Genomic DNA, 115343 nt, shown 5'->3' on the forward strand with positions numbered 1-115343 from the left:
AACAGGGCCAGGAGGACGGTGAGATGTCGTTTCACATCGGATCCTTCGTAGTCCGATCAGGCGTGCCGAACCGTCCCGGTCGTATGTCTGAGATGCCGCTGCGTGAGAGGAGGCGCATCGGTCTACCAGGGACCAGGTCAATACCTGCTCGCCTGCGGGTGGTTGCGCAGATCTTGCAGCCGTCACAGAACCCCGTCAAGAATAATTACTAAATTAATCTCGGACGGTCGGCCCGAGGGGCTCCTGGTCGGACCGGGCTCCTGGTCGGACCGGCCCCCCGGCCGGTGCGGATGGTGTTCATCTGGGCCGCGAGCAGGTGCACCCAGCAGCTCAACTCGTTAATTGGGCATTAATGTTGACACGGTTCCGGTCGGCTGCCACAGTCGTCGCCGTGCCGCCGGGGCGCTCGCTCCGGCACAGTCCGCGCCCCGCACCCAGATCGCCAAATCCTGAACCGCGGCGTGGGACATGAGCGCGCGAACGAAGGCCCGGGCCGGACGCGAAGTGCCGGTGCGCGGCGTGCTGCCGAGGTGCGCCATGACTCACCTCGGTGAAAATAAATTAGTAATTATCTTGACGTGGCTGCATTGCCACGCGAATCTTGATTCGCCGCGACGGGCCCGCCCAGGCCCCGGCCACACGGCCCCCTCGCGTGAATCCCCCAGGGAGAGCCATCCATGTCGAACCCGCACACCAGCCGCAGACGCTTCCTTGCCGGACTCGGCGCCACCGGCACGGCCGCGCTGCTCAGCGGCTGCGTCACCTCGACGTCGTCCGGGAAGTCCTCCTCCTCGGGCGCGGTCAGTCTGCAGTCGAACCTGTCCGCGCCGCAGGCCAAGGCGGCGATGGAGAAAGTGGTCGCCGCCTACGGAAAGAAGGACGCCGGTGGTGTCACCCTCAACACGGTCGCCGCGGAGACCTTCCGCACCCAGCTGCCGACGTACCTGACCTCCGCCAACCCGCCGGACGTCTACACCTGGTACCCCGGATCCGTGGCGGACGCCTACGCCGAGAAGGACCTCCTGCTCGGCCTCGACGACCTGTGGGCCTCCTCGCCCGATCTCAAGCGCTACACCAAGGCACTGCAGTCACTGTGCACCTCCGGCACCGGCCAGAAGGTGTTCGTGCCGTCCACCTACTACTGGTGGGGCATGTTCTACCGCAAGTCGAACTTCGCCAAGTGGGGCGTGAGCGAGCCCAAGACCTGGGACGACTTCCTCGACCTGTGCGACAAGCTCAAGTCCAAGGGCGTGGCGCCGATCGGCCTCGGAGCCGGCGGCAACACCCCCTGGGTGGCTTCCGCCTGGTTCGACTACCTCAACATCCGCATCAACGGCGCCGCATACCACCGTGAACTTCTCGCCGGCAAGCACCGGTTCGACGACCCCGAGGTGCGCAAGGTCTTCGACCGCTGGCAGGAACTGCTGCCGTACTTCGACCCCAACGGCACCGCCATCCCCTTCCAGGACGCCACCACCGCGCTGCTGAACGGCCGTACCGGCATGATGCTGATCGGCACATTCTTCGCCGACGCTGCCCCCAAGGACGCGCTCGACGACATCGACTTCTTCCGCTTCCCGGTCATCGACCCCAAGGTGCCGCTCGCAGAAGAAGCCCCCGTGGACGGCTACTTCGCCAGCGCACGGACCGGTCGCGCCGAGCGGGTCACCGACCTGATGGGCTACCTCGCCACAGCCGAGGCCCAGGAAATCTACATCAAGGGCTCCTCGGGCACCGTCCTGCCCTGCAACCCCGATGCCAAGGACGCCGGCACCGCCCTGGTGGCCAAGGGCCGCAAGCACGTCGAGGAGGCGACCGACATCACCCAGTTCTTCAACCGGGACTCCAGCGACGCCCTGCAACCCACCGCCGATACCGCGCTGACCAAGTTCATCGCCAAGCCCAAGTCCATCGGCTCCATCCTCACCGACTGGCAGCGCGACGCCCAGAAGATCTGGAGTGCCTGAGGTGGCCGTGCTCAGCCCCGCACCCCCGGCCCCGCCCGTCACGTCCGGCGGCCGGCGAGGCCAGGGGCCCGCCCGCCGCGTCCCACCGCTCGTCCTCGCGTTCGTCCTGGTGCCGCTGCTCGCCGAGGCAGTCTGGGTGTTCTGGCCCGCGCTGCAGGGCTTCTACCTGGCCCTGACCTCTTGGGACGGCGTGTCCCCGCCCCGATTCATCGGCCTCGGCAACTTCCGCGAGATGGCGACGGACGAGATCTTCCGGACCGCCGCGATCGACACCGTCCTGTGGCTGCTGCTGTTCGGCGGCCTGTCCGCACTGCTGGGTCTCGCCGCGGCCCTGCTGCTCCAACAGGAACGCCGCGGAGTCGGCTTCTACCGGGCCGCCCTCTTCCTGCCCGTCGTGTTCTCCCTGGTCGCCACAGCCCTGGTGTGGCAGGCCATCTACCAGCCGGACGGCGTCCTCAACCAACTCTTGGACTCCGTCGGCCTGGGCAGCCTGCGCCACGCCTGGCTCGCCGACCAGGACACCGCCCTGTACGCCGTGATCGTGCCGGCCCTGTGGCGGCAGATCGGCTACGTCATGGTCCTGTACCTGGCCGGACTCAAAGGCATCGACCCCGCCCTCTACGAGGCAGCCAAGGTCGACGGCACGAACGCCTGGCAGCGCTTCCGCCACGTCACGCTGCCCCAACTGCGGAGCGTCAACGCGGTCGTCCTGTCCGTCATCATCATCGACTCGCTACGTTCTTTCGACGTCGTATGGTCCCTGACCCGGGGCGGCCCCTACCACTCGTCCGAGCTGCTGAGCACCTACATGTACTCCACCGCCTTCCAGTCCCTGCGCCTGGGCTACGGCTCCGCACTGGCCGTCGTCATCTTCGTGCTGGCCTTCGGCGTCATCTGCTCCTACCTCGTGCGCGCCTTCCGGGAGGCCGACTGATGTCCGCCAACTCGACCGCACTCAAGCGCAAGCGTGCCGCAACCGCCGGGTTCCACCTCGGCGCGGCAACGCTGTCCGCTCTGTGGCTGCTGCCCATCGCCCTGGTCGTACTCACCAGCTTGCGCTCCTTCGACGACATCGCCGCCCACGGCCTCGGCAGCCTCCCGCACTCCTTCACCCTCGACAACTTCCGCCTGGCCTGGGTCGACGGCGGCCAGCAGCGCGCCCTGATCAACAGCATGCTGGTCACCGTCCCCTGCGTGCTGATCACCCTGGCGCTCGCCGCGATGGCCGCGTTCGCCCTCAGCCGCTACGAGTTGCCTCTGCGCCGCACCCTGCTTCTCCTCATGCTCGGAGGGAACCTGCTGCCCCCGCAGATCCTGCTCATCCCCGTCTCCAAGCTCAGCGAGATGATGGGCGTCTACGACACACTGCCCGCCCTGATCGGTGTGCAGATCGGTTTCGGCGTCGGCTTCTACGTGTTCGTCCTGCACGGCTTCATGCGCGCCATCCCCAACGAGATCCAGCAGGCCGCCGTCGTCGACGGCGCCGGCCCCTGGCAGATCTTCTGGCGGATCATCCTTCCGCTGGCCCGGCCCGCGCTCGCCGCGCTCAGCGCCCTGTCATTCACCTGGATCTTCAACGACCTGCTGTGGGCGATCACCGTACTGCGCAGCGAGACCAACATGCCGATCACAGCAGCCCTCATCGGACTGCAAGGTCAGTATGTGTCGATGTGGAACGTGATCGCCGCCGGCTCCATTATTGCCGCCGCCCCCACCGTGGCCGTCTTCCTCCGCTTCCAGCGCCACTTCGTCGCCGGACTCAACCTGGGAGCAGTGAAATGACCTCCCACGACCGCTGGACCCTGCGCACGGAACACACCAGCTACACGGTCCGGCTCTCCCCGGACGGGCCCTGGGCCGAACTCGCGGCATGGGGACCCCACGGCGCCGAGGCGGGACCCTCCCCGCTCGACTGGTCCCACCGCACCCACTTCATCACACCCGCAGACGTCGCCCCTGCCGAGTACCTGCCGCAAGGCCTGCGCGCGTTCACCGGCGCAGACCTGGTCGTCACGCACTCCGGGCACCAGCGCGGGCTGTGGTGGGAGTTCGCCGGCGCCACCCAGGACGCGCATCAGCTCCGGCTGACATTCACCGACGACGTCGCCGGCCTGAGCGTCACCCTGTGCTATGCCACCGTGCCCGGCACCGACGTCATTCTGCGCTGGACCGAGCTGACCTGCACCGACGAATGTGAACTGCGCCTCGAACAGCTCGACTCCGGCGCCGTGAACGTGCCCACCGCCTCCGGAGCCCGTCTCACCTACCTGACCGGACAGTGGTCACAGGAATTCACCACCACACAACTCCACCTGACACGCGGCACGTTCGCGATGGCCAGCAACCAAGGGGTGCCCGGCCACGCCTACGCCCCCTGGATCGCCGTCCAGGACGCGGCCGTGCCCGACGACGGCACGGCACCCACCTACGGCATCGCCCTTGAGTGGTCGGGCAACTGGCACATCACCGCCGAGGCCGAGCCCGGCGGCACCGTCCGCGTCCGCGCCGGCCGGGTCCCGCACGAGGGCGCAGTCGTCCTGCGGCCCGGAGCCACCCTGACCACACCCCGCCTGGCCTGCGCCTTCAGCGCGGAAGGACTCGACGGACTGTCCCGCGCCTGGCACCGCTACGAGCGGCACTTGAGCGGCGAACGGTTCCAGCGCACGCGCAAGGTCCTCTACAACTCATGGGAGGCCACGGGCTTCGACGTCGACGCCACCGGCCAGCTCGAACTCGCCCGGCTCGCCGCCGGAATCGGAACCGAACTGTTCGTCGTGGACGACGGCTGGTTCACGGGGCGCACCGACGACACCGGCGGCCTCGGCGACTGGCACCCCGACCCCGCGAAGTTCCCGCAGGGCTTCGGCCGCTTCGTCGACGAGGTGCGCGCACTCGGACTCGACTTCGGCCTGTGGGTCGAACCCGAGGCCATCAGCCCGGCCAGCCGCCTGTACGCCGAGCACCCCGAGTGGGTCTACCGCGTCGAGGGGCGCCCCGGTCGCCTCGTCCGCAACCAACTCCTGCTCGACCTCGGACGCAGCGACGTACAGGACTTCGTGATCGGCACCTTCGACCGGCTCCTGGACGAGTACCCGATCGACTACCTCAAGTGGGACATGAACCGGCCGCCCACCGAGCGCGGCAGGCCCGGCGCCGGGCCCGCCGACCGGCTCGACCTGGACGCCGGACACGTCACCGGGTACCTCCGCGTCCTGGACCACCTGCGCGCCGCCCACCCGAACGTCACCGTCGAAGGCTGCGCCGGCGGCGGCGGACGCATCGAACACGCCACCCTCGCCCGCACCGACGTGGTGTGGCCCAGCGACAACACCGCCCCGCTGGACCGCCTCTCCATCCAGTACGGCTTCCTGCACGCCCACGCCCCGCACGTGATGAGCTCCTGGGTCACCGACGCACCTGGCATCTTCGACCCGAGACCCCGCTCCCTCGCCTTCCGCTTCGTGATGGCGATGTGCGGCGTGCTCGGCATCGGAGCCGATCTGCGTTCCTGGAACACACAGCAGCGCGCCGAGGCCGCCCACTGGATCGTCCGCTACAAGCAGATCCGGGACGTCGTCCACCGAGGCGAGGCCCGCCTGCTGCGCACCCCACAGGATGCGACCTGCGGCGTCCAGTACACCGAGACAGGCGGCCCGCGCGTCATCGTCGCCGCCTTCAGCACCGGCCGCCTGGACGGGGCCCCGCTGCTGCCCGGCCGCCCGGACCGGCTTCCGCTGCGCGCCCTGGACCCCGCCGCCGTCTACGCCGACGAGGAGACCGGCACCGAGTACAGCGGCGCCCACCTGCTGCACTACGGTCTGCCATTCAGCTGGAGTACCGGCCACGACGCCCAGCTCGTCGTCCTGAACCGCCGATAGCCGGCCCCCTGACCTCCCCGCCACCATGAAGGAGCCGAACCCCACGATGCACCACCCCGCACGACGGCACGGCGTCCGCTTCACCGGCCGCACGGCCGTGGTCACCGGAGCGGCCTCCGGCATCGGAGCCGCCACCGCCAGCCGCCTCGCCGAAGAGGGAGCCGCCGTCGTGCTCGCCGACGTGGCCGAGGAGCGCGGCAGGAAGACGGCCGAACAGATCACCCAGAATGGCGGGCGGGCCCGTTTCGTCGCCGCCGACGTCGCGGCCGAAGCGGACTGGGACCGGATCGCCGCAGCAGCCCGCACCTTCGGACCCGTGGACGTCCTGGTCAGCAACGCACACACGGTCGACGTCACGCCCGCCCACGAAATGACCCTGCCGTCGTGGCAGCGGCAACTCAACGTCAACCTCACCGGCAGCTTCCTCGGGCTGCGCGCCGTGCTGCCCGATCTGCGGGCCAGGGGCGGCGCGGTCGTGCTGACCTCATCCGTCCATGCCCACCGCGGCATCCCCGGCCACCCCGCCTACGCCGCCACCAAGGGCGCACTCCTGTCCCTGTGCGGGCAGCTCGCCGTCGAGTACGGACCCCAGGTGCGCGTCAACGCCGTCGTCCCCGGACCGATCCTCACCGCGGCCTGGGACCGGGTGCCCGAACAAGAGCGCGAGCGCAGCGTCGCCGAGACCGCCGCACGCAGGTTCGGAACCCCAGAGGAAGTGGCCGCGGCCATCACCTTCCTCGCCGCCGACGAAGCCTCCTACATCACCGGCACGAGTCTCGTCGTGGACGGCGGCTGGAGCGTCATGAAGGCCTCCGCATGAGCACGCGCTGCCGGCTGCGGACGAAGCCCTCCCGGATCCTTGCGCACCCCGGACACCCGACGAAGCAGAAAGGCCCCACGACATGACGCCCTACGCCCGCCGCGGCGTGCACGGCCAGACAGTCGAAGCTCTCGCCCGCCGCATCCTGGGCGGCGAGATCCCCGAGGGCGCCACGCTCGACCTGGTCTCACTGCAGAGCGAGCTCGATGTGAGCCTCACCGCTCTGCGCGAGTCCCTCAAGGTGCTCGCCGCCAAGGGCATGGTCGACGCCCGCCAAAAGCGCGGCACCTTCGTACGGGCCCGAGCCGACTGGAACCTCCTGGACGCCGACGTCCTGCGCTGGCAGTTCGAGGGCGGCCGCACCGGCGAAGCCGACCGTGCCCTGCTGCACAACCTGGCCGAGGTACGCGCCATCATCGAACCCGCCGCCGTACGCCTGGCCGCCGAGCGCCGCACCGACGCCGATCTGGCCGCACTCCAGGACGCGCTCGCCGCCATGGGCGACACGGACTCCGGTCCGGCGCACGCCATCGACGCCGACCTCGCCTTCCACCGCGCGCTGCTCACCGCCACCCACAACGAACTCCTCGAACGCATGGAGATGGTGATCGAATCCGGTCTCGCTCACCGCGATCGCATCGTGCACTCCTCTCCGCACAGTGAGGACCCCCTCCCGGCTCACCAAGCGGTCCTGGACGCCGTGCGCGAGCAGGATCCGCAGGCCGCCGAGGCCGCCATGCGGGCACTGCTGGAGCAGGCCGGCCGCGACCTGGACCGCATCGGCACGGCCGACGAGACGGAAGGCACCACCCGGCAGTGAAGATCACCCGTATTGACACCTTCCTCGTCCCTCCGCGCTGGCTGTTCTGCCGGGTGGAGACCGACGACGGCCTGGTCGGCTGGGGCGAACCCGTCGTGGAGGGTAGGGCCGAGGTCGTCCGGACCGCCGTGGAGGTACTGGCCGAATACCTCGTCGGAAAGGATCCGCTGCGCATCGAAGACCACTGGCAGGTGCTCACCAAGGGTGGCTTCTACCGCGGCGGACCGATCCTGTCGAGCGCGGTGGCGGGCCTCGACCAGGCCCTGTGGGACATCGCCGGCAAGTCCTACGACGCCCCCGTGCACGCCCTGCTGGGCGGCCCCGTCCGCGACAGCGTGCGCGTCTACGCCTGGGTGGGCGGGGACGAGCCCGCCGCGCTCACCGAGCAGATCACCGAACAGGTCGAAGCAGGCTTCACCGCCGTCAAGATGAACGCGGCGGGCCGGACCTCACCGATCGCCTCCGCCGCCGAGACGGCAGCCGTCGTCGAACGAGTGGCCGCAGCTCGCCAGGCCCTGGGCCCGGAACGCGACGTCGCCGTCGACTTCCACGGCCGCTTCACCGCCGCCAGTGCCCGCCGCACGCTGCTCGAACTCGCCCCACTGCACCCGTTGTTCGTCGAGGAACCGGTCGTCCCCGAGCACGGACACCTCCTGCCCGGTCTGGTGTCCGCCAGCTCCATCCCGCTCGCCACCGGCGAACGCCTCTTCTCCCGCACCGAGTTCCTCCCCGCGCTCGCCGCGGGCATCGCCGTGGCACAGCCTGACCTGTCCCACGCCGGCGGCATCTCCGAGGTCCACCGCATCGCCTCCCTGGCCGACACCTACGGTGCCCAGCTCGCCCCGCACTGCCCTCTCGGCCCGATCGCCCTGGCCGCCAGCCTCCAGGTCGCCTTCGCCACACCAAACTTCCTGATACAGGAGCAGAGCCGGGGCATCCACTACAACAAGGACGCCGACCTGCTCTCCTACGTCGTCGACACCGAGCCGTTCCAGTTCATCGCCGGGCAGGCCCGCCGCAGTGACGTGCCCGGCCTCGGCATCACCGTCGACGAAGAGGCGGTCCGGGCCGCCGACCGCAGCGGGCACACCTGGAGAAACCCCCTGTGGCGGCACTCCGACGGTTCATTCGCGGAGTGGTGACCATGCCCTTGACGTTCGCGACCGACCCTGCGCACGGCGGCCGCTGGACCTCGCTGCGCGACGGCGACCGTGAATGGCTCTGGCACCGCCCGGATCCCGCACGAGACGACGTCGCCCCCAGCGACGCCTTCGTGGACGCAGGCGGGATGGAGGAGTGCGTGCCCACCGTGCGAGGCACCCCCGATCATGGCGACGCCTGGTCCAGGCCGTGGACGCGAAGCGGCGACACCGATCGCGTCGACTGCGACACGTTCACCCTCACCCGTACCGTCCGGACCACCCCGGACGGCGTCGAGGCCGACTACACGCTGCTGGCCGAGGCCGGCTACCACTTCATCTGGGCCGCCCACGCCCTGCTCGACCTTTCCGACAGAGCCGAACTCAAGGCGCGCGTCGGCACCCCCACCCGGGTCTTCCCGGAAGCCTCCCGCCTGCTCGACGGCCCCTGGCCGGATGGCGCCCCATGGGTGCAGAGCGCTTGGCCCACCCCGTGCGGCCTGCGCCTGGACCGGTTCGGACCGCAGGACGGCACCGCCGTCGGCGCAGTCCTCGCCAACGGCCGTGCCTGCGTCCACGACGGAGTCAACCGGCTGTCCCTCGCCGTCGAAGCCGAGGGACAGCCCGTGTCGGTCGGTCTGTGGCGCAACCTCGGTGGCTTCCCGCAGAAATCCCCCTACCGCAGCATCGGCGTCGAACCCATGCTCGGCCGCACCTTCGACCTGGCAGCAGCCGACCCCGGGGACGCGGCATGCGTCCCCGCCTCCGGCGCAGTCCACTGGCGACTCACCCTGACGACCGACTGCCACTGCATCTGACCCCCCTGCATCTGCCCCCTGCATCTGACCCCCGCCCTTCTGTCCAGCGGCAGGGAGCACCCCGCCCGCGCACGCCATCGAAGCGAACCGACACCCAAGGAGTCCGTACCCGTGGACCTGCGAGCCGCCCTGGCCGACCGCCGTCTCCTCGCCATCGTGCGCGGCAAAGACCCGGACGCCGCGCTGCGCACCGTACTCGCCCTGGTCGAGGAAGGCATCGACCTGATCGAGGTCTCCCTCAGCAGCGCCGACGCGCTGGGCGTCCTCGCACGCAGCGCCGCAGAACTCGGGCCGGACCGGCCGATCGGCGCAGGTACCGTCCTGACCGCCGACGACGCCCACGCGGCACGGGACGCCGGAGCCGCCTTCGCCGTCACCCCCGGTCTCGGCGCGGGCGCCGACACCGCGCGACACCTTGGCCTGCCCGTCCTCGCAGGCGTCATGACCCCGACCGACATCATCACCGCTCAGACCCACGGTGCCGATGCGCTGAAACTGTTCCCCGCCGCTCAGGCAGGGGGACCGGCCTATCTCAAAGCGCTGCGCGCACCCTTCCCGGAAGCCCTCTTCGTGCCCGTGGGCGGAGTGGACCTCGAAGCCGCTCGTGCCTACCTGGCAGCCGGCGCGACCGCCATCGGCGTCGGCTCCCCACTCATCGCCGACGCCGCTGACGGCGGCAGCCTGAACACCCTGAGGAAGCGCGCACGCGCCTTTCGCTCCACAGTCGAGGAGACGACCGCATGACCGGGCAACACGCCACGGCGGCAGGACCCGACCGACTGGAACTCGGTGAAGGCATCCGCTGGACGGACGACGGCATCATCCTGGTGGACATTCTCCAAGGACGCCTGCTCACCACGGCCACAGCCCTCCACCACCCGCTGCGCGAACTACTGTCCCTCCCCGTCCCGCTGGGCGCCGTGGCACCCGTCGCCGGACGCCCCGGCACCTGGATCGCGGCCGCCGGCACGGGCGTCTGCCTCCTCAACGCCAACGGCATCACCCGATGGCTCGCCACACCCGAGGACCACGGCGGACGGAGCATGCGCATGAACGACGGGGTCGCCGACCCCTCGGGCCGCTTCTGGGCGGGCAGCATGGCCTACGACAACACACCGAACGCCGGCACCCTCTACCGCGTCGACCACGACGGCACCGTCACCCCCGCCATCGAAGGGATCACCGTCCCCAACGGCCCCGCATTCACCGCAGACGGCCGCACCATGTACCTGGCCGACAGCGCCCGCGGAACGGTCCTCCGCTACACGGTCGACCCCGACACCGGCGGCATCGGCGCCCCCGAAACCTTCCTCACCGTGGACGTGGGCAGCCCGGACGGCATGACGGTCGATGCCGAGGGGGCCCTGTGGTGCGCCGTCTGGGGCACGGGCACGGTCCGCCGCTACCTGCCGGACGGCAGCCTCGACCAGAGCGTCCACCTCCCCGCCGCCCAACCCGCCGGCGTCTGCCTCGAAGACGGACTGCTGCACGTCACCACCGCCAGGGTGGGCCTCGACACGCCCGGCCCCTACGACGGTGCCCTCTTCACCCTCCCCGTCGACGTGCCCGGCATACCCACGCCCGCCTACCAGCACGCCCCCTCGGACACGATCACGGGAGACCTCGCGTGACAGACACCTGGCGCCCGCCCCCGGGACCCGTGGTCTGCGTGGGCGAGACGATGGCCGCTCTGGCCCCTGACCCGGCCCTGCGGCTGGCTGACACCGACCACCTCCGGCTGTCGGTCGCGGGAGCCGAATCCAACGTAGCGATGTACCTCGCTGACTTCGGCGTTCCGGCGACCTGGCTGTCCGCACTGGGCGACGACCCATTGGGAGAGCGGGTACGCGCTGCCGTGGCCGCCGCCGGGGTCGATGTCACCCATGTGCGTGTCGACCCGTACCGGCCGACGGGCCTCCTGCTGAAGAGCCCCACGTCCACGGGCACCCACGTCCACTACTACCGCAAAGGCTCCGCCGCGTCCGCTCTCGGCCCCGACCTGCTCGACCATGAACCGGTGAGGACGGCCACGCTCGTGCACTTCACCGGCATCACGCCGGCCCTGTCCGCGTCTTGTCGCGATCTGGTCACCCGCGCTCTCGCGGTCCCTCGTGTCGAGCGCCCCTACGCGATCAGCTTCGACGTCAACCACCGTGCCCAGCTCTGGCCCCAGGACACCGCGCCAAACGTGCTTAGGTCCCTCGCAGCGCGTGCCGACATCGTCTTCGTCGGCCTGGACGAAGCCCAGACTCTCTGGGGCGGACACCTGACTGCGGCCGCCGTACGCGAACTACTGCCTGACCCGCGGATCGTCGTTGTCAAGGACGGTTCACGCACCGCCACGGCATTCACCGCTGCAGACACCGTGACGGTCCGCGCCCAACGGACGACCGTTGTCGAGCCCGTCGGCGCGGGCGACGCCTTCGCGGCCGGCTTCCTCGCCGGTCTCCTACGTGGCGAACCCGTCAAAGGCTCCCTACGCCTCGGCCACATCACAGCGGTCTCCGCACTGAAGGTCGTCGAAGACCACGGCCCACTCCCACCCTCCTGTTCCATCGACAACCTCCTCGCCTCGACGGACAGGGAATGGGAGGCGCAAGGAGACATCGCGCAGTACGACACCTCACCTGCCTCCACATCGATGCCGTAGTCGGCGGCCACACCCGCCGGCCCGCGGCGCAGCCCTGCCCTACATCCACGTCAAGGACTGTCCCGCAACGGCTCGGGAACTCGTGGCCCTGTCATCCTGCAGGTTGGCAGCGAGGTCGTGGGAACAGTTGAATGCCCTCGTGACGGACTGGACGCAGATGGTCGATGCTCACGGGGTGGTTGGGCGAGTGCCACTGCTCCTGGATCAGGTGGAGCGGGAGGAAGTTCCGGAGGCGTGGGACGAGCTGTGGGACCGTCTCTGTTCTCATGGTGAGACGGTCTCCGCGGCGAGCTTCGCAGCTCTCCCGCGCCTGACAGCTCTAGCCCCCGCGTATGCCCAGGCACTCGAACTGGCCAGTGCCATCGTGCGTGGCACATTGCGGCACCCCGACGGTGAAGCTCTGCTCGCGAGCTGTCCGAACGAGGTCGACCGGTTGCGGGAACTCGTGGACCAGAGGCTTCGGACGCGTCCGGCCGACTACCACCGGCTCTTCGGTGACCTGCTCGCCCTTGCAGGGCAGTACCACTGGAGCGCCTCCATGGGGGACTTCGCAGACGACTTCTACACCGTGTCCTGCCCCGGCTGCGAAGCGGAGGTGACCATCGCCGTCGGCGACCACGGCTGCTACGCGGCCATTCGAGACTGGGATCAGGGCGACATCGAGCGGCGGTCGCTGCGGCCCGCCCCGGCCGAGGAGCTTCGCGACCCGGGCCGATGGATGCACGCCACAGCCGTCCGGGACGGGCAGCAGCGGCTCGCCGAAGGGATCAGATACGTCTTTGGCCGGGCGGAGTGCCCGGCCTGCGCCAGTGTGTTCGACATTGCGGAAACGCACACGAACGCGAATCTTCCTCCAGCTCTTGAAACGAGCCCAAGGCAATTCGGCAAGCTGATCACCGCGCTCCGGCGCGAGGGCGCCGACCCGGTCCGCAGAGGCGGCCGTGGGGCCTGTTGCTAGAGGACCGGGTGCTGCTCGGTCCTGGGCGGCAGCGGTCGTGCTCGTCGGCATGAGGGCCGGCGACTGCTCGATGACCAGGTAGGCCGGCCCGAGCCGCCAGCTGAGACCGAGGTGCGGCTCTGTGGGCGGCGGTCAAGTGTGATGACGCCGGTGAGCAACTTCGAGACGATCGGCGTCACGTCGTCCCGCACGGCCTGCAGCCCGCGGTACCGCAGGCGCGCCGTAGTGGTCCGGCGCACGGCCCCGGCCCGGCAGGCATCCTCACGGCGAGGTGTTGGCGGGCCTCAACCGGCGACGTGGTCGGTCAGCCAGCCGAGCAGTGGTCTGAGTTCTTCGTGCGTGGCCAGCACACGCTCGACGGCTTCCGGCGTCTGCAGCCACGCGTCACAGCCAAGGTACTGCACGGCGAGCAGCGACCGGTGGCGCAACAACGCTGCTCGGGGATGGTCGGTGGGGTAGCCCCGGGGCGCGCGTTTGAGGAGGTCCCCGGAGATCTCATATCCCCGGCGGAGCAGATCCGCCACCACATCGGCCAATACGGCGCCGCTCGTCTCAGCGGCGACCGCCGCCCTGAACCTGCTGATCTGATCGGAGTCGCCGTACCACCACGCCCCCTGCACTTGCAGGCCGTCCAGATTGAAACGCAGTCCGATCTCAACGTTCCGGGCGATACGTACGACAGCGGACTGGTTCTGCCACCACCATGGTGTCTTCCCGTACCGCCACACAGAGTGGTCCTCGAACGCGGGATCCGCCCACGCAAGGTCATGGAGCAGTGAGATCATCGGTTGCCGCACGAGACGTTCGCGATCCCGGCGGATCTCGTGCATCAGCCCCTGAGCCGGCTCACCTTGAAGACGCAACAACACGTCGAAAGCCGACTCGTCCCAACCGGCGAACTGCCTCGGCGCATCTGTCAACTCTGGGCCTCTGATCGTCGCATTCCGTCAGGCTCTGTGAGACGGCCACCAGGGTTCGCGGGGCACGCGGGACCGATGCTACGGCAACGCGGTTACCCGGAACCGTATGTGCCGGGGTGTCTGGGTGCCGCGGCCGTGATGTGGCTGAACAGCGCTGCTCCTTGGTCCAGGGGGAAGAAGTGGCCGCCTTCCAGGGCGTGCATTTCGAATGGGCCCGACGTCCATGCGGACCAGGCCGCGCAGTCCTCGTAGGAGACGGAGGAGTCGCGAGTACCGAGGAAGGAGATGATGGGCGCGTCAAGGCGTTCCACGTCCGGAGTGTGGCACGACTCCACGAGCGACAGGTCTGCGCGGAGGGTGGGGAGGATGAGTGACCGGGCGTCGGGATCCTCCAAAAGCTCCCGAGGGGTGTGGCCCCACTCGACGAGGGCAGCGACGAGCTCGTCGTCGGTGGCGGACATGTCGGCGTCGATCAGATCCGGCGGCACAGCGGCGGCGACGGCGAGGAGGCGCGGGGTGGTGCGCTTGGCCACCTCGCGGCCGATGAGGGCGCCGGCGCTGTGGCCGAAGATGATGAACGGCCGGTCGGCGTGGTCGCGGATCGCCTCGGCGATGCGGTCCGCCAGCGGAGTGACGTCGGTGTACCGGTCTTCGTCCAGCCGGTCCTCACGTCCGGGTATGTGCACCACGACTACATCGAGGCCCGGGGGCACCTCGTCGCGCCAGTGGCGGAACGCGCTGGGACCCACTCCGGCGGCGGGAATGACATAAAGGAGCAGGTCTGCGTTGTTGGACGTGAGCTCCTTGAGCCAAGGGCCCTCCGTCTCCCGCCCGTTGTGTTCCAGGTGCTGAAGGATGTCGTCGCGGTGACGGCGCAGGAGGTTCGTGAAGCGTTCGTCCAGCACGTCCTTCGGCGCGTCGTAGTGGACCTGGCCGTTCTCGGCCCAGATCCGTACTCGCCTGCGGTTCAGCTCGTGCAGCAGGTGGTGGGTGATCGAGTGGTTCACAGCGGTCTCCTCAGAGGACGCCGGCGGCGCGTTCTTCCGTCTCCCAGGAGATACCGGCGATGGTGGGGTTGGCGAAGAACCGATGGAGCGCGATGTCCCGGCCGAGGTGCCGCCGCATCCGGGCGACGACTTGAGTGGCCAGAAGGGAGTGGCCGCCGAGGGCGAAGAAGTTGTCGTGGATTCCGACGCGCTCGGTCCTGAGGGCATCGCACCAGATCGCCGCCAGCTCCTTCTCGACGGGAGTACGGGGGGCTACGAAGGCGGTCCTGGTCCCGGTCGCCAGGTCCTTGGTGCCCGGTGCGGGCAGCGCGCTCCTGTCGACCTTGCCGTTGGAGGTCATGGGGAGTCGGGGCAGCCGGATGTAGGCGGACGGGAGCATGTAGCCGGGCAGGACTTCCCGGAGGCGTTCGCGGGGGTGGCCCACCGGCTCTCCGGTCAGGTATGCGACCAGACGCCGGTCGTCTGGCACGTATTCGCGTGCGACGACGACGGCGTCGTCGACTCCCTCGCACTGGCGGAGGACGGACTCGATCTCGCCCAGCTCGATCCGGTGGCCGCGGATCTTCACCTGGTGGTCGACCCGGCCGAGGAATTCGATCGCGCCGTCCGGGCGGAGACGAGCCAGGTCGCCACTGCGGTACAGCCGGGAACCGGGGGGGCCGTACGGGTCGGGTACGAAACGTTCGGCCGTCAGGTCGGGGCGGCCCAGGTAACCGCGGGCGACACCCGGTCCGCCGACGTAGAGTTCGCCGGCGACACGGGGCGGGACCGGACGCATGCCCTCGTCCAGAACGTGGACGCGCAGGTCCGGTATGCCGGTACCGATCACGCTGCCCCTGAACGTCGCCGCCGACGAACGGTCCAGGGGCAGATGGGAGACGTGCACGGTCGTTTCGGTGATGCCGTACATGTTGACGAGCCGCGGGGCGTCGTCCGGATGCCGGGTGTACCAGTCGGTGAGGCGGCCGAGATCGAGTGCCTCGCCGCCGAAGATCACACAGCGAAGGGCCAGATCACGGGCGGGTGCCCCGCTGCCGAGCTCGCCCCGGTCGGCCGCCATGAGCTGGTAGAACGCCGATGGGGTCTGATTCAGGACCGTGACGCCCTCGGCGTGCAGAAGCTCCAGGAACGCCTCTGGCGAGCGGGTCACCGCGTGCGGCACCAGGACCAGCCTGCCGCCGCACAGCAGCGCGCCCCACAACTCCCAGACGGAAAAGTCGAAGGCGTAGGAATGGAAGAGGGTCCACACATCGCTCGCGTCGAAACGGAACAGGTCGCGGGTGGACTCGAGGAGCCGGACGACATTCCGGTGTGGCACGACGACGCCCTTGGGCCGTCCCGTGGTGCCGGATGTGTAGATCACGTATGCGGCGTTGTCGGGCGCCGGTGCGGGCTCGGGGTCGTCGTCGCCGTAGCCGGAGAGATCGACTTCGTCGACGACGGTGGTGGCGAAACCCGGTGGAGCGGCGCCGGAGATCGCGACGACGTGGACGGGGCGAGCGTCCTGGAGGATACGGGCAATTCGGTCGCTCGGATGGTCGGGTTCGACAGGGACGTAGGCGGCACCGGTCTTCAGCACGGCCAGGACGGCCACCACGAGATCGGTGGTGCGCGGAAGGAGAAGCGCGACGTGCTGTTCCGGGCCCGCACCTTGGGCCATCAGGTGGTGCGCCAGCCGATTGGCCCGAGCGTTCAGCTCCTGGTACGTCAGGTGGGTCAGCGGGCCTGCGCCCGGAGTCGGCGCGCCTGCCGGACCGGTGACTGCCATGGCGTCCGGAGTGCGGGCCACCTGCTCGGCGAACAGGGCCGGGATGGTCGTAGGGCGGTGTTCGACGAGGACGTCCACGGGGCGGGCCGGGGCGGTGCGATCGCTCTCCGGCAGCAACGGCAGGTCCGCGATGCGTGCACCGGGGGCGGCGACCACCTCATCGAGGAGCACGCGGAAGCAGCGTGCGAACGCCTCCACCGTCTCTCGCTCGAACAGGTCCGTCGCGTATTCGAACCGGCACTCCAGTGCGTGTCCCGGGTTGCTGTCGGAAACGAACAGCGTGAGGTCGAACTTGGACGTCTGTCCTCCCGACTCCGCCGGTTCCATCTCCACACCGGGCAGCGTCGCCTCCTGCCGGTCCGACGTGCTCGCGGCAAGATGGCTGAAGGCGACCTGGAAGACCGGGTGATGGGACAGGTCGCGTTCGGGCCGCAGCTCGTCGACGAGGCGCTCGAACGGCAGGTCGCGATGCCGGTCGCCGACGAGGACGGTCTCGCGGACCCGCCGCAGCACGTCCTCGAACGAGTCGCCGTCGGAGCAGCGTGAGCGCAACACCAGCGTGTTGACGAAGAGGCCGATCAGGCCCTCCGTCTCCAGCCGGTCACGGTTGCCGACGAAGTAGCCGAGACAGACGTCGTCCTGGCCACTGAGCCGGTGCAGCAGCACACCGAAGACCGATACAAGGGACATGAACGAGGTGGCGTGGAACCGGCCGCCGAGCGCGCGCAGCCGGTCGGCGGTTTCGGCGTCGACCGTGAAGTCGACATGATCGCCATCATGGCTGGGCATGGCGGGGCGGCGACGATCGGTGGGCATGTCGATCGCGCTGGGTGCGCCCTCCAGGTGGTTCCGCCAGTAGTCCAGGTGCTCGGCGAGGGCATCCTCGTCGAGGATCTCGTGCTGCCACACCGCGTAGTCGGAGTACTGCACGGGCAGGTCGGGAAGCGGGGAAACGCCCCCGGAGGCGTACGCCGGGTACAGGGCACCGAGTTCGCTCGTCATCACGTCCAGCGACCAGCCGTCGGCCGCGATGTGGTGGATGGCGGCCGCCAGCATGTGTTCGTCCGCGGCGAGGCGGATCAGCGCGGCTCGGATCAGTGGTCCCCGTTCGAGATCGAAGCCGGTCTCGGCAAACCGCTCGATCAGTTTCCGGGCCTGGTCGACAGTGCCGGAGGCGCCCGCCAGGTCGGTGACGGCGAACGGGCAGAACGCGTGCTGCTCGACCGTCAGGAACGGAACGCCGTCACGGGGTGTGAACCGGGTGCGCAGCGCCTCGTGCCTGCGGACGATCTCGTCCAGCGCCCTGCCGAGCGCGGACACGTCGAGCGGTCCGCGTAGCCGCCAGACGATCGGTATCGTGTACTGCCTGCTCTCGGGGTTGAGCTGGTCGAGGAACCACATGCGCTGCTGTGCGTACGTGGCGGGGACCGGTCCCGTGTGCGGGCGGCGGCGGATCGGCTCCTCGTTGACCGCGCGCGCCGCTGCGGTGACGTGAGCCAGACCGGCGACGGTGGGCTCGGCGAAGAACTCGCGCAGCGGAACATCGACGCCGCACCGTTGCCTGATCCGCGAGACCACCCGGGTGGCCAGCAGCGAGTGGCCGCCCAGGTCGAAGAAGTTGTCGCGCACGCCGACCCGGGGTACACCGAGGACACCGGACCAGATGCCCGCGACCTGGGCCTCCAGATCGTTGCGCGGGGCGACGTACACGGCGCCGGTCGCCCAGTCGGCCTCGCTCGGCGCGGGCAGCGAACGCCGGCTCAGTTTGCCGCTGGGCGTGCGGGGCAGCTCCTCCAACGTGACGAAGACGGCAGGCACCATGAAGTCCGGGAGGCGTGCGGCGAGGAATGCTCGCAGTTCGGCGGGGGACGGAGCTTCGTCGTCCAGTGCCGGGAGAGCATAGGCGACCAGACGTTTCTGGCCAGGGCTGTACTCGTGGGCGACCACGGCGCAGTCACGGACCGTCGGGTGGGTGGCCAACTCGGATTCCACTTCGCCGACTTCCACGCGGAAGCCCCGGATCTTGACCTGGTCGTCGCGTCGTCCCAGGAACTCGATGAGACCGTCGGAACGGTGCCGTGCGCGGTCGCCGGTGCGGTACATCCGTGCGCCGGAGCGGAACGGGTCCGGAAGGAAGCGCTCCGCGGTCATCGCCGGGTGGCTGAGATACCCACGGGCCAGTCCGACACCACCGATGAACAGTTCCCCGGCGGTGCCGGGGAGCACCGGCCGGAGGCCGTCGTCGAGGACGTAGACGGACATGTTGCCCATCGGCCGGCCGATCGGTGGCAGCGCCGGCCACTCGGCAGGAGGGTCGGTCAGTTCGTGGACGGTCGCCACGTGGGCTTCGATGGGTCCGTACTCGTTGTAGAGCGTGCACTTGGGCAGCGCCCCGAAGAAGGCGCGCACCGCCGGAGTGGCCTGCAATTGCTCCCCCGCCGTCAGCACGGCGCGCAGCGAGGCCGGTACACGATCGAGGCGCACCGCGAGTTCCGCGAACGCCTGCAGCGCGACGAACGGCATGAACAGCCGCTCAATGCGCTCGGCCTCGATGACGTCCAGCAGTCGTTCGAGGTCGTGCCGCACCTCTTCGGTGACGAGGACGAGGGTGTCGCCGGCGGCCAACGTCGTGAACATCTCCTGGAAGAACACGTCGAAGCTCAGGGCCGCCCACTGCAGGGTGCGGCCACGACCGCCGACCTCCAGGGCCAGGTGCCACTGCACGTTGGAGACCAGGGGGCGGTGCGGCATGGCGACGCCCTTGGGACGTCCGGTGGACCCCGAGGTGTAGAGGACCCAAGCGAGGTTCTGGGGGTCGGCGACGGGCGGAGGACCACCCTCCGTCATGGGTGTGCCGAACGCGTCGAGGCCGAGCACGGGGAGGCCGGAGCACTCGATGTCGATCGACTCCTGCGACCGGGCTATCAGCAGCCGCAGGCCGGCGTCTTCGACGAGCATCTGGCGCCGCGCGATCGGATAGGTCAGGTCGATCGGGACGCAGCCGCCTCCGGCCTTCATCACGGCCAGGATCGCGATCGCCACTTCGGGCGAACGGGGAAGGCAGATGCCGACCGTCGCGTCCGGCCCCACACCGAGGTCCCGGATCCGCTGGGCCAGCGCGTTTGCCCGGCTGTTGAGGTCACGGTAGGTGAGCTGCTGACCCTCGAAGACGAGAGCCGTCGCGTCGGGCGTGCGGGCCACCTGGGCCTCGACGAGTTCATGGAGGCAGAGGTCGGGGTCGAAGGGGAATGCGGTGTCGTTCCACGTCGTCAGCAGTTCGCGCTGTTGGGTCTCGGACTGGATGGGCAGGTCGTCGAGGCACGTGTCCGGCGAGGCGACCACGCCGGACAGCAGGGTCACGAAGTATTCGGCCAGCCGCTGGATCGTGGCGCGGTCGAACAGGCTCGTCGCGTACTGGAATCCGACGTCGAGGCGATCGTCGACCTCCGATGCGAAGAACATGAGGTCGAACATCGCGGTCGTCCGGTCCGGCTCAACCGGCGTCACATCGAGGCCGTCGAGATCGAGGGAATCGGCCACCAGGTACGTGAACAGCACTTGGAAGAGCGGCTGCATCGACAGGGCGCGCTGCGGGCGCAACTCGGCCACCAGGCGGTCGAGGGGGACGTGCCGGTGGTCGGAGGCCTCGATGAGGCGCTCGCGGACCTGGTGGAGCAGCTCGTCGAACGTCGGCCCGCCCGAGAGGTCGGCACGCAGCACCACGGTGTTGATGAAGTGACCGATGCCGGATTCGACGTCGGGGTGGCTCCGGCCGTCCATGGCAAGGCCCACGCTGATGTCTCTCTGACCGCTCCACCGGGCCAGGAGGGCGTGGAGGGCGGCGAGCATCACCATGAACGGTGTCGCCCCGTCGCGGCGCGCCAGGTCCCGCAGTCCGGCGGCGAGTTCGGCGGAGATCGGCACCTCGACGATGTCTCCGGCGCGGTCCAAGACCGTGGAACGGGGCCGGTCGATCGGTAGATCGAGGCTGCCCGGCGCATCACCGAGGCGACGTCGCCAGTAGTCGAGCTGGCGCTCCAGACGGTCGCCGCGGAGCCAGTCGTGCTGCCAGACCGAGTAGTCGGCGTACTGGAGGGGCAGGTCGGGCAGCGGTGAGGACCGGCCGGCGCGGAAGGCCGCGTAAAGGGCACGCAGTTCCCGGAACAGATTCGTCTGCGAGGGGCCGTCGATGACCAGGTGGTGGGAACGGAAGACCAGGAGGTGCTCGGCCGGGGTCAGGCGGACCACTTCGACCAGGAAGGAACGCGCGTCGGAGAGGTCGAAGCGGTGTTCGGCGTAGGCATGGCGCATCGCGGCCACGCGGTCCGCCCGGGTCGTTGGGTCGAGACCGCTCAGATCGATGAGTTCCAAGGGCGGGGCGTCGCTCGCGGGCTCGACGATCTGTACCCCCGCACCGTCGACCGCCGGGAAGCGGGTGCGCAGGATCTCGTGGCGGCGCACGATCTCCGCGACGGCTTCACTCAACGCCCGGACGTCAAGGTCTCCGACGATCCGGTAGGTCTCGGTCTGGTTGTAGGCGCTACCGAGCGGATCAAGCTGCTCCAGAAACCAGATGCCCTGCTGGTGGTGGGAGACGGGCACGGTGTCGGGGCGGGCCGTGCGCACCGGCGTACGCCCCTGAAGCACGGCGACGACCTCGTCGCGACGCTCTCGCAGAACGGCCAGCCGGACGGCGTCGAGGGACCCTGCCGGGCTGTAGCGCACTTTCCCGTCCTGCAGCCACAGCCGTACGCCTTCGAGGCGTAGTTGCTCGAGAAAGTCCTGCATGGCCAGCATTGCCGGTCCTTTCACGGAAGGGCGGGTCGGGCATCCGCCGGCCGGTCGCCGAGGAGGCCGCTACTGATGTAGGCGGCGCCGATGTCGCCGAAGGAGACGACCTCGACTTCGATCCCCTTGTCGGCGAATTGGGCGATCAGATAGCCGGGCTCGTAGGCGACTGTGTCCAGGCCGTCGGTGGCGGTGAACCGTACACCGAGCGCGTCGCGGTGCATCCGGACATCGCCGTAACCGCAGGCCGAGTAGTACTCTTCCCGGCATCGCGTGGAGAGCGGATCGGTGTGATAGGAACTCAGAAGAAAGGGAAATCCGCCCGCCGCCAGACCGTTCAGAGCGCCCGGCAGATCAGTGATGTTGCCCAGGCAATTGAACGGGGCAAACACCAGGGGCCGTCTCCCCGGAGCGGAGATCTCACCGAGTTCTTCGACGCCGCGTGCGAGGAAGCGGTAATCCTTGGCCGGCAGGCCGAGGTCGGCAACCCGTTCGTTTCCCTCGGCGACGTAGCGTTCGACGATGTCGAGCCCGAGGTACGGCTTCGCGCTGGCGGCCGCGAAATTCAGGTGCAGGCCGTGCATGCTGCCGACTTCGACCAGCGAGTCGAACGAGTGGAAGACCTCTTGGAGAAGCCGTTCCTCCTGGCGCAGGAAGAGTCGGATCCTCTCCGGGAGCAACGCGTCGTCGACGAGGCGGTCGCCGAGGCTGCTGACGTAGAACTGGTGACTCATCGTGCCCTCACGCGTCGACGAACAGTTCCTGAAAAGCCGCGCATACTTCACGAACCTCGGACACGACCGGCGGGCCCACGCCTGTGACCGGATAGCTGACTGATGCTTCGCCGAAATCGGCAAATACGTCGGTCCATTCACCCGGCGGGATCGACCACTCGGCGTAGCGATATCCGACATCACTGTTCCGCAGCGGATGCTGCGTCGCCCAGTTGAGGCTGATCGGTGCCGGAGAACCATAGCGATCTCGCTGTTTCGCCAGCTCCTCCAAAAGCGCCAGACGATGCCCTTGGCCTTCACCGAGCCCGAACAGAACGGCTGTTCCGGTGCGCACGCCCACATCGGCGAGCGCCGCTATGGCGCGTTCCGTGCGGCTCATCCACCTCCCCGCCTCGACACGCAGGTCCTTGCTCATCCCTCCGACGACGTCAGGGTCGAGGGTTTCGACTCCGATGAAGGCGTAGTCGAAACCCACCTCGGCCAGCTTCTTGATGTCGCTCGTGCGGCGCAGGATCTGGTCGACGGTGAACTGGCCGCCGAACCGGATGTCCAGATTCTTCTCGGCAAGGAGTCCCGCCAGCCGGCCGATCTGCCGAGGAGAACCGCCCAGCAGGGTGGAGTCCTCAACGAACGCGCTGGCCCCCAGGGTGGGGAAGTCGTCCTCGACGACGTCGACGACGGCCTGCAACTGGTGCGTCAGCCGCTCGGCCGCGCCGCCGAATTGCAGCAGGCCGCCGGTGACCGACTTCCGTTCGCTGCAGAAGTCGCAGTCGAAGACGCACCCGTTTCCGGCGTCACTGAAGACGTGACTGGTGGGCCTGCCGTCGAAGACGTCGAAGGCGGCCCGAACCCCGAACATGCGTGCGGGCGATGGCAGCAGGTCGCGGTCGAACGGCCCGCCCTGGCCGACGATGTCGCTGATCATGCCGCTCTCGTAGCTGCTCATCACCCAGGTGCCGGACGCGTCCGCGAGGTCGTGGGCCTTCCCGCGGAGCTCAGCGGCTGGTATGCCACGCCGTACCAGCTCCGCCACCTGTTCGCCGATCTCCGCGATCAGGTGCTCGCCCTCGCCGGAGACGACGAGGTCGAAGACCGGCGGAAGATGCCCTTCGGCCATCAGGCGGCAGGGTGAGGACACATCGTGTGCGACCACGCCGCGCCTCTCGTAGATCGTCTCGGATGCGTGGCGGCCTCCGAGGACGACACATACGTCGTCGCCGAGGATTTCCTTGGCCCGGACCGCACACGCCGCCGCCCCGGGCAGGCACACGGTCATGGCGCCCAACAGGAGCAGGTTCGGCTGTTCACGATCGAGGAGCGCCTCGAACTCCGGCAGGTCCTCCCGAAGGCTGTGCATGAGCAGCAGCAGTTCCCGGCGCTGTTGCCGCGGCACTGCCCAGTTCGACGCACCCCAGGCGGCGACGCCTTCTTCGGCCCGCCGCGCCGCGACTCGGCAGGCGTTGAACAGGCTCGCCGGATCGGCGCTTTTGAGGGTGTGTCGTCCAGATCTTCCTTCGGGTAATCCGGGCGGCGCGACGGCAACAACTCTCAAGTTCACGCTGGTTCTTCCAATCCAGAGCGGTGGCTTCCGGAGCAAGCGTCGGAGGTGCGTCCGGCCGGATGTGGGTGGAGCGGAGCTCATAGAGCTTGAAACAGGTCCGCAAGGAGGCCTGAGTCGAGCCCGAAGAATGTTGAGTGCGTTGTCGTGGCTTCGCATTCAAAAGGCCTGGTCGGGCCTGCTCGAGAGGTCGGCAAAGCCGTATGACCCTTTTACCTTCAACGGTCAGGCCAACGCACAAGCTACGTAACGTTTCCGCGGGAGTCAATACTGAAGAGTGGGATCGCGCTTGACCCCCGGCCGGGCGGCGTCGCAGTGGTCCCGGCTTCGCCGGCGGGCCGTGAAAGTCCTGGTGGACGGGCTCGCGGCCAATGGGTCGGGGTCGGTGCAATGGGTGAGTTCGGTGAAGCAAGAAGGGAGAGTTCAGGTTGGTGTGGCGGGAAGGTCGACCCCGGAGGTGACGGTTTTCGTTTCATAAAGTCGATCACAAAGACTGTGCGTGCCGCTGCGTTGTTCCAGTTCAGGGAGGACACTCGGTAAGTGGTGTAGACCAATTGGTCCTTTGTTGAAGGTGGCCGGAACGCTTGGCTTGCCTGAAGATTGGGGCCAACTTTCGGCCAGAAACGGGTAGTTGACTGGCCACTGAATGGCTCCTAGGGTTTGGGGCGTTCATCGGGGCCCCATCTTTCACCAGCCCTGTCAGGCGCGGTCGCGCTGATCCTGGAGACCTCCGTTCCGAAGGGTATTCGTCATGCACACCGGTCGGGTTGGCGTCTTGGAACTGGATGAGGAGAGGCTCCGGAGTGAGATGGGGCTTACCCGCACCTTCCACTTCACCGAGACATATCAGGAGTTCATGTCCGGCAAAATGTCGAAAGACGTGATGCTCTGGGCTCCGGGTGGCGTGAGTGGTGACGGCATCATCTCGCACTATGACTACAGTCTGAAATCCGGCATCACGGAATACGGGAAGCGTCTCCCCTATCTCATGCAGACGATCGAGGAGAACTTCGCGACCGAGCTCATCCGCTTCGCGCGGCTCGCGGTCCTCTCGGACATGGTGCACATTCCGCATCGGGACTACCTGGAGTTCTCCACCACGGCAAGTCACGCGAAACCCGCCCACCGGCTGCATCTGCCGATCATCACCAACGCCCACTGCCTGTTCAGCGAGGAGAACACCATCTACCGCATGAGGTTCGGTGAGGTGTGGTTCCTCGACGCCGGTCGCGAGCACAGCTCGGCCGCCATGTCGGCGGACAACCGAATCCATCTCATCGTCGACTTCACCGACGAGGCAGGGGACACCGGCCTCGTGCGCGGCGCCGGCAAGGATTCCGTCTCCATACCGGAGTCCCACATCGTCCACCGTGAGCCCCTGTCCGACGTTGAGCGCGAGAGCCTGCACGCGCTGGCGCCGGTCGTCGACGCGGACAACCTGAAGGACGTACTCGGCGTCATCGCGAAGAAGCACTACAGGCGTGACGGCGGCGACGGGTTCTTCTGGAACACGGTGGACGTGCTCATCGAGCGGATGCCCGACCGGGAACTGGCCAAGGACGTCGTCGGCCTGAAGGAGTACCTGCTCCTCGCTCGAGAGGAGTGACAGGTCGGACGGACACGTCGACAGGGATCGGCTGTGCCGGCCTCGGGCCCGGACTTGGCCACAACCACGGCCCCGCACACCACCCCCCCCCAACCCTGAGGCGGAAGGGCACCACCTGTGCGCCACGGCATAGTGATCCTCCCGGACGAGTCATGGTCCGAAGCCGCCCGGCGATGGCGGCGCGCCGAGCAGCTCGGCTTCGACCACGCATGGACCTTTGACCATCTGATGTGGCGCGGGCTGCGTGAACACACCTGGTTCTCCGCCATGCCCACACTCACCGCGGCCGCCGGTATCACTCACCGCATCCGCCTCGGCACACTGGTGGCCAACCCCAATCTCCGGCACCCGTTGACCTTCGCCAAGGAGATCATGACCCTCGACGACATCTCCGAAGGCAGGGTCGTCTGCGGTATCGGTGCGGGTGCTCCCGGATGGGACGCGGAGGTGTTCGGAGCGGCTCCCTTGCCCCCCGGTCAACGGCACACGCGTTTCGCGGAGTTCACGGAACTCACCGATCTGCTCCTGCGCCGGCGCGAGACGGACTATTCCGGCGTCCACTACACGGCCCGTGGCGCGTACATGGCCCCAGGATGCCGACAGCGACCCGGGGTGCCGATCGCCGTCGCCGCCGCCGGCCCCAGGAGCATGAGGCTGGCCGCGCGCGTGGCGGCTTCCTGGATCACCGTCGGACTGCCCGAACTGGGCCGGGCCGCGCGCTTCGACGAGGCGGAGGGGCTGCTGCGAGACCAGGCCGGACGGCTCGACGAAGCCTGCGAGGCCGAGGGACGTGACCCGCGGTCGCTCGGGAGGATGGTGGTGGCCGGACCGCAGATGGGCGGAGTGCTGGCGTCCCGGGACTCCTTCGAGGCGGCCCGCGGCATGTTCGAGGATCTCGGCTTCACCGACATGGTCGTGTTCTGGCCACGTGGGGACGAACCCTTCCGCGGACGGGAGGACCTGCTCGACGAGATCGCCCCCCTGCTCGGAGCGGCGACGGACACTGTGCCGAACCCCGGCAGCCGGCCTGACCAGGATGTCCCGGCCGCGGGGGGACACCGGTGAACGGGGCACAGGCACTCATGGAGTCGCTGGCCGCATCCGGAGTCGGCGTGTGCTTCACCAATCCGGGGACGTCCGAGCTGCATCTGCTGCAGGCCCTCGACGAGCATCCGCTGGTACGAGGCGTCTCCTGCCTCTTCGAGGGGGTGGCGACCGGGGCGGCCGACGGCTTCGGTCGACTGGCCCCGGCCCCCGCCGGCGCGCTGTTGCACCAGGGAGCCGGCCTTGCCAACGGCCTGGCCAATCTGCACAACGCCCGACGCGCCCACACACCGCTGGTGACACTCGTCGGTGACGCGGCCACCACCCGCACCGCGCTCGACGGCCCCTTGGACTCCGACGTCGTGGCCCTGGCACGCCCGATGTCCGCCTGGGTCGCCACCGCCACCGGCGCCGCGGACGCCGCGGCCGCGGTGCGGGCCGCGACGCGTCCCCCGGGCGGCCCGGCCACCTTGGTCGTACCCGCGGACGTCGCCTGGTCCCCGGCCGGACAGAGCGTGCCCGCGAAAGCGCCGCATCCGGTCGCCGCGGTCGCCGCGGAGGTCCTCGCCGCCACCGCACGGGTTCTGCGGCATGGACCAGACACGGCACTGATACTCGGCGGACCGGCCCTGACCGCACGCGGGCTCGGTGCTGCGGATCGGATCGCCCGGGCCACCGGAGCGTCCGTCATCACCGAGGCGTTCCCCGCCCGGCTGCCGCGCGGCGCGGGCCTGCCGCGCACGGAACGGCTGAGCGGAGACCCGGCCGCGGCCCGCACCCGGCTCGCGGGGACCCGGCACGTGGTGCTCGCCGGTGCCGCCAGGCCGGTCGCGGCCTTCGCGGAACCCGGCTCCCCGGGCGAACTGTTGCCCGAGACCTGTGCCGCGACACGGCTCGGTGCCTGGGAGGACGACGTGGTCAGCGCCCTGGAGGCGCTGGCCGAGGAACTCGCGCCGCGCACCCCGGTAACGCCGCTGGAAGGCCGGCCGGCCACAGTGCCGGTGACGGACCGGCCGCTGGACGGGGCCGTGCTGGCAGCCGTGGTGGCCGCGGCCCTGCCCGAGGACGCCGTGGTGGTGGACGAGTCCAACACCTTCGGGGGCGTACTGTCGGACGCCCTCGCCACGGCCCGGCGTCACGACCTGCTCACCCTGTGCGGATTCGCGATCGGCCAGGGGCTGCCGCTGTCCATCGGCGCGGCACTGGCCTGCCCGGAGCGGCCCGTGCTCTGCCTGGAAGCGGACGGCAGCGCGATGTACACACTGAGCGCCCTGTGGACGCAGGCGCGCGAGAGCCTCGACATCACCACCGTCGTGCTCGACAACGGCGGCTACGCGATCCTGCGGCGCGAGAGCAGACGCCTGCTGGGCGGCGGCACGACACCGTCACCGCTGTTCGACATCCGGGATCCCGCACTCGACTTCGTCGCCCTGAGCGAAGGAATGGGCGTTCCCGCCTCGCGCGCGGCCACGTCCGGCGAACTGACCGAACAACTCACCAAGGCCCTGGCCGAGCCCGGCCCTCACCTCATCCACGCGACCCTCCCCGCGTTGTACTGACCGCTGCCCGCCCAAGTCCGCCCCCGATCCGACACGCACGGCACCACGCTCACCACCGGAGCCGGCCCGCACGAGAGCACCGTGGAAGGAAGACAGCCAATGACCGCCGATGCAGCAACCCAGCACACCTCGGCGCACGACGGGGATGTCAGCGCCAACGGCTCTCCCATCTACACACTCTTCGACGTCGACGTCACCACCGCCCCGGAACGGGAGCACCTCCTCCGGCTGGCGGCGGGCGTCAGCGGCGCGGTGCACATCAAGGGCTTCGGATCCGCGCAGGACTGCAGCGACATCATGGAGGCACTGGAAACATGCTCGCTCGGTGCCTACGACGAGCGGCTCATCTACCCGCGGATCGCGAAACTCGGCCCGGCGGCCTACGACTTCTACGCGGCCCACGGGCTCGACGAGGGGTACTGGAAACGTGCCGAGGAGGCCGTGCGGATCCGCAGCTCGCTGCTGCGTGGCCAGGACCCGATGGACGTCGCGGTCGAGCGGATCCGCTCGGCATGGGGCGACGGCGTGGAGTACGCCCGCTCCGGCGGCCGGCCCATGTTCGCGGGCATGATCCGCGAGATCTCCAAGGGAGCGAAACTGCACTTCGACGAGATCACCCGTGAAAGCCCCGGTCTCTTCGACGAGACCCCGGCCAGCTTCGTCACGCTCAACTGGTATCTCGACATGCCCACCAGCGGTGGGGAGGTGTCCGTGTACCGGCACCGCTGGCGCCCGGCCGACGAGCGGTACCGGGACCGTTACGGCTACACACCGGAGGCGGTGGCCGGCGAACCGTTCGTCACCGTCCGCCCGGAGGCGGGTGACGCGGTCCTCTTCGACTCGCGCAACCTGCACTCCATCGAGCAGATCGCGGGGGAGGGACGTCGCGTGACCTTGTCCTTCTTCCTCGGCGTCACCGGACGCGGGCCCCTGCACATGTGGTCCTGAGCACGCATTCAGCAGGCACGGGAGACGAGAGCCATGCTCACAGCTGACGACATTGCCACCTATCACCGGGACGGCCTGCTCTTCGTGCCCGGGATGTTCACCCCTCCGGAGGCCGAAGCGCTCCGCTCCGCCTTCGAACGGGACGCGAAGGTGCCCGGCGACCACCGCATCACCGAGGACAACGACACCGACGTACGCGCGATCTACGCCTCGCACCTGCGCCAGCCGGAGTTCACCTCGCTCACCCGCTCCGCCCGGCTGCTCGGTTCCGCACAGCAACTGCTGGACCGGCCGTTGTACGTCTACCAGCTGAAGACGAACGCCAAGCCGGCGTTCGCGGGGGACAGGTGGGCCTGGCACCAGGATTTCCTGGCCTGGCGGCTGGCGGACAACATCGCCCGTCCCCACCTGGTCAACGCCGGTGTCTTCCTGGACGACGTGACCGAGTTCAACGGCCCGGTCACCTTCGTCCCCGGGTCGCACTCCGTCGGCCTGATCCGCTCCGACCGCAACGACGCGGCGAGGTCCGAGCAGCACCTCGACCCCGACGACATCGCTCTGACGCCGGCGGAGCTCGCCGCCTGTGTGGAGCGCGGCGGGATGGTGAGCCCCAAGGGACCCGCCGGTTCGGTCGTCTTCTTCCACCCGGAGATCGTGCACGGCTCGGCGGCCAACATGGCACCTTATCCACGCCGGCTGGCGATCATCACGTACAACGACATCGCCAATCCGCCGAGGCCGCTCGGGGAGCCGCGCCCCGAGTACCTCGCGAGCCGGTCCGTCACCCCGCTCACCGTCGAGGACGAGGCGCTCATCGGCGGACGGCCATGACCGGGTCGTCTCCGCAGCCCGCAAGCACCAGGCAAGGGGATCAGGTGGCCACCAGCCGTGCCGTTGTCCTGCAGGAGTACAACTCGCCGCCCGCCGTGCTGGAATTCGACGTCCCGGCACCGGAGCCCGGCGGCATGACCGTGGCGTGCCGCTACGGCGGTATCTGCGGAACGGACCTGCACCTGATCAGCGGGCACCTCGACGTGCCGATCCCCCTCGTGCTGGGGCACGAAGGGCTGGGCGTCGTACATGAACTGGGCGAAGGGAGCACGCACGACGTCAACGGCACGCCGCTCACGGCGGGCGACACCGTCATGTGGGCCTCCTCCATCGCCTGCGGTCGCTGCCACGCGTGCCGGGAACTGCGCGAACCGACGCTCTGCGAGAACCGGCGCACCTACGGAGTCAACCGGTCGGCTGACGCCGGATCGCCCCTGGCCGGCTCCTGGGCGGAGTTCATCCGCCTGTCGCCGGGCACGACGGTCGTCAAACTCCCCGCGGACATCGACCCCGTCGCGGCGATGTCCCTGGCCTGTGCCGGCCCGACCATGATTCACGCACTCTGGGAGCGGCGGCCGGTCCGGCTCGGTGAGACGGTGGTGGTTCAGGGCAGCGGCCCGGTCGGTCTCGCCGCCGCCTGCCTCGCCCAGCTCGCCGGCGCGCACGTGATCATGGTGGGTGGACCCCGCGCGCGGCTCGACCTCGCCCGTGGCGCGGGGATCGCCGACCAGTACGTCGACGTCTTCGACTCCGGTGGCCCGGAGGCCGCTCGCACCGTCGTGTCGCAGGCGACGGGAGGCCGCGGTGCCGACCTGGTCATCGAGTGCGCCGGGGTGCCCGACGCCGTCGAACAAGGCACCAGGCTCGTGCGGCGCAGCGGCTCGTACCTGGTCGTCGGCCAGTACACCGACAGCGGAAACACCTCGTTCAACCCCCACCAGATCGTGTACCGGCAACTGGAGATCATCGGTTCCTGGGCCTTCACCGGCGCACATCTCAACCAGTACGTAGGCATGCTGCCCGCCCTGACGGGCCGCTTCGACCTGGCTGGTCTGGTGACGACGTTTCCGCTCGCCTCGGTCCACGACGCCCTGGAGCGGGTGGCCGCCGGCACCGTCATGAAAGCCGTGGTCGCCGCATGAGGCCCGCACCCGCGACGCTGACGTACGCCACCGTCGCCACCGTCGCGGAGGAGTTCCGCCGGCAGGCGGCCCTCGCCCCGAGCACGGTGGCGGTCGAGGCCGACGACGCGCGGTACACGTACGCGGAACTGGACGCCTGGGCCGACGGCCTGGCACAACGCATGCTCGCGGCGGGCGTGGGGCCGGAGGACATCGTGGGCGTGGCGTTGCCCCGCTCGCCGGCCCTCGTCGCTGCCCTGCTGGCCGTGCCGCGCGTCCACGCGGCCTATCTGCCCCTCGCCCCCGACACTCCCCGGCAGCGCGTCGAGTACATGCTGGAAGATGCCGCGCCGGCGCTGCTTCTCCACGACAGCGACACGCGCGAGCTCGCCGGTCACCCCGCCGTGCGCTGCTCGCTCGAACTCGCCGCCCGGCCGCCCGGTGACCGGGCGACGCCCGTCCGATGCGCCGGGCAGGTGCCCCACAGCACTCCGGTCTACGTGATGTACACCTCCGGGTCGACCGGTCGGCCCAAGGGCGTGGTGATGGGCGCGGGCGCGCTCGGCAACCTACTGCGGTGGCACCGGGAGAGCATGGCCCCCGGGCCGGGCCGGAGGATCGCCCAGTACACCGCCACGGGATTCGACATCTCCGCCCAGGAGATCTTCTCCACGCTGGTCACGGGCGCCACCCTGGTGATCCCCGGTGAGGAGACCCGCCACGACCCGGCGCGGCTGGCGCGGTGGCTCGGACACCGGCGCATCACCGACCTGTTCGCCCCCAACCTGATCGTGGAGGCGGTCTGCGAGGCCGCACTCGCCCAGGGACTGGCGCTGCCCGACCTCGCCCATGTCGCCCAGGCCGGGGAACAACTCACCCTGAGCGAGACGGTGCGCACCTTCTTCCGGCTCAGGCCGGGCCGTCGGCTCCACAACCACTACGGGCCCACCGAGACCCACGCCGCCACCTTCCATGTCCTGCCCGATGATCCGGCCGACTGGCCGCGCCATGCACCGGTGGGAGTCCCGATCCGCCACACCCGGGTGCACCTCCTCGACAGCGCTCTGCGGGAGGTCCCGGACGGTTCCGAGGGAGAGGTCCACGTCAGCGGACTGGCCCTGGCGCGCGGATACCACGGCCGCCCCGACCTGACCGCGGACGCGTTCCTGCCGTGTCCCTTCGGGGAGCCGGGAGCGCGCATGTACCGAACGGGGGACATCGCACGCCGGCGGTCCGACGGGCTGCTGGAGTACCTCGGCCGTACCGACCAGCAGGTGAAGATCAGAGGTGTCCGGGTCGAACTCGGCGAGGTGGACGCGGCGATCCGCGCCCATCCGGACGTCCGTGACGTCGCCGTGGTCGCCCGGGGCGAAGCCGGCACACGACGGCTGGACTGCTACCTGGTGGCCGCCGGGGAGGCCGGGGATCTGGTCGCCCGGGTCCGCTCGGAGCTGGCTCGCACGCTGCCCGCGGAGATGATCCCGGCGACGTTCACCCCGCTGCCGGCCCTTCCGGCCAACTCCAACGGCAAGGTCGACCGCAACGCCCTTCCGCCGCCGGGCACCGGCGGGAGCGGGCCGCCGGAGACGCGGACGGGGGCCCCGGAGGCCCTTGTCGGGCTCTTCGCCGAGTGCCTGAACGTCGGCGGCGTCACTCAGGACGACGACTTCTTCGTGCTGGGGGGACACTCACTGTCCGCAGCCCGCCTCGTCGCACGTATCCGTGCCGAGCTCGGACACGAGGTCACCATCGCCGACGTGTTCCGCAACCCGACCGTGCGCTGCCTCACCGAGGTGCTGCGGTCCAGGGAGTCGCGCCTGCCGGCGGTCGTGCCCGTCGAGCGGGGCTCGTTCGTGCCGACCGCCTTCGCCCAGGAACGGCTGTGGGTCCTGGACCAGTTCACCGGGCCCGCCGACCTTTACAACGTCCCCGTGGCGGTGAGCCTGCGCGGCGCACTCGACACCGCGGCACTGCGGGCCGCCGTAGGCGATGTGCTGGACCGCCACGAGGCGCTGCGCACAATAGTGGACTGGGAGGCGAACGCGCTGAGCCAGCGTGTGCTGCCCGCGGACCAGGCGCTGTGCTGGGAGGTCGTGGACGGCCTGAAGGGCTCCGAACTGGAGGCGGCCGTCCGGGACGCGGCCTTACGCCCCTTCCGGCTGGACGAAGAAGTACCACTGCGGGCTCAGCTGTTCGGTGACGGGGACCGCGAACACGTCCTGCTGCTCCTGCTGCACCACATCGCCGTGGACGGCTGGTCGGTCAAGCCCCTGGTCAAGGACCTCGGCTTCGCCTACGCGTGCCGCAGCGCCGGTCTGGAGCCGCCCTGGAGACCACTGCCCGTGCAGTACGCGGACTACGCCGTCTGGCAGCGCGGGCTCTTCGGCGCCGAGGGTCCCTCCACGCTGTGCCGGCGCCAGGAGGCGTACTGGCTCAAGGCCCTCAGCGGCGCCCCCGACGTGCTGCCCCTGGCCACGGACCACCCCCGTCCGCAGGCACTGAGCACCTCCGGAGCCCGGGTCGACGTTCTCGTCGGCAAGGGACTGCACCGGGCCGTGCGCGCCGCGGCACGGCGGATGGGCTGCACCGTGTTCATGCTGGTACACGCCGCTCTCGCCCTGGTGCTCCGCATGCGCGGAGCGGGCGACGACATCGTCATCGGCGCGACCGTGGCGGGGCGTCTCGACGGAGCCCTCGACGATCTGGTCGGGCTGTTCGTCAACACGCTCGCACTGCGCGTCGACCTCTCCGGCGATCCCACGCCGGCCGAGACGGTCTCGCGTGTGCGGGAGGCCGACACGGCGGCCTTCGAGGCGCAGGAGATGCCCTTCGACCGGGTCGTGGAGGCGCTGAACCCGCAACGGTCGATGGCCTACAACCCCGTGGTGCAGGTCATGCTCGCCTTCCAGGTCGGCCGCCCCGAGATCCCGCGGCTGCCCGGGCTCGAGGCCGAGGCACGGGTGCTGGGACTGGACGTGGCCAAGTTCGATCTCACCTTCGAACTCACCGAGGTCGACGACACGGACTTCGGGCCCGGCGGGATCGTCGGGCACCTGGAGTACGCCACGGACCTCTTCGAGCGTGAGACCGCGCTGGGCATGGCCCGCGACCTGTCCGCGGTGCTGCGCGCCATGGTCGAGGATCCCGGCCGCCCGATCAGCCGGCCCTCCACCTGGCCGACGACTCCCGACGAGTGACGGAACGAAATCAAGGAAAGGCGGCTCGTGACAGGCTCCGACCCTCGATCAGCGAACGGCTCGACCTCCCCGGGCGGGCCCGAATCCGGCAGTGGGAGCCCGCCGGACGCTTCTGCGCCCCAGGCGTCGAGCCGGGCGAGCCGGGTGCTCGCCAGAGTTCCGCCACTGCTGCGGCAGGTGGGATTCCGACGCTACTGGACCGCCCAGACCATCACCTACCTGGGCGACCAGGTCACCATCGTGGCACTGCCGCTGATCGCGGTGGTCACCCTGGACGCCGGCCCCGGCGAGGTGGCGTTCCTCTCGGCGGCCGGTTCGCTGCCGAGTCTGCTGTTCTCGCTCCACGCCGGGGCCTTCGTGGACCGCAGTGGTCACCGGCGCCGCATGATGGTGCTGGCCGACCTGGGGCGAGCGCTGCTGCTGGTGACCGTCCCTGTCGCCTACGCACTGGACACGCTCAGCCTGAACCAGCTGTACGTGGTGGCCTTCTGCACCGGTGTGCTCGCCGTGTTCTTCAATCTGTGCGCCACCGGGCTGTTCACGTCAGTGGTGCCGCGTGCCGACTACGTGGCGGGCATGTCGCTGGTGAGGGGAAGCTACTCCTTCTCCTGGACCGCGGGCCCCAGCATCGGTGGGGTGCTGGTGCAGGTCCTCTCTGCTCCGGTCGTGCTCGTGCTGGACGTCCTGTCGTTCCTCGGCTCGGCGTCCCTCGTCGGGGCGATCTCGGCCAAGGAACCGCCCGGTGAACCTGCCGGGCGCGGGCGCATCAAGGAGGGTCTCCGGTTCGTCGTACGCACGCCGGCGCTGCTGGCGAAGTTCGTCGCCGACGCGAGCCTGAACTTCTTCTACTCGCTCTACTTCGCGCTGCTCATCCTTTTCGCGACGCGTGAGCTGGGCCTGGCACCCGGGCTGATCGGGCTGGTGCTCGGCGGCGGCGCGCTCGGGGCGCTGATCGGCTCCGCTGCCGCCTCGGGTGTCATCCGGCGGATCGGAATCGGACCGGCGTTCTTTCTCGGCTCCCTGCTGTATCCCGGGGCGCTCGTGCTCGCCCCGCTGGCCCGTGGAGCGCCTTGGTTCGCCGCCCTGCTGCTGACCGCGGCGGAGTTCGCCTCCGGCTTCGGCCTGATGGTGTGTGACATCGCCGGGAGTTCGATCCAGCAGGCGCTGACCCCGGACCGGCTGCGGGCCCGGGTGCAGGGCGCCTATCTGCTGTTCGACAACGGAGCCCGCCCCCTCGGCGCGCTGGCCGGCGGGGCACTGGGCACCTGGCTGGGGCTGAGACCGACGCTGTGGGTGGGCGTCGTCGGCGGTGTCGTCTGCGTACTCCTGCTCCTGCTGTCCGCTCCGATACGCACGATGCGCGAGTTGCCTCAGGAGGCGGCGTGATGGGCCCGGGCCATGTGACCTTCGGGTCAGCCGCGCAGTGCCGCGGCCATCTCCTCGAACACCGCCGCATACGCGTCGACCGCCGCCTCGCCGTGCGTGACCGACAGGGTCCATTCCTGGTCGCGGTTGGGGGTTGTGTAGACACCGCGGTTGAAGGTGTAAAGCCAGAACAGCTGGCTGAGTTCGGGATCGCGGTGCGCGTGGAACGACGCGAAGTCCGTGATCGGGCGGGGGGCGAAGGTGACACACCCCTTGGCTCCCATACCGACCGTGTAGGCGGGCAGCGCGTACTTGGCGATGACCTCGTCGCAGGCGCTGGTCAGGCGCCGGTTGACCCGCTCCAGACGCGGGTACGCGTCGGGGGTCAGCACCTGCTGCAGACTGGCCCGCGCAGCGGCCGTGGCCAAGGGGTTTCCGTTGTACGTGCCGACCTGGTGGACGGCTCCGCTCTCCACCACGGACATGACGTCCTCGGACCCGCCGACCGCGCCCATCGGGAGGCCGCCGCCCAGAGCCTTGGCGAGTGTGACGAGGTCCGGCACGATGCCGAAGCGCTCGGTGGCTCCGCCCGCGGCCACGCACAACCCGGTCTTCACCTCGTCGAAGACGAGGACGATGCCGTGCCGGCGGGTGAGGGCGCGAACGGCCTCGAGGTAGCCGTCCACGGGCGGGATGACGCGCATGTTCATCACGACGGGTTCGAGGATGAAGCAGGCCGGGGTGCGGCCTTCGTCGACGAGCCGCTCGATGCACCGCTCGGTCGCCTCGGCGTCGTTGTACGGCACGGCCACGGTCAGATCGACCGTGGCGGACGGGATGCCGGATCCGTGGGCCAGGGAGGGCAGCCGGTCGGGGGCGCCCGGGACGTCGTGCTCCCCGGCGATCGACACCATCACCGTGTCATGGTGCCCGTGGTAGCCACCGAAGACCTTGAGTACGGTGTCACGACCGGTGTGGGCGCGGGCGATCCTGATGGCGTCCATGGTCGCCTCGGATCCGGAGTTCGTGTAGCGCCACTGGGGGAGTCCCCAGCGTCGCCGCAGTTCCTCCGCGACGACCACGGCGTCCTCCGTGGGGGCGGCGAAGTGGGTGCCCAGGCCGTACCGTTCGGCGATCGCCCGGCCTATCGCGGGATGGGCGTGTCCCTGGATCATCGAACCGAAGCCGTTGTGGAAGTCCCACATCTCGTTCCCGCTGATGTCGCGGACGCGTGGTCCGCTTCCGTCGGCGAGGTAGATCGGCCAGGGCTCGCGTACCTGGTAGGAGGACGCGACGCCGCCGGAGAGTGCGAAGCGCGCCCGCCGGTACATCGCGGCGGATTCCCGGGTCCGGACGGCCAGCCGTTCCTTCTCGCGTTCGGTCAGCTCGTGCACACGTCGGCGATCAATCGGTTCGGGGGGCATGGCCACGTGATTCCTCCGAAAGTGCTACTGCAAATGAATGGCCGCAGTATTTCGCAGCCTCGATGGATGAGTCAAGGGGGGAATTTCAGAGATTGATTTCAGGTCGTTTGCCATTGGTCGGTACGGTGGCATTGACGGTTGATTCGGGGTTGGATAATCTGACTCCCGCTTATGGTGCGCAGCTTGCGGTAATTCTGTCGTCGGCTTGCGGAGGGCGCCTGCTCGACACATCTGTACCTCAATCGACATCGTTGTACCGGTGCGAGGTATCTCCCGGGGACACGCGCAAGGGTGAGGTAGGGACATTGAGGAATGTGAGATCAGAGCCTTCTCCCTATGATCTGGTGGGAGTGGGGTTCGGCCCGTCGAATCTGGCCCTGGCTATTGCGGCCCGGGAGGTGGATGCCAGTAGAAGTTGCCTCTTTATTGAGCGTAAACCGATGTTTAGCTGGCACCCTGGAATGCTGCTCGACGGTTCCCGGATGCAAATTTCGTACATGAAAGACCTCGCCACGATGCGGAACCCGAGGAGCGCGTACTCGTTCCTCAACTACCTCAAGCACTGTGGCCGGCTGGAACACTTCCTCAACCTCGACGAACTGCACCCCTCGCGCTTGGAGTACAGCGGCTACCTGCGTTGGGCCGCGGACGACTTCGCCGACCAGGTGCGCTACGGGACCGAGGTGGAGGCCGTCTCGCCGATCGCGTCGGACGACGGCACCTCGGGAGCGCTGTTCGAGGTCCGGGTCCGGGACACCGGGACCGGACGGGTGGACAGGATCCGCGCCCGCAACGTGGTGGTTGCCCCCGGCGGCATCCCGCGGATCCCTCCGGGAGTGGACAGGCGCTGCACGATCCACTCCAGCGAGTTCCTGCCGAAGTTCGGCCAGTGGCTGCCCGACACGGCGGCACCGCACCGCGTCCTCGTCGCGGGCGACGGCCAGAGCGCCGGCGAGATCACGCTGTCCGTGCTGAACGGCTACCCCGAGAGCGAGGTCCACCTCATTGTCTCCGGGTACGCCCCGCGCCCGACCGACAACAGCCCCTTCGTCAACGAGCAGTTCTACTCGACGAGCGCCCAGGCCTTCCACTCACGCGAGCCGCGGCGGCGTGCCCAGGAACTGGCGACCCTGCGCAACGCCAACTACAGCGTCATCGAGGAGGATCTCCTCGACACCATCTACCGCATCGCCTACCAGGACAGGGTTCGTGGTCGACGGCGACTGCACATCCACCCCTACTCCCGTCTGGTCGGGGCCGAGCGCCGTACGGACGGCCGCGGCGTCCTGACGACGATCGAGGACCGGATCGACGGCACGCGCGGCAATCTGGCATGCGACGCGGTGGTCCTGGCGATCGGGTACGACCGTGAGCTCGACAAGCAGATCTTCGCGGACGTCCTGCCTCACATCGACAGGGACGAGACCGGCGAGACCGTCCTGTCCGAGGCCTGTCGCGTCAGGCTCGCACCTCAGTTCACCGCGGGACTGTATGTCCAGGGTCTCGGCGAGCAGACGTTCGGCATCGGCGACACCCTGCTGTCCCTGCTGCCCTTCCGGTCCGCGCAGATCTTTCAGGACATCCGGCAACACCTGGGGCAGCAGGCTCCCCCCGTCGCCACCAGGTCCAGGGCCCCGTACCCTCCCGCCCGGCACCTCGAACACGACCCCGACAAGCTGTACGCGGTCATGGAGCGCTACCGGTTCGCCACCCTGATTTCGGCGCGCGGCGCCCACGATCCGGTGGTGACCCAGCTGCCATTGATCCTCGACCGGCGACGCGGTCGGCACGGCGTGCTGTTCGGCCATCTCGACCGGTCCAACCCGCAGACGCGTCTACTCGACGGCCGACCGGTGACCGTGCTGTTCCACGGCCCGAACAGCTACATCTCCCAACACGTCTACGCGTCCGACCAGTTGCCCACGTGGAACTCGGTCACCGTGTCGGTCCGCGGACGGGCACGGCTTCTCGACGCGCAGGACCACGTCATCGAGGGCCTGTGCTCCATCTCCGAACAGTCCGAGCCGCGTCCGGGGCGGCCACCGCTCAGCCCCGACGACGAACGGATCGGGCGGCTCATCGACCAGATCGCGGGCTTCGAGATCGACATCAGCGACATCACCGGTCGCTTCAAGCTCTCCCAGGACCGTGACGACCGGGACCGGCGCCTGGCCGCGCTCGCGCTGGCCGAGACCACCGAAACGAGCCAACGAGACTTCATCAGCTACCTCGTCGGCCTTCCGCTTTCCACAGAACCCGGAGGAGACGTCAGTGAGTGAAACCGGCAACGACCACGGTCGGGACCTCTTCCTCGTCGTGCGCAACGCAGAGGAGCAGTACTCCATCTGGCCCGAAGGCCGTGAGGTGCCCGACGGCTGGACCGCGATCGGCGATCCACGGCCCAAGGACGAGTGCCTCTCCCACATCGCCGAGGTCTGGACGGACATGCGCCCCGCAAGCCTCCGGCGAAGCATGGCCCAGGCCTCCGTGACGCCCGGCACGAGGTAGCACCCCCTACGCACCCTCCAGGAGGCACCATGAGTACGCCAGAAGTCGTCGCCGAACAGCCCACGGCGAACCCTCGGTTGAGGGCCCCCGCGTTCCACCACGTCGGTGTCCAGACGGCCGATCTGGACCTGTCACAGGCATGGTACGGAGAGTTCTTCCAGGCCCGTACGTCATGGACCCTCACCCGGTTCTCCGAGCTGACCCTCAGTCGCCTGCCCGGCATCACCCGGCTCGTCGAGATGGTCTGTGGCCCCGTGCGCTTCCACCTCTTCGAGAGGCCCGGTACCGGCAACGAGGCACAGTCCGAGCATGCGACGCAGTACCAGCACCTGTGTCTCGCGGTCGATTCTCCGGAAGCTCTCCGGCACTGGCGGGAACGCTGGCTGGCGCTCGCCCGTGGCGGACGGTATGTCTTCCGGCCCGAGGACGGCCCGACAGACGTGGTGGTCGACAGCGACGGGGTGCAGAGTTTCTACTGCCTCGACCCCAACGGCCTCGAGTTCGAATTCACCTACGTGCCGGGACCGTGACATGACGGCACAGGAGAACACAGGCCGCCTCGCGCCGGCGGACCAGGACCAGGACCAGGACCAGGACTGGGACTGGGACTACGGCGGATACCGCTACGGTCTCGAGCCGTTGTTCCTGCCGTCCCCCGCAGACGCTGCCCGGGCCCGGCCGGGGCAGCTGCCACTGGTGAGGTCCGTCGGTGAGAGGGGCACCGGCCCGCCCCCGTCGGAGTACCGGGCCGGGCACTCCGCACCCGCACCCGACCTCGACGTCATGGACGACGTGTTCTGGTTCCGCTGGATCACCGGGCACCAGGTCACGTTCCTGCTCTGGCACTTCATGGCCCGTGCACTGCGGTCCGGCCCGGCCATGCGGGAGGAGCCGGACGAGACGGTCGTCACGGCCCTCACCTGCCTGGTCGAAGGCTGCAACACGATGCTGCTGTACACCGGTTCGTGCTCGCCCGAGGCATACGGCAGATTCATCCGGCCCGCCATGTACCGCCAGCACCACGGCTTTTCCGGCGCCTGGGCGCCGGACTACGCACCGGTTCGGCGGCTCTTCGGAGTACGGCCGCCGCAGTGGGTGGCGGCCGCGGAGGCGAAACAGTTCCGGAGCGCGCTGCGTGCCAACCACGCGGTGCACGGCGCCGTGGCGGCACGGCTGGCGTCCGGCAGCGAATCGTTGCTCCAGAGGTTCGCGCCGGGCATGCGGGCGCAGGAGCGGTCCGTGTACGGAGCCCTCTTCGACGGCTTCTTCCTCACCACTCGTCGTCACGTGTCCGACGAGGAGCTGTCCGACCAACTGGCGCGCCGCCTGCGAGCCGTCCTTTTCGACGTCGACCGGAACCGACTCCACCCCGTCCGGGTGGCCGCCGTGCCCGCCGAGTCGAGCGTGGCCGTACGAGAGTGCGAACAACGGTTCCACAGCATCGTGGCAAGGCTGATGCCGCTGCCCACGGTCGCCGTCTGACCCGGGTCCGAGCCGTGGGACGAGACCAGGCCGCGACCTCGCCGCGCGAAGGAGTGAGTGACTTGCCGAACCCGACACTGGCACTGGATGCCGCGGTCATGGCGGACGTGGCAGCAGTCGCCCGCGTCTGCGCGGCGGCCGAACCCGCCGTCCTGGCCGCCGCCGTGTGCGCCACCCTGTACCGGTACGACGTCGGGGAGACCTACGAGGTGTTCCTTGGCGGCACCGGCGCGACCACCATGGGGCCGATGGACAGACCGGCTTTGCTGCGGCTCTCCGTCTCGGGCGACGAGCCGTTCGCCGCTCTTTGCGCCCGGGCCGGCGAGCCGACGCCGGGCGACGGCGTCCCCGGAGCCACGGTGCGCATCGAGACCGGCGCGGGGGGCGACATATCGGGCGTGGCCGTCGTCACCGCGAAGGCACTTGGCGAGGACACGGGGGCCTCCTTGCCCAGAGCACTGCGCTGCCTGGTGCGGGACGCGCTCTCCAAGCCGCGGACGAGGATCGCCGCACTGCGCCTGCAGCCCCCAGACGCGGCGCGCGCACAGGCGGACCGGACGAACCGCGGGGCGGAAGCACCACCGGAGCACCGCCTGCTCCACCACATGTTCGAGCGGACGGCGGCGGAGTATCCGGACCGGCCGGCACTGGTCACGGACCACGGCACGATGTCCTACGGCGCTCTCGACGCCCGGGCCAACCGACTCGCCGCCCGCCTGCGGGCGCTGGGCGCGGGACCGGAGCGAACGATCGGCATCCGGCTCGACCGGTCCCCGGCACTCGTGGTGGGCCTGCTGGCCGTCCTCAAGAGCGGATCGGCGTTCGTGCCGCTGGACCGGCGGCTGCCGCCGGATCGCATGCGCGCGGTGCTGTGTGCTGCGGACAGCGCCCTGGTCCTCTGCCACGAGGAACAGGGCGCGGATCCGGACGCCCTGGGCGTACCGACGGTCACGGTCGCCGACGACGGAGCAGGACCCCCCGGGCCCATGGACGGGGCGTCCACACCGGCTGCGGCACCGGCGTCGCGTCCCTCGAACGCGGCCCTCCTCTACTTCACCTCCGGGTCCACGGGCATGCCCAAGGGTGTAGTCATCGACCATCGCAACGCCGCCAACCGGGTCGACTGGATCGCCCGGCGCTACGGCATGGGTCCGGACACCGTGGTGCTCCACAAGACTCCGCTGATCTTCGATGTGGCCGTCATCGAGATCCTGGCCCCGCTGGCCGCGGGCGGCGCGGTCCGTCTCGCCGCACCGGGCGGTGAGGCGGACACCGGCCACCTGGCCGAGATCCTGCGGACCGGCGGGGTGACGTTCGTGCACTTCGTGCCCTCGATGCTCAAGACCTTCCTGAGCGCCGTCGGCGACGCCGCCTTCCCCGGGGTCCGGTGGGTGCAGACGTCGGGCGAGGCGATGCCGGCACGGCTGCTGGAGCCGGTACGGCGCGCCTTCCCCAACGCCCGCTTCCACTCCGCATACGGACAGACGGAGACCTCCGAGGTGGCCGTGTGGGAGGCCGGCACGGCGACGGCACCGCACGTGCCCGTCGGTGAACAGGTGGGCCCCTACCGGCTTCACGTCTTGGACGACTCGCTGAATCCCGTGCCCCCGGGGGTGCCCGGCGAGATCTGTGTGGCGGGTGTCGGCGGACTGGCGCGCGGGTACCACGGCATGCCCGCAGCCACGGCGGAACGCTTTGTGCCGCACCCGTACGCACTGGAACCCGGGGAGCGCCTGTACCGTACCGGTGACCTCGCCGTGGTCACGGCGGACGGCAGCCTCGAGTTCCGGGGCAGGAGGGACACGCAGGTCAAACTCCGCGGCGCGAGGGTCGAACTTGCGGAGGTCGAAGCGGTCCTGGCGGCGGATCCGCAGGTTCGCGACTGCGCCGTGGTGGTGCGCGAGGACGATGGCGGGGACCCCGAACTCGTGGCATACGTCCTCGGGCCCGGCGCTCGGGTGGACGACCTGGCACGTCGTGCCGCGGGCGCCCTTCCCGAGTACATGCTCCCGTCCGCGTACGTGACCATGGACGAGTTCCCCCACACCGCGTCGGGAAAGCTCGACCGGGTGGCCCTGCCTGCGCCCACTGCGGCGCAGCGCACGGCCCGCGGGCGGGGCGAGGCACCCTTGTCGTCGCTGGAGGCCGAATTGTCCTCTCTCTGGTCGGCCGTGCTCGGCGTCGACGAGGTGGGCCGGACGGATCCGTTCTTCGCCATAGGCGGCAACTCCCTCAAGGCCGCACAGGTCTTGGGCCGTATCACCACGCTGTTCGGGGTGCGGGTTCCCGTGGCCGCGTTCTTCGCGGACCCCACGGTGCGCGGACTGACCACGGAGATCGAGCGTCTGGTCGCGGAGCTGGTGGCGGCGCTGCCCGAGGACGAGGCCGTCCGTCGCATCGACGCGCTGAAGGAGTGATGTCGCATGGCCGAACTCACCCCCGCACAACAGGACCTGATGCGGCGGCTGCTGGCCCGCAGGTTCGACGACGACCGCGGCGGGGAGATCCCGCGCCGGGTACCGGGCGTCCGGGTCGGTCTCACCTCCGCGCAGGCCAGCATCTGGTTCTCCGCGCAACTGTTTCCCGACAGCCCCGAGTACAACGTCTTCGACGTGCTCCGGGTACACCACGCCGTCACCGAGGCCGGCCTGAGCGCTGCCCTGCGCACGCTCGTCGAGCGGCACGACGCCCTGCGGCTGCGCTTCGTGGTGGACGGCGGCGAACCCCACCAGGAGGACCTGCCGCCCTTCACTCCAGAGGTGGCGTGGTTCGACCTGCGCTCACACCCTGCCGAGCGGGCCGGCCGGCTCGCCGAGGAGCTGGCGAACGAGTGCGCCCGGGTCCTGCTGCCGATCGACGGCCACCCCCTGTTCAAGGTGTCGGCCATCGCCCTGCCCGCGGGCGACACCCTGGTGGTCCTGGTGCTGCATCACGTGATCGCCGACTACGTCACCGAGGCGGTGCTGATGGGGGAACTGAGCCGCCTGCTGGCCGGCGAGCCCCTGGGACCGCCCCCGCGGACCGGATTCCTCGACTACGCGGCATGGTCCGGTGCTCTCGCCGACCCCGCCGAGGCGGCGGCGGACCTCGAGTACTGGAAGACCGTCCTGCGAGGCGACCTGTCCGAACTCGCCGTACCGCGCGACCGCCCCCGGCCGCCCCACCCGTCCCGGCGCGGGCATTCGGTCGCACTCGAGATACCACCGCACGTGACGGCAGCCCTGCGGAAGGTGGCACAGCAGCGGGGCACCACCATGTTCACGGTCTTCCTGGCCATCTATTACGTACTCCTGGCCCGGCTGGGCGGACAGTCCGACGTGATCGTGGGCACGGCGCTGGCCGGCCGCGACCATCCCGGACTCGAACGGATGGCGGGGTGCTTCGTGAAGACGGTCGCGTTGCGCACTCAGGTCGAGCAGGACATGTCCTTCCTCGATGTCGTCGACGCGGTCCACCTGACCGTGATCGGCGCACAGGACCACCAGGCGACCCCGTTCGAACGCGTTGTCGACGCGCTCGGTGTGCCCCGGCAGTTGGGTGTACACCCCGTCTTCCAGACGTACTTCGGTTTCCTCAGCGACCCGGACGAGCGGGTCACCGCGGCCGAGGTCAATCCCATCAAGCTGCTGAACTACGACGCCTCCAAGTGGGACATGTCCCTGTCCCTGTGGGAGACGGCAAGCGGTGTGGACGGCATCATGGAGAGTTCTCAGGACCTCTTCGACCACGACACGGTGGTGCGGCACTGTGAGATCTACCTCCATCTGTGCTCCGGCCTGGCGCGCCGGCCCGCTGTCGGCATCGGCTCGCATCCGCTGGTCCCCGACGCCGAGGTCCGCCGCATCCTGTACAGCCTCAACGACCACGCGGACACCCGCGTGGCCGACGCCACGCTGGCACGGCCGTTCGAGCGTCAGGCGGCGCGAACGCCGGACGCCGTGGCCGTGGTGGCGGACGACCGCACGCTGACGTACCGCCGGCTCGACACCTGGGCGAACCGCCTGGCACATGTCCTCCAGGAGATGGGTGCCCAACGGGTGGCACTGCTGATGGAGCGCGGGGCGGACCTCCTGGTGGCGCTCTACGCGATCGCCAAGAGTGGTGCCGCCTACGTGCCGCTCGAGCCCGGGCTGCCGCCCTCACGCCTGGACATGATGCTGCGGGACACCGACCCCCAGGTCGTCATCACCGACGCGGCCGGGCTGCCGGACGTACCAGAAGGCCCTTGGACGGCTGTCGCCTTCGCCTCGCTCGACGAGCGCTGCGCCGACCGGCCGGACAGCGCACCGCATGTGCCGGGAGCGGGCGGCAAGGTTTCCCACCTGCTCTACACCTCGGGCTCCACCGGACGCCCCAAGGCGGTCGCCTGCACGGTGGCCACCGCGATCGCCGACATCCACTGGATGCAGCGCAACCTGGACTACGACTCCGACGACGCCGTGCTGTTCAAGACGTCGTACGGCTTCGACACCTCGCTGTGGGAGATCTTCTGGCCGCTGTACACCGGAGCCCGCATCGTGGTGTGCCCGCCCGGCCACGAGAAGGACCCCGTCCGGCTCGCCGAGGTCATCGAACGCCACCAGGTCACCGTCGTCGATCTGACTCCCACGGTGCTGCAGGCGTTCCTGGAGGAACTGCGGCCCGAACGGTGCACCTCGCTGCGCTACCTGCACACGGGTGGTGAGCTGGTGACCGCCTCCGTGCGGGACGCCTTCAGGGCCCGCAGCAACGCCCGGCTGATCAACGGTTACGGGCCCACGGAGACCGGCTGCGTGGCCCACACGGTGCTCGACACCGATGCCGGAGCCACCGTCCCTGTCGGGCGCCCGCACCGGCACGCGCGGATCCACGTCCTGGACGACGCGTTGAACGTCGTTCCGGTCGGCGTACCCGGAGAGGCGTACATAAGTGCCGGTACGATCGCCCAGGGCTACCACAACCGTCCGGAGCTGACGGCGGAACGCTTCCTCCCGGACCCGTACGGTCCGCCGGGCCGGCGGATGTACCGCACCGGCGACCTGTGTCGTTACCGCCCGGACGGCACCCTCGAGGTCCTCGGGCGGCGCGACGGACAGGTGAAGATCCGCGGGCTGCGGGTCGAGCTCGGCGAGGTCGAGGCCGTCCTGCGCAGGCACCCGGACGTCCTGGAGAGCGCCGTCGTCACCATCGGCGCAGGCGCGGACCTGCACCTGGCCGCCTTCGTGCGCCTGCGGGCCGGCGCCACCGTGCAGGCGCCGGAGCTGCGTGCCTTCGTGGCCCGGGAACTTCCCCGGCACATGGTGCCCGTAGCGGTGCAGTCGATCGAGCGCGTGCCCGTGAGCGTGAACGGCAAGGCCGACCACTTTGCGCTGCGCCGCATGTGGCGGGGTGCCGTGACGGCGTCGAAGGCCGAGACCGTGCCGCCCGCCGACGACCGGGAGCGGGCGCTGGCGGACATCTACGCCGATGTTCTCGGCCTGCCCCAGGTCGGTGTGACGGACGACTTCTTCGAACTGGGCGGGCACTCGCTGCTGATCTTCCGGCTGATCGCGAAGTGCGAGGAGAGGCTGCACGTGCGACCACAGGTGGCCGACGTCTTCGCAGCCCCGAGCGTGAGGGAGTTGGCCGGCCGGCTGCGAACCGCCCCACCCGACCCGGTGAACAGCCTCGTACCCCTGGCACCCGGGCCGGGCAAGCCACTCCTCGTGTGCGTCCACGCCGTCAGCGGATCGGCCGCGCCGTTCCTCGACCTCGCCCGCAGCCTGGGCGAGGACTTCTCCACCTACGGGTTGGAGGCACCGGACGGCGCCGAGGGAGGCCGGACACCGTCGGTGGCGGACCTGGCCGCACGCTATGTGGCGGCCGTCGACCGGGTACGCGGATTCAGCCCGGTGTTCCTGGCCGGCTGGTCGATGGGCGGGTCCGTCGCCCTGGAGATGGCCCGGCTGTGGCGCAGGCGCGGCCTCGACGTCGCAGGCCTCCTGCTCCTGGACTCGTGGCCGCCGGCCGGTTCGCTGCCCGACGAGGCCGACCGCGCCCGCGCCCGTGCCATGTTCGACGCGGTGGACATGCTGGAGACGGAAGGAGGGGGCACGGCGCTCGCCGAAACTCCGGGCGAGTTGGACAGACTGCGCCGTGTCGCCGCCGCCAACATGGACGCGTACCTGGCGTTCACACCGGAGCGGTACGGGGGCGAGGCGCACCTCCTGCGGGCGTCCGAGGAGCCGGGCGAGACGCGCCGGGATGTGCCGGCGGTTTACGAGTCCCCCGACCGGGGGTGGGCGAGGCTCGTGGACACGGTGACGGTGCACGACGTGCCGGGCAGTCACCACACCCTGATCCGTGGGGACAACGCGCGGGCGCTGGCCGCCGTCATCCGCCGGATCGGCACGGCCGACACAAGCTTCGCCGAGCTGTGACGCGGCGCGGCACTGCCTGCTCACCCACCACCGCCCCCGTCCCACCTGGAGCTGCTCGTGCAGGATGAACTGTCACTGCCCTCCCTCGTCGATCCCGACCTGTACGCACGGGGCGACCCGCAGGCCGTCTGGCGGGCACTGCGCAGAAGAGAGCCCCTGCGCTGGCACGACCGGCCGGGAGAACCCGGATTCTGGGCCGTGACGTCGCACTCGGTGGGGCACGAGGTGCTCACCGACTGGCAGCGTTTCACCTCCACACGGGGCACCTTCCTGCGTCCGGATCCGTCCGAGCCGTATCCGGGCGCCGGGAAGTTGATGGTGATGATGGATCCGCCGCGCCATGACGCGGTGCGCCGGGCCGCATCCACGCTGTTCACCGTGCCTGCCGCCGCGGCGGTCGAAGAAGAGGCCCGGAAACTGGTCGGGACGCTGATCGATCGGGTCCTGCGGGCCGGTGAGGGCGACTTCGCCACCGATGTGGCCGAACGCATCCCGCTCGCTCTCTCCGCCGGGATCCTGGGCGTGCCGGCCGCCGACGTGGATTGGCTGGGCAGGGCGACGTCGACGGCCGCTCACCATGCCCAGGACGTAGGCGGGGCGGCGGCCCAGGAAGCCCATTACCAGGTCCTTGGCTACTACCTTGATGTGCTCGAGCGGCGACGGGCGCACCCGGGAAGCGACCTGACGTCGGCCCTGCTGGAGCTCCAGAGGCGTGAACCAGAGGCGATCACGGACGAGGAGATCGTGCTCACCTGCGACAACGTCCTTGTCGCTGCCAGCGAGACGACACGCAACGTGGCCGCGTCGGGACTGGTGGCCCTGCTGGAGCATCCCGCCCAGTGGCGGGCACTGGTGGAGGGCCGCGTCTCCTTCAAGACCGCGGTGGAGGAGCTCCTGCGGTGGTGTCCGCCGGTGCTGCACACCTTGCGCACCTGCGTGGCGGACACGGAGCTGGCCGGCGTGCCACTGGCTGCGGACGACCCCGTCGTGGTCTGGACGGGAGCGCTCAACCGGGACGAGGCGGTCTTCGAGGACGCCGACGCCTTCCGTATCGATCGTCGGCCGAACCGGCACCTGAGTTTCGGCGCGGGCGCCCACTTCTGCCTGGGCGCCCCGCTGGCACGGCTGATCCTGCGTGTGCTGTTCCAGGAACTCGCCGAGCGAGCCCCGCGGATCGAACTCGCAGGACCGCCGCAGCGTCTGGCGTCCTACGTACTGGGCGGGTTCTCCTCGGTCCCGGTCCGAGTGGCGGGATCTTACCGGGCGGTTTGGTCCCTGGAGGACCGTCTTTGAGTGCCACCGGGTGTGGTCGGCGGACGGTGTGTGGGGGCGTCTGCTGCGGCCGGTGTAGGCCGCCGCCGGCATCGGCGGGTGAGGTCGGCTGGGGCATCTCGGTGGATTCCACCGTCGTGCGCGTCCGTCAGCACGCGGCCGGTGCCCGGACCGACCCGCCGTCGGCGCCTGCGTCAAAGGGGGGCGGAAGCGGCAGAGCATCAGGGCGAACACCGCAGCAGAGCCTGCTTGCCCGGCTGGTGGAGGTGGTGCGGGAGGCGAGGGGCTGGGCCGCTCGTGGGGCGGGTTCACCAGCAGACTTCACCTGAGCGCCGTCGGCTGCTGCCGCCCGCTGTCTTTGGTTGCAACTGGCGGACGGCGGGCGGACTGCATCGAGTTCCAGGCGGTGTTGGCAAAGATCCGGGTTCCGCGCGTCGGTTCGGGACAGTCCCGCGCGAAGCCCGACGGCCCTGGCGGCCGACAAGGGAAACAGCAACGGCCCGTGCCGCGAGTACCTGCGGCGCTGAGGCATCCGGCACACGATCCAGGAGAAGGCCGACTACTCATCAGCCGAAAGCTCCAGCTCCGGCGGCCAGAAGATCAAGTTGCTGACGTGACCGGACGGGCATGCCAGGGCTCTGTCGAGCCTGTCCAGCCAGCCGTCCACCTCGTCGTCGGAGGCGTAGGCCGCTTCCATGATCCGCTGCACGAGCGCGACCGCGTCCGCGCGAGTCATCTCCACAGCACCCATCATGTCCCTGCGCCGACTCACCCTGACGGGACGCGTGATCGCCCGGACATCTTCTGGGGTCTGTCCGGCGGATCATCTCCTGGGGCGGGTACGCCTGGGAGTGGTTCACCGGACACAAGTGGGGAGGGGTGTCAGGCGATGGAGAATTTGGCAACGTACTCGTCGAAGGGCTCGATGCCCACTTCCGTGCGGAGTTCGTCCATGCGCTCGGGCTCTTCGCAGGGCCACGGAACCGGTGTTCCGTCCTTCACGCCGGCGATCTGGGTGCCGTAGACCTGCTTGCGGCCCTCGTTGACCAGTGTGCGGTCGCGCAGGAAGGCCAGTTCTCGGGGGCTGGCCGAGCCTGCCGACACCGATTGCTGCATCAATTGGAGGGCCCGACGCTGAACGTCGAGCTGTCGGTCGGCGTGCTGGGCAATCAGCCATGCCGCGCGTGCCGCCTCCTCGCCGACGAGTTCCGCCGTTGGCCAGCCGTACTCGTCCATGATCTCGCCGAGCCGGTCACCGTGCCGGGCGGTCAGCCGGCGCCAGGCCAATTGCTCGGCGGGGTCGTCGCTGTTCGCGCGGATTGCGGATTGGTGATCGGCCGCAGCCATGTCCGTGAGTTCCGCCGCCAGCGCGGCAACGTCGTGCGTCACTTCCAGCTCCCTGGTCAGATCTGTGCTTGGTGTGCGCCCGCAAGCCTAGAGGTGCAAATCGGGTGTAAAGATCATTCCGGAGAACGGTGACAGGCGCTTCCCCGCGTGGGGATAATGGATCTACCCCCGAAGCCAGGGCCGGATCGCCGAGGCGGTCACGGTGCCCTGGAAGACATGGGCACGCTTGTCGAAGCTCGTGTCCACGGCCCGAAAGTTCCTGAGGGAATTGATCGTCCGCTCGACTTGGTTCCTGCGCCTGTAGACCGTCTTGTCGAAGCCGGTGGGCCGTCCGTCCTTGCTGCCGCGGGGTTGGCGGTTGGTCCGCTGGTTCCTCGGCTCGGGGATGGTGTGCTTGGTCTGCCGTCTGCGCAGGCAGCGGCGGTTACGCCGGGAGGAATGCGCCTTGTCGCCGCCGGGATGGTCCGGGCCGGGGTGCGGGGCCTTCCGCCATCGGGCCGGCCGACGTGGATGCGTTCCGTGACGGGAACGAGCTGCGGGGGCCTCGCCCCACTGGCCCGGAGTGACCGGCAGGCCGGAGGGCGGCGCCCGCTTTCTCCGGCGAGGTGAATCTGGCTGGTGGGACCGCCCGTTGATGATCCTGCGGTGGCTGCCCCAACACTTTGCGTGCCGCCGGGACTTGGGCAGATGCGGCTTCGGCCGGTGTCCAGGAGCCGCTTTTCTGATCAGCTATTGGTGCTCTGGCCTGCACTGGTCAGTTTGTGGTGCCTCGGTGGGCGGGGATTGCAGTGTGCCGGTGGCTGCAGCGATTGTGGGCCGCTGTGCTGGATTAGCGGCTTGACCTGTGGCTTTATCAGTTGGCTGGTGGGTGATCAGGTATGCGGCGTCGCGAGATCGCCTCGTGTTGCACGCTGTCGGCCTATGAGGGGACGAGGTAGGTGTGGACGTCGCCGAGTGCGAGATGGAGCGGGCCGAGGAGGCGGTGGGCGAGGCTGGGGGACAGATCCTCGATTGTGAGGGCCGTAGCGGCGAAGCACACGGCCTTCTGTTCATCTGAGAGGGTGTTAAGTCCGTTTCTGGTAGTGGCCGCTCAGGGCACCCTGAAACGTTCTAGGTACCGCCGAGGCGCTGCGTACCCCAGGGTTGGAGTTCAGTCAGCTTCGACCCGACGGGAGGCGTCCGCATGCGCGGCGCGATAAGAACCGTATTGGGCATGGCCGCCACAGGCATGCTCGTTGTGGCGATGAGCAACCCGGCAGCCGCCGCCACGATGGAGTACGACACCGCGGTGAAGGACACGACGTCGGTCAACGACTACTACTGCGTGGTCAAGGACGACCTCTGGACCACCGCCCGTGCCTGCTTCAAGCCGTACGGCGATGTCCTTTTCGCCGGCGACGAATTTGCAGACGGCTCCTCCGCCGTCACCAAGTGGCAGAACGAGCTCAAGGACAGTAACGGGAACTGGGGGCTCTACCGCAACGGAGAGTGCGTGTGGTCGGGCGGTTCCGGTACCCAGGGGTCCTGCAACAAGGAGATGTACGAGTACAGCAGCAAGAACGCCCACGGCGGCGTGGGCAGTCGGGTGCGGGTCAAGGCGTGCCTCAGCAACGACTCGTGCAGCTCGTGGAGCCGTTGGATCCTCAACGCCTGAGTGGGCATTAAGCCGGATCTTCCTCGGTTCGTGATCGCTCGATCGTGGGACTGGCCGCTGCCTGGGCCGCGATGGTGGCATGGAGCGAGAGCCGTACCCCAGTGACTTGTCGGATGCGCAATGGGCGTTGATCGAGCCACAGCGGCAAGGAGGCCTTCTGCCTGGCCAACACCGACGCGATCGACTACACGGTGAAGAACGCCAACTGGCACCCGTTCAACACCGATCTGGCCACCGCCTGCGGTGAGGAGAACTCCATCTCCGTCCGCGAGGTGCTCGACGTCGGCTCCGGCGACACCTACTCCCAGGACCTGCCGGGCCAGTCCTTCGACATCACGGACGTGCCCAACGGCACGTACTACATCCAGGTACTGGCCAACCCCGAGAAGCGGCTCAAGGAGACCGGCCTCGGCAACAACAGCGCGCTGCGGTCGTGCTCGGCGGCAAGCCGGACGCCCGGACCGTGACCGTACCGGCACACGACCTGGTCAACGCGAACTGACCCGACCCCAGGGCGTCAGCGCCCGCTGCGAAGAGCCGACGGCCGCCCACGGTGGCCGTCGGCTCCTCGGTGTCACCGGTGGGGCGGTACCAACCGCTCCCGCAGAGCCGTCAGTTGATGCGAGTGCTCGACGGCGCGTGTCTCGTCCAGGGTGGTCATCGCCAGCAGCAGGGCGTCGGCGACCAGGAGGCCGGTCAGGGACTCGTTGGTGTTGCCGGTCGGAGTGTGCGGCGCGGTGAGCACGGCGTCGACGCGGTCGCCGAAGGGCTCACCGAGTTCGTCGGTGATCAGGACGACGGCGGCCCCAACCGCCCGCGCCCGCTCCACCAGCACGGTCAGTTCGTGCAGGTGCCGGGCGGGCTGGAAGATGACCACCGCGTCGCCCTGGGACACGGGCAGCAGATCGTCGGCGAAGGCGAATCCGGTGGCTCCGCTGAACCGGGAGCACCGCCCCAGCCGGCCCAGGGACAGGGTGAGGTGGCGGGCCCCGACCTCGCACGCGGCGACGCCGTAACAGAGGACCTCGCGGGCCGAGGCCAGCGCTTCGACGGCCCGTTCGAAGGACTTCGTACTGGTCAGCCGCCTGGCCTGCTCGATGCGTTCCTGCGCCTCGTCGAACACGTCGCCCCAGATGCTCTCCAGGTCCTGGCCCACGTGGGAGATGCGCTGCTTGAGGCGGACCTCGGGCGCCTGTGAAGCGGTGAAGTCCGCGGCCAGTTCCCTTTTGAGCGCCGGGAGTCCGGCGTAACCCAGGTGCTGCAGGGTGCGGACGACGGTGGCGTTGCTGGTGCCGCTGGCGGTGCCCAACTGCTGCGCGCTGGCGAACATGATCTGCTCCGCGGGTGCGCTCGCGAGGTACTGGGCCACAGTGCGCTCGGACGTGGAGAGTTCCCCCCACAGATCTCGGATCGCGCTCCGCAGCCGGGCCAACCCGCCCGGACCCACACTGCCGGCCTCTGGAACGTCCATTACGCCTCTTGACTTCCTCGGTTTCGTGGTTACGCTCTGAGCAACTTGTTCCAATGATGTTCATCTTTGGAATGGATGTTACAGCACCATTGCCCCCCGAGGAGCCCTGTCATGCACCACGCCCCCCTGCCCGTCATAGAGATCTCCGGAACGCCGGAGGAACGCGGACGGCAGTACGGCGAAGCGGTGCGCTCCCGCATCGGTGAGGCCATCGCCTACTACACCGAAGCCTTCGGGGAGGCGTCCGGCCTGACCTGGGACCAGGTCACGGCCCGCGCCCAGCTCTGGCTGCAGCCGGTGCGCGACCACGCACCCGAGCTGGTCGACGAGATGCGGGGAATAGCCGAGGGAGCAGGGGTGGACCTGCTCGACGTACTGGCGCTCAACGCGCGTGGCGAGGTCATCTACGACTCCACCTTCAGCCGGCTGCCCGAGGACGAGGAGGCCGCCGAGGGCTGCACCTCCTTCGCCGCCCACGGACCGGCGAGCGGCGACGGCCACGTGTGGGCCGGGCAGAACTGGGACTGGCGGGCCGCGGTGGCCGGCACCGTCGTGATGCTGCGCGTCGTCCAGCCCCCGAAGCCGACCCTCGTCATGCAGGTGGAGGCAGGACAAATTGGCCGCCAGGGCGCCAACTCGGCCGGCATCGCGCTCAACGCCAACGGACTGGGCGGACGCTTCGACGATACCGTCGGACTGCCGCAGACGGTGATCCGCCGCAGCGTCCTTGACCAGTCCAACATCAGTGACGCCCTGCGCATGCTGAGCCGGACCCGGGCCCACATCGCCGGGAACGCGCTGCTCACCTGCCGGGAGGGCTTCGCCATCGACGTGGAGACCACCCCGGCCGGACACCGCTGGATGTATCCCACCGACGGCCTGCTGGTACACGGCAACCACTACCAGGCAGGCATCCCCGCCGCTCTCGCCGCCGACTACCGGCCGCTGGCCGCCGACTCCCTGGTCCGTGTCCCCCGCGCCGAGCAGGGGCTGCGGCGGCTGCGGGACTCCACGGGGCCCGACGAGTCCCGCAAGACCATCCAGCAGGCCATGTCGGACCACCTCGGCTTCCCCGAGTCCCTGTGCACCCACCCCGACCCGCGCAGGTCGCCCGTACGGCAGTGGCAGACACTCGTCTCCTCCTGCGTCGACCTGACCTCCGGCGACTACCACGTCACCGCCGGCACCCCCTGCGACCGCGACTACCAGCACCTGCCCTGGAACCTCTACGACGGCCCCCACGCCCCGAGCCAGACCTGATCGAAGGTCACCGGGCGCCCCACCCCCGCAGAAACGAGCAGTCTCCGCACCACCCTTCCCGCTCAGGAGCCACCGTATGAAGTTGAAGACCTCGATCGCCGCCCTCGGGCTGGCGGGCATGACGGTTCTCGCCACCGCCTGCAGCGGTGCCGACACCGGCCGGGCCGGGGGCACGTCCCGTGACGTGACCCAGCTGGAACTCACCCCGACCACGGCCGCGGCCACCGGTGCGGTGGACAGCGTCGACTGGCTGCTGGAGGACGAGCCCGACTCCCTGGACCTCGACACCCAGGGCGGCAGCGCGGGCCGCACGGTGCTCACCAACGTGTGCGAGCGCCTGTACCAGTTGCAGCCCGACATGACCGTGCGGCCCTGGCTCGTCGACAAGGCCGACCGGCCGGACGACAGGACCCTGGTCCTGACCGTGCGCGACGGCGTCACCTTCCACGACGGCTCCGCCATGACCGTCGACGACGTGCTGTTCAGCCTGCGCCGGCACGCGGACCCGGACATGTCCGAGGCCGACGAGTTCGAGAACGTGACGTCGATGAAGAAGACCGGGGCCCACGAGATCACCGTCCGCTTCAAGGAGCCCGACGCCCTGTTCACCAAGGCCCTCGCGGGCGACGCCGGACTCGTCTACCAGCAGAAACGAGTACGGGAACAGGGGAAGGACTTCGGCACGCCGGGCCGGCCGGACGCGTGCAGCGGTCCCTACCGGCTCGCCTCCTGGAAGTCGGGCGACTCCGTCACCCTGGAGCGCTACGACGACTACTGGGGCGACAAGCCACTGACCCGCAAGGTCGTCTTCCGCTGGGCCGAGGACAGCGCCATGGTCAACGCCCTGCGCACCGGAGCCGCCGACGGCGCCTACACCGACTCCGTCGGCACGGCCGCCGCCCTCGACGGCAAGAAGGGCATCGACCTGCACTTCGGGCCCAGCACCGCGACCCTCGACCTCATCCCCACCGAGCGCGGTGGACTGGCCGACCCCGACATCCGCAAGGCCCTCTCCCTGAGCCTCGACCGCACCGGCATAGCCAAGTCCGGCTACGGCGGCCTGGCCCAGCCCTGGGCCACGCCCGTCGGCTCCGGCGCCTGGGGCTACGAGAAGTCCGCGTTCTCCGCCGCCCAGGAGAAGCTGACGGGCGCCCCCGCCTCGCCCACCTCCGCCGACATCGCCAAGGCCAAGAAGCTCGTCCAGAACGCCGAGCACAAGCCCGACGGGCCGATCGTCATCGGCACCGACAGCACACAGGGACGCCTCGTCATCGCCAACGGCGTACGCGCCGCGCTCCAGCAGATCGGCCTCAAGGCACAGATCAAGACCGTGCCCTCCGCCGAGTACGGCGAGTTCTACGGCGACAAGTCCGCCCGCGCCGACATCGACGTCCTGGTCGCCGACTGGTACATCTCCAAGAGCGACCCCGTCGGCTTCTACGACAACGGCGTCTCCGACGACTCCAACAACTGGGTCGGATTCCACAGCGCCGCCTACGACGCGAAGGTCGACCAGGCCAAGCGCACCCTGGACGACGCCGAGCGCGCCGAGCTGGTGGTCGACATCCAGCGCCGGTTCGCCGACGCCGCCGTCTGGATCCCCGTGGCACAGACCCCCACCGCCCTGGCCCTCAGCGACAAGTTCACCGGCCCGCCGGCCTCGATGGCCTACCTCTACCATCCGTGGGCCGCGTCGCTCGGCGCGAAGAAGGGCTGAGCACATGATCGTCCGTATCGGCAGACGACTCGCCGGCCTCCTCGCCACCCTCCTCGCGTCGTCGTTCGTCATCTTCGCCGCGATCTACGCAGCCCCTGGCGACCCCGCGGTCTTCCTGGCGGGCGGCCGCGACACCCTCACCCCCGAGCGCCTGGCCGCCGTACGCGAGCAGTACCACCTGGACGAGCCCCTGGTCGTCCAGTACGGCCGGTGGCTCTGGGACTGCCTCCACCTGGACCTGGGACGCTCCTTCCAGTACGGCGACGAGGTCGCCGACCTGCTGGCCGCCCGCTTCCCCACCACCCTGGAACTCGTCGCCTACGCCACCGTCCTCTTCGTGGTCCTGGGCGTCGGTGCCGGTGCGCTCGCCGCGCTCAACCGGGGCCGCTGGATCGACTCGGCCGTCGTCGGCGCCACCACCCTCGCCGCGTCCGTGCCCTCCTTCGTCGGCGGCATCGCCCTGGTCGCACTGTTCGGCGTGCAGCTGGGCTGGTTCCCCGTCACCGGCAGCGGAGAAGGAGTGGTCGGCACCCTGCACCACCTCACCCTGCCCGCCGTCGCCATGGCCCTGGGCGCGCTGGCGGTCGTCAGCCGGGTCACCCGGCAGGCCGTCGTCGACGCCGACGGAGCCGACCACGTCGCCGTGGCCCGCTCCTCGGGCCTGCCCGAGCGCGAGGTCGTCCGACGCCATGTGCTGCGCAACGCGCTCGGTCCGATCGTCACCATGTGCGGTCTGGTCACCGCCGGCATGCTCGCCGGCACCGTGGCCATCGAGACCGTCTTCGGCCTCAGTGGCATCGGCTCCCTGCTCGTCGGCGCCATCAACAGCCACGACTTCCCCGTCGCCCAGGCAGTGCTCCTGCTCATGGTCACCTGCTACGTCGTGGTCACCACCCTCGTGGACCTCGTCCACCCGCTGCTCGACCCGCGCCTGAAGTCCGCAAGGAGCGCCGCATGAGTGCCGTACCCGCCGACGCCCCCGCACCGGCCCGGACCGTACGGCGGGCCCGGCGCCCGGTCGCCGCGCTCGTCGCCACCGGCTTCCTCGCCCTGGTCGTCCTCGCCGCGGTCCTCGCCCCGCTGCTCGCGCCGTACGCCCCCGACGCCGTCGACCTGTCGTCCTCCCTGGTCGGCACCGGCGGCGAGCACCTGCTCGGCACCGACGCCTCCGGCCAGGACCTGCTCTCCCGTGTGCTGTACGGCGCCCGCACCAGTCTCGTCGCCCCCGTGCTGCTGCTGGCGCTCGCCGGCGTCATCGGGGTGAGCCTGGGCACCCTGGCCGCCTGGCGGGGCGGCTGGGTCGACGCCTTCGTCTCCCGGCTGACCGACGTGATGTACGCCTTCCCCGGGCTGCTGTTCGTCGTACTGATCATCGCCGTCTTCGGCACCGGCATGACCACCTCGGTACTCGGCCTCGGCCTCGCCTTCGCCCCCACCATCGCCAAGTACACCCGCAGCGTGGCCATGGCCGAGCGCGCCAAGCCCTACGTCGACGCCTACCGGGTGCAGGGCATGGGCGGCGCACGGATCTGCGTACGCCACCTCGTGCCCAACCTCGCCCGGTCGATCGCCGGGTACCTGGTGGTCCTGTTCGGCGAGGCGCTGATGAGCCTGGCCACCCTCAGCTACCTCGGATTCGGCACCCAGCCGCCCAGCTCCGACTGGGGACTGATGGTGCAGGAGGGACAGTCGGCCATCGTGCAGGGCGCCCTGCTGCCCGCGCTGGTGCCCGGCACCGCCATCGCCGCCGTCGTCGTGGCCTTCAACGTCGCCGGGGTGCACCTCGCCGACCGGCTCGGAACCAGGAGGTAGCCACCCCGTGCTGCTCGACATCGACCGACTCACCGTCCACCTGCCGGGCACCGCCCGGCCACTGCTCGCCGACGTGTCCCTGCGCGTCGCCGCGGGCGAAGTCGTCGGCCTCGTCGGCGAGTCCGGCTCCGGCAAGTCCACCACCGCCAAGGCCGTACTGCGCGTCCTGCCCGACGACGCCGCGGCGCACGGGCGGTTGACGGTGGCCGGAACCGACGTGCTGACCATGACCGACACCGCGCTGCGCGAGCACCGGGCCCGGCGCGTGGCGATGATCCACCAGAACCCGCGCTCGGCCCTCAACCCCGTCCACCGGGTCGGCGACTTCCTCGTCGAACGCCTCGTGCACACCGGCGACCACGACCGCCGCACCGCCCGCGAGCGCGCCGTCGAACTCCTCGACAGCGTCGGCCTGAACGACCCGGCCCGCCGTCTGCGGCAGTACCCGCACGAGATGTCCGGCGGCATGCTCCAGCGCGTCGTGATCGCCGGCGCGCTGGCCGCCGACCCCGACCTGATCCTGGCCGACGAGTCCACCAGCGCCCTGGACGTCACCACCCAGGCGGAGATCCTCGCCCTGCTGCGCGACCTGGGACGCCGGCGGGAGACGGGCATGCTGTTCATCACCCACGACCTGCACCTGGCCGCCGCCTACTGCGACCGCGTGTACGTCATGTACGCGGGCCGCATCGTGGAACACCGGCCGGGCCACACCCTGTTCGACCATGCCCGCCACCCCTACACCCGCGGACTGCTCGACTGCTCACCCGAACTCGGCGTGTCCCGCCCCCTGCTGCCCATCCCCGGCAGGCCCCCGTCCCTCGCGGACGGATCCGACGGCTGTCCGTTCGCCGCGCGGTGCCCGCAGGCGGAGCCCGCCTGCGAGGCGTGGGCCCCGCAAACGACCGAACTTCCCGACGGCGGCGCGGCCGCCTGCCGCCGACTGCCCGAAGCCGCGGCGGCCACCGCCGGAGCGACTGCGAGGAACATCCCGTGACCACTGCGCAAACCCGGCCCACAACCCCGCCACTGCTGGTCGCCGACGGGCTGCGCAAGACCTACCAACTCCCCGGCGGGGGCAGTCTGGTCGCCGCGCACGACGTGTCGTTCACCCTGCCGACGGGCGGGTCGGTGGGCATCGTCGGCGAGTCGGGCTCCGGCAAGACGACCGTCGCCCGCATGCTCGTCGGACTCGTCAGGCCCGACGCGGGCACGATCTCCGTCGACGGACGGGACCGGATGGCGGGCCGACGCCTCGGCCGCGGTGAACGGCTCGCCCGGGCCCGGGAGATCCAGATGGTCTTCCAGGACCCCTACCTCTCGCTCGACCCCCGGCTGACCGCACGCCAGTGCCTGGCCACCTCGCTGAGCCTGCACGCCGTGAGCGACGCGGACGAACGGATCGGGGAACTCCTGGACCGGGTCGGCCTCGGCTCCCGCGAAGCCGCCGCCCGCCCGCACGAGATGTCCGGCGGGCAGCAGCAGCGGCTGGCCATCGCACGGGCCCTGGCGGTGAACCCGCGGGTCCTCGTCCTGGACGAGGCGGTGGCCGCGCTGGACGTGTCCATCCAGTCGCAGATCCTGCGACTGCTCGTCGACATCCGGCAGGACACGGGTCTCGCCCTCGTCTTCATCAGCCACGACCTCGCCGTGGTCCAGCACGTCACCGACGAGACGGTGGTGATGCGGCGCGGCACCGTCGTCGAACAGGGCCCCACGCAGCGACTGCTGACCGCACCCGAGGACGCGTACACCCGGGCCCTGCTGGCCTCGGTTCCCCGCCGCGGCTGGGATCCGGCGGCCGCGGTACGAGACCGCGCGGCCGCGGTACGGGACCACGCGGCCGCCTCGGCGGGCGGTCGGCACTCCGGCAAGGTGCAGGACTGAAAGGAGTCGACGCACTCCGCGCTCACGGGAAGCGCAAGCTGAGGGCGAGTCCGCCCTCGGGGCGGGGACGCGCCGTCAAGGTGGCGTCGTGGGCTTCGGCGATCGAGGCGGCGATGGACAGCCCCAGGCCGTGGCCGGTGCCGGCGGTGCGGTCTCCGTCGAGGCGGCGGAAGGGCTCGAACAGGTCGGGGACCCGTTCGGCGGGCACGTGCGGACCGGTGTTGGTCACCGTGACGCCGGTGGGGTCGAGTCGCACGCGCACGTGCCCGCCGGGGTGGTTGTACTGGACGGCGTTGCGGATCAGGTTCGCCAGCAGGTGGCGCAGCAGGACCGGGTCACCGTCGACGACCAGGGGGACGTCGGCGCCGAGGTCGACGCGTACGCCGCTCTCGGCTGCTCGCACGCCCAGTTCGGCGGTCACGAGCCGGGCGGTGGTGGCGAGGTCGACGCGCTCGGTCTGTTCGGGCCCGCGGTGACTGCGGGCCAGCAACAGCAGGGCGTTGATCAGCTGCTCGGCCTCGCGGTTGGCGGCGAGAAGGTCGTCGCGGACGTCGGCGAGGCCGTGCGGCAGGGGGTCGGCGAGCCCGACCTGGAGGCTGGTGCGCTGGACCGCGAGGGGCGTCTTGAGTTCGTGGGAGGCGTTGGCGACGAAGCGGCGTTGGCTCTCGAACGCCTTCTCCAGGCGGTCGAGCATGGTGTCGAAGGTGTCGGCGAGGCGGTGGAGTTCGTCGTCGGGGCCGGTCAGTGCGAGGCGCTGGTGCAGGTTCTGTTCGCTGATGCGGCGGGCGGCCTCGGTCATCGAGGCGACGGGACGCAGGGCCCGCCCCGCGAGCCACCAGCCGAGCAGCCCGACGAGCAGCGCCGTGATCAGCAGACCGACGGCGGACCAGAGGATCATCTGGCGCAGTGCGGTGTCCTGGACGGCCTGTACGGTCTGGTCGATCTTCTGGACCATGGCGACGTCGTGCGTGGCCGCGGAAGTGCGGCCGGACAGGGCGGGGTGCGCGGACTCGAAGGGCGTCGCGGGGCTGTTCGGCGCGTCTTCGTAGGTGACCTGCATCCCCTGGACCTGCTGGGTGGTGCCGTAGCGGGCGAGCAGTACCACGAAGGCGAGCAGGGCGATGCCGGCGAACAGGAAGAGGGCGCAGAAGGCGGCGGCCAGTCGGGCGCGGAAGGGCAGTCCGCCGAGCAGTGCCCGCGGGTTCAGTCGCACAGCCGGTATCCCGCGCCCTTGTCGGCGGCGATGAGGTCGGGGTCGCCGAGCTTGCCGCGCAGCCGGCTGACGGTGGCGCGGACGGCGCTGGTGCGCGGGTCGAGGTGTTCGTCCCAGACGGTGCGGACGAGTTCGTCGTGCGGCACCGGCTCTCCGGCGGCGCACAGCAGCAGGTGCAGGACCGCGAACTCCTTCGGGGTGAGTTCCAGCGAGCGGCCGCCCACGGATGCCTCGCGCCGTGTCCCGTCCAGGGTGATGTCCCCGAAGCGCAGTACGGCCGGGGGCGGTTTGGGCGCGCGGCGGCTCAGGGTACGTACCCGGGCGACGAGTTCGGCGAATTCGAAGGGCTTGGCCAGGTAGTCGTCGGCGCCCAGGACGGTGAGGCCGTAGACCTTGTCCGTGAGCTCGCAGGCCGCGGTCAGCATCAGGATCCGCGGCGGATCGACGAGCTCCCGCAGCCGGCTGCAGACCTCGTCGCCGCTCATGACCGGCAGATCGCGGTCGAGGATCAGCACGTCGTAGGCGGTGAGCAGACACATCCGCTCGGCCTGGTCGCCGGTGTGGGCGACGTCGACGGCCATCGCCTGCCGACGCAGGCCGGCGGCGACGGTGCGGGCGAGCACACGATGGTCCTCGGCTACCAGAACTCTCATGGCGTCATGAAACCAAGAGGGCGATTGCAGCCGGATAAGGGCGCTGCGTGGTGCCCGGCGGTGCGCGCCGTGCCGGGCGGTCCTTAAGCGGCTGTAACACGCTTACCTCGCTGCAAACTGCGGGGTGCTTCGGTCTTCGCCATGAACTTCGTCAAGCGTGCCGGGATGAGCCTTGGTGCCAGGAAGTCCAAGACCGCCGCCCTGCTGGCGATCTTCGTCGTTCTCTGCAGCCTGCTCCTCGGCGGCTTCCTCCTGCAGGCCGCCGCCGCCCGGCAGGAAGCCGACGCGCAACGCGTCATCGGCGTCGACGTCACGGTCAGACAGAAGGGCCTCACCCCGGCCCTGGCCGACGAGCTGGGCACCTCGGACGTCGTGAACCGCTACAACCCGCGCCTTCCGGTACGTGCCGCGGCGCGTGGTCTCACACCACTGACATCGGACGCGCCCCAGCCCGGCGGCGAAGCGGGCGAGCCGGGCCGGGGCCCGCTCGCGGTGAACGGCGTTCGTGACGCGGGCCTGCTGCTGCCCTTCTCGTACGGCTCGATGAAGATCACGGCGGGGCGCGGCATCGGCCCCGAGGACGCGGACCGCGACATCGCGTTGATCGAGCGACGCCTGGCCGACAGGAACGGCCTCGCGGTGGGCGACACCATCCGTGTCCTGTCCGCGGACGGCGAGCACCCGATGCCGCTGAAGGTCGTCGGCATCTTCCAGGACCCCACACAGGACCCTTCGAGCTGGACGCCACCGCACGAACTGCCCGGCAACACGCTCTACGTGCCGATGGCCACGGCTCAGCAACTCGGCACCGGCACGGGCACCGGAGCCGGCACCGTCAGCGAGGCGGTGTACCGGATCGGCTCGCCGGACCGGGCCGAGCGGCTGCACGCCGAGGCCGAGCGGCTGCTGGGGGAGAGCGGCTTCGACTTCCGGGTCAACGACAAGGCGTACCGGGACCAGGTCCGCCCCATCCAGCAGGTCGGCGCCTTCGCGGGACTGATCGTCCAGGTGATCGCCCTGGCCGGCGCGCTGATCCTGGGCCTGATCGTGACGCTCCAGATCCGCGAGCGGCGCACCGAGCTGGGAGTGCTGCTCGCGATGGGCGAGCGGAAGTGGAAGCTCATCGGCCAGCACGCCGTGGAGGTGGCGGCCGTGGCCCTGCCCGCCGTCGCCGTGGCCGCCCTGGCCGGGCAACTCGCCGGACAGAGCGCGGGAGACGCGCTCCTCGGCCCCCAGGACGACACGCCTTCCGCGCAGCACGGAGCGCCGGAGCCCGGGGCGGTCGCCGCGCCCACGGTACGGGTCGAGCCGGGCACCGTCGGCAAGGTCGCCGGCATCGGGCTCGGGATCTCCCTGGTCTCCACCGTCGTCCCCGGGATCGGAATCCTGCGCCTGCACCCCCGCTCCATCCTCACCGACAGCGAATAGCCACCACCCACCGGCACGGACCGAGAAAGCCGATTCCATGAACTTCGTCAAACGCGCAGGACTCAGCCTGTGGGCCCGCAGGGGTCGCACGCTGCTCACCCTCGCCACCTTCCTCGTCATCTCCGCGATGGTGCTGGCCGGCGTCCTGATCAACGACGCGACGGCCCAGGCCGAGCAGCAGGCCAGGCGTTCCGTTGGCGCCGAGGTCAACCTAGACATGGACCTCGGCCAGTTGGGAGGCGGCGGCAGCCTCCAGGCACCGCGCATCGACGCCGCGACCGTCGACAGGATCGGCGCGCTGCCCCAGGTACAGAGGTACACCTACTCGATGTGGGACCGCGTCATCCTCCAAGGAGATGCCGAACTGGCCGGCGGCGGGCCGGAGTCCGCCATGGGACCCGGCGGCACCGTGGGCACGGGCGTGCTCGACTCCTCCCTGCTGCCCGACTTCCGCAGCGGCAACTTCACCCTCCTGTCGGGCAGGCACCTGACGGCCACCGACAAGGACGAGAAGCGACTGCTGATCGAGGAGCGGCTGGCCGGGCAGAACGGCCTCGAGGTGGGCGACACCATCACCCTGGCCGGCAACGACGAGAAGACCACGTCGGACTTCACCGTGGGCGGCATCTACCGCGACCCGCGCCCCAGCACCGAACCCGAACCCGAGTACGACATCAACCCGGGCAACATGGTCTACGGGACGGTGGGCGGCCTGTCCGCACTCGGTGACGGGGGAAGCGGGCCGCTGCAGGTGGGCAAGGCGGCATTCCTCCTCGAGGACGCCGACGTGCAGGGCGCGTTCAAGGACGAGGCCCGGCGGATCGCGGGCTCCGCCCTGGACGGCTTCGAACTGGCCGCCAACGACAAAGCCGTCCAGCAGATGACCGGTCCGCTCAAGAACATCCGCGCCACCGCCACCGTCGCCATGTGGCTCATCGCCCTCGCCGGCGCCGCCGTCCTGGCCCTGCTGGCCAACCTCGCCGTCAAGCAGCGCCGCACCGAGTACGGCGTGCTGCTGGCCATGGGGGAGAAGAAGAGCAGGCTCGTCGCCCAGCAGGCACTGGAGATCGTCGCCGTGGCCGCCCTCGCCGTCGCCCTGAGCGCACTGTTCGCCCCGAACCTGACGCAGAGCGCCGGCCGGGCGCTGCTCGGCCGGGAGGCCACGGCCGCCCAAGAGAAGATCAACTCCTGGGAGCCCCCGCCACCGGGCAGCACCGGCCTCGACCAGGGCATCGACTGGAACGACAAGCCCGTCGAGAACGCCGACCCCATCGACACGATCACCGTGGCACTCGACGCGGGTGACCTCACCACCGTCAGCGGCGTCGGCCTCGCCGTCGGCCTCCTGGCCACCGCCGTCCCCGCGACCTCCGTGCTGCGCCTGAGCCCCCGCACCATCCTCACGAAGGGCAAGTGACCCCGCCATGAACGGCACCACCGCGACCCCGCCCGTGCTGCGCCTCGACGGCGTCAGCCACACCTACTCCGGCCAGCGCCGCCGCACCACCGTGCTGAAGAACATCGACTACGCCTTCGAACGCGGCACCTTCTACACCGTCCTGGGCCCCTCCGGCAGCGGCAAGACCACCCTGCTCTCCCTCGCCAGCGGCCTCGAAACCCCCACCCGGGGCACCGTCAGCTTCGACGGCCGGGCCCTGACCGAACTCGGCCTCGGCCGGTACCGCAACCGGCACGCCGCCACGATCTTCCAGCAGTACAACCTCCTCACCTACATGACGGCGCTGCAGAACGTCACCTGCGCCATGGAGATCACCGGCGCCAGGCCCGCCACGGGCCGCCGGCGCACCCGCGCGCTGGAACTGCTCGATCAGCTCGGACTCGACAGGACGACGGCCACCCGCAACGTGCTGCGGCTCTCCGGCGGCCAGCAGCAGCGCGTCGCCATCGCCCGGGCCCTCGCCTGCGACGTCGACATACTCTTCGCCGACGAACCCACCGGCAACCTCGACGAGGACACCGCCCAGGGCATCATCGACACCTTCCGCGACCTCGCCCACGAACAGGGCAAGTGTGTGGTCGTCGTCACCCACTCCCAGCAACTGGCCACCCAGTCCGACCGCGTCCTCACCCTGCGCAAGGGCAGACTCACGGAACAGGCGAACACCTGACCCGGCCGGGCCCGGCTTCAGCGGGCGATCGACACGGCGAAGGGCGCGAATCCGCCGGAGCGGATCACATGCGGCACGAACAGCACCGCGGCCTCGGCGGCCCGAGCGGTCTCGATCCCGCCGAGGTCCGTGACCCATTCGGACCGCCAGCCCAGGTCTCCCAAGAGCCCGCGGACGACCTGCTTGGCCCCCGCACTCTCGCCGGAGAGGAAGGCCGTCGGCTTCCGCGCGAGTGAGCCCGGCGCGGTCATCACCGGGTAGAGCATCGTATTGAGCGTCTTGACGACGTGGGTGTCGGGCAGCGCTTCCTGCAGTTGCTCCGCGAGACTCGACCCGGGATGGAGCAGCTCGGCGGGCAGCCCGTCCGGGCCGTCGACGGTGGCGTTGGCAAGGTCCACCAGGATCTTTCCCCGCAGCTCCTCGCGCAGCGCGGTCAGCCGCTCCAGTGAGGTGTCCCCGGGCGTGGCGTTGATGACGACGCGCGCCTCCCGAGCGCTGTCCGCCGCCGCTCCCGGCGCCCGCCCCGCGACGCTCACCTCGTGCCCGGCTCGGGTCAGGGCCGCGGCCAGGTTGCAGCCGACACGGCCGTTTCCGAGAACCGCGATTCGGTCCATGGTGATCTGGTCCTTTCTCCGTGCTGGTGATGTTCCGCGATGGTCAACGGGTCAGAGCGGCGACGGCGGCAGCGTGCACTCCCGGAGCGCAGGCCAGGAAACCGTCGCTCTCCGGAGTCCACGCGCGCCCTCCGGCGTCGGTGACCCGGCCGCCGGCCTCCGACACGAGAAGTGCCCCGGGAAGCAGGTCCGCACGAGCGCCCGCGAACTGCCAGAAGGCGTCGATCCGCCCGGCGGCCACGGCCACCAGGTGCAGGGTCGCCGGCACGGACGTGCGCACCACGAGCGCGTCGAGCAGCATCGCGGTGACCGAGGAACCGATGCGCCGCACGATGCTCGCGTCCTCGTCCGGTCTGGCCTGGCTGGTGGCCACGAGAGCGAGGCCGAGGTCCGTCGTCTCCGACACCTGCAGAGCCCGGCCGTCCAGAAAGGCGCCGCCACCGGCGAGCGCCGTGTAGGTCTCACCGGTCAACGGCAGGTGAATCGCGGTGAGCACCGGGCGGTTCTCGTGCACGAGAGTGGCGGTGACCGCCCACTCCGGCAGGCCGTGCAGGTGGTTGACGTTGCCTTCGGCCGGATCCACCAGCCACCACTCACCGGGAGGCAGCGCACCACCCTGCAACTCGTCCTCCACCCAGCGGGCGTCGGGGCGCAGGAGCGTGAGGCGGGGCCGCAACACTTCGAGTACCGCCGCGTCGTTCGCGGCGAGAGCGCGCATCAGTTCCTCACGGCTCTCGTGGCGCGCCACATCGCCGAACCGCTCCCGCAGGACCGAACCCGCCGCACGAACGGCGTCGGCGGTCCGTGCGAGCACTTCGGCATACGTAGACGACATGACTGTCTCCGTCCAGGAAGGGGCCATGGGCTGTGGGGGAGCTTCGTCGCCGTGCTCTCCCCGCTTCTCGACGGTATGGGGCCGAACAATTAACAACAAGTGCATGTAAGGAACGCCTAACATGACTCGCATGCAATTGGACCTGAACCTGCTGACAGCGCTCGACGCGCTCCTCGAGGAGGGCAGCGTGGCCGGAGCGGCAGCGCGGCTGCACGTGACCGCCCCCGCCATGAGCCGCAGCCTCGGCCGGATCCGGCGCACGACGGGAGACCAGATCCTGGTGCGCACCGGCCGCGTGATGACCCCGACGCCCTATGCGGTCGCCGTCCGGGAACAGGTGCACGACCTGCTGCTCCAGGCCCGGACCGTGCTGGCGCCCAGCCGCGAACCCGACCTCGCCTCCTTGGACCGCACCTTCACGCTCCGCTGGCACGATGCCCTGGTCACGCTCGGCGGGCCCGCCCTCCTGTCCGCCGTCCGCAGTCAGGCACCGGGAGTCAGGCTGCGCTTCATCGCGGAATCGAGCGTGGACACACCCGAGTTGCGTCGCGCCCAGGTCGACCTGGAGGCCAACGCCGACCGTCCGACGGCGCCGGACATCCGGACCGAGCAGGTGACGGAGAGCCGGCACGTGATCGTCGTACGGGAAGGACACCCGCTGACGCGGGCCGGCACCGTCACCGCCGCGCAGTACGCCGCGGCCGAGCACATCACCGTCTCGCGGCGCGGCAATCTCGGCAACGCCCTCGACGACGCCTTCACCGGGCTCGGCCTCACCCGACACGTGGTGGCGGCGGCACCCACCGAGGCAGCCGCGTTCGCGTTCGCACGCGACTCCGACCTCCTGATCACCGTCCCCGACATCACGATGCGCCCGGCAGCCACGGCTTTCGGCCTGACCGCCCTGCGACTGCCGATCGAACTGCCGCCGGCCCCGGTCCACCTGTCGTGGCACCAGCGCTACGACAGCGACCCCGCGCACGTGTGGCTGCGCGACCTGGCACGCACCGCACTCCGCGCCTGAAACGGCGGGTGAGAAGGGGGGACCACCGGGGACGGGGCGTGCGACGGACCCGGACGGTCGGGCGTGACCGGCACAGTCCGCGCCGATGTGCCCCAGCTCGGTCAAGTGGCGGGCAGGGCCGCCCGGTTCACCCTTCGGCCATGCACCCTTCGTCGGCGGGTTGCCGGGGTGACGCGCGCGCTCCGCCCGCGTTCTCGATCATGGCACGTCGTCCCAGTGGTGGGTGCGGTCCCGATCCGACGCCGGATCCACGTCGGTCCCGCCCGCTCCCTGACGAAGGAGACAGCCCGTGCACGCGTTCACAAGACGCCGCCCCCGTGTCGTCGCGGCGACGGCGACCCTGGTGTTCACCGCAGCCGTCGCGGCCGTACCCTCGGCGAAGGCCGCGGCGCCCGCCGCACCGCCCGAGGTCGTTCCCCGGGCCGAGACCGCCGCGCTCTTCGACGACGAAGAGGGCGGGAACGGGAACGCCGACGACCCGGCGATCTGGCGCAACTCCGCCGACCCGGACGCCAGCCTGGTCGTCGCCACGGCCAAGGAGGGCGGCCTGCGGGTCTACGACCTCGACGCCCGGCAGGTGCAGTCGCTCCCCGCGCCCGCGGCGCCCGGAGCGGACGACGCCCCCGGCCGCTTCAACAACGTCGACCTGGTGCACGGGGTGCCCTCGGGCCCCGGCGTCACGGACCTGGCGGTCGTCAGCGACCGTGGCAGCGACAAGCTGCGCATCTACCGCGTCGACGGCGACCGGCCGGACGTCCCGCTCACCGATGTCACCGACGCCTCGGCGCCGTGGATCTTCTCCGACTCGCAGGAGGAGGTCAACGAGGAGAGCACCGCCTACGGTCTGGCCACGTACACCGACTCCGCGACCGGCAAGTCCTACGCGCTCGTCAGCCAGAACGCGACCACCCGCATCGCGCTGCTCGAGCTGACCACGACGCCCCGGGGCACGGTGTCGTACCGCAAGGTCCGCACCCTGAACCTGCCGGCCGCCTTCACGATGCCCGACGGGACGAAGTGGTCCCCCTGCGGTGCCCCCGGCGAGGGCCCGCAGGTCGAGGGCATGGTCGTCGACCCGGAGACGGGCACGCTCTTCGCCGGGCAGGAGGACGTGGGCATCTGGCGCCTGCCGGCCGATCTCAAGGGCGCCCCCGTCCTTCAGGACAAGGTCCGCGAGTACGGCGTGCCGGCCACGTTCGACGAGGCGTCCGACGAGTGTGTGGCGGGTGACGACCCCGGCTTCGGCGGTTCCCGGGTGTCGGCGGACGTCGAGGGCCTGACCCTGCTGAAGCAGGACGACGGGGACGGCTACCTGCTCGCCTCCAGCCAGGGCGACGACACCTTCGTCGCCTACGACCGGGAACGGTCCGACGACTACGAGTACGAGGGCGGCTTCAGGGTGGGCGCCGCGTCCGAGTCGCTGGACGGCTCCGAGGAGTGCGACGGAGCGGACGTACTCGCCGAACCCCTCGGCAGCAGGTACCCGAACGGCCTGCTCGTCGTCCAGGACGGTCACATGGCCCCGGAGGACGGTGACCGGGAGGCCACCGGCTTCAAGTTCGTCGACCTCGCCGACGTCCTGGAGGCGCTCGACGACTGACAGCCTCCGTGCCAGGCCGTGCCAGGCCGGGCCGGCGCCGCCCGCGCGGGCGCATTTGCGGGCGCAGGGCCCGGGGAACCGTCCGCTCGCCCACCTCACGGCGCGCGAGCCCGCCGCAGCCGTCGCGCCGCGGCGCGTCGTGGAGCCGGGCGGCCCTCCAACGGGAGCCGCCGTCGGTGCTCACGTCCACTCGCACGACACCGCCCGCCCCCGACCAGGAGCGCCCGGTGACCCGGTGGGTCACGCCCGCCGTCAGGTTCGCCCGTGCGTCCAGCTCCCAGGCGCTCTTGATCGCCTGACGGGTCAGCGGGGCGCTGCCGCCGTCCACTTGATGGAGGCGATGCGAATCCACGAGGGCACGAGGAGCCGCACGGGACGCCCTTGGTCGGGTGGCAGCGGGCGGCGGACCCGGCCGAGGTTCGTGCCGTCGGCGGTGACGTAGTCCTCGTCGAGGCCCCGGGACAGGACGTCCATGGCCCGTCGGCCGAGACCCGCACGCCGCAGGACGTCCACCAGACGTACCCCCCCCGCCAGCGGGCGACACCGATCGCGCCAGGGTCCAGGCGGTGCCGCTCACCTCCTGGCCCTGCTGGCTGGTTGACGTAGCCGCGTCCGTTGCCCGCGCACTCCACGAACGCGCTGTGCCGTCCGAGGCCGTCGCCCCAGACGGTGAGCCTCCAGTCGGCCGCCGAGAGGACCGGTGTCGCGGTGTGGTTGCGGACGAAGAAGCGGTCGTTGGGGGTGTGGTAACCGGTGTGCGCGGCAGCCGGTGAGCCGGGCGACGCCACGGATGCGGCGCCGGCGAGTCCGGCGGCGGCGAACAGCCGCAGCATGTCACGCCTGGAGACACCGTCGGCCCGGGCTTCTCCGGAGAGCCACTGCCGCAGTCTGCGTCGGTCGCAGGCGGGCACGGGTCGTGCCCCGCGCGAACGGGGGAGAGGGAGGCGCGACCGTCCCGGTGGGGCGCGGGACGGCGTTTACGCGGTGAGGATCAACAACAGCCGAACGGCATGAGCACGCGGGACCGCGGGACGGCGTCGGCTGCGGATCACGACGCCATCGTACGGAGGCGACGCGTTCTCGGGACGAAGTCGGCAAGTCCCGTGCTCCACAAGGGCGGTGACACCTGGCCCGAGGTCCCGTGCCGTCCAGCCGTTCCGAATCCGGAGACGGCCCTCGGCGGGGCCGGGTGGTGGAGTACGGGCAGTCGAACGAGGTCTACGAGTCGCCACGGGAGGCGTACACCCGGCACCTGCTCGCCGCCGTGGGCCAACGGGGCGGTGGGGGACACCTGGGGCGACGCCCACCGGCTGCCCGTTCCCGACGCGTCGCTCGACACGGGGCCGCAATCTCGCCGGACGCTTCCGCGGCGCCGTGACCATGCGTCCCGCGTAGGGGAGGGGCAGCCCGCAGGGCCTGCTTGTCAGCGCCGCATCATCTCCTGCTCCCACCAGCCGCGCGTGTCGACGTCCGTGGCATCCGCCAACGCCTCCAGTTCCGCGATCTCCTCGTCGGTCAGCTCGATGCCGCGGGCCCGGGCCACCCCGTCGACGTGGGCCGCCTTCGTGACCCCGATGATCGGGGTGGTCCCCTTGGCGATGGCCCAGGCGATGGTAACCTCCGCGGCGGACACGCCTCGGTCCTTGCCGATCACCTTCATCCGGTCCGTCAGCTCCCGGAGCCGGGGCAGGACGCCGTTGTACACGGCCGCCCGGCTGGTTCCCTCCGGCAACGGATTCGCCGGGCTGTACCTGCCGGTCAGCGCTCCCTGCTCGAGGACCATGTAGGAGAAGAACCGCACACCGTGCTCGCGGCAGTGGTCGAGGATGCCCGCCCGCTCGGAACCCCGGTACAGGAGGCTGTAGTGGTTCTGTACGGCCTCCACGCGAAAGCCGGCCTCGCCGAGGATTTGATCGGCGAGAGCGATCTCCTCCAGATTGTGGTTCGAGACGCCGACGTGCTTGATCCTGCCGCTCTCGAGCAGCGGGATCAGAGACGGCGTCCACCGCGCCACGTCGGCAGGATTGTGGATCCAGAAGAGATCCACGCAGTCCGTACGCAGTCGGTCGAGGCTCTGCTCCAGCATGTCCGCGACCGGATCGTCGCCGTCGCCCGCGAGCTGCGGGGTGAACTTCGTCGACAGCTGGTACTCGCTGCGGTGCCGGCCCGACAGCGCCTGGCCGAGGACGCTCTCCGAGCGGCCCATGCCGTATGCCACGGCGGTGTCCCACAAGATGAACCCGTTCGCCTGCGCCCTCTCGACGACCTCCCGCAGTCCGGACTCGCTCAGCCGACTGCCGAAGTAGCCGTCGCCCGCCTCACCGCTGTCTCCCCAGGCCCATGTGCCCAACGCCGCCGCCGGCACCGTCAGCCCCCTGCTCGTCATGTCTCAGCTCCGTTGTTCGTTCTCGGGATCGTGTCGCAACGTTCGAACCCAGGAGACCGCGCTCGCGGCGGGCCGGAGAAGGTCGCGTTCATGGGGGTACAACCTCAACCCCCCCTTCGCTCTGTGACCGGCGCTTACCATGAATCCATGGACCAGCAGCCCGGAACCCGCGGTGAGATCCGGGACTTCCTCGCCGGCCGACGCGCCAGGATCACCCCGGCACAGGCCGGGCTGCCGACCAGCGCCCGTCGCCGGGTCCCCGGGCTGCGGCGCGAGGAGGTCGCCGTCCTCGCCGGTGTGAGCACGGAGTGGTACACGCGGCTGGAGAAGGGCCACATCGCCGGCGTGTCCGAGGGTGTCCTCGACGCGGTCGCCCGTGCCCTGCGACTGGACGACGACGAACGTACCTACCTGTTCGAGCTGGCCCGGTCCTCGCGGCACGCGAGTCGCACCCCGTCGCGTCGCAGGGACGTCGAGGTCCCAGGCCGGATCCAGTGGCTGCTCGACTCCATGACGATGTCCTCGGCGTTCGTACGCAACGGCCGCACGGACATCGTCGCCCGCAACCCCCTGGCCCGCGCCCTGCTCGCGCCGCTGTTCGACAGCGCCACCACCGACCGTCGCGGCCGCCCCAACATCGCCCGCTACATCTTCCTCGACCCGGCTGCGCACACCTTCTTCGTGGACTGGGACGCCGCCGGTACCGCCACCACCGCCCTGCTGCGCGCCGAGGCCGGGCGCGAGCCCCGCGACCGGGCACTGCGCGAACTCGTCGGCGAACTGTCCACCCTCAGCCCGGAGTTTCGCGGCCAGTGGGCCGCGCACGACGTCCTGATGCGCCACGACGGCGTCAAACGGCTCCAGCACCCCGACGCCGGCCACCTGGAACTGACCTTCCAGTCCCTCGACCTGCCCCTGCCGGGCCGGGCCGTGCACGATCTGATCGTCTACACCGCCGAACCCGGCAGCGCGTCCGAGGAACGGCTCAGACTCCTCGCGAGTTGGGACTCGACGACGACGGGTGCGCGTAGCGGCCGATGAACTCGCGGATCTCCCTGGCGACGAGCTCGGGGGACTCGTACGGTGCGAGGTGCCCCGCGTCCGACAGGTAGACCAGCCTGCCCCCGGGCATCGCGCGGACGTCGGCGATCAGCTTGTCCCGCGGGGCAATGGTGTCCCGGCCGCCGATGACGTAGCACGCCGGCACGGCCATCCCGGACAGCTCCTCGAACATGCTCGTGTAAGCGCCGCCACCACTTCCGAGCCAACTGCGCCAGAACTGCTCCGTGACGCCACCCGTCATCGTGCGCACCACGTCGGTCGTCCGGCTCGGGTCGAGCGACATGGCCCCGATCGCCTCGGTGATGGCCTCGACGTCACGGAAGGACGAGTGGAATCTCTCGATGACCGGATCGCCCGCCTCGGTACCGCCCGCGTTCCACGGCATGAGCGCCATGACCGCGAACACCTGGTCGGGCCGGTCGAGAGCGATCCGCACGCCGAGCGCGCCACCGAAGGAGAGACCAACGAGGGCGAAGCGTTCGAGGCCCAGCTCGTCACAGGCGTCGGTCACCGTTTCGGCGATCCGACTGAGGCTCGATCCGTCGGCAGGCGCATGGAAGGAGCCGGCGTGGCCCGGCAGGTCCATGAGAATGAGGCGGTAGCCGTCGAGCAGGGGTGCTGTCTCGGACCAGCACTGGAGCGAGCACCCGAGTCCGGGCAACAGGACGATCGAGTCCGGCCCGCTTCCGCGCACCTCGAAGTGGACACCGTTGTTCGTCCTCGGCATGAGATTCCTCCCGTGTGTCACGTGACCGGTGTTGTCGTCGCTGTCCGTGCCGTCGTCGTTCGCCGCGCGAGCGGGTGTCACGCCGCTACACCAGCGACAGGCTCGCGCGAAGTGAGGTGAGCAGATCCACCACCTCGGAGAGGTCGGTGGCCGTGCCGAAGACATAGAAGTCCGGGCGGACCAGCACAGCCACGACACCGGCCTCCTTGAGCCAGCCACCCAGCGCTTCCCCCTCTTCCTGGACCCCTGCGGCACCCACGACGACGGACCGCAGCCCGATCGCGTGCTTGAGGTCCGCCACGGCCGCGGTCGTCGCCGCGTCCGGTTCGACCACGCTGAACAGGGTGAACCCGCGGCCGAGCACGTCGTCCGACCGCTCGGTCTTCCCGCCGCCCGTCAGCAGAAAGGGCTGTACGGCCAAGTGGCCGGCCAGCGGTTGCCCGGCTCGGAAGCCCGCGCCGACCGGCGGCGCGAACGGCGCCGGAAGCTCGGTCGCCGACCGCATCTCCTCCCGACGCCGCGCCGCACGAACCGGATCTGTCTCGCAGACGACGGTCCCGACCCGCACAGACTCCTCGATGTAGTCGATGACCTGCGGCCTCCTGGAGAGCGTGTACAGGTCCAGCAGCTCCGGGTCCGCGGCGCCGGTCAGTACGAGGTGGAGCATCCAGCCGAGGGTAGCCGCGTCCCGGACGCCGGAGCTCATGCCCTGTCCGAGGAAGGGCGGCATGACATGAGCGGCGTCACCGGCGAGCAGAACCGACCCGTGGCGGAACGTGTCGGCCACCACGGAACGGAACTGGTAGACGGTCTGCCGGATCAGCTCACCCTCCTGCGGGCCGATCCAGGGCCTGAGCAACTCCCGGACGCGTTCCGGTCGCACCATCTCGGCCGGATCGTCGCCCTCGACGAGCATGAACTCCCAGCGGAAGTAACGCTGGGCCACCCGGCCCATGTGCTTCGGCCTCGCCGGGTCGAGGACCTGGCCGGTGTCCGGGATGACCGGCACCGGGGCGCCAGGACGGGGCCGTACGTCCACGACCAGCCAGTCGCCCCGGAAGCCGAGATCCTTCGTCGGAATGCCGCAGAGCGTGCGGACCTTGCTGTTGGCGCCGTCCGCCCCGACCACATGGCGGGCGGTGACCACGGCGCCGTCCGCCAACGTCACCACCACGTGGTCGCGCCCCTGACGCAGATCGACCAACTCCGCACTGAAACGAACGTCCACCGTTGACGCACCGCGGACCGCCGCGTCCAGGGCGTCTTCGAGTTCCGGCTGGTAGAAGTGGTACGACGCGTCCCAGCCGGAGAGGGCGGCACCTTCCCTCGGCAGACGAGAGATCACGCTCCCGTCGGGATCGAGGAACTCGTACACACGCGCCGGTACCGCAATGCGCCGTACGACTTCGGCAATGCCCAAGGACTGGAAGACGCGCATGATTTCGTGATCGAAGTGCCCGGCGCGTGGCGTCTCGTAGCGCCCCACACGCCGTTCGCAGACCAGTACACGGTGCCCCGCTGCCCCCAGCAGAGCAGCCAGGGTCTGACCGACCGGGCCGTACCCGACGACGAGGACGTCCGCGTCCACGGCATCCGGCCCGGTGGTGGATGTTCGGGATTCATCGGCAGGCTTCATGTGTCCCAACCCTTCGCTTGCACCGGTGCGCGTGCACGCCGGAAGACCACCTCAGGCGGCGTCGATGTCCAGTACGATCCGGCCGCGGGTGCGACTGCCCACGCGGAGCATGCGCCAGGCGTCGGCGGCCTCCTCCAGCGGGAAGGAACGGCTCACGGGGACGGACAATTGCCCGGACTCGGCGAGCACAGCCACCTCCGTCAGCTCGTCGGCGTTCGCGCGTGCCCACACCAACTGGCCCCCCTGTTCTGGTGCGGTGACGTCCGCCACGGAGGCGACCCGCGCGGGATCCTTCAGGACCTTCCGCGAGACGGCCACCGAGTCCCCGCCGAAGAAGTCGAGCGCCGCGTCGACGCCCTCCGGAGCCGGTTCGCGCACCCGGTCGGCCAGGCCGGCTCCGTAGGTGATGGGGGTGGCGCCCAGTTCACGCAGGTAGTCGTGGTTGCGCTCGCTCGCGGTGCCGATGACGCGGGCGCCCCGGGCGACCGCCATCTGCACGCCGAGCGTGCCGACCCCACCCGCGGCGCCGTGGATCAGGACGGTGTCGCCTTCGCTGATGCCGATGCGCTCGATGGCCTGGTAAGCCGTCAGCCCGTTCAGCGGCAGGCACGCCGAATGCAGCCAGTCCCAGGACTCCGGCTTGCGTGCCAGTGTGCGGGCCGGGGCCGAGACCAGTTCGGCGTAAGTGCCGTTCTGCGCCCAGTCCTTGAGAACGAAGCCGATCACCTCGTCGCCGATTTCGAACTCGGTGGCGCCGAATCCACGGGCCTCGACGACGCCGGCCATCTCGAAGCCCGGGACGAGGGGGAAGTGGGTCACCATGATGCCGTCGAGGTTGCCGACGGCGATCTTCTCGTCGGCCGGGTTCACCCCGGCTGCCTTGACGCGAACCAGGAATTCCCCGGGCGCTACCGCCGGCGTCGGCAGCTCGGTGAGTTCCAGGGCGTTCGCGTCGCCGTAGTGCGGGAGTGCGATGGCTTTCATGGTCTCCTCGATGGTTCCGTGAGGTGTGCTGTCCGGGAAGGTGTGGGATGTTCCGGGTTACCCACGGCGGAGCTGGGCACGGAACCAGTCGCAGACGAACTCCGTGCGCTCGGCCGAGTGGTTGTACACGGTGTGCTCGCCGTCGTCCCACACCCGCAGGGTGTGGTGTGCCGACAGGTCGAGGAACACCTTCTGCTGGTCGAGGCGGACCAGGGGGTCGTTGCCGCCGTGCAGCACGAGCATCGCGGCACTCATCCGGTCGACCGCCGGGTCGAGCCACAGAGTGCGGAAGACGGCTGCGGCTTCGGCGTCGGTGTCGACACCCAGGAGCGCCTGCGACTGTTCGCGTGCGGTCCGGAACGGCAGTGGCTCCGGCCTCGCGTTGGCCCCGTTGACGCAGCACGCGCCGAAACGGCTGTCGTGCACGGCGGCACGGGCGGCGAGCAGTCCGCCGAAGCTGTTTCCCCATACCCCGAACCGGCCGTCGTAGCCGGTACGGGTACGTACGGAGTCGAGAGCCGCGCTGAAGGCCCGGTCGACGCTTGCGTCGAGGTGCAGTCCGCCGGCCATGCGCGTATCACCCTGGCCCGGTGCCTCGAACAGAACGGCCGACAGTCCCCGCCGTGCCAGGGCCTCGGCCTGCCGGTGGAAGGCCGGGCCCCAACCGCTCTGTCCGCCGACGACGACCACCGCGGGGCCGGGGCGAGCGCCGGACCGACTCACGAACCAGGCGGTGCAGTGGCTCTGCAGGAACGGGATCGACAGCCGCTCCACGTGCAACTCGGTGTCGAGCTCGGCCGCGGCCTGGTAGGCCCGGGTGAGCCGGACGTAGAGCGCGCGTTTGGCCGGGTGGTCGCTGTTGAAGGCCATCTGCGCGAAGACCAGGCAGGCCGTCGCCCGGCGATGGCACGCGACCGCGGTTTCGACGTCACCGCGGTCGGCGGCCGCCGCTGCGCGCGTCGACTGCGCCTCGGCCAGGCGAGTTGCGACTTCGTGCCACGGTTCCGAGACGGCCGCGCCGGCCAGGTGGACGGCGTCCCCGTGGTCCATGCCGTAGTCGAGCATGCGGGACATCGGCATGGCGCGCAGCAACGCGGCCCGAAGCTTGGCCGGATCCTCCGCCGGCCCTGCAGCGTCCATCAGCGCGCGGCTTTGTCGGGAAAGCGCGGTCGTGTTCCGTCGTCCTGCCCTGCCGCGCCCGGGGTCCGCAACGGAATGACCGGCGTGGCCTCGACGACGGTGTTGCGCAGCTCGCCGAGACCTTCGACCGCCGCGACGACCTCGTCGCCCGGCTGCAACCACGGGTAGGTCGCCGAGTCGTGCGTGCGGGAGAGCTCCAGGACGCAGCCGGTGCCGCAGGTGCCGGAGCCGATCACGTCGCCGGGCCTCACTTCGGTACCGCGGGAGGCGTAGGCGATCATCTCGCCGAACGACCAGTGGATGTCCGACCACAGGGCGCGGGAGTAGAGGACACCGTTGACCGTGCAGGTCATTTCGAGGCGGTACCCATGGCCCTCGCGGAAGTCGGCGATCTCGTCCGGGGTCACGAAGTACGGGCCGAGGCTTGTCGCGGTGTCCTTGCCTTTCACCGGCCCCATCGACAGCTTCATCTCACGCTGCTGGACGTCCCGGCCGCTCCAGTCGTTGAGCACGCAATAGCCGGCGACGGCGTCTTCGGCGTCCTGGGCGGTCAGGTCGCGTCCGCCGTGGCCCACCACCGCGGCGACCTCCAGCTCGAAGTCGAAACGCTCGGCACCCGGAGTCATGGGCACCGGCCCGCAGCCCGTGACGGCGTAGGGGTTGGAGAAGTAGAAGACCGGCAGCTCGTACCAGTCCGGGTCCATCTCGAGGCCCCGCCAGGCACGCCCTGCCCGGACATGCTGTTCGAACGCGTAGAAGTCGCGGACGGTCGGAGGTGTCCCGATCGGCGACAACGGAACGAGGTCCGGCAGGGGCACGGTCGCACCGCGCCGCAGAGCGGTCCGTCCGGCAGCGAGCAACTCGTCCTTGCCGGCCTCGACGAGGGGCAGCAGGTCCGTCGGACCGTCGACAACCCGGACCAGGTCGCCGTCCACCACACCGACGCGTGAGGACGGTCCGTCCGCGTAGCGAACGAATTTCACCGGCCTACCTCCTTGCCTGCGTCAAAGGCTGCCGCCACCGCTTGTTCGCGCGTCCAGGCGCGGTAGCTCTCCTCGGTGAAGCCCGTCGTGCCGTGGCGTTCGACCGAAGCCCGGACGGCGTCCAGCAGCTCCTCCGGATCGGTCTCGATGTCGATGTGCTCGACGAAGGGCTGTCGTGCCACGAGCCCGGTCCGCCAGTAGACCTCACACCGGTTGCCCTCCGGGTCGAAGAAGTAGACGCCGACGGCGTTGCCGTGCGAGACGATCATGTCGAGCCGTACGTCGTGCTCCCGGAAGCGCCGGTGGAAGCCAAGGACGTCCTCGAAGCGCGCGCACCGGAACGACACCTGCTGGATGAGTCTGACTCCGAGTGGCGCGTCCCGGCCCTCGGCCAGGAGCAGTTCGTGGTGTTCGGTGTCCGGCCGGGCGGACAGGAACCAGATGCCGAGCCGTTCGTCATGGTCGGTGACCGTCAGGCCGAGTACGTCGCTGTAGAACGCCAGCTGTCGGCTCACATCGTGACAGCGCAGGCCCACATGGCCGAGTTCCGCGACGGACGGCGTTGGAGTGGTCACGTCGCTCCTCCTGGAGGTTGTTCCGCAGAGCAGATCATGTTCTGCACGCTAACTCGGCTCCGGTGTCGCGTCAACGGTCGCCTGTTCTGTTTATTGGATGACGTTCTGCTCGACAGAACACGAGAAGGAGAGTGAGGAAGAACGGGTGGAAGGTAGGGGGAGTGGTGGCCACGATGGAGTGGCGACTATTCTGGCTGGCGAAATGCAGTTCAATCACCAGAACAGCCGGTCAGTGACGACGGCGAGATGGAGGGGCTCGTGGCAGCGTCGGCCGCCTACCCGGTGGAATCGATCGACAACGCGGCGCGGATCCTGCTGATGCTGGTGGACAGTCCGTCGCTGCGAGTCACCGACGTGTCCACCGAGCTGGGGGTGGCCAGGTCGACCGCCCATCGGATGCTGACCACCCTGCAGGCCCGCGACCTGCTCCGCCAGGACGCCCGGACCAAGGGCTACGGACCCGGACCCGCACTGGCCAGGCTCGGCATCGCCGTGATGGGGGCTGTCTCCCTCCGCGACGAAGCGCGTCTCCTGCTGGAAAGACTCGTCGAGGACACCACCGAGACCGCGCATCTGCTCGTCCTGGAAGGGACGGAGACCGTCTTCGTCGAAGGCGTGGAGAGCCAGCAGGTGATCCGTGCCGGGCTGCGGACCGGGCAGCGAGGGCCGGCGCACGCGTCTGCCGCGGGGAAGGCGCTGCTCGCCGAGCTCTCCCGCGAAGAGCTGCGGCGCCGCTACCCGGGGGCGCGGCTGCGAGGCGGAACCGAGCGGGCGGTAAGCACGCGCCGGGCGCTCGAGGCCGAGCTCGAGAAGGTGAGGGAGACCGGCTACGCCACCAACCTGGAGGAGAGCGAATGGGACCTCTGCGCGGTGGCCGCCCCCGTACGGAACCGGCAGGGCGTGGCCTGCGGAGCTCTGTCGGTGTCGGGCCCGGCGAGGCGGACCGAGGCCAAACTCGCCCTCCTCGGCGCCACCGTGGTCACAGCCGCCACCGAACTCGGCGCGCGCCTCGGTTAGGTCGCGGACCGAGGTTCACCATGACTGTCGCCTGACCGCCGTCGACTGTGGCGCCGGCCATGGTCTCGTACCCCAGGAAGTCCCCGGTGTGTCCCCGGTAGTGCCCCCCCGCCGGGCAGTGGCCGGCTCTCCAGGCCCAGACCGTAGGCGCGGCCGTCCGCGTTGCCCGTGGGCCGGACCGTCATCATCTCCCGCAGCTCGGCCGGGCACAGCAGTTCGCCGCGGAGGAGCGCGGCCAGGAACCGGTTGACGTCGGTGCCACTGGAGATCATGGAGCCGGCCGCACCACCGACGGAGGGGCTCACCCTCGTCACGTCCAGGAGCGGCGCGCCCACGCCCGGCTGCGCATACACCCTCTCGATGATCATGCCGACCAGCAGGAATCCCGTGTTGGAGTAGTCCCAGCCGGTGCCGGGCTCGAAGACCGGCGGTGTTCGAGCGCCAAGTCCACGAGGTCCAGGTGGTCGAGGAAGTCGGGCAGGCCGCTGGTGTGCTGGAGCAGTTGGCGGACGGTGATCCTGTGTCCGTCGTTGCCGTGTCCGCGCACGACGCCGGGCAGGTAGCGCTCGACCGGGGCGTCGAGGGCGACGCGACGCTCTCCCGCGAGCTGGAGCAAGGCCGTCGCCGTGAACATCTTGGTCATGCTGCCGATCCGGAACCTGCTGTCGCGGTGTATCCGGGCCTGGCTCCTCACGTCTCCGACACCGCTGGTCAGCACGGTGCCCCCGCGCCGGTTCCGCACCTCGGCGAGCGCTCCGGGCGCGCCGTCGACGGTGGTCAGCCGACCCAGGAGTCCCCGCAGGCGGGAGTGGTCGACGGAGGCGGCGGACTCCGCGGTGGTGGTCGCTGCGGCGCTGCGTCGGTGCCCTTCCACCATGACGGCCGGAGCCGCGTCGCCCCGGCCCGGGGGACGTTTGCGTGGCGCCCGTCAGCCGTGTTTGGCTCGCCCGATGAACTTCCTGTTGACGGCGAGCGGCCTGCGCAACGAGACACTGCGGGATGCGCTGCGTGACATGCTGGGCAAACCGTTCGGATCGGCGAACGTCGTGTTCGTTCCCACCGCATCCGTCGCAGAACCTGGGGACCACGGGTGGGTCGTCGCGGACATGAACCGCCTGCACGGCCTCGGCTGGCGGGAGTTCGACATCCTGGAGCTGAACGGCCTGCCCCGGCAGCTGGTGCTCGACCGGCTGCTCCACGCCGACGTCGTCTACGTCGAAGGCGGCAACCACTATCACCTCGCCCGAAGCATCACCGGCAACGGCCTGGCCGACGGCTTCCTGGAGGCGCTGCGGAGCCGTGTCTACGTCGGAGTCAGCGCCGGATCAATGATCTTCAGCCGCAACCTCACGGGACACTCCGCCGACGTCATCGGCGACGCCAAGGACCTCAACGCGCTCGGCGCGACGAGCGTGGACCCGCCGTTCGGCCTCTTCGACTGGTACCTCAAGCCCCACCTGTACTCGCCGGACTTCCCCGAGCGGGACGACGCCTGGGCCGACCGGATCACCGCGCGGGCGGACTTCCCGATCTACTTCATCGATGACGAGACGGCCGTTCGGGTCAGGGACGGCGAAGTGGATGTCGTATCCGAAGGCCGGTGGCGCTTCCACCGTTGACGCCGTTGCGAGGGATTTGACCGGGAGTTTCCGGCACTCGTGCTCGGTGGGGGCTGTTCCGGGAAGAGGGCCAAGCCCTTCTCGGCGAGGGCGTCGGCCAGGACCCGCCCAACCTCGGCGTCGGGCAGTCTCAACCGCACCGTGCAGTCCTTGGTGACCGACGACCCGGCCGAGCACGGTAACGCGATGTGCGGCCCCGTCGCCCCGGCCGCCTGAGGCCACGGCAGCGAGGGCTCATCGGGCTCCACGGCTCACGTGGCGGTGCGACCTGGTCACACCCCGGGCCGCGTGCCCGCTGATCCCCAGTCCGGCCCCGACCAGGGCCAGCACGATCCCGAGCCCGCCGAGGGTCAGCAGCGTAGGGGGCACGACGAACCCGTCCCGCACGCGCCCGAGGACCCCGGTGGCCGCTACGCTGCCCGACTGCTCGTCGAGGGAGAAGCGTGAGTCGTTCGAGTTCCCCCGGTTGTCACCCAGCAGGAACAACCGCCCGTTCGGCACCGCCACGTCGTACGGTGCCGCTCGGGGGGTGAACTCGTCGCGTCGCACGTAGGGTTCGTCGAGCGGCTTCCCGTTCACCGTGACCCGGTCCCCGTCGCTCTCCACGTGATCACCGCCCGTCCCTATGACCCGCCGCAGGACAGGGGCTCCCCGGTATTTCCCCGGCACGCGGACGAGCACGACATCGCCTCGGCGTATCTCGTCCGTGCCGATGTCCTCGACGACCAGGTGCTCGCCCTGGCGGTACGTGGGCTCCATCGACTCGCCTCGGACAGTGACCCCTTGGTGACTCGCGAAGAAGCAGCCGGTGCTCCCCAGCACCAGGACCAGCCCGAGCGGGACCAGCACCCAGCCCGCGGTTCTCAGCCGGCCGCCCGCTCTGCGCTGCGTCATGAATGCCCCTCCCGGAAACCGCCCCGGGCGGGCGGACCAGCAGAGGTTAAGCGGTCCCGGACGGAAACGCACCTTGCGGAGGCGCCCCCGGCGTGCGACACGTGGTCCTTGCGGTCGCGGCGAGCGCCAGGAGTGAGCGACAGTTGTTCCATGTGCGGCCGGTACGTTTCCACCCGCGGTCCCGACGACCTCGCCCGGCAGTTCCGGATCGCCGACCGGGACCTCGGCGATCCCCTGGCGCCGAGCTGGAACGTCGCGCCGACCGACGAGGTGTGGGCCGTCCTCGAGCGCCCCTCGCGCGACGCCTCCACGGGCGCTCCGGCGGCGCGGCACCTGCGTAGGCTGCGCTGGGGTCTGGTGCCGTCCTGGGCCCGCGACACGAAGATCGGCGCCCGGCTGATCAACGCCCGGGTGGAGACCGTCCACGAGAAACCGGCCTTCCGCCCGGCGTTCGCCCGGCGCCGCTGCCTCCTGCCGGCCGACGGCTTCTACGAGTGGCAGCCTGGCGGGGTTGTACGAGTACTGGCGTGACCCGGACGCCCGGCACGACGACGACCCGTCGGCCTGGCTGACGACCTGCACCATCATCACCACCGATGCCACCGACGCCGCCGGACGCGTTCACCCCCGCATGCCGCTGACCGTGGCCGATGAGCACTACGACGTCTGGCTCGACCCTTCCCACCAGGACACCGGCGCGTTGCGCGACCTGCTCGAGCAACCGGCGGGCGGCCGGCTCGACGCCCGCCCCGTCTCCGCGGCGGTCAACAACGTCCGCAACAACGGTCCCCAGCTGGTCGATGCGGTCACCGGTCCGGAAACCGGAGCCACTCCGCCCGATCGAGACCCCGGCCCATGAACAACCACCGCTCGCGAAAGACCGGTTGAACACCGTGCACCGCGACGGCGAGGATGACGCCATGCGAAACATCGTGGTCATGGACGCCCCCTCCAACCTGGGTCTGCGCCCGCCGGCCCCCGGCACCGTCCCCGGCTGCTACAAGCTGGCCGGGGCGCTGCGGGACAACGGGATCGTACGCAGGCTCGGCGCCCTCGAAGGAGGCGTCGTCGTGCCGCCCCGCTACGACCGCGGCGACTGGCAGGAGGGCGACGGCGTCTTCAACGCACGCGCCATCGCCGCCTACACACGCACCCTCGCCGACCGCATCGAGCCGCACGTGTCCGCCGGTCGCTTCCCCCTCGTCCTCGGCGGGGACTGCTCCATCCAACTCGGCGCCGCGCTGGCCCTGCGCCGTCTCGGCCGGTACGGCCTGGTGTCGATCGACGCCTCTCCCGACTTCCGCCATCCGGGCACCTCCGACCGGATCGGCGCCGCCGGGGGAGAGGAACTCGCCCTCGCGACCGGGCGCGGGCAGGAGGATCTGACGGACCTCGAAGGGCTGCGGCCCTACCTCCGGGACGAGGACGTCCGGCTCTTCGGCACCCGGGACGCCTTCGTGGACGACGAGGACGTCGCCGAGCTGCGCGGGCTGAAGGTCCCCGTCACCACCGTCTCCGACCTGCGCCGCACCGACCCCGCAGACCTGGGCGCCGCGACCGCCGCCGACCTCGACGCGGCAGCACTCGACGGCTTCTGGATCCACCTGGACGCTGACGTCCTCGACCCCTCGGTGATGCCCGCGGTCGACAGCCCGGACCCCGACGGACTGCTGCCCGGCGAAGTCACCGCCCTGCTGCGCCCGCTCGTCCGTTCCCCGCGCTGTGCGGGCCTCAACGTCACCATCTACGACCCGGACCTGGACCCCGACGGCAGCGCGGGCGTCCTGCTGACGGACCTGGTGGTGGCCGCCTTCACCACCGACTGAGACGCATCAGCCCGGGCCAGGCCCACGGCGCACGCCGCGATCAACTTGTCGCGGAGTCTCGTCCGGGTGGTCGTCCCCGCCCAGCCGCCCTTCGCCACCGCGGGGTCAGCACGAGATCCCGGAACTGATCACCGTCGCCGGTACCCCCGCGACGACGCTTCGGGCGGGAACATCACGAGTCACGACGGCACCGGCAGCGACCACGGCGTCAGCACCGATGGTCACACCCTGCAGGACCACGGCGGACGCCCCGATCCAGACGTTGCGTCCGATCCGGATCGGGGCCGACGTGATCCCGGTACGCCGCCGCGCCACGTCCAACGGGTGCCCGGAGGTGATCAGAGCGACGTCCGGACCGAGCATCACGTCGTCGTCGATCTCGATGCCACCCACGTCGTTGAAGCGGCAGCTCGGGTTCACGAAGACGTTGCGGCCCACCCGGATGTTCACACCGTGGTCGGTGTAGACGGGCGGGATCAGGTGGAAGGTCTCGTCCACCTCCTGCCCGGTGAGCTCGCTCCAGCGCCCGTGAATCTCCTGCTGCTGGGCGTACGCGAGCGTGTTGATCTGCTCCCGACGCCGGCCTTGACGCGGTCACCCTGGGTCGGGAGAACGCCGCCCAGGCGGTACAGGCCGTGCTGGAAGGAACGGTCGACGCCTCCTTCCGTGCGGTGCCGGCCGACCAGGTCCCTGCCGGAATCAGTGCCGAACGAATTGCGGACGCCCCGCTGCAGCTCCTGGTCGGGCCCGCCCACCCGCTGGCGAACGCTCCCGCGATCAGGCCGGGGTTACAGGGATCCGACCCGGCACAGAATGGTCGGCGTTCTATGACGCGCTGGCCGAGGAGTTCGGACTGAGCATCGACGCCCTCGGCCCCAACTTCGGCGACGAGGCCCTCATGGACGCGCACTGGCCGACCCGGCCTCCCTTGCGACTCTCGTCGGCGCCGGGGACCGGTACCTGTGGCCCCAGGCCCACGACCTGCGACGCATCTCCCTGCTCGACCCGACACCGGTCTACCCGCACACCCTGCTGTTCCGCACCGGAGACAGGCACCCGGTGCTGACCGAGCTGCGCGGCCACCTGCGCGCGGCGGTACCTGAGACGTCCGGTGACGTGTGGGTGCCACGCTGGGCGTGCATGTGACGTCGCCCAGGGAGGCGCGGGGGCACGGCGGCGGCCGCCTACCCTTCCGCCTCGGTGAAGCGATGGGATCCGAGTACGGCCAGGAGTTGCAACTTCTCGTAGCCCTCGCTCCGGGGCGGAGCCGTGAGGACCAGCAGGGTCTGGGACTGGTCCTCGGTGAACAGCGCCTGACAGTCGAGTTCGATCGCGCCCACCTCGGGGTGGATGAGCGTCTTGTGATCCTCGAACCTTCGTGTGACCTCGTGCCGGGCCCAGAGCTCGGCGAACTCGGTGCTGGCCTTCTGCAAGATCCGTACGAGCTCGCCGGCGCGCGACCGCGGCCCTCGCAGCCCGTAGGCGGCGCGCAGGTTCGCCACCTGGGCGCGGCTCTGCCGGTCCCGGTCGGCCTCGGGATAGATCGACCGCTCGGCGGGATCGGTGAACCAGCGGTGGACGGCGCTGCGGGCCAGTCCCGTGTGGTTCGCCGCGTCCCCGAACAGGGCGGCCGCCATCCTGTTCTGCACCAGTGTCTCGCCCAGGTCGGTCAGGACGAGCGCCGGAGTGCCGTCGAGCCGCTCCAGTACCCGAAGCAGTGCGGGAGCGACGTGTGCCGGAGCCGAGAGGGCAGCCGGTGCGTTGTGCCCGGCGACTTGGTACAGGTAGTCGCGCTCGGCGCCCGTGAGCCGCAGCGCACGGGCGAGCGAGGCCAGTATGTGGCCGCTGGGCCGGGGGCCGCGCTGCTGCTCCAGCCGCGTGTAGTAGTCGGTCGACATCACGGCGAGAGCCGCGACCTCCTCACGCCGCAGACCTGGGGCTCGCCGACGCGGGCCTGGGGGAAGACCGACGTCCTCGGGGCGGAGTGCCTCGCGGTGGCGGCGCAGGAAGTCGGCCATTGCTGCTCGGTCCATGTCGTCGATTGTCGCCCTGCGCCGGGCGGCGAACCAGGGATCGTCGATCCCCCGACAACCGGTCTCTGCACCCGCGCACGCAGACCGGTGACGATCGGGACATGAACATTTCCGGCAACACCATCTTCATCCCCGGTTCCACCAGCGGCATCGGTCTCGCCCTCGCCCTCGCGCTGCGTGCCAAGGGCAACACCGTCATCGTCGGGGGCCGACGTACCGAACTGCTGGAACGCATCGCGGCCGCGCATCCCGGCCTCGACATCGTGCAGATCGATGTCGCGGATCCCGCGAGTGTCGCCTCCGCCACGAAGCAGGTGCTGGCCGGTCATCCGGACCTGAACGTCCTGGTCGCGATGGCCGGCGTGATGCACGTCGAGGACTGGCGCGATCCCGCGTCGTTCCTCACCACCGCCGAGTCCACGGTCACGACGAACGTGCTCGGTCCGATCCGCCTCATCGCGGCGCTCGTCGAACATCTGCAGACCCGGCCCGACGCCACCATCATGACCGTGTCCTCCGGCCTGGCGTTCACGCCGCTCAAGGTCACGCCGAGCTACAACGCGTCGAAGGCGGCGATTCACATGCTCAGCGAGTCCCTTCGGCTGCAGCTGGCCGGCACGTCCGTGAAGGTCATGGAACTCGAGCCGCCGTCCGTCCGCACCGCGCTCCTGCCCGGCCAGGAGGACAACGAACTCGCCATGCCGTTGGACGAGTTCATCGCCGAGGTGGTCGACCTGATCGAGGCCGGGCCCGACGCCGAGGAGATCCAGGTCGAGCGGGTGAAGTACCTCCGCTACGGTGAGGCACGCGGCGACTACGACGAGGTCGTCCGGACGCTCAACCACTCGGACCCGCACGGAGAGTAGCCGGGACCGCCGAGAGGCGCGATGCAGGTCAGCGGCGGGGCAGCACGCCCAGGAGGGTCGCGGTGAGGGCCAGCTCCAAGGAGTCCTTCAGCTCCAGGTGGAAGCGTGCCAGGTCGGGCTCGGCCCGGTAGGCCGCCTGGAGGCTGGGCGGGGGTGTGCTGTACGCCGACAGTGCGCCGGCCATGACCATGGTCTGCAGGCTGAACAGCGTCGCTTTCTCGCCCAGCTCCGGCAGGTACTTCTGGATGAGGGCGGTCATGGTCGTGAGGCGGTCCAAGGAGGCGCGCTTGTAGCGTGCCACGACCTCGACGGAGACATTGTGTTCCAGGACGCTGCCCTGTGCGCCGAAGAGGTCGCACAGCACCGCACGGCTGGAGAGCGAGCGGCTGAGAATCTCGGCCACCGCCGTCGCTCGCTCGGCCATGGGCCGGCTCTCGTCGACGTCGGCTGCCAACTCGTCCGCCAGTTCCGTCAGCCACTCCCGCAGGAATCGGTCCAGCAGTTCCAGCAGCACTGCCTCGCGGGACTCGAAGTAGCGGAGCACGTTCGGCTTCGCCAGTCCCACCCGACGGCTGAGCTCGTTCAGGGTGACCGCGGCCACAGGCATCTCGTCGAGCATCGCCGACGCCATGTCGAGGATCGCCCGCCGGCGGATCTCCCGCTGCTCTTCGGTTCTGGCCCGCTGGAAACTCACGACCACCACCCTAGCTTAAGTACCCCAGGTACTTTGACAACGTACCTGGGGTACTTTAACGTTCCGAGTGCAAGATACCTTCGGTACGTAATGAGTGGGAGTCAGACATGCGTGAGCAGTGGACGGCGGAGAGCATGCCGGACCAACGCGGGCGGGTGGCCCTGGTGACCGGGGCAAACGCCGGACTGGGGTACGAGACCGCCAAGGCCCTCGCCGAGCGCGGGGCCTGCGTGGTGCTGGCCGTGCGCGACGTCGAGAAGGGCGAGCAGGCCGCGGCCCGCATGACCGGCGACGTGACCGTCCAGGCGCTGGACCTGGCCTCGCTCGACTCCGTCCGGACCGCTGCGGCGGCGCTGCGATCCCGGCTCGGCCGACTCGACCTGCTGATCAACAACGCCGGTGTGATGTACACGCCGAAGCAGATCACCCCGGACGGCTTCGAGATGCAGTTCGGCACCAACCACCTGGGCCACTTCGCGCTCACCGGGCTGCTGCTCGACCTGATGCTGCCGGTGCCCGGCTCGCGCGTGGTGACGGTCAGCAGCACCGGCCACCGCATCCGAGCGGCGATCCACTTCGACGACCTGCAGTGGGAGCGGTCGTACGGTCGGGCCGCCGCCTACGGCCAGTCCAAACTGGCCAACCTCATGTTCACCTACGAGCTGCAGCGCCGGCTCGCCGCGCACGGCACCACCGCCGCGTTGGCCGCGCACCCCGGAATGTCCAACACCGAGCTCGCCCGCAACACACCCGCGGCCCTTCGGCTTCCGCTCACCCGGCTCGCGCCGCTGATCACCCAGACGCCGGCGATGGGTGCCCTGCCGACCCTGCGAGCCGCCACCGACCCCGCCGCGCTCGGCGGCCAGTACTACGGCCCCGGCGGACGCAACGAGGTCAAGGGCCACCCCCGGCTGGTCACCTCCAGCCCGGAGTCGTACGAGATGGCCGTCCAGCAGCGCCTCTGGGTCGCCTCCGAAGAGCTCACCGGCGTGAAGTTCCCCGTCCCCGAGTCCAAGGGGAGCCCGCTCACCTCCGGATCGGCCGCCACCGCGTAGCCCGCGCCAGAACGCCTCTCCGGTGCTACAGCGGTCCGGTCGCATGGGTCAGGGGAGGGGCAATCGCCTGCGCATCCGCTCCCTCGCCGACCCACAGGGAGACGACGGGGGCATCAGCTCCAAGGTGCTCACCGAGACTCCGCGGCGGCTGCAGTCCAACGGACTGGTCGACCGCCTGGCCGACCCCGAGGCACCATCCCGGGTCGAGTACCAACTCACTGCTCTGGGCCGGACCCTGCTGGGGGCCATTGACGCCGTCGGTGCCTGGGCCTTCGAGTACGGCGACGAGGTCGTGGCCGCGCAGGAAGCGGCCCGTACTGCTGACCCGCGGTCTCCTCGCGCGCCTCGGCCCGGCCCCAACTACGACACATCTCCGGTGAATTGACGGAAAAGATGCATCCGGAGCACAACCAATCTCCGCTGCCCGTAGTCACACCAGACAGGAGCAAACAACTCCTACGACCGCAAGGGGGAAATATGCGCATTACGCGCCCCGTCCTGTCTGCCACCGCCGTGGCGGCCCTGGCCCTGGGTACCGCGACGGCGCTCGCCGCACCCGCGTCCGCCGCTCCCAACACCACGCCAGAGAAGGTCTGCGGCAGCGGCTACAAGACCGTCAACTCGGCCGCCGTCGGCTCGCGCGGCACCGTCTACCTCACCTACAACGCCACCACCGGCAAGAACTGCGTCGCGACCATCCGCAGCACCCCGGGCACCGCGACCGACATGTCCGCCTGGATCTACGTGCCCGACACCGAGGCGTACGACGAGGACTACGGGAGGTACACCTCGTACGCCGGCCCCACCTACGTCTACGGCAAGGCCCACTGCGTGGACTGGGGCGGCAGCATCGCCAACGTCAGCGTCCAGATCACCGGCTCCAACTGCGCAGCCCGCGCCGAACACCGGGTCACCACCGTCCGGTGACCACCACGGGCGGACTGCCGTGTCACCGGACGCGGCAGTCCGCCCGTGCCGCGTTCACTCACGGGGTGACCACGGGGAAGCGGGGATCCGGCCTGTCCAGGACCGACAGGACGCAGATGCCAGTAGGCATCGCCAATGTGCCAGTCGACGGCGAGGCGCAGCGACCACGCCTCGGGTCCGTTGACCCGCACGGCCAGGCCGTCGATGAGCTGCCCGACCGTCAGTGCGCGTTGCAGATCCGGACCCGTGGTGGGCTTGGGGACCGGCTCGACCCCGTGCACGAGCTCCTGGGCGCCGGTGAGATAGAAGTTGCGCCACACCGCGTTCTCCGCGGCCCGGCCCAACCGGACGTAAAGCGCGGCGAGTTGTCGCTTCGCCCTGGTGTCGTCGGGATCGTGGAAGACAGCGTGATTGAGCAGCGTCACGGCGAAGCGCACGTCGCCCCGGTCGCTGTAGTGCCGGGCGCGTCTCCGCACGGCGGCCTGACCGCCGAGCGACTCGACCCACCGCCGCACCTCCTCGGCCGGCGGGCGTACGACACCAGGGCTGACGCGCGCCCGCAGGGTGAGTGACGAGGCCGCCAGGGGCGAGCGTCAGCCGGTGCGGCCGGGGAGCATGGCCAGGGCACGGGAGCGCTGGGCGACGAGGTCGTCGTAGGTGCCGTCGCGCTCGGCCCAGCGATGCGTGAGGACGCCCCTCACGAGGATTTCGTGAGGAGTGGGGTCCTGTGCGAGCAGGTGCATCACCTCGGTGGCGAAGTCCTGGAGCGGCAGGGCATGCGGATTCACCTCTTCCTGTCCCGCCGTGGCGACGGCCGGCGGGACGAGCTCGGCGACTCCGACACCGGTGCCGTCGAGTTGCGCGCGCAGGGCCTCGGAGTAGGCGTGCACCGCGGCCTTGGAAGCGGCGTAACTGGGCATGGGCGGGAACGGCAGGAAGGCGATGCCGGAGGAGACGGTGATGAAGGTGCCGGCACCCCGCCGGACCAGGTGGGGCGTGAAGGCGTCGATGACCCGGACGGTGCCGAGCAGGTTGGTGTCGATCGTCGTACCGGCCGCCTCGAAGTGCGCGGGGTCGCGCAGGTCCTCCAGGAGCATGACCCCCGACATGGTCACCACGGTGTCCAGCTCGGGATATCGGGCGAGCACGGCGTCACGCAGGGACGCGACGGAAGAACTGTCGGTGACGTCCGCGCTGAACGTGCCCAAGCCTTCTTCGGCGAGTTCCGAGAGGGCTCCGGGACTGCGGCCGGCGACGGCCACGACGCTGCCCGCAGTGGCGAACCGGTGGGCCAGCTCTCGCCCGATCCCGGAGGTTCCGCCGACGATGAGAACGGTGCGGTTGGAGAGATCCACGAGGTCTTCCCTTCACTATGGGGCGCCGACGACATGCAGCCCGGCGCGCAAACGGCGAGGTCCTTTGCCCTCGTCGAACAGTGCCGCCGTAAGCCTTGCCACAGTCCGCCGGACCTGGCAGTTCCCCCGTCTTCCCTGGTCCTGCCAGGGCCCCCACCGAGTCCACGCACCGCATTACGGTGTCGGTATGAAGGACGAATCCGGCAACCGGCTCGGCAGCTACCTCCGTGCCCGGCGTGAGCTGATCACCCCGGCCCAGGCAGGGCTCGCGCCCGGCGGCCACCGCCGCGTGCCCGGCCTGCGCCGGGAGGAAGTCGCCCTGCTCGCCGGAATCAGTCCCGACTACTACCTGCGTCTGGAACGGGGTCGTGACAAGAACCCGTCACCGCAGGTCCTCGAATCACTCGCGCGCGTCCTGCAGCTCGACGACATCGAACGGACGTATCTGCTCGGCCTCGCGGCGGCACGCCCCAGAGCGCCACGCCGCAAGCGGCCCGAGCACGTGCCGGCGCGAGTACACGAGCTGCTCGCCCACCTTCCGATCCCCGCGTTCGTCGAAGGGCGCGCGTTCGACGTCCTGGCCTCCAACCCGATGGCCGTCGCGCTCTCCCCCCGCCTGCGGCCCGGGCGGAACCGGCTTCGCGATCTCCTCCTCGACCCGGAGGAACGAGAGTTCCAGCAGGACTGGCCGAAGGCCACCGCCGATTTCGTCGCCGCCCTCCGCACGACCATCGGGGACGACACCGACAACCCCCGGTTCGTCGAACTCGTGGGAGAACTCGCACTGTCCAGCCAGCGGTTCCGTACCCTGTGGGCCCGCCACGACGTCCGCAGTCTCGACGGAGACAGCACCACCGTCCACCACCCCGTCGTCGGTGACCTGCGCCTCCACCGCGACAAACTCCCCGTCGACGACGTCATCCTCGTCGTGTACTACCCCGACAAGGACAGCGACAGCGACGAGAAACTACGGCTTCTCGCCGGCCTCTCCCACCCCGGGTCCGCCGACACGCCAGTGGCTGCCGGAGAGCCACCTGCGGCGAGGCGGGGTCCGTCAGGTTCCCGGGGAGCATGACGCCCGCGATGTCGATCAGGACGATCAGGTCGGGCCTGCGACATGTGGGCCAGAGCGGAGACGTTCGACGGTCGGCGGCCCGGTGCGTTCATCGGTGACCGCCCGACACCTTGATCAGTTCCTCGCTCAGTTCCCACAGCCGTCGTGCGGACTCGTGGTCGACGGCGTGCGGTACGACATCGGCCGGCGGCGCCTTCTCCGCGCCGGTGAGGGGCTCGGGGCTCTCGTCCAGTTCGGAGACGTCGCTGTCCCTGAGGTAGACACCGCCGATCCCCTCCAGCATCGGGCTGGTGGCGGCGAACACGGTGGTGGCAGCGCCCTGCCGCACGTCCTTGACCCCGCGCTCCAGGTCGACGACCGGGTGCCCGTTGTCGTCCATCAGGCCCGTGGCCCTGAGCCGTTCCTCACCGACCGAGCTGTTGAGGTGGGTGCCGGGGACGATGCCCGGGTGTACGGCGTAGCCACGGATGCCGGCCTTGGCCCAGCGGCGGTCCAGTTCGACGGCGAACAGGATGTTGGCGGTCTTGGACTGGCCGTAGGCGAGGAAGGGGTCGTAGCCGGAGGCGAAGTGCAGGTCGTCCCAGCGGATGCCGGTGAGCCGGTGGCCGCCGGAGGACAGGTTGACGACCCGGGCCCCGTGGGCGGCGCGCAGGGCCGGCAGCAGGCCCAGGGTGAGCTGGAAGTGGCCGAGGTGATTGGTCGCGAACTGCGCCTCGTAGCCGCGGGCGTCCACCTCTCGCTGCCCCCGGAGGGGGACGCCGGCGTTGTTGATCAGTACGTGGAGGGGGCGGCCGGAGTCGACATACCGGATGGCGAAGGCGTCGATGGAGGCCGGGTCGGCCAGGTCCAGCCGACCGGTCTCGACGCGCTCGACGCCCTCCAGCGCCAGTGCGGCCCGCTCCGGGCCGCGTGCACCGACGGTGACGCAGGCGCCCGCCCTGGTGAGGGCTTGGGTGGCCGCCAGGCCGATTCCGGCGTGGCCGCCCGTGATGACGACGTTGGTGCCGGTCAGGTCGATGCCTGCGAGGACCTCGTCGGCCGTCGAAGCCGCGGTGAATCCGGATCCGAGGGGCTGCTGTTTCTGCTGCATACCTCGACGCTAGAAGCCTCATGGTGAACCCTGAATAATTGACAGTTCGCCATTCTTTCGTGATCGTTCAGCCATGAGTGATCCGCTGTCCGACGTGCTGGACCTCGTCGAGATCCGCGGGCTGATGTCGAGCGGCTTCGCCGCCGAGGGCGCCTGGGTGGCGCGCGGCCCTCTGGAACACGCGCTGAAGTTCGTCGCGCTGGCGCGCGGCCGGGCCCGGCTGAGCACGGACGGCGACGGCGGACCGCTCATCCTCGAACCGGGTGATGTCGCGATCCTGAGCAACCGGTCATGGCTGGAAGTCCGAGGAGGCGACGACGAGGAGGCTGCCGCTCGCGAGATCGACGTAGCCAGTGCCGGGTACGTCCCTGTACTGGACGGCACGGAGGTGGTCCTCGGCGGTCACATCTCCCTCAACCCGATCGGCGAGGCCCTGCTGGTGCAGGCGCTGCCCCCGGTCGGGCACGTCCGGGCCGCGACCACCACCGTCCCGCTGCGAGCCAGAGTGGACCAGCTCCTCGACGAAGTGACCGGCGACCGCATCGGGTCCTCCTTCGCCGTCCGCCAGCACGCGCAACTCCTGGTGCTCGACATGCTCCGCGTCTACCTCGGCCAGGCCGCACTGCCTCCCGGCTGGCTGCGCGTGCTGACCGACGAGCGGTTGCACCCGGCGCTGGCACTCATGCACGCCGAGCCGGGCACAGCCTGGCGGCTGGAGACGTTGGCACGGGCGGCGGCCATGTCCCGCACGGCATTCGCCACGCGATTCAGGGCGATGGCGGGCATGCCCCCGCTCACCTACCTGGGCCGCTGGCGGATGTTGCTCGCGCAGCGGGCCCTGCGCGACGGGGACGACTCCGTTGGCACCGTGGCGACCACCCTCGGATACAGCTCGGAAAGCGCCTTCAGCACCGCCTTCAAACGCGAGGTGGGAGAGGCCCCGCTGCGCTACCGGAAACGTCAGCGTGGCACCGGAAGCCGGTGAACCGTCGCCCGCGCCACAAAGCCGGCTCCGAGATATATACCTCACACTGATGTCAGGTTTTGCAGTGGCGAGCGTCGGATGAGCACGTCATTCCGGCCACGTCGAGGTAAGGCAGAACATCATGCGCGCAGCCCGGTTCCACGCATACGGCGGAGTGGAGACGCTGGTGGTCGAGCAGGCCCCCGACCCGCACCCAGGCCCCGCTGAGATCCGTGTCCGCGTCGCGGCGGCCGGCGTCAACCCCATCGACTGGAAACTGCGCTCCGGCGCCCTGCAGCAGTTCCTTCCGTTGGAGCTGCCCGCCATTCCCGGGCGGGACGCCGCGGGCGCCGGTCTCGCGTCCGTGACCGCGATGCGTGGCCTGAACGCGCTCGGCCCCCTCGCCGGGCGCACCCTCCTCGTCGAGGGCGCAGCCGGAGGCGTGGGCAGCGCGGCAGTCGAGATCGCCGTGGCCCGGGGCGCCACCGTGATCGGGACCGCCGGCGAACGCAACCACGAGTTCCTCTCCTCCCTCGGAGCCGTTCCCACCACCTACGGCCCCGGCCTCGCCCGGCGCGTCACAACCCTCGCTCCGCAGGGCATCGACATCGTGCCCGACACCGCGGCCTCCGGCTCCCTGGCCGACCTCGTCGCGATCGCGGGCGACGCGAAGCGCGTCGCGACGGTCGCCGACCACGTGGGCGGCCGGCGCCTGGGCACGCATGTGGTCGCCGAGCGGACGCACCCGAGGCAAGCTCGTGATCTCCGTCTGAACAGGCCCGGGCGGCCACATGGGAGTTTCATGTGAAGTCTGGGTCCCTCGGCCGGTGCCGTCGGTGTCTGGCCACGTCAGGGAGTCGGGGCTCCGACGAGGCTTTCATGTTCGTCCATATCCGGCTCAGGTTGTGCGGCCATCTTGGTGGCGTGCGGGTGACCGTCGCGTGCACAGCACCACCGGGTCTGGAGTTCCGATGATCGAAGTACGAGGTCTGACCAAACGCTACGGCGAGGTCGTCGCCGTGGACGAGCTGACCTTCGCCGTGCGTCCCGGAGAAGTGACCGGCTTCCTGGGACCCAACGGCGCCGGCAAGTCGACGACGTTGCGCATGATCCTGGGGCTGGACGCCGCCACGGCCGGTACGGCGACCGTGTCCGGGCGGCCGTACTCGGCGCAGCCCGCGCCCCTGAAAGCGGTCGGAGCCCTGCTGGACCCGGGCGCCGTGCTGCCCAGTCGCACCGCGTTCCACCATCTGATGGCGCTCGCCGCAGGCAACGGCATCCCGCGCACCCGGGTGGACGAGGTCCTCGCGGAAGTCGGTCTGGAGAAGGTGGGCCGACGCCGTGCGGGGACCTACTCCCTCGGTATGCGCCAGCGGCTGGGCATCGCCGCCGCCTTGCTGGGCGACCCTCCCGTGCTGGTCTTCGACGAGCCGCTCAACGGGCTGGACCCGGAGGGCATCGTCTGGATCCGCTCGCTCATGCGGAGGATGGCGGCCGAGGGACGCGCCGTGCTGATGTCCAGTCACCTGATGAGCGAGACGGAGCTCACCGCCGACCACCTCATCGTGATCGGCCGTGGAAAGCTGATCGCCGACATGACCATGAAGGACTTCATCGCCGCGCACTCCGAGCGCGAGGTCCTGGTCCGCACCCCGCAGGCCGAGGTGCTGCGAGAACTGCTGGCCAGTGCCGTCGAGGTACGGGTCGAGGACCGCGACACGCTGGTCGTGACCGGGCTGGAAGCCGCGGAGATCGGCGCGCTGGCCTCGGTGAGCGGCGTGGAGCTGCATGAACTCACCCCGCGCCAGGTGTCCCTGGAGAAGGTGTTCATGGACTTGACCAGCGAGGCCGTGGAGTACCGCACGGAGCGGACGGAGCCGGAGAAGGAGACGGGCCGATGAGACAGACCACGGTGCGTCCGGCCTCCGAGCCCACGAGGCTCCGGCCCGGGCGGCTGCCCGCACGGCGGCTGCGGGCGATTCGGCGTCGCGAGCGCGAGGCGGGCGGAGCGGCGACCTTCGCGCACTGTCTGCACGCCGAGTGGATCAAGATCCGTACGATGCGGTCGACGCTCTACGTACTGCTCGGCACCCTGGCCTTCTGCGCCGGCCTCGCCGCGCTGAACGGCTCGTCGGCGGGCGACGAATTCGCGGGTATGAGCCCGGCGGACCAGGCCGCCTTCGATCCGCTGGCCACCAGCCTGCGGGGCTATCTGATCGCGCAGATCACCCTGGGGCTGCTGGGCGGTCTGGTCATCACCTCGGAGTACGGCGCGCGCACGATCGTCTCCACCCTCGCCTCCGTTCCGCACCGCGGGCGGGTGCTGACGTCCAAGGCCGTGGTGCTGGTGGCCGTGGCGTTCCCGACCGGGCTGGTGGTCTCGTTGACCGGGTTCCTGGTCGGCCAGGCGGCCCTGTCCGGGGCCGGCGCTCCGCATCTCGCGCTGTCCGACGGAGGGGCACTGCGAGGCATCTTCGGCGGGGGCCTCTACCTCGCACTGGCCGGGCTGTTCGGACTCGCCCTGGGCACCGTGATCCGCTCCACCACGGCGACGGTGACCACGCTGTTCGGGGTGATGCTGATCGTCCAGCCGTTCGCCCCGGCGCTGCCCGGCGGGCTCGGCGACTGGGTGACGACGTACTGGCCGCCGATCGCCGGCGGGCAGATCATCACCTCCTACCAGGACCCGGACCTGCTCACCCCTTGGGCGGGGTTGGGCGTCATGGCCGGGTGCGTGGCCGTCATGATGGGGGCCGCCCATGCCGTCTTCCGCAAGCGTGACGCCTAGCGGGGCGCGACAGTGAAGGCAGAAGGCCACCGACCGGGGACGGGTGCCATGACGGTGAGACAACGACTGCTGCTGGTGGAGGACGAGCCCACGCTGCGTGAGCTGCTGTCCGCCAGCCTGCACCTGGCAGGTTTCCAGGTGATCCCGGCCGAAACGGGCGCGCAGGCCGTCGACGCGGTCCGCGAGGAGCGGCCCGACCTGATCGTCCTGGACGTGATGCTGCCCGACTTCGACGGCTTCGAGGTGGCCCGCCGCCTGCGAGAACATCCCGCCGGCCACCACGGCACACACCCGCCGATCCTCTTCCTGACCGCCCGGGACGCCGCCGAGGACCGCATCAGCGGCCTGCGGGCGGGCGGGGACGACTACGTCACCAAGCCCTTCAACCTCGAGGAACTGGTCCTGCGCATCCAGGCCGTGCTGCGCCGCACCAGCGGCCGCCGCACGGACGGTCTCCTGGTCGTGGCCGACCTGGAACTCGATCCGGGCAGCCATCAGGTGACCCGGGACGGCCAACAGGTGCAACTGTCCCCGACCGAGTTCAGTCTGCTCCGGGTGCTGATGGAGAACGCCGGGCAGGTCCTGTCCAGGGAACAGCTCCTGGACCAGGTGTGGCACTTCGACTTCAACGGCGACGACTCCATCGTCGCCTCCTACATCAGCTATCTGCGCCGCAAGATCGACACCCGGGAGCCGAAGCTGATCCACACCGTGCGCGGCACGGGCTACGTCCTGCGCAGGCCACGCGCATGACCGCCACCGCCTCGCGCTGGTCCCTCGGCCGGGTGTCGCTGCGCGGACGGGTCGTCACCATCAGCCTGCTGCTGGTCGTCGCCGCCCTGCTGACGAGCAACGCCCTGCTCGTCACCCTGCTGGAACGGCAACAGACGCAGCAGTTGGACGACCGTCTGCGCACCATCACCACCGCGGCCGCACGGCTGCCGGTTCCCGCCGACGTGCCGGACGGGACGCCCCCGGTGGCGGCCGACACGGCGGAGCGCGAGCTGGTCGGCGATGTCTATGTGGCGTACCTCGACGCCGAGGGCCGGGCCGGGCGCACGCTGCGCCTTGCCACGGAGAGTGTCCCGGAGCTTTCCGCACTCGACTCCGAGGCCGTCGCGGCCCGCGGCGGCCGCCCCTTCACGGTCCCGGCCGAGGACGGCGGCGAGTGGCGTGTGGTCGCCATGCCGCTGCATCCCGCGGGGACGTCGGTGACCGGCCCGGCCGCCGCCAACGGCAGCGTGGTCGTGGCCGGTTCGCTGGCGGAGGTCAGTTCGACGATGCGGCATCTGGGCGTGTGGATGCTGGTGATCGACTCCCTCGTTCTCGTCCTGCTGGGTGTCGTCGCCTGGTTCGCGCTGCGGGCCGGTCTCGGACCGCTGCGGCGCATCGAGACGACCGCGGCGGCCATCGCGGGCGGCGACCTCACCCGCCGCGTCCCCCGGCCGGTCACCACCCGCACCGAACTCGGCCGGCTGTCCGCGGCGCTCAACGGCATGCTGGACCGGATCGAGGCAGGCGACGCCGCCCGCGCCGCCACCAACGAACGCATGCGCACCTTCATCGCGGACGCCAGCCACGAACTGCGCACCCCCCTGTTCGGCATCAAGGGCTTCACCGAGCTCTACCGGATGGGCGGCATGCCGCGACGCGAGGACGTCGACTCCGCGATGAGCCGGATCGAGCACGAGGCGGCCCGGCTCGTGCGCATCGTGGAGGATCTGCTGCTGCTCGCCCGGCTCGCCGAGGAACCGACCGCCGACACGCACCTGCCGCTCCGGATGACCCCGATGGACCTGCGCTCACTGGCCGCCGACGCGCTGCACGACCTGCGGGCGCTGGCTCCCGACCGTCCCGTCACCCTCACCGGCCCCGACGGCGGCCCGCCCGGTGTCGCCCCGGTACTCGGCGACGAGTCGCGCCTGCGCCAGGTGACCTCCAACCTCGTCGGCAACGCCATCGCCCACACACCGCCCGGCACACCGGTACGCATCGGAGTGGGGACGCTGGGAGACCGGGCGGTCCTCGAGCTGAGCGACGAGGGTCCGGGAATGACGGCCGAGCAGGCCACCCACGTCTTCGACCGCTTCTACCGCGCGGACACGGCCCGTACCCGCACACACACCGGAGGAGCCGGACTCGGCCTGGCCATCGTCCACTCCCTGGTGACCGCCCACCACGGCCGTGTGGACGTCCGCACCGCCCCCGGCCACGGAGCCACCTTCCGCATCCTGCTGCCGCTGCACACCGACACCGGTAGCTGAAGACCCCCCACCACCCCCCACCCCGACACCACCCCCCAACACATACCGAAGACCCTCTCGTCGGTCTCGCGGACACCTCGGCATGCCCTGCCCTGGGCCGTCGACGCCCCGAGACCCCGGGTGAGACGCCCCGTGAGGGAGACCGAGTGTTCCCGACACTCAGAAATGGAGACGTACCTTCATGGCAACTTTCCTGCATCGGGTGGCCCACTGGGCCTTCCGAAGGCGCCGCACCGTGGTGCTGGTGTGGGTGGCGGTCCTGGCCGCCGTGTTCCTCGGCGCCGTCAACTCCTCGGAGGCACCCGAGGACTCTGCGTCCCTGCCGGGGATCGAGTCCCAGCAGGCGTTCGACCTGCTCGACGAACGCTTCCCCGGTACCGAGGCGGACGGGGCGGAAGCCCGTGTCGTCTTCGTCGCCGAAGACGGGCAACAGGTCACGTCGACGGCCAACCGGGCGGCCGTCGACACCCTCGTCGACGAAGTCGCCGACGGGCCGCAGGTCGCCGAGGCCACCAGCCCGTTCGACGGCCGCGCGGTCAGCGAGGACGCCTCCACGGCGTACGCCACCATCACCTACAGGACCACGGCCGACGACCTCACCGAAGCCAGCAAGGAGGCACTGACCGAGGCGGTCAAGCGGGCCCGGGACGCCGGCCTGACCGTGGAGGTCGGCGGCTCCGCCCTGGAGACCGAGCCGGCCCAGGGCATCGGCGAGGTCCTCGGCATCCTCGTGGCCGCGGTGGTGCTGCTCATCACCTTCGGCTCGCTCGCCGCCGCCGGTCTGCCGCTGCTCACCGCGGTTCTCGGCGTGGGCATCAGCCTGGCCACGATCACAGCGCTGGGAAGCGCCCTCGGATTCTCCTCCACGGTCGGCGAACTGGCGATGATGCTCGGCCTCGCCGTCGGCATCGACTACTCCCTGTTCGTCGTCTCCCGCTACCGAGAGGAACGGGCCAAGGGCCACCAGGCGCAGGAGGCGGCCGCCCTGGCCGTGGGCACGGCCGGCAGCGCGGTCGTCTTCGCCGGGCTCACCGTCGTCATCGCCCTGCTGGGCCTCTCCGTGGTCGGCGTGCCCACCCTCACCAAGATGGGAGTCGGCTCCGCCGGGACCGTCCTGGTCGGCGTCCTGATCGCCCTGACCGCGGTGCCGGCGCTGCTGGGCTTCTGGCCCGACGCCGTTCTCCCGCGCCGGGACCGCGAGGGCCGCCGGCGCACCCGCAGCAGGCGTCCGGGGCGCCGCTTCGGCAGGAACAGGAACTGGAGCAGGAAGGTGACAACCCCGGCCGGCACGGCCAGGACACCATGGGGTGTGCGCTGGGCACGGTTTGTGACGCGACGGCCGGTGGCGGTGCTGCTCCTGACCGTTGTCGGCCTCGGCGCGCTCGCCGTACCGTCGCTGAACCTGCGGATGGGCATGCCGGGCGCCGAGTCCAAGCCGACCACGACCACGGAGCGCCGCGCCTACGACGCTCTCGCCGACGGCTTCGGACCGGGCTTCAACGGTCCGCTGACCGTGGTCGTCGACGTCAAGGGCGCCGACGACCCGGCAGCGGCCGTGACCGGCGTGTCCGACCGTCTCGCCGACACCGAGGGAATCGTCTCCGTGTCACCGCCCCACTTCAACGAGGCGAAGGACACCGCGGTCGTCTCCGCGGTCCCGTCTACCGGGCCCGCCAGCGAGCGGACGCAGGACCTGGTGCGCACCATCCGTGACGAGCGTCCCGCGATCGAGTCGGCCACCGGCGCCGAGTTCCAGGTCACCGGCACCACCGCGCTGAACATCGACGTGGGCCAGAAGATGCAGGACGCCCTGGTCCCCTACCTCGCGGTCGTCGTCGGCCTCGCCTTCCTCCTCCTGATGGTGGTCTTCCGCTCGATCCTCGTGCCCGTCAAGGCCGCACTAGGTTTCCTGCTGTCCGTGGGCGCCGCCCTCGGCGCCATCGTCACGGTCTTCCAGGAGGGGCACGGGGCAGGCTTCTTCGGTGTCGAGGAGACCGGCCCGATCATGAGCACGATGCCCATCTTCCTGGTCGGCATCGTCTTCGGCCTCGCCATGGACTACCAGGTGTTCCTCGTCTCCCGGATCCGTGAGGCCCACATCCACGGCGAGCAGCCGGGCCAGGCCGTCGTCACCGGCTTCCGGCACAGCGCCCAGGTCGTCGGGGCGGCGGCACTGATCATGATGGCGGTGTTCGGCGGCTTCATGACGGGGGGCGAGTCCATGGTCAAGATGGTCGGCTTCGGCCTGGCCAGTGCCGTCTTCTTCGACGCCTTCGTCGTCCGGATGGCGTTCGTGCCCGCTGTCCTGACCCTGCTCGGAAAGCGCGCCTGGTGGCTGCCGGGCCGGCTGGACCGGCTGCTCCCAAGCGTCGACGTCGAGGGCGAGGCACTCACGAGGCGTGCGCCGGCCCCCAACGACGCGTCCGGCGACGACGACCGCCGGAAATCCGTGACGGTCTGACGGCCTGACACACCCACCGGCCGAGCCGCTCGTCCCGGTCAGAGCTGGGAGCCGCCGCCGTCCACGGCGAGTTCGGCGCCGGTGGTGTAGGTGACCTCGAAGGCGAGAAACAGCACCGTCCTGGCGACTTCGAGGGGCGTGCCCATGCGGAGCATGGGGTTGTCGGCCCCCATCTACGCCTTGGCCTGATCGGCCCCTTCCCGGGGCATCGACTTCTCCAGGATTCCGGAGTCGATCGGGCCAGGGCTGTCCGCGTTGACGCGGATCTTGCGCGGGAGCAGCTCCCGGGCCAGGCTGCGGGGCATGGAGCGCACCGCGGCCTTGCCGGCCGCGTACGCGCTGAGCATGGGAAGTCCCAGCACGTTCGCCACGGAGGTGGTGAGTACGACGCCGCTGCCCTCCGCCAGGAGCGGAGCGAGCTTCTGCACCGTGAAGTAGGGGCCCTTGGCGTTGATGGTCAGCAGTTGGTCAAAGAGCTCTTCGCCGGTCGCCTCGAACGGCGCGAACCCGTTGACGCCGGCGTTGGCGAACAAGACGTCGACCGTGCCGAACTCGGACTTCACCCGGTCGGCCAGCGTGTCGATGTGGGCAGCGAAGCGGCGTCGCTGCGGACCGCGACCGGTACGCGGCGGGGCGGCGGCGCGTGCGCCGAGCACCGCCCGGTCCGCACCCGTCACCTGGACTGGGACGAAGCCGGCGCCCTGCCCGAGGGCCGGATCGACGCGCTCGTCGTCCGCGCACCGCTGCCGATCGCGGACGACGGCCTGGATGTGACCGTCCTGTACGACGAACCCCGGACTCTGCTCGTGACCACGACCCACCGCCTCGCCGGGAAGGGGTCGGTCACCCCGGGCGGCTTCGCCGACGAGCCCCTCGTGGCCTGCGCCGGTATGGCGGCGCTGTGGACCGGGTTCTGGCGGCTCGACCCGCGTCCGGACGGCAGCCCGGCTCCGCTCGGTCCCATGCTCGTCGACACCTTCGAGGACAAGCTCGAAGTCGTCGCCGACGGCCGGGCCGCCGTCCTCGTGTCGGCCGACGACCGGCGCGCCACACTCCGCGACGACCTCGCCACCGTCCCCGTCGAGGGAGTCGAACCCTGCCAGGTGGTGGTCGCGACGCGCCTCGCGGACGCCAACCCGTTCGTCGCCCACTTCCGTGAGTCCGCGAAGAGGTTCCTCGTGCGCGAAGACTGACCTGGCCGGTACGGACGTACTGCTTCAACCCCGCCTCAGCCGGTCCTGACGGGCGTCAGGGTGAACCCGTCGTTGGGCTTGCCCGCGAGGAGGTCTGCCAGCCCGCCGCTGAGCGCGTACGTCGTCCTGCCCGGTCCCTCGGTCACGTCGCTGGTGACGGGGTCCATGACGGTGTCGGTGACCCTCACGGTCGCCGTCCTCCAGCCGTCTGCGGGGGTCACGTGCTGGATCTGGGCGGGCTTGCCGGTCAGCAGGCCGCTGCTGACGGCCGTGATCGAGCCGTCGGCCAGGAGCCGCATGCCGGCGGTGGGGGAGGCCAGTGGTGTGGACAGCCCCACCTTCTGTGCGTCCTCCGGACGCTGGACCGGCACCCGCACCAGGGAGCCGTCGGCCATCGCAATGATCAACTGGTCGCCCGCCACGTACTCCACCGCTGCCATCCCCACGTCGTCCAGGAAGTCGGGGATGTCGAGGGTGCCCTGGAGCAGGTCGTCCCGGAGGAAGACCGAGGCGTTGCCCTCGGGATCGATGCGGAACACGGTCGGGGTCAACTCGTCGACGGCGTACGCGGTGCCGTCGGGCGCCACCGTCACGTCGGAGATCAGGTGCTGTTTGCCGTCCAGGGTGAGCGCGGTCAGGTCGACGCACCAGTTCTGCTTCCCGGTCTCCAGGTCGTAGCTGCCGACACCGGCGACTTTGAACGGGGCGTCCTTGCGGGAGCGGTCGGCGGTGCCGTAGTCGACGTTGCTGACCAGGACCCGGCCCCGCTCGCGGTCGATGTTGACGGCCTGCGCCGACACGATCTGCGGATCGTCGATGAAGGTGCGCACCTTTCCGTCCGTGCCGACGGCGGAGACCGTGCCGTGCCTCAGTGAGCCGACGTAGAACGACTCCGACGGTGCGTCGAAGTCCAGCGAGTGCGGGAAGAGGTTCGCACCGTCGGCCTTGACGACCGCGGGCGTCTGCTGCTTGTCCTGCCCGCCCTGCTTGTTCTGCGCGGTGCTGGGCCGCTCGGAGCCGGAGTCCGAGCCGGAGGAGGAGCCGCCCGAGGCCAGCGCGGTACCGGTGGCGGCGGCGACAACCAGCGTCGCGCTCGCAAGGGCGATCCTCAGCTTCGTCTTCTTGTTCATAGTCCTTGTTCCTGGGATGAGTTGGGGCGGACGGATTGGATGTACGGATTGGGCGGAGGCGACGCGGGGTCAGCCGGTGGCGCCGAAGCGGGCGCGATGAGGCGCCGCGGCACCGGACGACGGGGTACCGCGGTGGCCGGACGGCCGGGTCAGGAGTGCGGGGGAGTGGTGACCGGGGTGACTCGTTCGGGAGCGGCGCGGGACGTCTTCGGACCCTCGGCCGTGGGCCGCAGGCTCTGGTTGAGCAACCGGAGCGCCGCCTGCGAGGCGGAGCCGGCCGCGGCCGTCGTCACCACCAGTCGGATCCCCTGCTCCCGGGGAACCGGGAGGGAGTGCTGCAACACCTCCAGCTCCCCGACCACCGGATGGCGCATCCGATACTCGGCCGTACCCCAGGCCCGCACCCGGTGCTGGGACCACAGCGCGGCGAACTGCGGACTGCGCATCGTCAACTCGCCGATCAGAGAGGCAAGCTGCGGGTCCTCCGGGAACTCCCCGACGGCCTGCCGCAACTTGCCCACCACGTCCCGAGCCTTCCTCGGCCAGTCCACGTACAGGTCCCGCGTGTGGGCGTCCAGGAAGATCAGCCGGGCGGTGTTGGGCCGAGTGGATGCCTGATCGGGGCTGTCCGGCGCGAGATGCCCGGCGATCAAGGCGTGCCCGGCGGGGTTCCACGTCAGGACGTCCGAGCGCCGGCCGACGACGACCACGGGTGAGTCACCGAAGGCGTCGACCAGTTGGCGCACCGCCGGGCCGACCCGCTCGGCGGGGAGGCGACGGCGCCGCCGCCGACGGGGCTCGCCGGACAAGGTGTGAAGATGGTGCCGCTCCGCGTCGTCCAGCCGCAGAGCGGTGGCCAGCGCGTCCAGGACCTGGGGCGAGGCGTTGAACGACAGCCCCTGCTCCAGCCGGATGTAGTAGGCCACGCTGACACCGGCCAGCTGGGCCAACTCCTCGCGCCGCAGCCCCGGCACCCGGCGTCGGTCGCCGTAGTCCGGCAGATCCACGTCCGCCGGCTTCAACTGGGCCCGGCGTGTGGACAGGAACTCACCCAGCAGGGACTTGTGGTGCGTTGTCTCGTCCATGCGCTCGAGTATGGGCAATCGCGTCCCGCCCAGCCTGCTCCTGCCAGTAGCAGACTCCAGGCCGCGAGCCGAGCGCGCAGGTGGCCGAGGCCCCGCCCGCCGGCGGCAGGATTCTGGTCAACGTCGACTGACGCGGAACCGCACAGGGCAGAGAACTCCGTTCACCCGATTGCCACACATCCCGTGCACTGCAGAAGCGTTACTCCAGGCATGAGTGAGACGACGGGGAAAGCGATTCTCCGGCTGTGGGGAAAGCGGGATGCCGAGAACGGGGAGGAACGCGGACACGGGTCACCACCCGGCCGCCCCGATGGGGGAGCGGCGCGGTAACCAAGCACCTCATGTATCGCGAACAAGGCGCACACCACACGTACGACAGTTGGTACGCCCTCGGCGGGGAGGAGTGGCAACCGCCTGCCGGCGGCGGCAGGCACCGGGCACCCACCGACGAGTTCGGCCGTCCCCCGGACATGTCCACCGGGCCGCGCACGCCTGGTGACTTCGCCGAGCCCCTGGTGCCGCCGGGCACCGACTGGGACCCTGCCGAGGAACTGGCCTTCATGCTCCAGGACGCGCCGGAGCAGTACGCCGACACCTCCCGTGAGGACGACGCTTCGGGAAGGGCCGGGGAGCCCGGGACCGGACGGGCCGACCCGCAGGCGAGCACGACGGAGCTGCCGGGGCTGAGACGGCGACGCCGTCCGGGACGCAGGGCGCGCCGTCGGCAGGCCCTCGGCGCCGTACGCACCGCGAGTGTGGTGCTCGCGGCGCTGGCGGCGGTCGTCGCCCTGGCCGTGGGCCTGCTCGGGGGGTTCGCCGCCTACGAGCCGCTGCGGCTGTCGGCGACCTCACCGGCCTCCCACGGCGTGGTGTCGTGGTGGCCACTGTTGGTCTACGGCCCCTGGCTGGTGGCTTCGCTGTCCGTGCTGCGGGCGGCGCTGCACCGGCGTCGCGCCGTGCACTCGTGGACCGTCGTCCTGCTGTTCTCGGCGATCGCGATGTTCCTGTGTGCCTGGCAGGCACCGAGGACGCTCAGCGATTCGGCGGCGGCCGCCCTGCCCGGCCTGGCCTCGCTGATCTCCTTTCAGCAGGTCGTCCGTCAGATCACCCTGAGCCGGCCGCCCCGGCGGACGGTGTCCCGGCACCGGCAGGAACGAGCCGGGTCCCCGGGCCCGACGGAGGGAGACGGCGCGGGCGCCGCGAGAGGAGGAAACGGACGGAAGCCGTCGGCGTCCCGTCCGCGCACCAGGCAGGGACAGCCCCGGGGCGCTGCGCCGCGCGGAGGCGCCCTCCGCTGAGCACCGGACCACTCGCACTCCACGGCCGCGTTCCGGTACCGCGGCCGTGGAGATGGTCTGCCCTAATGAGGGCGAAAAAGGGCAATTATGGAAATTCATCGCTTGTGAGGCAACATCTCCCCATGCTCTCTTCGTTTCGCCCAGTGGATGTGTCGAGAAATCGACAGGCCGTCCCTCTCGCCGCCGCATACGCCCTTCCACGACCGAAGGAATCGTTTCACCACGGCTCGACGGCCGAGTCCGCCTTCGACGCGCTGTACGTGCACGCGGCTCCAGGTCTGCTCCATCAGACGCATCTGCTGACCGGCCGACGGGGACGTGCTTTCCAGGCGGTCGAGTATGCGTTCTCCCACGCCTGGGAGTACTGGCCGCAAGTCGCGGTCGACTCGGACCCGGTGGGCTGGGTGCGCTTCCACGCCTACGAGTACGCCCTGTCCCCGTGGCATCGGTTCCGGGAACTCGTGGAACGGGAAGAGCCCGCACCGACCTCCCCGATGCACCGGGCCCTCCTGCACCTGAGCGCCCGGCATCGGCGCACCGTGCTGCTCTGCGACGGTCTGGGACTGACCATTGCCCAGGCGGCGGCCGAGCTGGAAGCCTCGTGCGCCGCCACGGAGAGCAGACTGCTGGGCGCCCGCACGGTCCTCGCAGAGTGCTTCCCGGACTCCGACGACCATGATGCTCTGCCCCTGCGGATCCGCACCCTCGTGGCCGAGGGCTCCACCGCGACGGTGCCCACGGCGGGCTCGGTGCGGGCCGAGAGCGAGCGTCGCCTGCGGCTGCTCACCCGGTCCGTGGCGGGAGCGGTGGCCGTACTGGGCGGCCTCGTCTGCACGTTCGTCCTCGTCAGCTCCCCATGGCCCGAGCCCCCGGATCGCCACGCGCGGACGACGGACACCACCCAGGGGCCGCCCCGCGACGTCCGTTCCCATCCCTGAGGCGCGGCACAGGGAGACGGAGTCGATGCCCACGGAGTGTGCGCGCGAGCACCTGGCCCGGCCCGACCTCGGGTACCGGTACCTCCTTGTGGCGCAGGATCTCGGGGCCGCCCGCCCCGCGCCGCGTCAGGCCGCCGGAAACACGCGGCGCACGACGCGTTCGGACGCCCGCCCGTCGTCGTGCGGACAGAACCGCTCCCGGAACGCCTGGCGCAGCCGGGTCGCCTCGGCTTCCCCGGTCCTGCCGCTGCTGATCGCGTGCGCGAGTTCGGGCACCCGTCGTGGCGACCACACCGGGTGGAGCCGCGAGCAGGTCGAAGTAGACGCCACGCTCCCTGCGGTACCGCTCCCAGTCCGCGGGTCGGCGGCCAGACACAGCTCCTCGACCGACGGGTGCCCCGACACGTGCCAGGATGCGCGCACCCTGGTCCACCGGCGGGATTCCCGCGCTCACTTCCAAGCAGTGGTGGCGTACCAACAGTGTGTAGGCGTCACCCAGTTCGCGGGCGAGAGCGGTCAGCTCCTCCGTACGCCGGGACGGTGTCACGCCGCTTTGCCGGCTTCGGCCGGCTCGGGCGCAACCGGCGGACGGGGCCGGCTTCGTCTCCTTCTTCGCCACGATCCGCGCTACGAACGTCACCGTCCCGCTGGACCAGACCTACTCGTCTATGTCGGACCGCACCGTCGCGCCCTTCACGTTCGTCATGGTCCCCTCTTGACCAGTCCTCCCTTTTTGGATCACCGCACTAATTTGGTGCGTCGCTCCAAATGTGTCAAGGTGGAGGCATGGCAACGAGAAGTCCCCGCTCAGAGCGGCGTAACCAGGTGCTCTCCCGTGAGCGGATCATCGAGACGGCGATCGAGTTGCTCGATGCGGGCGGTGAGGCCGCCATGACGACGCGGGCGCTGACCGAGCGTCTGTCCACCGGCTCGGGAGCGATCTACTACCGGGTGGGCAGTCGCGACGATCTGCTGGACGCAGCGACCGAGACACTTGTCACCGCTGCTCTGGCCGCCGACTCCGTGGCGGTTTCATCCCAGCCCCAGGATGAAATCCGCACCGTGGCGCTGGCGCTGTTCGACGCGATCGCCGAGCACCCGTGGCTGGCGACCCGGCTGACCCGGCAGGTGGTCCGCAAGCCGTTCGGGACGGTGACGGTCGGCATCTTCGAGCGGATCGGCCGTCAGGTCGGCGCGCTGGGTGTGCCGCGGGCTTCCTGGTTCGACGCGGCGTCGACGCTGGTGCACTACATCCTCGGCGCCGTCAGCCAGAACACCCGGATGGAGGGCGACGCGCCGGACGGGTCGTACGACCGCGACGCGTTCCTCGATGCGACCGAGGCGGCCTGGCAGGACCTCGACGCCGAGGACTACCCGTTCATGCACGCCGTCATCTCCCAGCTGCACACTCACGACGACCGCGAGCAGTTCCTCACCGGTATCGCCGTGATTGTCGACGGCCTCACCCGGCTCGGCTGACCCGCCCTGGTCGGCCCTTTCCCTTGTGTTTCAGAAAGGAATCCCTTATGCACGACGTAGTGATTGCGGGCGGCGGTCCGGTTGGCCTGTTCCTGGCCACCGAGTTGGCCCTGGGCGGCGCCTCCGTCCTGGTCCTGGAGCGGGAAGAAGAAGCCACCTCGGTATGGAAAGCACTCCCTCTGGGCCTGCGAGGCCTGAGCGCGGGATCGGCCGAGACGTTCTACCGCCGCGGTCTGCTCGATGCCGTACTCAGCGCCTCGTACGCCGATCCGGCCAAGGTAGGCGCCGCCCCCGACCTGGCAGAAGCGCCGGACCCTCGCGACGTGAGTCACTTCGCCGGCATGGGCCTGGACGCGGCCGACATCGACGTGGCCTCGCTCCCGTGGCGGCTGCCCAGCCCGGCGATGGAAGGCTTCATGACCTGCCTGGAGGCCGTCACCTCGGTCCTGGCCGATCGCGCAGCCGAGCTGGGTGTTCAGATAGTGCGCGGCACGGCCGTCACCGCCTTGGCGCAGCGCGCCGACCACGTCACGGTCGCCGCCGGCGGCCAGGAGTATGAGGCCCGCTACCTGGTGGGCTGTGATGGCGGGCGCAGCACGGTGCGCGGCCTGGCCGGCTTCGACTTCGTCGGCACGGACCCGCTGTGCACCGGCTACGCCGCCCAGGTCGCCTTCGCCGACCCCGACCAGCTGTCTCTCGGCTTCCACCTGACGGACGACGGCATGTACCTGCGCACACCCTTCCCCGGTCACATAGGCATGATGGACTTCGACGGCGGTGCCTTCGACCGGTCGCAGCCGCTGACCCGCGAGCACCTCCAAGAGGTCCTGCGCCGCATCACGAGCATCGATGTGACGCTGAACGAAGTGCATCTGGCATCGAGCTTCACCGACCGCGCCATGCAGACCACGACCTACCGCAACGGCCGCGTCCTACTGGCCGGAGACGCCGCGCACATCCACTCACCACTCGGCGGCCAGGGCCTGAACCTGGGCATTGGCGATGCCATGAACCTCGGCTGGAAGCTCGCGGCGACCGCGCGCGGCACCGCACCCGAGGGTCTGCTCGACACCTACACGAGCGAACGCCACCCCGTGGGCGCCGCGGTCCTCGACTGGTCGCGTGCCCAGGTGGCGACCATGAAGCCGGGTCCCGACGCACCCGCGCTGCGCAAGCTGGTCCACGAGCTGCTGAGCACCACCGACGGCACGACACTCGCCTACCGGCGCACGGCCGGCCTGTTCAACCGCTACGACCTGGGCGATGCCCACCCACTCGTCGGCAGCACTGCCCCCGACTTTTCCTTCGAGGACGGCACCAGCCTCGGCGACCTGCTGCGCCACGGCCGGGGCGTCCTGCTCGACTTCGGTGCCGACGACACGCTGCGGTCTGCGACCAAAAGCCACCAGGACCAGATCGTGTACCGGTCCGGCTCGGCACGCAACGCCCTCGGCTTCACAGCGGTGCTCGTACGTCCGGACGGCGTCGTGGCCTGGACCGCAGCACAAGACCGTGACCCGAGCTCCTTCCAGCAGGCCGCCACACGCTGGTTCACCCCCGTCCAGCACTGAACCCGGCCTCTGCCCATCACCGACAGGGGCCGGCGGGCCGGGCAGTGGTGGCTCACAGGGTGTCGGTGGCGATGGACTCGTCGCTCAGCTTGGCGCACAGGACGATCAGTTCATCTCCCTTGCTTGCCCGGCTTGGCCTTGAACCGCAGGAACTTGCCGGTCCGGCTCGCCGGGCATCCCGTGAAGACGGTTGACTGCCCAGTCAGGCCGGACCCAGCCGGTGACGGTATCCGCTGTCACCACCGGCCTCCTCACGGCACCCGCGCAGAACGCGGCGGCATGTCCCTCGCCTGCACGGAGCTCGTCGCCGTCTTGGGCTCTCGCACGGCCCGTGCCATACGCCATTCCGCCTTCATGCCGGACGTCCCCTCAAGCCCTTCACGGCCCCATTACTGGAGAGGAAAACATGACCGGACGCCGTCGTACCTTCTCGACGAAGACGAAAGCCTTCACCGCCGTGCTTACGACCGTGGCGGCAGCAGGGATCGCCATACCGGTGATCATGAGCGCGCAAGACGAGCCAGCGACATCCGCGAAGACGGGCACCGCGAACACCCCCCTCAGCAGCGTGCAGAAGCTGCACCCCGACGCGGCCTGCTACGAAGTACAGGTCCCGGTGTCGATGAAGAAGATGGGCAACGCCCATATCTACGGGGAGCTGTGCCAGCCACGCCACCAGAGCACGACCAGCAAGACCGTTCAGCTACTGGTCCCCGGCTCCACCTACAACCACAGCTACTACGACATGCCGGTCGCCAACGGTCGCTACTCCTACGTCTCCTCGGCACTCGACGCGGGCTTCTCCACCTTCAATATCGACCGCCTCGCCACCGGCAAGAGCACGCTGCCGCCCAGCTCCCAGTACACCCTCGACACCGGCACCGACACCCTCCACCAGGTCATCACCCAGCTGCGGGACGGCCAGATCAAGGACCGCACGTTCGACAAGGTCGTCTGGGTCGGCCACTCGCTGGGCTCGTCCATGGCCTGGGCCCAGGCCGCAAAGCACCCCCATGACGTGGACGCCTTCGTGCTCACCGGCATGAGCCACGTCGTCCGCAAGGAAGAGCCCTCCGACAACGGCCCCGGCCAGGACATCCAATTCGAGATCAAAGCGAAGGACGACTCCAAGTTCCGCGGCACGATCAACGACTCCGGTTACCTGACCACAAACGCCGGCATGCGTCAGTTCTTCTACGACACCGACCACACCGACCCGGCCGTCATCAAAGCCGACGAACGCCTCAAGGACGTCAGTACCGCCGCAGACTCCGAGACCACACCCCTTTCCCCCGCCAAGTCCCCCTCCCGCACCATCAAAGTGCCCACCCTCCTGGTCACCGGCGACAAGGACCAGTACTGCACCGTCGGCACCTGCACCTCCGAGACGATGCTGGCCAACGAACGGCCCTACTACTCCGACCAGGCCGGCCTCACATCGATCGTCGTGCCCAACAGCGGCCACAACGTACAACTGCACAAGAACGCACCGGAGACGAACAACCAGATCCTGAACTGGATCGAAACCACAAGCTGACTGGCTGTTCTCTATCCGCTCGGGTGGTCGGCGGGGCCTCTTGGTAGCTCGCGGATGTCGAGTGGTCACCGTTGCCCGGCCCAGTTGGTCAACTCCTGGGTGCGGCCGCCTTGCCTCCGGGTCCACAAGCGCAGCCGGGCCAGGGTGCCGACCCCGGTACGGCTCGGACGATGCCCCCGGACTTCCCGCCCTGGCCGCGGGTGTACGCCTTCTTTCACCCGCTGGCGGGATGCGGGGCTGGCAGCGGAACTGCACGACCGGCTGCGGCCGCGGTGCTCGCGACGGTGCCCGTGCGCAGGCGCGGGGGAGTCACGTGTCGAGCCGGGCGGCGATCCCGTCGAGAACCATACCCAGGTGCCGTTCGAACCGCTGGTCGCCGTCGTCGAGGAGGCGCCCGGCCTCCTTGACCAGTGACGCGCCTTCGCCGAGCCAGGCGTCGCGCTGGTCGATCGAGTAGCGCGACGGATCGGCCCCGGCGGCCTGGCGCCTCTCCTGCTCCTCAATGACGAAGCCGACGGCGAACGCGGTGACCAGGTCGATGGCGTCGTCCGCGTCGGCGGGCTTCCAGCCGGACGCGGTCCAGCGTTCGAACAACGGCTCCTTCATGCGGACTACGTCCGGGTCGGTGATCCGGGTGCCACTGAAGATGCGGGCCCCGTCGCGGTGGAGCAGGTACTCCGAGCGCAGCACGCGGCCGTAGGCGGCGAGGTCGTCGCGCCATCCGTCACCCGGCGGGACCGCGGCGAGGGCGTCGGCCACCCGGCGCATGACCTCGGTGGCCATCTCGTCGAGCAACTCCTGCTTGTTGCGCACATGCCAGTAGAGCGCGGAGGGGCGGACGTCGAGTCGGGAGGCGAGTGCACGGACGGTGAGGGCGTCCATGCCCTGGTCGTCAAGGAGTTCGAGCGCCGCCGTGACGATCTGCTCCCGGGTGATGCCCTTGGTCATGGTTGACACCTTAACAGCGTTCAGGAATGCTGGCCACGGCACTGAACTTAGTTAAGGAGAGGCCGTGGTGCGTGCTGGAGCGAGTCATTGGCGCCGTGGGCGATCCGGAGGCGCTTGGCGGCTGCGCCGCGAGGGCGTGACGACCCTGTCGCTGGCCCAGGTCGGGTCCGACGCTCTGGAGCGGGCTCTGGCCGATGCGGTGTCCGAGACGTCGCCCGGTCTCGCGCTGGACTGCCTGTGGGGCCCGTCACCGAGGCCTCCTTCGCCGAACCGGGTCGCAGCGGCGAGGGCACCGGGGCGAACACGGACTACGTCCAGATCGGCTCGTCCGCCGGCCTGGAGGCGTCGCTGCCCGCGGACCTTGCTGCGCGGCCGGTGAATCGAATCCGGATCGCCGGGAGCGGCGTCGGATCGCGGTCAGCCGGGGAGATGCTCGCCGAGGCACCCGAGGTCATGGCCCGCTTCGCCGACGGATTCCTGCAGCCGCCCTACACCGCGTTCCCTCTGAGCCGGGTCGGTGAGGCATGGGCACACACGGGCCGCAGCCGCGCCGTCGTCGTGCCGGATCGAACCATCCATCCATCAGACGTGATCGGAGAAAGGAAAGCCATGCAGAAGAGGGCATTAGTGGTGGGGCTCGGGATCGCGGGGATGTCCGCGGCCATCGGGCTGCGCCGGGCCGGTTGGACGCCGGTGATCGTCGAACGGGCACCCGAGCGCCGTACCGGGGGCTACTTCATCTTCATGTTCCCGGAGGGTGTGCGGGCCGCGGCCGACCTGGGGATCGCCGACCACCTGCACACCCGCAACCCGCAATGGCGACCGGGCGGGAACTCGTGGTCGGTGGATTGCCGGGGCAGGCGGAAGCCGGCTCTGGGATTGCTGGACGCGCCCAGCGGTCTGGCAGCGGTGCTGCGCAGCGACATCGAGGCCGCGTTGTGGCAGGGCATCAACGGCGACGGGACCCAGGACGCCGTCGAGGTGCGGTTCGCGACCACTCCGGTCGAGATCACCGAGGACGCCTGCGGGGTGCGGGTCCTGCTCGAGGATGCCGGCACCGGAAAGCAGTACCGTGAGGACTTCGATCTCGTGGTCGGCGCGGACGGGATGCGCTCGAGCGTGCGCCGGATGGTGTTCGGTCCGGACGAGAACTACCTGGCGAACTGGAAGGCGATGATTTGCGCGTTCCAGCTGAAGGAGCAGGTGCCCACCTACGAGGCGAGCGACAGCATCATCGTCTCGCGCCCCAAGCGCGCCATGTGGGTGTTCGGACTCGCCGACCACGCGCCCTGCGCCTGGCTGACCTACCGCACCGAGGACATCCCGGACCGGTTCGCCGGGCCGTCGGTCGAGCAGGTACGCGCGGCCTTTTCCGGGATGGACGACGACCCCGTGGTGCGCCACGTTCTGGACTCTCTGGAGCAGGCCCCTGACCACGTGTTCGATTCGATCCACCAGGTGAGGATGGACCGGTGGAGTACGGGGCGGGTCGTGCTGGTGGGCGACGCGGCCTGGTGCATGAACACCTACTCGGCCATGGGCTCCTCGTCCTCGTTGCGCGGTGGCGCCGCACTGGGCGCGGCCCTGCAGGAGCACCCCGACGACCTCGCCGCCGCCCTGGACGCCTGGGAGACCGGCCTGCGTCCCTACATCACCAGGCAGCGGCGCTCCGCACGGATCAAGCAACAACGGTTCGTACCGTCCAGCCGCCCGGTCCAAGTGCTGGTCTCGTGCGCTCTCGAGCTGATCCGCAGGATCGTCCACCGCCGGTTGGCTGCGGAGTTCACCGCGTCGGCCGCTGTCCCGTCCGGCACGGCGAGGTGATGGCCATGCAGAAGAGGGCATTGGTGGTGGGGCTCGGGATCGCGGGGATGTCCGCGGCGATCGGGCTGCGCCGGGCCGGTTGGACGCCGGTGATCGCCGAACGGGCGCCCGAGCGGCGCACCGGGGGCTACTTCGTCGGGCTGTTCCCGGAGGGCAGGCAGGCCGCGATCGACCTGGACATCGTCGAGCACCTGCACACCCGTAACCCGGAACGGGCGGACGGCGGCGGGAATGCGTGGTCGGTGGATCGTCGGGGCAGGCGCAGGCCGGCCCTGGGATTCCTTGATCAGCCCGGGGAGCCGGCAGCGGTGCTGCGCGGGGACATCGAGGCCGCGCTGTGGCAGAGCACCACCGACGTCGAGGTGCGATTCGGGACCACTCCGGTCGAGATCACCGAAGGCGCCGACGGGGTGCGGGTTCTGCTCGAGGATGCCGGCACCGGAAAGCAGTACCGTGAGGACTTCGATCTCGTGGTCGGCGCGGACGGGATGCGCTCGAGCGTGCGCCGGATCGTGTTCGGTCCGCACGAGGAGCATCTGACCACGTGGAACGCGATGATCTGCGCCTTCCAGCTGAAGGAGCAGGTACCCACGTACGAGGCGAGCGACAGTATCATCATCGCGCGCGCCCAGCGGGCGGTGTGGGTGTTCGGGCTCGCCGACCACGCGCCCACCGCGCTGCTGACCTACCGGACC

The 115343-nt window shown here is 70.1% G+C and carries 96 protein-coding genes and 8 pseudogenes (2 of these 104 only partly in view); 68 read left to right on the forward strand and 36 right to left on the reverse strand.

Going from position 1 to position 115343, the window contains the following annotated elements:
• On the reverse strand, window positions 1–35 hold the start of the coding sequence (locus tag ACH4D3_RS13240) for an NPCBM/NEW2 domain-containing protein (RefSeq protein ID WP_398320709.1). 2044 nt of this gene lie to the left of the window's left edge; the window shows 35 of its 2079 coding nt (coding positions 1–35); the start codon lies at window positions 33–35; its stop codon lies off the left edge, out of view.
• Window positions 36–677: 642 nt separating this feature from the next.
• On the opposite strand from ACH4D3_RS13240, the gene ACH4D3_RS13245 reads away from it, so the two are divergent.
• The 12 genes from ACH4D3_RS13245 to ACH4D3_RS13300 all read left to right on the forward strand — a co-directional run bounded on the left by ACH4D3_RS13245 (window position 678) and on the right by ACH4D3_RS13300 (window position 13050).
• Window positions 678–1967 (forward strand): ABC transporter substrate-binding protein, encoded by a 1290-nt coding sequence (locus tag ACH4D3_RS13245; RefSeq protein ID WP_398320712.1) that lies wholly within the window; start codon window positions 678–680, stop codon window positions 1965–1967.
• Window position 1968: 1 nt separating this feature from the next.
• Complete coding sequence (locus ACH4D3_RS13250; protein WP_398321118.1) at window positions 1969–2901, forward strand: carbohydrate ABC transporter permease; 933 nt, start codon at window positions 1969–1971, stop codon at window positions 2899–2901.
• Window positions 2901–3749 (forward strand): carbohydrate ABC transporter permease, encoded by an 849-nt coding sequence (locus tag ACH4D3_RS13255; protein WP_398320714.1) that lies wholly within the window; start codon window positions 2901–2903, stop codon window positions 3747–3749. The genes ACH4D3_RS13250 and ACH4D3_RS13255 overlap by 1 nt, the downstream gene beginning before the upstream one ends.
• Window positions 3746–5845, forward strand: coding sequence for an alpha-galactosidase (locus ACH4D3_RS13260; protein ID WP_398320716.1), 2100 nt, complete (start codon window positions 3746–3748; stop codon window positions 5843–5845). The genes ACH4D3_RS13255 and ACH4D3_RS13260 overlap by 4 nt, the downstream gene beginning before the upstream one ends.
• Before the next feature lie 46 nt (window positions 5846–5891).
• A complete protein-coding gene (locus ACH4D3_RS13265) occupies window positions 5892–6665 on the forward strand; it encodes an SDR family NAD(P)-dependent oxidoreductase (RefSeq protein WP_398320718.1) in 774 nt (257 codons plus the stop codon).
• Window positions 6666–6747: 82 nt separating this feature from the next.
• Window positions 6748–7485: a FadR/GntR family transcriptional regulator gene (locus tag ACH4D3_RS13270; protein ID WP_398320719.1), complete on the forward strand. Its 738-nt coding sequence runs from the start codon at window positions 6748–6750 to the stop codon at window positions 7483–7485.
• Window positions 7482–8627, forward strand: coding sequence for a galactonate dehydratase (gene dgoD / locus ACH4D3_RS13275; RefSeq protein ID WP_398320721.1), 1146 nt, complete (start codon window positions 7482–7484; stop codon window positions 8625–8627). Before ACH4D3_RS13270 ends, dgoD begins: the two co-directional genes overlap by 4 nt.
• Before the next feature lie 2 nt (window positions 8628–8629).
• Window positions 8630–9442: a hypothetical protein gene (locus ACH4D3_RS13280; protein WP_398320723.1), complete on the forward strand. Its 813-nt coding sequence runs from the start codon at window positions 8630–8632 to the stop codon at window positions 9440–9442.
• Between the two features lie 111 nt (window positions 9443–9553).
• A complete protein-coding gene (locus ACH4D3_RS13285; RefSeq protein WP_398320726.1) occupies window positions 9554–10186 on the forward strand; it encodes a bifunctional 4-hydroxy-2-oxoglutarate aldolase/2-dehydro-3-deoxy-phosphogluconate aldolase in 633 nt (210 codons plus the stop codon).
• Complete coding sequence (locus ACH4D3_RS13290; RefSeq protein ID WP_398320729.1) at window positions 10183–11073, forward strand: SMP-30/gluconolactonase/LRE family protein; 891 nt, start codon at window positions 10183–10185, stop codon at window positions 11071–11073. The genes ACH4D3_RS13285 and ACH4D3_RS13290 overlap by 4 nt, the downstream gene beginning before the upstream one ends.
• Window positions 11074–11123: 50 nt before the next feature.
• Window positions 11124–12092 (forward strand): sugar kinase, encoded by a 969-nt coding sequence (locus tag ACH4D3_RS13295; RefSeq protein ID WP_398321121.1) that lies wholly within the window; start codon window positions 11124–11126, stop codon window positions 12090–12092.
• Between the two features lie 139 nt (window positions 12093–12231).
• Window positions 12232–13050 carry a hypothetical protein gene (locus tag ACH4D3_RS13300; RefSeq protein ID WP_398321136.1) on the forward strand — a complete coding sequence of 273 codons (819 nt, stop codon included), beginning with the start codon at window positions 12232–12234 and terminating at the stop codon, window positions 13048–13050.
• A gap of 284 nt (window positions 13051–13334) precedes the next feature.
• Here the strand turns inward: ACH4D3_RS13300 and ACH4D3_RS13305 are convergent, their stop codons facing one another.
• The 5 genes from ACH4D3_RS13305 to ACH4D3_RS13325 form a co-directional block, all read right to left on the reverse strand.
• On the reverse strand, window positions 13335–13970 hold the full coding sequence (locus ACH4D3_RS13305) for a DUF2461 family protein (RefSeq protein WP_398320732.1): 636 nt from the start codon (window positions 13968–13970) through the stop codon (window positions 13335–13337).
• 92 nt (window positions 13971–14062) lie between these two features.
• Complete coding sequence (locus ACH4D3_RS13310; protein ID WP_398320735.1) at window positions 14063–14977, reverse strand: alpha/beta fold hydrolase; 915 nt, start codon at window positions 14975–14977, stop codon at window positions 14063–14065.
• Between the two features lie 10 nt (window positions 14978–14987).
• Window positions 14988–21533: an amino acid adenylation domain-containing protein gene (locus ACH4D3_RS13315; protein ID WP_398320738.1), complete on the reverse strand. Its 6546-nt coding sequence runs from the start codon at window positions 21531–21533 to the stop codon at window positions 14988–14990.
• 20 nt (window positions 21534–21553) lie between these two features.
• Window positions 21554–22267 carry a hypothetical protein gene (locus tag ACH4D3_RS13320; protein WP_398320741.1) on the reverse strand — a complete coding sequence of 238 codons (714 nt, stop codon included), beginning with the start codon at window positions 22265–22267 and terminating at the stop codon, window positions 21554–21556.
• Between the two features lie 7 nt (window positions 22268–22274).
• Entirely contained in the window at window positions 22275–23825 is a 1551-nt protein-coding gene (locus ACH4D3_RS13325; protein WP_398320744.1) for a B12-binding domain/radical SAM domain-containing protein, read from the reverse strand.
• Window positions 23826–24576: 751 nt separating this feature from the next.
• Between ACH4D3_RS13325 and ACH4D3_RS13330 the strand changes: the two genes are divergently transcribed.
• From ACH4D3_RS13330 to ACH4D3_RS13365, 8 genes are all read left to right on the forward strand, one after another.
• Entirely contained in the window at window positions 24577–25431 is an 855-nt protein-coding gene (locus ACH4D3_RS13330) for an aspartyl/asparaginyl beta-hydroxylase domain-containing protein (RefSeq protein ID WP_398320747.1), read from the forward strand.
• Between the two features lie 117 nt (window positions 25432–25548).
• A complete protein-coding gene (locus ACH4D3_RS13335) occupies window positions 25549–26496 on the forward strand; it encodes an LLM class flavin-dependent oxidoreductase (RefSeq protein ID WP_398320750.1) in 948 nt (315 codons plus the stop codon).
• Window positions 26493–28034, forward strand: a complete 1542-nt coding sequence (locus ACH4D3_RS13340; protein ID WP_398320752.1) for an acetolactate synthase large subunit — start codon at window positions 26493–26495, stop codon at window positions 28032–28034. Before ACH4D3_RS13335 ends, ACH4D3_RS13340 begins: the two co-directional genes overlap by 4 nt.
• Window positions 28035–28133: 99 nt before the next feature.
• Window positions 28134–28982, forward strand: a complete 849-nt coding sequence (locus ACH4D3_RS13345) for a putative 2OG-Fe(II) oxygenase (RefSeq protein WP_398320755.1) — start codon at window positions 28134–28136, stop codon at window positions 28980–28982.
• A gap of 33 nt (window positions 28983–29015) precedes the next feature.
• Window positions 29016–29813 (forward strand): phytanoyl-CoA dioxygenase family protein, encoded by a 798-nt coding sequence (locus tag ACH4D3_RS13350; protein WP_398320758.1) that lies wholly within the window; start codon window positions 29016–29018, stop codon window positions 29811–29813.
• Window positions 29814–29857: 44 nt separating this feature from the next.
• Entirely contained in the window at window positions 29858–30955 is a 1098-nt protein-coding gene (locus ACH4D3_RS13355) for a zinc-binding dehydrogenase (protein WP_398320761.1), read from the forward strand.
• A complete protein-coding gene (locus ACH4D3_RS13360) occupies window positions 30952–34131 on the forward strand; it encodes an amino acid adenylation domain-containing protein (RefSeq protein ID WP_398320764.1) in 3180 nt (1059 codons plus the stop codon). The genes ACH4D3_RS13355 and ACH4D3_RS13360 overlap by 4 nt, the downstream gene beginning before the upstream one ends.
• A 177-nt stretch (window positions 34132–34308) precedes the next feature.
• Window positions 34309–35517 carry an MFS transporter gene (locus tag ACH4D3_RS13365; RefSeq protein ID WP_398320767.1) on the forward strand — a complete coding sequence of 403 codons (1209 nt, stop codon included), beginning with the start codon at window positions 34309–34311 and terminating at the stop codon, window positions 35515–35517.
• Between the two features lie 26 nt (window positions 35518–35543).
• Here ACH4D3_RS13365 and ACH4D3_RS13370 read toward each other — a convergent pair whose 3' ends face one another.
• Window positions 35544–36920: an aspartate aminotransferase family protein gene (locus ACH4D3_RS13370; protein WP_398320770.1), complete on the reverse strand. Its 1377-nt coding sequence runs from the start codon at window positions 36918–36920 to the stop codon at window positions 35544–35546.
• Between the two features lie 62 nt (window positions 36921–36982).
• Between ACH4D3_RS13370 and ACH4D3_RS13375 the strand changes: the two genes are divergently transcribed.
• The 8 genes and pseudogenes from ACH4D3_RS13375 (at window position 36983) to ACH4D3_RS13410 (ending at window position 48659) form a co-directional block, all read left to right on the forward strand.
• Window positions 36983–39199: a SidA/IucD/PvdA family monooxygenase gene (locus tag ACH4D3_RS13375; RefSeq protein ID WP_398320773.1), complete on the forward strand. Its 2217-nt coding sequence runs from the start codon at window positions 36983–36985 to the stop codon at window positions 39197–39199.
• The gene (locus tag ACH4D3_RS13380) at window positions 39192–39428 is read left to right on the forward strand and encodes an MbtH family protein (RefSeq protein ID WP_398320776.1); all 237 of its coding nucleotides are present in this window, start codon (window positions 39192–39194) and stop codon (window positions 39426–39428) included. Before ACH4D3_RS13375 ends, ACH4D3_RS13380 begins: the two co-directional genes overlap by 8 nt.
• Window positions 39429–39457: 29 nt before the next feature.
• Window positions 39458–39958, forward strand: a complete 501-nt coding sequence (locus ACH4D3_RS13385; RefSeq protein ID WP_398320779.1) for a VOC family protein — start codon at window positions 39458–39460, stop codon at window positions 39956–39958.
• Between the two features lies 1 nt (window position 39959).
• The gene (locus ACH4D3_RS13390; protein ID WP_398320782.1) at window positions 39960–40910 is read left to right on the forward strand and encodes an L-tyrosine 3-hydroxylase; all 951 of its coding nucleotides are present in this window, start codon (window positions 39960–39962) and stop codon (window positions 40908–40910) included.
• A gap of 62 nt (window positions 40911–40972) precedes the next feature.
• Complete coding sequence (locus ACH4D3_RS13395) at window positions 40973–43327, forward strand: amino acid adenylation domain-containing protein (protein ID WP_398320785.1); 2355 nt, start codon at window positions 40973–40975, stop codon at window positions 43325–43327.
• A 6-nt stretch (window positions 43328–43333) separates the two neighbouring features.
• Window positions 43334–47308 carry an amino acid adenylation domain-containing protein gene (locus ACH4D3_RS13400; protein WP_398320788.1) on the forward strand — a complete coding sequence of 1325 codons (3975 nt, stop codon included), beginning with the start codon at window positions 43334–43336 and terminating at the stop codon, window positions 47306–47308.
• A gap of 324 nt (window positions 47309–47632) precedes the next feature.
• Window positions 47633–48445, forward strand: a pseudogene (locus tag ACH4D3_RS13405) (cytochrome P450); the annotation flags it as partial.
• A complete protein-coding gene (locus tag ACH4D3_RS13410; RefSeq protein ID WP_398320791.1) occupies window positions 48444–48659 on the forward strand; it encodes a transposase in 216 nt (71 codons plus the stop codon). The pseudogene ACH4D3_RS13405 and the gene ACH4D3_RS13410, both read left to right, overlap by 2 nt.
• A gap of 480 nt (window positions 48660–49139) precedes the next feature.
• Here ACH4D3_RS13410 and ACH4D3_RS13415 read toward each other — a convergent pair whose 3' ends face one another.
• The 3 genes and pseudogenes from ACH4D3_RS13415 to ACH4D3_RS13425 form a co-directional block, all read right to left on the reverse strand.
• On the reverse strand, window positions 49140–49331 hold the full coding sequence (locus tag ACH4D3_RS13415) for an e9imm peptide (protein ID WP_398321124.1): 192 nt from the start codon (window positions 49329–49331) through the stop codon (window positions 49140–49142).
• A 131-nt stretch (window positions 49332–49462) separates the two neighbouring features.
• Complete coding sequence (locus tag ACH4D3_RS13420) at window positions 49463–49969, reverse strand: DUF6624 domain-containing protein (protein ID WP_398320794.1); 507 nt, start codon at window positions 49967–49969, stop codon at window positions 49463–49465.
• A gap of 120 nt (window positions 49970–50089) precedes the next feature.
• Window positions 50090–50568: pseudogene (locus ACH4D3_RS13425) on the reverse strand (IS5/IS1182 family transposase); the annotation flags it as partial.
• Between the two features lie 572 nt (window positions 50569–51140).
• Here ACH4D3_RS13425 and ACH4D3_RS13430 point away from each other — a divergent pair.
• Both ACH4D3_RS13430 and ACH4D3_RS13435 read left to right on the forward strand, forming a co-directional pair.
• Window positions 51141–51581: a hypothetical protein gene (locus ACH4D3_RS13430; RefSeq protein ID WP_398320797.1), complete on the forward strand. Its 441-nt coding sequence runs from the start codon at window positions 51141–51143 to the stop codon at window positions 51579–51581.
• Window positions 51582–51721: 140 nt separating this feature from the next.
• Window positions 51722–52083, forward strand: a pseudogene (locus ACH4D3_RS13435) (lysyl oxidase family protein); the annotation flags it as partial.
• 72 nt (window positions 52084–52155) lie between these two features.
• On the opposite strand, the gene ACH4D3_RS13440 reads toward ACH4D3_RS13435, so the two are convergent.
• Window positions 52156–53052, reverse strand: coding sequence for a MurR/RpiR family transcriptional regulator (locus tag ACH4D3_RS13440; protein ID WP_398320799.1), 897 nt, complete (start codon window positions 53050–53052; stop codon window positions 52156–52158).
• Window positions 53053–53163: 111 nt separating this feature from the next.
• Between ACH4D3_RS13440 and ACH4D3_RS13445 the strand changes: the two genes are divergently transcribed.
• The 6 genes from ACH4D3_RS13445 to ACH4D3_RS13470 all read left to right on the forward strand — a co-directional run bounded on the left by ACH4D3_RS13445 (window position 53164) and on the right by ACH4D3_RS13470 (window position 59728).
• A complete protein-coding gene (locus ACH4D3_RS13445) occupies window positions 53164–54312 on the forward strand; it encodes a C45 family autoproteolytic acyltransferase/hydolase (protein ID WP_398320802.1) in 1149 nt (382 codons plus the stop codon).
• A 76-nt stretch (window positions 54313–54388) separates the two neighbouring features.
• Window positions 54389–56029: an ABC transporter substrate-binding protein gene (locus tag ACH4D3_RS13450; RefSeq protein ID WP_398320805.1), complete on the forward strand. Its 1641-nt coding sequence runs from the start codon at window positions 54389–54391 to the stop codon at window positions 56027–56029.
• Between the two features lie 4 nt (window positions 56030–56033).
• Window positions 56034–56987, forward strand: a complete 954-nt coding sequence (locus ACH4D3_RS13455; RefSeq protein ID WP_398320808.1) for an ABC transporter permease — start codon at window positions 56034–56036, stop codon at window positions 56985–56987.
• Window positions 56984–57841, forward strand: coding sequence for an ABC transporter permease (locus ACH4D3_RS13460; protein ID WP_398320811.1), 858 nt, complete (start codon window positions 56984–56986; stop codon window positions 57839–57841). The genes ACH4D3_RS13455 and ACH4D3_RS13460 overlap by 4 nt, the downstream gene beginning before the upstream one ends.
• Before the next feature lie 7 nt (window positions 57842–57848).
• Window positions 57849–58838 carry an ABC transporter ATP-binding protein gene (locus ACH4D3_RS13465; protein ID WP_398320814.1) on the forward strand — a complete coding sequence of 330 codons (990 nt, stop codon included), beginning with the start codon at window positions 57849–57851 and terminating at the stop codon, window positions 58836–58838.
• A complete protein-coding gene (locus tag ACH4D3_RS13470; protein WP_398320817.1) occupies window positions 58835–59728 on the forward strand; it encodes an ABC transporter ATP-binding protein in 894 nt (297 codons plus the stop codon). The genes ACH4D3_RS13465 and ACH4D3_RS13470 overlap by 4 nt, the downstream gene beginning before the upstream one ends.
• Window positions 59729–59750: 22 nt before the next feature.
• Here ACH4D3_RS13470 and ACH4D3_RS13475 read toward each other — a convergent pair whose 3' ends face one another.
• Together ACH4D3_RS13475 and ACH4D3_RS13480 are read right to left on the reverse strand one after the other, a co-directional pair.
• Window positions 59751–60941, reverse strand: a complete 1191-nt coding sequence (locus ACH4D3_RS13475; protein WP_398320820.1) for a sensor histidine kinase — start codon at window positions 60939–60941, stop codon at window positions 59751–59753.
• On the reverse strand, window positions 60932–61594 hold the full coding sequence (locus ACH4D3_RS13480) for a response regulator transcription factor (RefSeq protein ID WP_398320823.1): 663 nt from the start codon (window positions 61592–61594) through the stop codon (window positions 60932–60934). Before ACH4D3_RS13480 ends, ACH4D3_RS13475 begins: the two co-directional genes overlap by 10 nt.
• Window positions 61595–61735: 141 nt before the next feature.
• Between ACH4D3_RS13480 and ACH4D3_RS13485 the strand changes: the two genes are divergently transcribed.
• Genes ACH4D3_RS13485 through ACH4D3_RS13495 form a run of 3 tightly spaced genes read left to right on the forward strand, consistent with a single transcriptional unit; the run spans window position 61736 to window position 65151 of the window.
• Window positions 61736–63022, forward strand: coding sequence for an ABC transporter permease (locus tag ACH4D3_RS13485; protein WP_398320826.1), 1287 nt, complete (start codon window positions 61736–61738; stop codon window positions 63020–63022).
• A gap of 37 nt (window positions 63023–63059) precedes the next feature.
• A complete protein-coding gene (locus ACH4D3_RS13490; protein WP_398320829.1) occupies window positions 63060–64439 on the forward strand; it encodes an FtsX-like permease family protein in 1380 nt (459 codons plus the stop codon).
• Window positions 64440–64446: 7 nt separating this feature from the next.
• Window positions 64447–65151 carry an ABC transporter ATP-binding protein gene (locus ACH4D3_RS13495; protein WP_398320832.1) on the forward strand — a complete coding sequence of 235 codons (705 nt, stop codon included), beginning with the start codon at window positions 64447–64449 and terminating at the stop codon, window positions 65149–65151.
• 17 nt (window positions 65152–65168) lie between these two features.
• Here ACH4D3_RS13495 and ACH4D3_RS13500 read toward each other — a convergent pair whose 3' ends face one another.
• Both ACH4D3_RS13500 and ACH4D3_RS13505 read right to left on the reverse strand, forming a co-directional pair.
• A complete protein-coding gene (locus ACH4D3_RS13500; protein WP_398320834.1) occupies window positions 65169–65765 on the reverse strand; it encodes an NADPH-dependent F420 reductase in 597 nt (198 codons plus the stop codon).
• A 43-nt stretch (window positions 65766–65808) separates the two neighbouring features.
• Complete coding sequence (locus ACH4D3_RS13505) at window positions 65809–66600, reverse strand: inositol monophosphatase family protein (RefSeq protein WP_398320837.1); 792 nt, start codon at window positions 66598–66600, stop codon at window positions 65809–65811.
• A gap of 130 nt (window positions 66601–66730) precedes the next feature.
• Between ACH4D3_RS13505 and ACH4D3_RS13510 the strand changes: the two genes are divergently transcribed.
• On the forward strand, window positions 66731–67624 hold the full coding sequence (locus ACH4D3_RS13510; RefSeq protein WP_398320840.1) for a LysR family transcriptional regulator: 894 nt from the start codon (window positions 66731–66733) through the stop codon (window positions 67622–67624).
• 289 nt (window positions 67625–67913) lie between these two features.
• A complete protein-coding gene (locus tag ACH4D3_RS13515) occupies window positions 67914–69224 on the forward strand; it encodes a phytase (RefSeq protein ID WP_398320843.1) in 1311 nt (436 codons plus the stop codon).
• Here ACH4D3_RS13515 and ACH4D3_RS13520 read toward each other — a convergent pair.
• Window positions 69178–70057 (reverse strand): annotated as a pseudogene (locus ACH4D3_RS13520) (molybdopterin-dependent oxidoreductase). The gene ACH4D3_RS13515 and the pseudogene ACH4D3_RS13520 sit on opposite strands and share 47 nt — an antisense overlap.
• Before the next feature lie 590 nt (window positions 70058–70647).
• Window positions 70648–71610 (reverse strand): aldo/keto reductase, encoded by a 963-nt coding sequence (locus ACH4D3_RS13525; RefSeq protein WP_398320846.1) that lies wholly within the window; start codon window positions 71608–71610, stop codon window positions 70648–70650.
• A 147-nt stretch (window positions 71611–71757) separates the two neighbouring features.
• On the opposite strand from ACH4D3_RS13525, the gene ACH4D3_RS13530 reads away from it, so the two are divergent.
• Entirely contained in the window at window positions 71758–72651 is an 894-nt protein-coding gene (locus tag ACH4D3_RS13530; protein WP_398320849.1) for a helix-turn-helix transcriptional regulator, read from the forward strand.
• On the opposite strand, the gene ACH4D3_RS13535 is transcribed toward ACH4D3_RS13530, so the two are convergent.
• From ACH4D3_RS13535 to ACH4D3_RS13560, 6 genes are all read right to left on the reverse strand, one after another.
• On the reverse strand, window positions 72596–73399 hold the full coding sequence (locus ACH4D3_RS13535) for an alpha/beta fold hydrolase (protein WP_398320852.1): 804 nt from the start codon (window positions 73397–73399) through the stop codon (window positions 72596–72598). The genes ACH4D3_RS13530 and ACH4D3_RS13535 overlap by 56 nt on opposite strands.
• A gap of 85 nt (window positions 73400–73484) precedes the next feature.
• On the reverse strand, window positions 73485–75035 hold the full coding sequence (locus tag ACH4D3_RS13540) for a bifunctional 3-(3-hydroxy-phenyl)propionate/3-hydroxycinnamic acid hydroxylase (RefSeq protein ID WP_398320855.1): 1551 nt from the start codon (window positions 75033–75035) through the stop codon (window positions 73485–73487).
• A 51-nt stretch (window positions 75036–75086) separates the two neighbouring features.
• Window positions 75087–76019 (reverse strand): NADP-dependent oxidoreductase, encoded by a 933-nt coding sequence (locus ACH4D3_RS13545; protein WP_398320858.1) that lies wholly within the window; start codon window positions 76017–76019, stop codon window positions 75087–75089.
• Between the two features lie 57 nt (window positions 76020–76076).
• Window positions 76077–77159: an alpha/beta hydrolase family protein gene (locus ACH4D3_RS13550; protein WP_398320861.1), complete on the reverse strand. Its 1083-nt coding sequence runs from the start codon at window positions 77157–77159 to the stop codon at window positions 76077–76079.
• Window positions 77159–78142, reverse strand: a complete 984-nt coding sequence (locus ACH4D3_RS13555; protein ID WP_398320864.1) for a fumarylacetoacetate hydrolase family protein — start codon at window positions 78140–78142, stop codon at window positions 77159–77161. The genes ACH4D3_RS13550 and ACH4D3_RS13555 overlap by 1 nt, the downstream gene beginning before the upstream one ends.
• Complete coding sequence (locus tag ACH4D3_RS13560; RefSeq protein WP_398320866.1) at window positions 78139–78717, reverse strand: VOC family protein; 579 nt, start codon at window positions 78715–78717, stop codon at window positions 78139–78141. Before ACH4D3_RS13560 ends, ACH4D3_RS13555 begins: the two co-directional genes overlap by 4 nt.
• Before the next feature lie 258 nt (window positions 78718–78975).
• On the opposite strand from ACH4D3_RS13560, the gene ACH4D3_RS13565 reads away from it, so the two are divergent.
• A complete protein-coding gene (locus tag ACH4D3_RS13565) occupies window positions 78976–79734 on the forward strand; it encodes an IclR family transcriptional regulator (RefSeq protein WP_398320869.1) in 759 nt (252 codons plus the stop codon).
• Here ACH4D3_RS13565 and ACH4D3_RS13570 read toward each other — a convergent pair.
• Window positions 79731–80611 (reverse strand): annotated as a pseudogene (locus ACH4D3_RS13570) (serine hydrolase domain-containing protein). The gene ACH4D3_RS13565 and the pseudogene ACH4D3_RS13570 sit on opposite strands and share 4 nt — an antisense overlap.
• A 73-nt stretch (window positions 80612–80684) precedes the next feature.
• Between ACH4D3_RS13570 and ACH4D3_RS13575 the strand changes: the two are divergent.
• On the forward strand, window positions 80685–81353 hold the full coding sequence (locus ACH4D3_RS13575) for a peptidase E (protein WP_398320872.1): 669 nt from the start codon (window positions 80685–80687) through the stop codon (window positions 81351–81353).
• Window positions 81354–81587: 234 nt separating this feature from the next.
• Here the strand turns inward: ACH4D3_RS13575 and lepB are convergent, their stop codons facing one another.
• Entirely contained in the window at window positions 81588–82247 is a 660-nt protein-coding gene (gene lepB, locus ACH4D3_RS13580; RefSeq protein ID WP_398320875.1) for a signal peptidase I, read from the reverse strand.
• Window positions 82248–82397: 150 nt separating this feature from the next.
• Here lepB and ACH4D3_RS13585 point away from each other — a divergent pair.
• Window positions 82398–83106, forward strand: a pseudogene (locus ACH4D3_RS13585) (SOS response-associated peptidase).
• 61 nt (window positions 83107–83167) lie between these two features.
• Complete coding sequence (locus ACH4D3_RS13590) at window positions 83168–84073, forward strand: arginase family protein (protein WP_398320878.1); 906 nt, start codon at window positions 83168–83170, stop codon at window positions 84071–84073.
• A 105-nt stretch (window positions 84074–84178) separates the two neighbouring features.
• On the opposite strand, the gene ACH4D3_RS13595 is transcribed toward ACH4D3_RS13590, so the two are convergent.
• The gene (locus ACH4D3_RS13595) at window positions 84179–84571 is read right to left on the reverse strand and encodes a DapH/DapD/GlmU-related protein (protein WP_398320880.1); all 393 of its coding nucleotides are present in this window, start codon (window positions 84569–84571) and stop codon (window positions 84179–84181) included.
• 137 nt (window positions 84572–84708) lie between these two features.
• Here ACH4D3_RS13595 and ACH4D3_RS13600 point away from each other — a divergent pair, with 137 nt between their 5' ends.
• Window positions 84709–84930, forward strand: coding sequence for a hypothetical protein (locus tag ACH4D3_RS13600; protein WP_398320882.1), 222 nt, complete (start codon window positions 84709–84711; stop codon window positions 84928–84930).
• Between the two features lie 327 nt (window positions 84931–85257).
• Here the strand turns inward: ACH4D3_RS13600 and ACH4D3_RS13605 are convergent, their stop codons facing one another.
• Window positions 85258–86106: a helix-turn-helix transcriptional regulator gene (locus ACH4D3_RS13605; protein WP_398320885.1), complete on the reverse strand. Its 849-nt coding sequence runs from the start codon at window positions 86104–86106 to the stop codon at window positions 85258–85260.
• A gap of 101 nt (window positions 86107–86207) precedes the next feature.
• Between ACH4D3_RS13605 and ACH4D3_RS13610 the strand changes: the two genes are divergently transcribed.
• Entirely contained in the window at window positions 86208–86972 is a 765-nt protein-coding gene (locus ACH4D3_RS13610) for an SDR family oxidoreductase (protein ID WP_398320888.1), read from the forward strand.
• A 28-nt stretch (window positions 86973–87000) separates the two neighbouring features.
• Here ACH4D3_RS13610 and ACH4D3_RS13615 read toward each other — a convergent pair whose 3' ends face one another.
• On the reverse strand, window positions 87001–87666 hold the full coding sequence (locus ACH4D3_RS13615) for a TetR/AcrR family transcriptional regulator (RefSeq protein WP_398320891.1): 666 nt from the start codon (window positions 87664–87666) through the stop codon (window positions 87001–87003).
• Between the two features lie 107 nt (window positions 87667–87773).
• On the opposite strand from ACH4D3_RS13615, the gene ACH4D3_RS13620 reads away from it, so the two are divergent.
• The 3 genes from ACH4D3_RS13620 (at window position 87774) to ACH4D3_RS13630 (ending at window position 89648) form a co-directional block, all read left to right on the forward strand.
• Complete coding sequence (locus ACH4D3_RS13620; RefSeq protein WP_398320894.1) at window positions 87774–88721, forward strand: SDR family NAD(P)-dependent oxidoreductase; 948 nt, start codon at window positions 87774–87776, stop codon at window positions 88719–88721.
• Window positions 88722–88764: 43 nt separating this feature from the next.
• On the forward strand, window positions 88765–89106 hold the full coding sequence (locus tag ACH4D3_RS13625) for a winged helix-turn-helix transcriptional regulator (protein WP_398320897.1): 342 nt from the start codon (window positions 88765–88767) through the stop codon (window positions 89104–89106).
• 92 nt (window positions 89107–89198) lie between these two features.
• Window positions 89199–89648, forward strand: coding sequence for a spore-associated protein (locus ACH4D3_RS13630; protein ID WP_398320900.1), 450 nt, complete (start codon window positions 89199–89201; stop codon window positions 89646–89648).
• On the opposite strand, the gene ACH4D3_RS13635 is transcribed toward ACH4D3_RS13630, so the two are convergent.
• Window positions 89534–90124, reverse strand: a complete 591-nt coding sequence (locus ACH4D3_RS13635) for an alkyl sulfatase dimerization domain-containing protein (RefSeq protein ID WP_398321127.1) — start codon at window positions 90122–90124, stop codon at window positions 89534–89536. The two genes, ACH4D3_RS13630 and ACH4D3_RS13635, sit on opposite strands and share 115 nt — an antisense overlap.
• On the opposite strand from ACH4D3_RS13635, the gene ACH4D3_RS13640 reads away from it, so the two are divergent.
• Entirely contained in the window at window positions 90056–90220 is a 165-nt protein-coding gene (locus ACH4D3_RS13640) for a hypothetical protein (protein ID WP_398321139.1), read from the forward strand. The two genes, ACH4D3_RS13635 and ACH4D3_RS13640, sit on opposite strands and share 69 nt — an antisense overlap.
• 21 nt (window positions 90221–90241) lie before the next feature.
• Here the strand turns inward: ACH4D3_RS13640 and ACH4D3_RS13645 are convergent, their stop codons facing one another.
• Window positions 90242–91003, reverse strand: a complete 762-nt coding sequence (locus tag ACH4D3_RS13645) for an SDR family oxidoreductase (protein ID WP_398320902.1) — start codon at window positions 91001–91003, stop codon at window positions 90242–90244.
• A gap of 187 nt (window positions 91004–91190) precedes the next feature.
• On the opposite strand from ACH4D3_RS13645, the gene ACH4D3_RS13650 reads away from it, so the two are divergent.
• On the forward strand, window positions 91191–92078 hold the full coding sequence (locus ACH4D3_RS13650) for a helix-turn-helix transcriptional regulator (protein ID WP_398320905.1): 888 nt from the start codon (window positions 91191–91193) through the stop codon (window positions 92076–92078).
• A gap of 88 nt (window positions 92079–92166) precedes the next feature.
• Here ACH4D3_RS13650 and ACH4D3_RS13655 read toward each other — a convergent pair whose 3' ends face one another.
• The gene (locus ACH4D3_RS13655; protein WP_398320908.1) at window positions 92167–93168 is read right to left on the reverse strand and encodes an SDR family NAD(P)-dependent oxidoreductase; all 1002 of its coding nucleotides are present in this window, start codon (window positions 93166–93168) and stop codon (window positions 92167–92169) included.
• A gap of 73 nt (window positions 93169–93241) precedes the next feature.
• Between ACH4D3_RS13655 and ACH4D3_RS13660 the strand changes: the two genes are divergently transcribed.
• From ACH4D3_RS13660 to ACH4D3_RS13690, 7 genes and pseudogenes are all read left to right on the forward strand, one after another.
• Window positions 93242–94153: an AraC family transcriptional regulator gene (locus ACH4D3_RS13660; protein WP_398320911.1), complete on the forward strand. Its 912-nt coding sequence runs from the start codon at window positions 93242–93244 to the stop codon at window positions 94151–94153.
• Window positions 94154–94274: 121 nt separating this feature from the next.
• Window positions 94275–94919: pseudogene (locus ACH4D3_RS13665) on the forward strand (alcohol dehydrogenase catalytic domain-containing protein); the annotation flags it as partial.
• Between the two features lie 184 nt (window positions 94920–95103).
• Window positions 95104–96033: an ABC transporter ATP-binding protein gene (locus tag ACH4D3_RS13670; protein WP_398320914.1), complete on the forward strand. Its 930-nt coding sequence runs from the start codon at window positions 95104–95106 to the stop codon at window positions 96031–96033.
• The gene (locus ACH4D3_RS13675; RefSeq protein ID WP_398320917.1) at window positions 96030–96920 is read left to right on the forward strand and encodes an ABC transporter permease; all 891 of its coding nucleotides are present in this window, start codon (window positions 96030–96032) and stop codon (window positions 96918–96920) included. The genes ACH4D3_RS13670 and ACH4D3_RS13675 overlap by 4 nt, the downstream gene beginning before the upstream one ends.
• Window positions 96921–96968: 48 nt before the next feature.
• Window positions 96969–97673 (forward strand): response regulator transcription factor, encoded by a 705-nt coding sequence (locus ACH4D3_RS13680; protein WP_398320920.1) that lies wholly within the window; start codon window positions 96969–96971, stop codon window positions 97671–97673.
• Window positions 97670–99184, forward strand: coding sequence for an ATP-binding protein (locus ACH4D3_RS13685; RefSeq protein ID WP_398320923.1), 1515 nt, complete (start codon window positions 97670–97672; stop codon window positions 99182–99184). Before ACH4D3_RS13680 ends, ACH4D3_RS13685 begins: the two co-directional genes overlap by 4 nt.
• A gap of 181 nt (window positions 99185–99365) precedes the next feature.
• Window positions 99366–101645 carry an MMPL family transporter gene (locus tag ACH4D3_RS13690; RefSeq protein ID WP_398320926.1) on the forward strand — a complete coding sequence of 760 codons (2280 nt, stop codon included), beginning with the start codon at window positions 99366–99368 and terminating at the stop codon, window positions 101643–101645.
• 38 nt (window positions 101646–101683) lie between these two features.
• Here the strand turns inward: ACH4D3_RS13690 and ACH4D3_RS13695 are convergent.
• A pseudogene (locus ACH4D3_RS13695) lies at window positions 101684–102264 on the reverse strand (SDR family oxidoreductase); the annotation flags it as partial.
• 130 nt (window positions 102265–102394) lie between these two features.
• Between ACH4D3_RS13695 and ACH4D3_RS13700 the strand changes: the two are divergent.
• On the forward strand, window positions 102395–102838 hold the full coding sequence (locus ACH4D3_RS13700; protein ID WP_398321130.1) for a LysR substrate-binding domain-containing protein: 444 nt from the start codon (window positions 102395–102397) through the stop codon (window positions 102836–102838).
• 35 nt (window positions 102839–102873) lie between these two features.
• On the opposite strand, the gene ACH4D3_RS13705 is transcribed toward ACH4D3_RS13700, so the two are convergent.
• A complete protein-coding gene (locus ACH4D3_RS13705) occupies window positions 102874–103968 on the reverse strand; it encodes a hypothetical protein (protein ID WP_398320929.1) in 1095 nt (364 codons plus the stop codon).
• Between the two features lie 149 nt (window positions 103969–104117).
• A complete protein-coding gene (locus tag ACH4D3_RS13710) occupies window positions 104118–105053 on the reverse strand; it encodes a helix-turn-helix domain-containing protein (protein WP_398320932.1) in 936 nt (311 codons plus the stop codon).
• A 341-nt stretch (window positions 105054–105394) separates the two neighbouring features.
• Between ACH4D3_RS13710 and ACH4D3_RS13715 the strand changes: the two genes are divergently transcribed.
• Window positions 105395–106351 (forward strand): DUF2637 domain-containing protein, encoded by a 957-nt coding sequence (locus ACH4D3_RS13715; protein WP_398320935.1) that lies wholly within the window; start codon window positions 105395–105397, stop codon window positions 106349–106351.
• Window positions 106352–106473: 122 nt separating this feature from the next.
• Entirely contained in the window at window positions 106474–107289 is an 816-nt protein-coding gene (locus ACH4D3_RS13720) for a hypothetical protein (protein WP_398320938.1), read from the forward strand.
• A gap of 126 nt (window positions 107290–107415) precedes the next feature.
• On the opposite strand, the gene ACH4D3_RS13725 is transcribed toward ACH4D3_RS13720, so the two are convergent.
• Complete coding sequence (locus ACH4D3_RS13725) at window positions 107416–107619, reverse strand: CDP-glycerol glycerophosphotransferase family protein (protein ID WP_398320941.1); 204 nt, start codon at window positions 107617–107619, stop codon at window positions 107416–107418.
• A 456-nt stretch (window positions 107620–108075) separates the two neighbouring features.
• On the opposite strand from ACH4D3_RS13725, the gene ACH4D3_RS13730 reads away from it, so the two are divergent.
• The 3 genes from ACH4D3_RS13730 to ACH4D3_RS13740 all read left to right on the forward strand — a co-directional run bounded on the left by ACH4D3_RS13730 (window position 108076) and on the right by ACH4D3_RS13740 (window position 111876).
• Window positions 108076–108768 (forward strand): TetR/AcrR family transcriptional regulator, encoded by a 693-nt coding sequence (locus tag ACH4D3_RS13730; RefSeq protein ID WP_398320944.1) that lies wholly within the window; start codon window positions 108076–108078, stop codon window positions 108766–108768.
• A gap of 47 nt (window positions 108769–108815) precedes the next feature.
• Window positions 108816–110339, forward strand: coding sequence for an FAD-dependent oxidoreductase (locus tag ACH4D3_RS13735; RefSeq protein ID WP_398320947.1), 1524 nt, complete (start codon window positions 108816–108818; stop codon window positions 110337–110339).
• Between the two features lie 502 nt (window positions 110340–110841).
• Window positions 110842–111876 (forward strand): alpha/beta fold hydrolase, encoded by a 1035-nt coding sequence (locus ACH4D3_RS13740; protein WP_398320950.1) that lies wholly within the window; start codon window positions 110842–110844, stop codon window positions 111874–111876.
• 309 nt (window positions 111877–112185) lie between these two features.
• Here the strand turns inward: ACH4D3_RS13740 and ACH4D3_RS13745 are convergent, their stop codons facing one another.
• The gene (locus tag ACH4D3_RS13745; protein ID WP_398320953.1) at window positions 112186–112824 is read right to left on the reverse strand and encodes a TetR/AcrR family transcriptional regulator C-terminal domain-containing protein; all 639 of its coding nucleotides are present in this window, start codon (window positions 112822–112824) and stop codon (window positions 112186–112188) included.
• A gap of 609 nt (window positions 112825–113433) precedes the next feature.
• Here ACH4D3_RS13745 and ACH4D3_RS13750 point away from each other — a divergent pair.
• Both ACH4D3_RS13750 and ACH4D3_RS13755 read left to right on the forward strand, forming a co-directional pair.
• Window positions 113434–114648, forward strand: a complete 1215-nt coding sequence (locus ACH4D3_RS13750; RefSeq protein ID WP_398321133.1) for an FAD-dependent monooxygenase — start codon at window positions 113434–113436, stop codon at window positions 114646–114648.
• 5 nt (window positions 114649–114653) lie between these two features.
• Window positions 114654–115343 carry the 5' portion of an FAD-dependent monooxygenase gene (locus ACH4D3_RS13755; RefSeq protein ID WP_398320956.1) on the forward strand. Its footprint extends 513 nt past the window's final position, so the window shows 690 of its 1203 coding nt (coding positions 1–690); it begins with the start codon at window positions 114654–114656; the stop codon falls past the right edge of the window.

Source organism: Streptomyces sp. NPDC018026, from assembly GCF_044327745.1.
GTDB lineage: Bacteria > Actinomycetota > Actinomycetes > Streptomycetales > Streptomycetaceae > Streptomyces > Streptomyces rubrogriseus.

Bases quoted from the DNA above. Each gene is read 5' to 3' on its own strand.
- ACH4D3_RS13245 (WP_398320712.1), top strand. From the start codon at position 678: ATGTCGAACCCGCACACCAGCCGCAGACGCTTCCTTGCCGGACTCGGC.
- ACH4D3_RS13255 (WP_398320714.1), top strand. From the start codon at position 2,901: ATGTCCGCCAACTCGACCGCACTCAAGCGCAAGCGTGCCGCAACCGCC.
- ACH4D3_RS13260 (WP_398320716.1), top strand. From the start codon at position 3,746: ATGACCTCCCACGACCGCTGGACCCTGCGCACGGAACACACCAGCTAC.
- ACH4D3_RS13265 (WP_398320718.1), top strand. From the start codon at position 5,892: ATGCACCACCCCGCACGACGGCACGGCGTCCGCTTCACCGGCCGCACG.
- ACH4D3_RS13270 (WP_398320719.1), top strand. From the start codon at position 6,748: ATGACGCCCTACGCCCGCCGCGGCGTGCACGGCCAGACAGTCGAAGCT.
- ACH4D3_RS13280 (WP_398320723.1), top strand. From the start codon at position 8,630: ATGCCCTTGACGTTCGCGACCGACCCTGCGCACGGCGGCCGCTGGACC.
- ACH4D3_RS13290 (WP_398320729.1), top strand. From the start codon at position 10,183: ATGACCGGGCAACACGCCACGGCGGCAGGACCCGACCGACTGGAACTC.
- ACH4D3_RS13295 (WP_398321121.1), top strand. From the start codon at position 11,124: ATGGCCGCTCTGGCCCCTGACCCGGCCCTGCGGCTGGCTGACACCGAC.
- ACH4D3_RS13315 (WP_398320738.1), bottom strand. From the start codon at position 21,533: ATGCAGGACTTTCTCGAGCAACTACGCCTCGAAGGCGTACGGCTGTGG.
- ACH4D3_RS13320 (WP_398320741.1), bottom strand. From the start codon at position 22,267: ATGAGTCACCAGTTCTACGTCAGCAGCCTCGGCGACCGCCTCGTCGAC.
- ACH4D3_RS13330 (WP_398320747.1), top strand. From the start codon at position 24,577: ATGCACACCGGTCGGGTTGGCGTCTTGGAACTGGATGAGGAGAGGCTC.
- ACH4D3_RS13345 (WP_398320755.1), top strand. From the start codon at position 28,134: ATGACCGCCGATGCAGCAACCCAGCACACCTCGGCGCACGACGGGGAT.
- ACH4D3_RS13350 (WP_398320758.1), top strand. From the start codon at position 29,016: ATGCTCACAGCTGACGACATTGCCACCTATCACCGGGACGGCCTGCTC.
- ACH4D3_RS13360 (WP_398320764.1), top strand. From the start codon at position 30,952: ATGAGGCCCGCACCCGCGACGCTGACGTACGCCACCGTCGCCACCGTC.
- ACH4D3_RS13370 (WP_398320770.1), bottom strand. From the start codon at position 36,920: ATGCCCCCCGAACCGATTGATCGCCGACGTGTGCACGAGCTGACCGAA.
- ACH4D3_RS13375 (WP_398320773.1), top strand. From the start codon at position 36,983: ATGGATGAGTCAAGGGGGGAATTTCAGAGATTGATTTCAGGTCGTTTG.
- ACH4D3_RS13385 (WP_398320779.1), top strand. From the start codon at position 39,458: ATGAGTACGCCAGAAGTCGTCGCCGAACAGCCCACGGCGAACCCTCGG.
- ACH4D3_RS13390 (WP_398320782.1), top strand. From the start codon at position 39,960: ATGACGGCACAGGAGAACACAGGCCGCCTCGCGCCGGCGGACCAGGAC.
- ACH4D3_RS13400 (WP_398320788.1), top strand. From the start codon at position 43,334: ATGGCCGAACTCACCCCCGCACAACAGGACCTGATGCGGCGGCTGCTG.
- ACH4D3_RS13415 (WP_398321124.1), bottom strand. From the start codon at position 49,331: ATGGGTGCTGTGGAGATGACTCGCGCGGACGCGGTCGCGCTCGTGCAG.
- ACH4D3_RS13430 (WP_398320797.1), top strand. From the start codon at position 51,141: ATGGCCGCCACAGGCATGCTCGTTGTGGCGATGAGCAACCCGGCAGCC.
- ACH4D3_RS13440 (WP_398320799.1), bottom strand. From the start codon at position 53,052: ATGGACGTTCCAGAGGCCGGCAGTGTGGGTCCGGGCGGGTTGGCCCGG.
- ACH4D3_RS13445 (WP_398320802.1), top strand. From the start codon at position 53,164: ATGCACCACGCCCCCCTGCCCGTCATAGAGATCTCCGGAACGCCGGAG.
- ACH4D3_RS13450 (WP_398320805.1), top strand. From the start codon at position 54,389: ATGAAGTTGAAGACCTCGATCGCCGCCCTCGGGCTGGCGGGCATGACG.
- ACH4D3_RS13455 (WP_398320808.1), top strand. From the start codon at position 56,034: ATGATCGTCCGTATCGGCAGACGACTCGCCGGCCTCCTCGCCACCCTC.
- ACH4D3_RS13460 (WP_398320811.1), top strand. From the start codon at position 56,984: ATGAGTGCCGTACCCGCCGACGCCCCCGCACCGGCCCGGACCGTACGG.
- ACH4D3_RS13480 (WP_398320823.1), bottom strand. From the start codon at position 61,594: ATGAGAGTTCTGGTAGCCGAGGACCATCGTGTGCTCGCCCGCACCGTC.
- ACH4D3_RS13485 (WP_398320826.1), top strand. From the start codon at position 61,736: ATGAACTTCGTCAAGCGTGCCGGGATGAGCCTTGGTGCCAGGAAGTCC.
- ACH4D3_RS13490 (WP_398320829.1), top strand. From the start codon at position 63,060: ATGAACTTCGTCAAACGCGCAGGACTCAGCCTGTGGGCCCGCAGGGGT.
- ACH4D3_RS13495 (WP_398320832.1), top strand. From the start codon at position 64,447: ATGAACGGCACCACCGCGACCCCGCCCGTGCTGCGCCTCGACGGCGTC.
- ACH4D3_RS13500 (WP_398320834.1), bottom strand. From the start codon at position 65,765: ATGGACCGAATCGCGGTTCTCGGAAACGGCCGTGTCGGCTGCAACCTG.
- ACH4D3_RS13505 (WP_398320837.1), bottom strand. From the start codon at position 66,600: ATGTCGTCTACGTATGCCGAAGTGCTCGCACGGACCGCCGACGCCGTT.
- ACH4D3_RS13510 (WP_398320840.1), top strand. From the start codon at position 66,731: ATGCAATTGGACCTGAACCTGCTGACAGCGCTCGACGCGCTCCTCGAG.
- ACH4D3_RS13525 (WP_398320846.1), bottom strand. From the start codon at position 71,610: ATGACGAGCAGGGGGCTGACGGTGCCGGCGGCGGCGTTGGGCACATGG.
- ACH4D3_RS13530 (WP_398320849.1), top strand. From the start codon at position 71,758: ATGGACCAGCAGCCCGGAACCCGCGGTGAGATCCGGGACTTCCTCGCC.
- ACH4D3_RS13535 (WP_398320852.1), bottom strand. From the start codon at position 73,399: ATGCCGAGGACGAACAACGGTGTCCACTTCGAGGTGCGCGGAAGCGGG.
- ACH4D3_RS13540 (WP_398320855.1), bottom strand. From the start codon at position 75,035: ATGAAGCCTGCCGATGAATCCCGAACATCCACCACCGGGCCGGATGCC.
- ACH4D3_RS13545 (WP_398320858.1), bottom strand. From the start codon at position 76,019: ATGAAAGCCATCGCACTCCCGCACTACGGCGACGCGAACGCCCTGGAA.
- ACH4D3_RS13550 (WP_398320861.1), bottom strand. From the start codon at position 77,159: ATGGACGCTGCAGGGCCGGCGGAGGATCCGGCCAAGCTTCGGGCCGCG.
- ACH4D3_RS13575 (WP_398320872.1), top strand. From the start codon at position 80,685: ATGAACTTCCTGTTGACGGCGAGCGGCCTGCGCAACGAGACACTGCGG.
- lepB (WP_398320875.1), bottom strand. From the start codon at position 82,247: ATGACGCAGCGCAGAGCGGGCGGCCGGCTGAGAACCGCGGGCTGGGTG.
- ACH4D3_RS13590 (WP_398320878.1), top strand. From the start codon at position 83,168: ATGCGAAACATCGTGGTCATGGACGCCCCCTCCAACCTGGGTCTGCGC.
- ACH4D3_RS13605 (WP_398320885.1), bottom strand. From the start codon at position 86,106: ATGGACCGAGCAGCAATGGCCGACTTCCTGCGCCGCCACCGCGAGGCA.
- ACH4D3_RS13610 (WP_398320888.1), top strand. From the start codon at position 86,208: ATGAACATTTCCGGCAACACCATCTTCATCCCCGGTTCCACCAGCGGC.
- ACH4D3_RS13620 (WP_398320894.1), top strand. From the start codon at position 87,774: ATGCGTGAGCAGTGGACGGCGGAGAGCATGCCGGACCAACGCGGGCGG.
- ACH4D3_RS13625 (WP_398320897.1), top strand. From the start codon at position 88,765: ATGGGTCAGGGGAGGGGCAATCGCCTGCGCATCCGCTCCCTCGCCGAC.
- ACH4D3_RS13630 (WP_398320900.1), top strand. From the start codon at position 89,199: ATGCGCATTACGCGCCCCGTCCTGTCTGCCACCGCCGTGGCGGCCCTG.
- ACH4D3_RS13650 (WP_398320905.1), top strand. From the start codon at position 91,191: ATGAAGGACGAATCCGGCAACCGGCTCGGCAGCTACCTCCGTGCCCGG.
- ACH4D3_RS13655 (WP_398320908.1), bottom strand. From the start codon at position 93,168: ATGCAGCAGAAACAGCAGCCCCTCGGATCCGGATTCACCGCGGCTTCG.
- ACH4D3_RS13660 (WP_398320911.1), top strand. From the start codon at position 93,242: ATGAGTGATCCGCTGTCCGACGTGCTGGACCTCGTCGAGATCCGCGGG.
- ACH4D3_RS13670 (WP_398320914.1), top strand. From the start codon at position 95,104: ATGATCGAAGTACGAGGTCTGACCAAACGCTACGGCGAGGTCGTCGCC.
- ACH4D3_RS13675 (WP_398320917.1), top strand. From the start codon at position 96,030: ATGAGACAGACCACGGTGCGTCCGGCCTCCGAGCCCACGAGGCTCCGG.
- ACH4D3_RS13680 (WP_398320920.1), top strand. From the start codon at position 96,969: ATGACGGTGAGACAACGACTGCTGCTGGTGGAGGACGAGCCCACGCTG.
- ACH4D3_RS13685 (WP_398320923.1), top strand. From the start codon at position 97,670: ATGACCGCCACCGCCTCGCGCTGGTCCCTCGGCCGGGTGTCGCTGCGC.
- ACH4D3_RS13690 (WP_398320926.1), top strand. From the start codon at position 99,366: ATGGCAACTTTCCTGCATCGGGTGGCCCACTGGGCCTTCCGAAGGCGC.
- ACH4D3_RS13705 (WP_398320929.1), bottom strand. From the start codon at position 103,968: ATGAACAAGAAGACGAAGCTGAGGATCGCCCTTGCGAGCGCGACGCTG.
- ACH4D3_RS13710 (WP_398320932.1), bottom strand. From the start codon at position 105,053: ATGGACGAGACAACGCACCACAAGTCCCTGCTGGGTGAGTTCCTGTCC.
- ACH4D3_RS13715 (WP_398320935.1), top strand. From the start codon at position 105,395: ATGTATCGCGAACAAGGCGCACACCACACGTACGACAGTTGGTACGCC.
- ACH4D3_RS13720 (WP_398320938.1), top strand. From the start codon at position 106,474: ATGCTCTCTTCGTTTCGCCCAGTGGATGTGTCGAGAAATCGACAGGCC.
- ACH4D3_RS13730 (WP_398320944.1), top strand. From the start codon at position 108,076: ATGGCAACGAGAAGTCCCCGCTCAGAGCGGCGTAACCAGGTGCTCTCC.
- ACH4D3_RS13735 (WP_398320947.1), top strand. From the start codon at position 108,816: ATGCACGACGTAGTGATTGCGGGCGGCGGTCCGGTTGGCCTGTTCCTG.
- ACH4D3_RS13740 (WP_398320950.1), top strand. From the start codon at position 110,842: ATGAGCGCGCAAGACGAGCCAGCGACATCCGCGAAGACGGGCACCGCG.
- ACH4D3_RS13745 (WP_398320953.1), bottom strand. From the start codon at position 112,824: ATGACCAAGGGCATCACCCGGGAGCAGATCGTCACGGCGGCGCTCGAA.
- ACH4D3_RS13750 (WP_398321133.1), top strand. From the start codon at position 113,434: ATGCAGAAGAGGGCATTAGTGGTGGGGCTCGGGATCGCGGGGATGTCC.